The 115,343-nt window shown below is 60.8% G+C and carries 96 protein-coding genes (2 of these 96 running past the window's edge); 47 read left to right on the top strand and 49 right to left on the bottom strand.

What is annotated here, in order from left to right; genetic code table 11:
* The 8 genes from ICY20_RS13210 to yegS all read left to right on the top strand — a co-directional run.
* Positions 1-1,051, top strand: partial view of a protein-glutamate methylesterase/protein-glutamine glutaminase gene (locus tag ICY20_RS13210; RefSeq protein ID WP_194937691.1) — the 3' portion only. 86 nt of this gene lie to the left of the window's left edge; only the last 1,051 of its 1,137 coding nucleotides appear in the window; its start codon lies beyond the left edge, outside the window; the stop codon is at positions 1,049-1,051.
* Positions 1,051-1,791 (top strand): flagellar motor protein, encoded by a 741-nt coding sequence (locus ICY20_RS13205; RefSeq protein WP_159962046.1) that lies wholly within the window; start codon positions 1,051-1,053, stop codon positions 1,789-1,791. The genes ICY20_RS13210 and ICY20_RS13205 overlap by 1 nt, the downstream gene beginning before the upstream one ends.
* Before the next feature lie 109 nt (positions 1,792-1,900).
* The gene (gene motD / locus ICY20_RS13200) at positions 1,901-2,788 is read left to right on the top strand and encodes a flagellar motor protein MotD (RefSeq protein ID WP_159962045.1); all 888 of its coding nucleotides are present in this window, start codon (positions 1,901-1,903) and stop codon (positions 2,786-2,788) included.
* A gap of 50 nt (positions 2,789-2,838) precedes the next feature.
* A complete protein-coding gene (locus ICY20_RS13195) occupies positions 2,839-3,627 on the top strand; it encodes a ParA family protein (RefSeq protein WP_159962044.1) in 789 nt (262 codons plus the stop codon).
* On the top strand, positions 3,627-4,424 hold the full coding sequence (locus tag ICY20_RS13190) for a CheW domain-containing protein (RefSeq protein WP_194937690.1): 798 nt from the start codon (positions 3,627-3,629) through the stop codon (positions 4,422-4,424). The genes ICY20_RS13195 and ICY20_RS13190 overlap by 1 nt, the downstream gene beginning before the upstream one ends.
* Positions 4,425-4,504: 80 nt before the next feature.
* Positions 4,505-4,990 (top strand): chemotaxis protein CheW, encoded by a 486-nt coding sequence (locus tag ICY20_RS13185; protein WP_017735234.1) that lies wholly within the window; start codon positions 4,505-4,507, stop codon positions 4,988-4,990.
* Positions 4,991-5,383: a DUF2802 domain-containing protein gene (locus ICY20_RS13180; protein ID WP_159962042.1), complete on the top strand. Its 393-nt coding sequence runs from the start codon at positions 4,991-4,993 to the stop codon at positions 5,381-5,383. It abuts the gene before it with no gap.
* A gap of 219 nt (positions 5,384-5,602) precedes the next feature.
* Positions 5,603-6,520 (top strand): lipid kinase YegS, encoded by a 918-nt coding sequence (gene yegS, locus ICY20_RS13175; RefSeq protein WP_159962041.1) that lies wholly within the window; start codon positions 5,603-5,605, stop codon positions 6,518-6,520.
* Here the strand turns inward: yegS and ICY20_RS13170 are convergent.
* The 3 genes from ICY20_RS13170 to ICY20_RS13160 form a co-directional block, all read right to left on the bottom strand.
* A complete protein-coding gene (locus ICY20_RS13170) occupies positions 6,479-7,138 on the bottom strand; it encodes a response regulator (protein WP_159962040.1) in 660 nt (219 codons plus the stop codon). The two genes, yegS and ICY20_RS13170, sit on opposite strands and share 42 nt — an antisense overlap.
* Positions 7,135-8,025 (bottom strand): sensor histidine kinase, encoded by an 891-nt coding sequence (locus tag ICY20_RS13165; RefSeq protein ID WP_159962060.1) that lies wholly within the window; start codon positions 8,023-8,025, stop codon positions 7,135-7,137. The genes ICY20_RS13170 and ICY20_RS13165 overlap by 4 nt, the downstream gene beginning before the upstream one ends.
* A 370-nt stretch (positions 8,026-8,395) precedes the next feature.
* Positions 8,396-8,848, bottom strand: coding sequence for a hypothetical protein (locus ICY20_RS13160; RefSeq protein WP_194937689.1), 453 nt, complete (start codon positions 8,846-8,848; stop codon positions 8,396-8,398).
* 540 nt (positions 8,849-9,388) lie between these two features.
* On the opposite strand from ICY20_RS13160, the gene ICY20_RS13155 reads away from it, so the two are divergent.
* Entirely contained in the window at positions 9,389-10,324 is a 936-nt protein-coding gene (locus ICY20_RS13155; protein ID WP_159962039.1) for a chemotaxis protein CheV, read from the top strand.
* Positions 10,325-10,363: 39 nt separating this feature from the next.
* Positions 10,364-11,170, top strand: a complete 807-nt coding sequence (locus ICY20_RS13150) for an MOSC domain-containing protein (protein WP_159962038.1) — start codon at positions 10,364-10,366, stop codon at positions 11,168-11,170.
* A 48-nt stretch (positions 11,171-11,218) separates the two neighbouring features.
* On the opposite strand, the gene ppnP is transcribed toward ICY20_RS13150, so the two are convergent.
* The 8 genes from ppnP to ICY20_RS13110 form a co-directional block, all read right to left on the bottom strand.
* A complete protein-coding gene (ppnP, locus tag ICY20_RS13145) occupies positions 11,219-11,503 on the bottom strand; it encodes a pyrimidine/purine nucleoside phosphorylase (RefSeq protein ID WP_135292017.1) in 285 nt (94 codons plus the stop codon).
* A gap of 63 nt (positions 11,504-11,566) precedes the next feature.
* A complete protein-coding gene (locus ICY20_RS13140) occupies positions 11,567-12,109 on the bottom strand; it encodes an exonuclease domain-containing protein (RefSeq protein WP_159962037.1) in 543 nt (180 codons plus the stop codon).
* Between the two features lie 74 nt (positions 12,110-12,183).
* The gene (locus ICY20_RS13135; protein WP_159962036.1) at positions 12,184-14,067 is read right to left on the bottom strand and encodes an acetyl-CoA carboxylase biotin carboxylase subunit; all 1,884 of its coding nucleotides are present in this window, start codon (positions 14,065-14,067) and stop codon (positions 12,184-12,186) included.
* A gap of 126 nt (positions 14,068-14,193) precedes the next feature.
* Positions 14,194-14,955, bottom strand: coding sequence for an enoyl-CoA hydratase/isomerase family protein (locus ICY20_RS13130; protein WP_159962035.1), 762 nt, complete (start codon positions 14,953-14,955; stop codon positions 14,194-14,196).
* The gene (gene atuD / locus ICY20_RS13125; protein ID WP_159962034.1) at positions 14,952-16,109 is read right to left on the bottom strand and encodes a citronellyl-CoA dehydrogenase; all 1,158 of its coding nucleotides are present in this window, start codon (positions 16,107-16,109) and stop codon (positions 14,952-14,954) included. Before atuD ends, ICY20_RS13130 begins: the two co-directional genes overlap by 4 nt.
* 17 nt (positions 16,110-16,126) lie before the next feature.
* Positions 16,127-17,743 (bottom strand): geranyl-CoA carboxylase subunit beta, encoded by a 1,617-nt coding sequence (gene atuC / locus ICY20_RS13120; RefSeq protein WP_194937688.1) that lies wholly within the window; start codon positions 17,741-17,743, stop codon positions 16,127-16,129.
* A gap of 3 nt (positions 17,744-17,746) precedes the next feature.
* Positions 17,747-18,619 carry an SDR family oxidoreductase gene (locus ICY20_RS13115; protein ID WP_194937687.1) on the bottom strand — a complete coding sequence of 291 codons (873 nt, stop codon included), beginning with the start codon at positions 18,617-18,619 and terminating at the stop codon, positions 17,747-17,749.
* A gap of 13 nt (positions 18,620-18,632) precedes the next feature.
* Positions 18,633-20,411: an acyclic terpene utilization AtuA family protein gene (locus tag ICY20_RS13110; protein WP_194937686.1), complete on the bottom strand. Its 1,779-nt coding sequence runs from the start codon at positions 20,409-20,411 to the stop codon at positions 18,633-18,635.
* A 158-nt stretch (positions 20,412-20,569) separates the two neighbouring features.
* On the opposite strand from ICY20_RS13110, the gene ICY20_RS13105 reads away from it, so the two are divergent.
* The 4 genes from ICY20_RS13105 (at position 20,570) to ICY20_RS13090 (ending at position 24,640) form a co-directional block, all read left to right on the top strand.
* Positions 20,570-21,208 (top strand): TetR/AcrR family transcriptional regulator, encoded by a 639-nt coding sequence (locus tag ICY20_RS13105; RefSeq protein WP_159962030.1) that lies wholly within the window; start codon positions 20,570-20,572, stop codon positions 21,206-21,208.
* Positions 21,209-21,286: 78 nt separating this feature from the next.
* Complete coding sequence (locus ICY20_RS13100) at positions 21,287-22,075, top strand: substrate-binding periplasmic protein (protein ID WP_194937685.1); 789 nt, start codon at positions 21,287-21,289, stop codon at positions 22,073-22,075.
* Positions 22,076-22,236: 161 nt separating this feature from the next.
* On the top strand, positions 22,237-23,451 hold the full coding sequence (locus tag ICY20_RS13095) for a hypothetical protein (protein WP_194937684.1): 1,215 nt from the start codon (positions 22,237-22,239) through the stop codon (positions 23,449-23,451).
* A 175-nt stretch (positions 23,452-23,626) separates the two neighbouring features.
* The gene (locus tag ICY20_RS13090; protein ID WP_194937683.1) at positions 23,627-24,640 is read left to right on the top strand and encodes a GNAT family N-acetyltransferase; all 1,014 of its coding nucleotides are present in this window, start codon (positions 23,627-23,629) and stop codon (positions 24,638-24,640) included.
* A gap of 172 nt (positions 24,641-24,812) precedes the next feature.
* Here the strand turns inward: ICY20_RS13090 and ICY20_RS13085 are convergent, their stop codons facing one another.
* Entirely contained in the window at positions 24,813-25,364 is a 552-nt protein-coding gene (locus ICY20_RS13085; RefSeq protein ID WP_159962026.1) for an RNA polymerase factor sigma-70, read from the bottom strand.
* A gap of 301 nt (positions 25,365-25,665) precedes the next feature.
* Between ICY20_RS13085 and ICY20_RS13080 the strand changes: the two genes are divergently transcribed.
* Entirely contained in the window at positions 25,666-26,418 is a 753-nt protein-coding gene (locus ICY20_RS13080) for a thioesterase II family protein (protein ID WP_194937682.1), read from the top strand.
* A 50-nt stretch (positions 26,419-26,468) separates the two neighbouring features.
* A complete protein-coding gene (locus ICY20_RS13075) occupies positions 26,469-39,374 on the top strand; it encodes a non-ribosomal peptide synthetase (protein ID WP_194937681.1) in 12,906 nt (4,301 codons plus the stop codon).
* 133 nt (positions 39,375-39,507) lie between these two features.
* Here ICY20_RS13075 and dsbG read toward each other — a convergent pair whose 3' ends face one another.
* The 3 genes from dsbG to dsbD are packed head-to-tail and all read right to left on the bottom strand — an operon-like array spanning position 39,508 to position 42,817.
* Positions 39,508-40,269: a thiol:disulfide interchange protein DsbG gene (gene dsbG, locus ICY20_RS13070; protein ID WP_159962023.1), complete on the bottom strand. Its 762-nt coding sequence runs from the start codon at positions 40,267-40,269 to the stop codon at positions 39,508-39,510.
* Positions 40,245-41,090, bottom strand: coding sequence for a TlpA disulfide reductase family protein (locus tag ICY20_RS13065; protein ID WP_194937680.1), 846 nt, complete (start codon positions 41,088-41,090; stop codon positions 40,245-40,247). Before ICY20_RS13065 ends, dsbG begins: the two co-directional genes overlap by 25 nt.
* Positions 41,090-42,817 carry a protein-disulfide reductase DsbD gene (gene dsbD, locus ICY20_RS13060; protein ID WP_194937679.1) on the bottom strand — a complete coding sequence of 576 codons (1,728 nt, stop codon included), beginning with the start codon at positions 42,815-42,817 and terminating at the stop codon, positions 41,090-41,092. The genes ICY20_RS13065 and dsbD overlap by 1 nt, the downstream gene beginning before the upstream one ends.
* 176 nt (positions 42,818-42,993) lie before the next feature.
* Here dsbD and ICY20_RS13055 point away from each other — a divergent pair, with 176 nt between their 5' ends.
* The 5 genes from ICY20_RS13055 to ICY20_RS13035 all read left to right on the top strand — a co-directional run bounded on the left by ICY20_RS13055 (position 42,994) and on the right by ICY20_RS13035 (position 47,787).
* The gene (locus ICY20_RS13055; protein WP_159962020.1) at positions 42,994-43,674 is read left to right on the top strand and encodes a response regulator; all 681 of its coding nucleotides are present in this window, start codon (positions 42,994-42,996) and stop codon (positions 43,672-43,674) included.
* Positions 43,671-44,993, top strand: coding sequence for an ATP-binding protein (locus ICY20_RS13050; RefSeq protein ID WP_194937678.1), 1,323 nt, complete (start codon positions 43,671-43,673; stop codon positions 44,991-44,993). Before ICY20_RS13055 ends, ICY20_RS13050 begins: the two co-directional genes overlap by 4 nt.
* A gap of 126 nt (positions 44,994-45,119) precedes the next feature.
* Entirely contained in the window at positions 45,120-45,887 is a 768-nt protein-coding gene (locus ICY20_RS13045) for an N-acetylmuramoyl-L-alanine amidase (protein ID WP_194937677.1), read from the top strand.
* Between the two features lie 201 nt (positions 45,888-46,088).
* Entirely contained in the window at positions 46,089-47,483 is a 1,395-nt protein-coding gene (locus tag ICY20_RS13040; RefSeq protein ID WP_159962017.1) for an aspartate aminotransferase family protein, read from the top strand.
* An 82-nt stretch (positions 47,484-47,565) separates the two neighbouring features.
* Complete coding sequence (locus ICY20_RS13035; RefSeq protein WP_159962016.1) at positions 47,566-47,787, top strand: MbtH family protein; 222 nt, start codon at positions 47,566-47,568, stop codon at positions 47,785-47,787.
* Between the two features lie 122 nt (positions 47,788-47,909).
* Here the strand turns inward: ICY20_RS13035 and ICY20_RS13030 are convergent, their stop codons facing one another.
* The 7 genes from ICY20_RS13030 to minC form a co-directional block, all read right to left on the bottom strand.
* The gene (locus tag ICY20_RS13030; RefSeq protein ID WP_159962015.1) at positions 47,910-50,078 is read right to left on the bottom strand and encodes a mechanosensitive ion channel family protein; all 2,169 of its coding nucleotides are present in this window, start codon (positions 50,076-50,078) and stop codon (positions 47,910-47,912) included.
* A 52-nt stretch (positions 50,079-50,130) separates the two neighbouring features.
* Positions 50,131-50,307, bottom strand: coding sequence for a hypothetical protein (locus ICY20_RS13025; protein WP_194937676.1), 177 nt, complete (start codon positions 50,305-50,307; stop codon positions 50,131-50,133).
* A 207-nt stretch (positions 50,308-50,514) separates the two neighbouring features.
* Positions 50,515-51,804, bottom strand: coding sequence for a M18 family aminopeptidase (locus ICY20_RS13020; RefSeq protein WP_194937675.1), 1,290 nt, complete (start codon positions 51,802-51,804; stop codon positions 50,515-50,517).
* A 195-nt stretch (positions 51,805-51,999) separates the two neighbouring features.
* Positions 52,000-52,635 (bottom strand): RluA family pseudouridine synthase, encoded by a 636-nt coding sequence (locus ICY20_RS13015; protein ID WP_159962013.1) that lies wholly within the window; start codon positions 52,633-52,635, stop codon positions 52,000-52,002.
* A gap of 96 nt (positions 52,636-52,731) precedes the next feature.
* Positions 52,732-52,986: a cell division topological specificity factor MinE gene (gene minE / locus ICY20_RS13010; protein WP_003175252.1), complete on the bottom strand. Its 255-nt coding sequence runs from the start codon at positions 52,984-52,986 to the stop codon at positions 52,732-52,734.
* 3 nt (positions 52,987-52,989) lie between these two features.
* Positions 52,990-53,802, bottom strand: coding sequence for a septum site-determining protein MinD (gene minD / locus ICY20_RS13005; RefSeq protein ID WP_065887939.1), 813 nt, complete (start codon positions 53,800-53,802; stop codon positions 52,990-52,992).
* Positions 53,803-54,003: 201 nt separating this feature from the next.
* Positions 54,004-54,741, bottom strand: coding sequence for a septum site-determining protein MinC (minC, locus tag ICY20_RS13000; protein WP_159962012.1), 738 nt, complete (start codon positions 54,739-54,741; stop codon positions 54,004-54,006).
* Positions 54,742-54,860: 119 nt separating this feature from the next.
* On the opposite strand from minC, the gene ICY20_RS12995 reads away from it, so the two are divergent.
* Both ICY20_RS12995 and ICY20_RS12990 read left to right on the top strand, forming a co-directional pair.
* On the top strand, positions 54,861-55,796 hold the full coding sequence (locus ICY20_RS12995) for a lipid A biosynthesis lauroyl acyltransferase (RefSeq protein ID WP_159962011.1): 936 nt from the start codon (positions 54,861-54,863) through the stop codon (positions 55,794-55,796).
* 113 nt (positions 55,797-55,909) lie between these two features.
* On the top strand, positions 55,910-57,058 hold the full coding sequence (locus ICY20_RS12990) for a patatin-like phospholipase family protein (RefSeq protein ID WP_159962010.1): 1,149 nt from the start codon (positions 55,910-55,912) through the stop codon (positions 57,056-57,058).
* A gap of 48 nt (positions 57,059-57,106) precedes the next feature.
* Here ICY20_RS12990 and ICY20_RS12985 read toward each other — a convergent pair whose 3' ends face one another.
* The 8 genes from ICY20_RS12985 to puuE form a co-directional block, all read right to left on the bottom strand.
* On the bottom strand, positions 57,107-57,892 hold the full coding sequence (locus ICY20_RS12985; RefSeq protein WP_159962009.1) for an outer membrane protein OmpK: 786 nt from the start codon (positions 57,890-57,892) through the stop codon (positions 57,107-57,109).
* Positions 57,889-58,284, bottom strand: a complete 396-nt coding sequence (locus ICY20_RS12980) for a hypothetical protein (RefSeq protein ID WP_194937674.1) — start codon at positions 58,282-58,284, stop codon at positions 57,889-57,891. The genes ICY20_RS12985 and ICY20_RS12980 overlap by 4 nt, the downstream gene beginning before the upstream one ends.
* 44 nt (positions 58,285-58,328) lie before the next feature.
* The gene (locus tag ICY20_RS12975) at positions 58,329-59,675 is read right to left on the bottom strand and encodes a nucleobase:cation symporter-2 family protein (protein ID WP_159962007.1); all 1,347 of its coding nucleotides are present in this window, start codon (positions 59,673-59,675) and stop codon (positions 58,329-58,331) included.
* Positions 59,676-59,873: 198 nt separating this feature from the next.
* Positions 59,874-61,157, bottom strand: a complete 1,284-nt coding sequence (locus ICY20_RS12970; RefSeq protein ID WP_159962006.1) for a urate hydroxylase PuuD — start codon at positions 61,155-61,157, stop codon at positions 59,874-59,876.
* A gap of 51 nt (positions 61,158-61,208) precedes the next feature.
* Positions 61,209-61,712 (bottom strand): ureidoglycolate lyase, encoded by a 504-nt coding sequence (locus tag ICY20_RS12965; RefSeq protein WP_159962058.1) that lies wholly within the window; start codon positions 61,710-61,712, stop codon positions 61,209-61,211.
* A 127-nt stretch (positions 61,713-61,839) separates the two neighbouring features.
* Positions 61,840-62,835, bottom strand: coding sequence for an allantoicase (alc, locus tag ICY20_RS12960; protein ID WP_159962005.1), 996 nt, complete (start codon positions 62,833-62,835; stop codon positions 61,840-61,842).
* 41 nt (positions 62,836-62,876) lie between these two features.
* A complete protein-coding gene (uraD, locus tag ICY20_RS12955; protein WP_159962004.1) occupies positions 62,877-63,392 on the bottom strand; it encodes a 2-oxo-4-hydroxy-4-carboxy-5-ureidoimidazoline decarboxylase in 516 nt (171 codons plus the stop codon).
* Entirely contained in the window at positions 63,389-64,315 is a 927-nt protein-coding gene (gene puuE / locus ICY20_RS12950; RefSeq protein ID WP_194937673.1) for an allantoinase PuuE, read from the bottom strand. Before puuE ends, uraD begins: the two co-directional genes overlap by 4 nt.
* 386 nt (positions 64,316-64,701) lie before the next feature.
* Between puuE and uraH the strand changes: the two genes are divergently transcribed.
* On the top strand, positions 64,702-65,055 hold the full coding sequence (gene uraH, locus ICY20_RS12945) for a hydroxyisourate hydrolase (RefSeq protein ID WP_194937672.1): 354 nt from the start codon (positions 64,702-64,704) through the stop codon (positions 65,053-65,055).
* A 155-nt stretch (positions 65,056-65,210) separates the two neighbouring features.
* On the top strand, positions 65,211-70,463 hold the full coding sequence (locus ICY20_RS12940) for a dermonecrotic toxin domain-containing protein (RefSeq protein WP_194937671.1): 5,253 nt from the start codon (positions 65,211-65,213) through the stop codon (positions 70,461-70,463).
* On the opposite strand, the gene ICY20_RS12935 is transcribed toward ICY20_RS12940, so the two are convergent.
* From ICY20_RS12935 to ICY20_RS12925, 3 genes are all read right to left on the bottom strand, one after another.
* The gene (locus ICY20_RS12935) at positions 70,444-71,079 is read right to left on the bottom strand and encodes a LysE family translocator (protein WP_159962000.1); all 636 of its coding nucleotides are present in this window, start codon (positions 71,077-71,079) and stop codon (positions 70,444-70,446) included. The two genes, ICY20_RS12940 and ICY20_RS12935, sit on opposite strands and share 20 nt — an antisense overlap.
* Positions 71,080-71,091: 12 nt before the next feature.
* Entirely contained in the window at positions 71,092-72,438 is a 1,347-nt protein-coding gene (locus ICY20_RS12930; protein ID WP_194937670.1) for an NCS2 family permease, read from the bottom strand.
* A 160-nt stretch (positions 72,439-72,598) separates the two neighbouring features.
* Positions 72,599-73,033, bottom strand: a complete 435-nt coding sequence (locus ICY20_RS12925; RefSeq protein ID WP_159961998.1) for a MarR family winged helix-turn-helix transcriptional regulator — start codon at positions 73,031-73,033, stop codon at positions 72,599-72,601.
* An 81-nt stretch (positions 73,034-73,114) separates the two neighbouring features.
* Between ICY20_RS12925 and ICY20_RS12920 the strand changes: the two genes are divergently transcribed.
* A complete protein-coding gene (locus ICY20_RS12920) occupies positions 73,115-74,281 on the top strand; it encodes an aminotransferase-like domain-containing protein (RefSeq protein WP_194937669.1) in 1,167 nt (388 codons plus the stop codon).
* A gap of 10 nt (positions 74,282-74,291) precedes the next feature.
* The gene (locus ICY20_RS12915; RefSeq protein WP_159961996.1) at positions 74,292-74,894 is read left to right on the top strand and encodes a glutathione S-transferase family protein; all 603 of its coding nucleotides are present in this window, start codon (positions 74,292-74,294) and stop codon (positions 74,892-74,894) included.
* 105 nt (positions 74,895-74,999) lie between these two features.
* Here the strand turns inward: ICY20_RS12915 and ICY20_RS12910 are convergent, their stop codons facing one another.
* The gene (locus ICY20_RS12910; RefSeq protein ID WP_194937668.1) at positions 75,000-75,896 is read right to left on the bottom strand and encodes a LysR family transcriptional regulator; all 897 of its coding nucleotides are present in this window, start codon (positions 75,894-75,896) and stop codon (positions 75,000-75,002) included.
* Positions 75,897-76,007: 111 nt separating this feature from the next.
* On the opposite strand from ICY20_RS12910, the gene ICY20_RS12905 reads away from it, so the two are divergent.
* The 3 genes from ICY20_RS12905 to ICY20_RS12895 are packed head-to-tail and all read left to right on the top strand — an operon-like array spanning position 76,008 to position 78,944.
* Positions 76,008-77,300, top strand: a complete 1,293-nt coding sequence (locus ICY20_RS12905) for a CitMHS family transporter (RefSeq protein ID WP_124529506.1) — start codon at positions 76,008-76,010, stop codon at positions 77,298-77,300.
* 1 nt (position 77,301) lies between these two features.
* Positions 77,302-78,627 carry an acyclic terpene utilization AtuA family protein gene (locus ICY20_RS12900; protein ID WP_194937667.1) on the top strand — a complete coding sequence of 442 codons (1,326 nt, stop codon included), beginning with the start codon at positions 77,302-77,304 and terminating at the stop codon, positions 78,625-78,627.
* On the top strand, positions 78,624-78,944 hold the full coding sequence (locus ICY20_RS12895; protein WP_159963277.1) for an AtuA-related protein: 321 nt from the start codon (positions 78,624-78,626) through the stop codon (positions 78,942-78,944). Before ICY20_RS12900 ends, ICY20_RS12895 begins: the two co-directional genes overlap by 4 nt.
* Positions 78,945-79,067: 123 nt before the next feature.
* On the opposite strand, the gene ICY20_RS12890 is transcribed toward ICY20_RS12895, so the two are convergent.
* The 5 genes from ICY20_RS12890 to ICY20_RS12870 form a co-directional block, all read right to left on the bottom strand.
* Positions 79,068-79,439 carry a glutathione S-transferase N-terminal domain-containing protein gene (locus ICY20_RS12890; RefSeq protein WP_159963276.1) on the bottom strand — a complete coding sequence of 124 codons (372 nt, stop codon included), beginning with the start codon at positions 79,437-79,439 and terminating at the stop codon, positions 79,068-79,070.
* Positions 79,440-79,541: 102 nt separating this feature from the next.
* Positions 79,542-80,087, bottom strand: a complete 546-nt coding sequence (gene folE, locus ICY20_RS12885; protein WP_003442011.1) for a GTP cyclohydrolase I FolE — start codon at positions 80,085-80,087, stop codon at positions 79,542-79,544.
* 78 nt (positions 80,088-80,165) lie between these two features.
* Positions 80,166-80,723, bottom strand: coding sequence for a Smr/MutS family protein (locus tag ICY20_RS12880; RefSeq protein WP_032888029.1), 558 nt, complete (start codon positions 80,721-80,723; stop codon positions 80,166-80,168).
* Positions 80,724-80,798: 75 nt separating this feature from the next.
* Positions 80,799-81,119, bottom strand: coding sequence for a hypothetical protein (locus ICY20_RS12875; RefSeq protein WP_159963275.1), 321 nt, complete (start codon positions 81,117-81,119; stop codon positions 80,799-80,801).
* Positions 81,120-81,261: 142 nt separating this feature from the next.
* Entirely contained in the window at positions 81,262-81,852 is a 591-nt protein-coding gene (locus ICY20_RS12870; RefSeq protein WP_159963274.1) for a cysteine hydrolase family protein, read from the bottom strand.
* 239 nt (positions 81,853-82,091) lie between these two features.
* On the opposite strand from ICY20_RS12870, the gene prmB reads away from it, so the two are divergent.
* A complete protein-coding gene (gene prmB / locus ICY20_RS12865; RefSeq protein WP_159963273.1) occupies positions 82,092-83,000 on the top strand; it encodes a 50S ribosomal protein L3 N(5)-glutamine methyltransferase in 909 nt (302 codons plus the stop codon).
* A 139-nt stretch (positions 83,001-83,139) separates the two neighbouring features.
* Here the strand turns inward: prmB and ICY20_RS12860 are convergent, their stop codons facing one another.
* The gene (locus ICY20_RS12860; RefSeq protein WP_159963272.1) at positions 83,140-83,946 is read right to left on the bottom strand and encodes a hypothetical protein; all 807 of its coding nucleotides are present in this window, start codon (positions 83,944-83,946) and stop codon (positions 83,140-83,142) included.
* Between the two features lie 99 nt (positions 83,947-84,045).
* Positions 84,046-85,008, bottom strand: coding sequence for an alpha/beta hydrolase (locus ICY20_RS12855; protein WP_194937666.1), 963 nt, complete (start codon positions 85,006-85,008; stop codon positions 84,046-84,048).
* A gap of 142 nt (positions 85,009-85,150) precedes the next feature.
* Here ICY20_RS12855 and aroC point away from each other — a divergent pair, with 142 nt between their 5' ends.
* The 4 genes from aroC (at position 85,151) to ICY20_RS12835 (ending at position 88,502) form a co-directional block, all read left to right on the top strand.
* The gene (aroC, locus tag ICY20_RS12850; protein ID WP_105523207.1) at positions 85,151-86,242 is read left to right on the top strand and encodes a chorismate synthase; all 1,092 of its coding nucleotides are present in this window, start codon (positions 85,151-85,153) and stop codon (positions 86,240-86,242) included.
* 88 nt (positions 86,243-86,330) lie between these two features.
* Positions 86,331-87,494 carry an MFS transporter gene (locus ICY20_RS12845; RefSeq protein WP_194937665.1) on the top strand — a complete coding sequence of 388 codons (1,164 nt, stop codon included), beginning with the start codon at positions 86,331-86,333 and terminating at the stop codon, positions 87,492-87,494.
* On the top strand, positions 87,491-88,021 hold the full coding sequence (locus tag ICY20_RS12840) for a 1,2-dihydroxy-3-keto-5-methylthiopentene dioxygenase (protein ID WP_194937664.1): 531 nt from the start codon (positions 87,491-87,493) through the stop codon (positions 88,019-88,021). Before ICY20_RS12845 ends, ICY20_RS12840 begins: the two co-directional genes overlap by 4 nt.
* A 211-nt stretch (positions 88,022-88,232) precedes the next feature.
* On the top strand, positions 88,233-88,502 hold the full coding sequence (locus ICY20_RS12835; RefSeq protein WP_159963268.1) for a response regulator transcription factor: 270 nt from the start codon (positions 88,233-88,235) through the stop codon (positions 88,500-88,502).
* Positions 88,503-88,556: 54 nt separating this feature from the next.
* On the opposite strand, the gene ICY20_RS12830 is transcribed toward ICY20_RS12835, so the two are convergent.
* The gene (locus ICY20_RS12830; RefSeq protein ID WP_159963267.1) at positions 88,557-88,835 is read right to left on the bottom strand and encodes a DUF3509 domain-containing protein; all 279 of its coding nucleotides are present in this window, start codon (positions 88,833-88,835) and stop codon (positions 88,557-88,559) included.
* A gap of 354 nt (positions 88,836-89,189) precedes the next feature.
* Between ICY20_RS12830 and ICY20_RS12825 the strand changes: the two genes are divergently transcribed.
* From ICY20_RS12825 to ICY20_RS12805, 5 genes are all read left to right on the top strand, one after another.
* The gene (locus ICY20_RS12825; RefSeq protein WP_194937663.1) at positions 89,190-91,016 is read left to right on the top strand and encodes a long-chain-acyl-CoA synthetase; all 1,827 of its coding nucleotides are present in this window, start codon (positions 89,190-89,192) and stop codon (positions 91,014-91,016) included.
* Positions 91,017-91,173: 157 nt separating this feature from the next.
* Positions 91,174-91,689, top strand: a complete 516-nt coding sequence (locus ICY20_RS12820) for an ankyrin repeat domain-containing protein (RefSeq protein WP_194937662.1) — start codon at positions 91,174-91,176, stop codon at positions 91,687-91,689.
* A 41-nt stretch (positions 91,690-91,730) separates the two neighbouring features.
* Entirely contained in the window at positions 91,731-92,261 is a 531-nt protein-coding gene (locus tag ICY20_RS12815) for a hypothetical protein (protein WP_159963264.1), read from the top strand.
* Positions 92,262-92,329: 68 nt separating this feature from the next.
* Complete coding sequence (locus ICY20_RS12810; RefSeq protein ID WP_003172956.1) at positions 92,330-92,521, top strand: PLDc N-terminal domain-containing protein; 192 nt, start codon at positions 92,330-92,332, stop codon at positions 92,519-92,521.
* Between the two features lie 342 nt (positions 92,522-92,863).
* Positions 92,864-94,951 (top strand): LTA synthase family protein, encoded by a 2,088-nt coding sequence (locus tag ICY20_RS12805; RefSeq protein WP_194937661.1) that lies wholly within the window; start codon positions 92,864-92,866, stop codon positions 94,949-94,951.
* 53 nt (positions 94,952-95,004) lie between these two features.
* Here ICY20_RS12805 and ICY20_RS12800 read toward each other — a convergent pair whose 3' ends face one another.
* Positions 95,005-95,157, bottom strand: a complete 153-nt coding sequence (locus ICY20_RS12800; protein ID WP_015885095.1) for a DUF3309 family protein — start codon at positions 95,155-95,157, stop codon at positions 95,005-95,007.
* 319 nt (positions 95,158-95,476) lie between these two features.
* Between ICY20_RS12800 and ICY20_RS12795 the strand changes: the two genes are divergently transcribed.
* The gene (locus ICY20_RS12795) at positions 95,477-96,292 is read left to right on the top strand and encodes an SDR family oxidoreductase (RefSeq protein WP_194937660.1); all 816 of its coding nucleotides are present in this window, start codon (positions 95,477-95,479) and stop codon (positions 96,290-96,292) included.
* Between the two features lie 250 nt (positions 96,293-96,542).
* Entirely contained in the window at positions 96,543-96,746 is a 204-nt protein-coding gene (gene csrA, locus ICY20_RS12790) for a carbon storage regulator CsrA (protein WP_194937659.1), read from the top strand.
* Positions 96,747-96,750: 4 nt separating this feature from the next.
* On the opposite strand, the gene ICY20_RS12785 is transcribed toward csrA, so the two are convergent.
* From ICY20_RS12785 to ICY20_RS12770, 4 genes are all read right to left on the bottom strand, one after another.
* Positions 96,751-96,978, bottom strand: a complete 228-nt coding sequence (locus ICY20_RS12785; RefSeq protein ID WP_003192759.1) for a YheU family protein — start codon at positions 96,976-96,978, stop codon at positions 96,751-96,753.
* Positions 96,979-97,057: 79 nt separating this feature from the next.
* On the bottom strand, positions 97,058-98,242 hold the full coding sequence (locus ICY20_RS12780; protein WP_135289648.1) for an osmoprotectant NAGGN system M42 family peptidase: 1,185 nt from the start codon (positions 98,240-98,242) through the stop codon (positions 97,058-97,060).
* Positions 98,243-98,398: 156 nt separating this feature from the next.
* Positions 98,399-100,132: an N-acetylglutaminylglutamine synthetase gene (gene ngg / locus ICY20_RS12775; RefSeq protein ID WP_159962376.1), complete on the bottom strand. Its 1,734-nt coding sequence runs from the start codon at positions 100,130-100,132 to the stop codon at positions 98,399-98,401.
* 3 nt (positions 100,133-100,135) lie between these two features.
* Positions 100,136-101,908, bottom strand: coding sequence for an N-acetylglutaminylglutamine amidotransferase (locus tag ICY20_RS12770; protein ID WP_159962375.1), 1,773 nt, complete (start codon positions 101,906-101,908; stop codon positions 100,136-100,138).
* A 308-nt stretch (positions 101,909-102,216) separates the two neighbouring features.
* Here ICY20_RS12770 and ICY20_RS12765 point away from each other — a divergent pair, with 308 nt between their 5' ends.
* Entirely contained in the window at positions 102,217-107,043 is a 4,827-nt protein-coding gene (locus tag ICY20_RS12765) for an NEL-type E3 ubiquitin ligase domain-containing protein (protein ID WP_228758416.1), read from the top strand.
* On the opposite strand, the gene mnmC is transcribed toward ICY20_RS12765, so the two are convergent.
* Positions 107,038-109,023 (bottom strand): bifunctional tRNA (5-methylaminomethyl-2-thiouridine)(34)-methyltransferase MnmD/FAD-dependent 5-carboxymethylaminomethyl-2-thiouridine(34) oxidoreductase MnmC, encoded by a 1,986-nt coding sequence (gene mnmC, locus ICY20_RS12760; RefSeq protein ID WP_194937658.1) that lies wholly within the window; start codon positions 109,021-109,023, stop codon positions 107,038-107,040. The genes ICY20_RS12765 and mnmC overlap by 6 nt on opposite strands.
* Positions 109,024-109,189: 166 nt before the next feature.
* Between mnmC and pap the strand changes: the two genes are divergently transcribed.
* The 3 genes from pap to ICY20_RS12745 all read left to right on the top strand — a co-directional run bounded on the left by pap (position 109,190) and on the right by ICY20_RS12745 (position 113,305).
* Positions 109,190-110,704: a polyphosphate:AMP phosphotransferase gene (gene pap, locus ICY20_RS12755; protein WP_159962373.1), complete on the top strand. Its 1,515-nt coding sequence runs from the start codon at positions 109,190-109,192 to the stop codon at positions 110,702-110,704.
* Positions 110,705-110,971: 267 nt separating this feature from the next.
* Positions 110,972-112,156, top strand: a complete 1,185-nt coding sequence (locus tag ICY20_RS12750) for a thiolase family protein (RefSeq protein WP_159962372.1) — start codon at positions 110,972-110,974, stop codon at positions 112,154-112,156.
* A gap of 192 nt (positions 112,157-112,348) precedes the next feature.
* On the top strand, positions 112,349-113,305 hold the full coding sequence (locus ICY20_RS12745; protein WP_159962371.1) for a DMT family transporter: 957 nt from the start codon (positions 112,349-112,351) through the stop codon (positions 113,303-113,305).
* On the opposite strand, the gene ICY20_RS12740 is transcribed toward ICY20_RS12745, so the two are convergent.
* Complete coding sequence (locus tag ICY20_RS12740) at positions 113,302-114,684, bottom strand: class II fumarate hydratase (RefSeq protein ID WP_159962370.1); 1,383 nt, start codon at positions 114,682-114,684, stop codon at positions 113,302-113,304. The genes ICY20_RS12745 and ICY20_RS12740 overlap by 4 nt on opposite strands.
* Before the next feature lie 193 nt (positions 114,685-114,877).
* On the opposite strand from ICY20_RS12740, the gene ICY20_RS12735 reads away from it, so the two are divergent.
* Positions 114,878-115,343 carry the 5' portion of a DUF2059 domain-containing protein gene (locus ICY20_RS12735; RefSeq protein ID WP_122486796.1) on the top strand. Its footprint extends 50 nt past the window's final position, so only the first 466 of its 516 coding nucleotides appear in the window; the start codon lies at positions 114,878-114,880; its stop codon lies off the right edge, out of view.

The following is a 115,343-nucleotide window of genomic DNA, read 5'->3' as shown; positions in this document are numbered from 1 at the left end:
GGTGGTCGGTACGGCCACCAACGGTAAAGAGGCGATTGATCAAGCCATTGCGTTGAAGCCGGACGTGATCACCATGGACTACGAGATGCCGATGATGGATGGCATCACGGCAGTTCGGCACATCATGCAACGCTGCCCGACCCCGGTATTGATGTTTTCCTCGCTGACCCACGAAGGCGCCCGGGTCACCCTGGATGCGCTGGATGCCGGCGCGGTGGACTTCCTGCCGAAGAATTTCGAAGACATCTCGCGCAACCCCGAGAAGGTCAAGCAACTGCTGTGCGAGAAAGTCCACAGTATTTCCCGCAGTAACCGTCGTAGCCTGTTCAGCGCGCCTGCGCCTGCGCCAGCGCCGACACCTGCTCCCGCTGCGGCCCCGGCCACCTCGTTCGGGCGCCCTGCGCCAGCACCGGTGGCTCGCCCCGTAGCACCTGCGCCTGTGCGTACTGCTGCGCCCGCTGCTGCTCACTCGCCCGCGCCCAAGCGCAAGGCCTACAAGCTGGTGGCTATCGGTACGTCCACGGGCGGCCCGGTGGCTCTGCAACGCGTGTTGACCCAACTGCCGGCCAACTTCCCGGCGCCCATCGTGTTGATCCAGCACATGCCTGCCGCGTTCACCAAGGCCTTCGCCGAACGCCTGGACAAGCTGTGTCGCATCAGCGTCAAGGAAGCCGAGGATGGCGACATCCTGCGTCCTGGCCTGGCGCTGCTGGCCCCCGGTGGCAAGCAAATGATGGTGGATGGCCGTGGTGCGATCAAAATCCTGCCGGGCGATGAGCGCCTGAACTACAAGCCGTGCGTGGATATCACCTTTGGTTCGGCGGCCAAGTCCTATGGCGACAAAGTTCTGGCGGTGGTGCTCACCGGCATGGGTGCCGACGGCCGTGAAGGCGCACGCCTGCTCAAGCAGGGCGGCAGCGCCATCTGGGCCCAGGACGAAGCCAGTTGCGTGATCTATGGCATGCCCATGGCCATCGTCAAGGCTGAGCTGGCCGACGCCGTCTACAGCCTGGACGACATCGGCAAGCATCTGGTGGAGGCCTGTCTCTGATGGATGTATTGAGCCTGATCGGCATCATCATGGCGTTTGTCGCGATCATCGGCGGCAACTACCTCGAAGGCGGCCACCTCGGCGCCCTGGCCAACGGCCCGGCGGCGTTGATCGTGATCGGCGGCACCGTGGGTGCGGCGCTGTTGCAGTCGCCCCTGAGTTCGTTCAAGCGCGCCATGCAGATTCTGGTCTGGATCATTTTCCCGCCCCGCGTTGACTTGGCCGGTGGCATCGACCGCGTGGTCAACTGGAGCCTCACGGCGCGCAAGGAAGGCCTGCTGGGCCTCGAAGGCGTGGCCGATGCCGAGCCCGACAGCTACGCGCGCAAAGGCCTGCAACTGCTGGTGGACGGCGCCGAGCCGGAAGCGATCCGCAGCATCCTGGAGGTGGATTTCTACACCCAGGAAAGCCGCGACATCAACGCCGCCAAAGTCTTTGAAAGCATGGGCGGCTATGCGCCGACCATTGGCATCATCGGTGCGGTGATGGGCTTGATCCACGTGATGGGCAACCTGGCCGACCCTTCGCAGTTGGGCAGTGGCATTGCTGTTGCGTTCGTGGCCACCATCTACGGCGTGGCCAGCGCCAACCTGGTGTTGTTGCCGGTGGCCAGCAAGCTCAAGGCAATCGCTCAGCGCCAATCGCGTTACCGCGAGATGCTGCTCGAAGGCATCCTGTCGATTGCCGAGGGCGAGAACCCACGCTCCATCGAATTGAAGCTTCAGGGCTTCATGGATTGATGGCGATGGTTATCGACGTGTGGCGCACTGGCCGTTTGTGGCGAGCGAGCAAGCTCGCTCACCACAACCACAGCCACAGTCAATGGTGTGTTCAGGGAGGTAGCTGCCTGTGAGCCGTCGTCGTCGCGAGCCTGAAGAACACGTTAACCACGAGCGGTGGCTGGTGTCCTATGCGGACTTCATCACCTTGCTGTTCGCGTTTTTCGTGGTGATGTACTCCATCTCGTCGATCAACGAAGGCAAATACAAAGTCATTTCCCAGGCACTGATCGGCGTGTTCAACGACGCTGATCGCGCCCTCAAGCCGATCCCCATTGGTGAAGAGCGGCCCAAGACCGTCACCCCGGCCAAGCCGTTGGTCAACGACAGCGATGAAACCGCTGCCGGCGTGGGCGGCACCAGCGACCCGCTCAAAAGCATTGCCGATGATATCAGCGCCGCGTTTGGCGACCTGATCAGCTCCAACCAGATGACCGTGCGCGGCAATGAGTTGTGGGTCGAGATCGAGCTCAATTCCAGCCTGCTGTTCGCCAGTGCCGATGCGTTGCCCAGCGACCAGGCGTTCACCATCATCGACAAGGTCGCGGCGATCCTCAAGCCGTTTGAAAACCCGATCCACGTCGAAGGCTTTACCGACAATTTCCCGATTGCCACTGCGCAGTACCCGACCAACTGGGAGCTGTCGTCGGCACGCGCATCGAGCATCGTGCGCATGCTTGCGATGCAGGGTGTGAACCCTGGGCGCCTGGCGTCAGTGGGCTACGGCGAGTTCCAGCCAGTGGCCAATAACGCCACGGTAGAAGGACGGGCGAAGAACCGCCGGGTGGTATTGGTGGTGTCGCGCAACTTGGATGTGCGTCGCAGCCTGACCGGCACCGGCACCGCCAATGCAACACCCGACGCGGCCTTGAAGCGCGCTGGCACACAAACTGCTACGCCCCCTGTAAAGCCGCCGGTTCGTCAGAGCGCCGTCAATACTCCGTCGCCGGCTCAATAACCTATGCAATGTCTCGGTCGCGCCTGTGCCCACCGGGAGGAACCAACCGAATGAGAGTCTGGGCAGTTGCCAATCAAAAAGGTGGGGTCGGCAAGACCACCACCTCCATCGCCTTAGCCGGATTGCTGGCCGAGGCGGGCAAGCGTGTGGTCGTGGTGGACCTGGACCCCCACGGCTCCATGACCAGCTATTTCGGCTACGACCCGGATGCGCTGGAACACAGCAACTACGACCTGTTTCTGCACAAGGGCAGCGTACCGGCAGACTTGCCCAAGCAACTGCTGCTGCCCACCAGCAATGAAAGCATCTCGCTGCTGCCGTCCAGCACCGCGCTGGCCACCCTTGAGCGTCAGTCGCCGGGGCAGAGCGGCCTGGGGCTGGTGATCGCCAAGACCCTGGCGCAGCTGTGGCAGGACTTCGACTATGCAATCATCGACAGCCCACCGTTGCTGGGTGTGCTGATGGTCAACGCGTTGGCGGCGAGCCAGCAACTGGTGATTCCGGTGCAGACCGAGCACCTGGCCGTCAAAGGCCTTGAACGTATGGTCAGCACCCTGGCGATGATCAACCGCTCGCGCAAGCAAGCGCTGCCGTTCAGCATCGTGCCGACCTTGTTTGACCGCCGTACCCAGGCCTCCCTCGGCACCTTGCGTGTATTGCGCGATGCCTACCCGGACACCATCTGGAACGGCTATATCCCGGTGGACACGCGCCTGCGTGACGCCAGCCGCGCCGGCCTCACACCGTCGCAGTTCGACGCGAAAAGCCGTGGCGTGCTGGCCTACCGTGCCTTGCTCAAACACCTGCTGGCCCAGCAGCTTGTGGCGCAGGTGGCGTGATGAACCGGCCTATCGAATTCAAGACCCGGCCGCAACTGGCACTGGAATCCTACCTGGATGCCTTGCTGCAGGATGCGACCGCCGAAGAGTTGCCTGAGCCGATTCTGGTTCTTGAGCCCGCCAGCACACTGGATGAGTTCCAGTTGGCGGTGCTGGAGGAGCAGGCTCGCGACGCGAACGTAGTGCCGATTACAGCCCCGGTTGCAGCGCCCGTTGTAGTGCCAATCGTGCCCGTGGTCGTGGCACCGGTGGTGGTCGAGCCCGTGGTGGAAGTGCACCTGCCGCCGAGCATCATCCCGCCGCCGGTGACCGGTGACGGCCGCCCGGCTTGGGCCGCCGAGCCGTTCGAGTGCTTGCTGTTCGACGTCGCGGGCCTGACCCTGGCGGTGCCGCTGGTGTGCCTGGGCTCGATCTATTCTTTGGAAGGCCAGGAGCTGACGCCGCTGTTTGGGCAGCCAGAGTGGTTCCTTGGCATCCTGCCCAGCCAGGCAGGCAACCTTAAAGTCCTCGATACCGCGCGCTGGGTGATGCCCGACCGCTACCGCGATGACTTCCGCCAGGGTTTGCAATACGTGATTTCGGTACAGGGCTATGAGTGGGGGCTGGCGGTGCATCAAGTCAGCCGTTCGTTGCGCCTGGACCCGAACGAAATCAAATGGCGCAGCCAGCGGGGCCAGCGGCCTTGGCTGGCGGGCACCGTGATCGAACATATGTGCGCGTTGCTCGACGTTTCCGAGTTGGCCGAGTTGATCGCCAGCGGTGCCGTCAAGTCGATGCCTGTTACTACACGCAGTTGATTGAACAATAAGGGCCGTGCGCGAGTGGGGCCAATGAAGCACACACGCCGTGTAAAGCGGCATTTGAAGGGGTCAGGGGTATGAACAACAAGTCAGCGTCCGCACAAGGTTTGGATGATCCGATCCTGCAATGGGTAACCTTCAAGCTGGACAACGAGTCCTATGGCATCAACGTGATGCGCGTGCAAGAAGTGCTGCGTTACACCGAGATCGCCCCGGTGCCGGGTGCGCCAAGCTACGTGCTGGGTATCATCAACCTGCGTGGCAACGTAGTGACGGTGATCGACACCCGCCAGCGTTTTGGCCTGGTGCCGACCGAAGTCAACGACAACACTCGTATCGTCATCATCGAAGCCGACAAGCAAGTGGTCGGGATCATGGTCGACAGCGTGGCTGAAGTGGTTTACCTGCGCCAATCGGAAGTGGAAACCGCTCCGAACGTGGGTAACGAAGAGTCCGCCAAGTTTATCCAGGGCGTGTGCAACAAGAACGGCGAACTGCTGATTCTGGTTGAGCTGGACAAGATGATGAGCGAAGAAGAATGGTCGGATCTGGAGAACATCTGATTGTTTCTTGAAGCGGCGGTGATTGTCCTGGCCCTGTTGTGGGCTGGGACGTTGGCCTTCCTGCTGCGCTATGTGCGCCAGCAACGGGAATTGGCCCTGCAACAGGCCGAGCGCGACGCGGTACGTGATCGGCGTGTGCTGGAGCTGGTCAAGCGTGTTGATCACTACCAGCAAAGTGCGGTGAAGGTTGGGGATGAGGTGCATGAACTGCGCGCGATCCTCGGGCCATTGCCGGACAAGCTGGCACAGATCGAACAGCGCGACCCGGCCAGCCTGTCGTTTGCCCAGGCGGCGAAGCTGGTGGGGATGGGCGCTACGGTGGATGAGCTGACCCAGTCGTGCGGCCTCACCCAGGCTGAGGCGCAGTTGATGAGCAAGTTGCACAAGAGCTGACGGCATACCCTGGTTCAAAAAATGTGGGAGGGGGCTTGCCCCCGATAGCGGTGTCTCAGTACCAGATGTGCTGACTGATCCACCGCCATCGGGGGCAAGCCCCCTCCCACATTTTGCTTATGTGTTGCCTTGTGAATTATTTTCCAGCCTGACGACCTTTTGCCGCTCTCCAAGGGTCAACATCCTTCAAGCACCTTTGAATCCAGGAGTAACCCACCCATGACCACCCCCAAGGCACTGTTGATCCTCCACGGCAAGCAAGCTCTCAACGAGGACGTGCGCGCAGCCGTGCAGGCTCGGCGTGAACAGGGTACGGAGCTGGCGGTACGGGTGACCTGGGAGGGCGGTGATGCCCAGCGCCTGGTCAACGAAGCATTAGCTGACGGCTACACCCACATCATCGCCGGTGGCGGCGACGGCACCTTGCGTGACGTGGCCGAGGCCATGGCCCAAGCCAAGACTGACGCCAGCCTGGTGCTGATGCCCCTGGGCACCGCCAATGATTTCGCCAAGGCTGCAGGCGTGCCGCTGGAGCCAGCACAGGCCCTGGCGCTGCTGGATGTAGCGCCCAAGGCGATCGATCTCGGCCAGGTCGGTGGGCAAGTCTTCTTGAATATGGCCACCGGTGGTTTTGGCAGCCAGGTCACCGCCAATACCTCCGAAGACTTGAAGAAAGTCCTCGGCGGTGCCGCTTACCTGTTCACGGGTTTGACCCGCTTCAGTGAATTGAAAGCCGCCTATGGCGAACTGGAAGGCCCGGATTTCCATTGGAAGGGCGAGTTGCTTGCGCTGGGTATCGGCAACGGTCGCCAGGCGGGCGGTGGGCATGTGCTGTGCCCGGGTGCCATGGCAGACGATGGTTTGCTGGATATCAGCATTCTTCCGGCGCCTCAGGAGGTCGTGGGTACATTGCGCACCCTGATGACCGACGGCGGCATGGACAATCTGTTCGTGCGTGCGCGGCTGCCGTGGGTGCAGATCAAGGTGGCCGAAGGGCTGTACATCAACCTCGACGGTGAACCGCTCAAGGGCGACGACCTGCGCTTCGCCGCGCTGCCCAAAGCCTTGCGTGTGCATCTGCCGGTGGGTTCGCCGCTAGTCGTCCAGGCTGATGATCTGCTCGCGCACCGCGAATAACACCAGGCCCGCCACGTCGAAAATCTGCAGGCGTTTCATGATTTGCGAGCGGTGGGCTTCGACCGTCTTGATGCTCAGGCCCAGGCCGTGGGCGATTTCCCGGGTGGACTTGCCGCGCACGATCAAGCGCAGGATCTCCAGCTGGCGTGCCGTTAAGTTATGACTGCCGCCCGCGGGCGTGGTCGACCCCTGGTTGCGCACCAGCGCTTGGTTGATCACCGTGTGGGCGATGGCCGGGCTCAGGTAGCGCTCGTTGTTACGCAGCGCCAGCAATGCGTGTTCCAGCTCGCTGGCGGTGGTGTCCTTGAGCAGGTAGCCGTGTGCCCCGGACTCCAGCGCGCACATGATCAGCTCCGGGTCGGTGTGCATCGACAGGATCAGCACGCGGCTCTTGGGGTAGACGCGCTTGAGCTGCTGCAACGCGTCCAGGCCGCCGGTGTGCTTCATCGACAAATCCAGCAGCACGATATCGGGCTGCAGTTCACTGAACTGCTCAAGCAATTGCGCACCATCGCTGGCTTCACCGACCACCGTGTAGCCGGGAATATCCTGGACCAGCGCACGTACACCGGCTCTGATCAGCGCATGGTCATCCACCAGGAGTAGTTTGCAGCTCACTCGGGAACCTTAGGGGCACTGGCCCGTTCGAGGGCGCGCGGCGCCCAGGGGAAAAGTGCGTCGATGCGGGTGCCTTCGCCAGGTTGGCTGCTGACGCATAATGAACCGCCAAGTTGATCGATGCGCTCAGACATCCCGGCCATGCCGCGCTGGCCTTCCTGGCCCGGGTTGAGGGCGGGTGAGAAGCCCACGCCATCATCGCGGATCGTCAGCGACAATCCCTCGGGCAGGCGTTGCAGGCGTACCAGCAGGTTGTGTGCCTGGGCATGCCGGAGCATGTTGGTCACCGCTTCCTGGGTGATGCGAAAGGCCGCCAACGCCATGTCTTCAGGGATGCCGGTGAGCCGTTGCTGGCATTCCAGGCTCCAGTGAACAGGGGTGTTTCCCAGCGTCTTGAGCAGGTGCGCGCGAAGGCTGGCTTCCAGGCCCAGGCTGGCGAGTTGTCGAGGGTTGAGGATGGCGGACACGTCGCGCACCTTGGCAAGGGTCTCGTCAAGGGTGCTGCACAGCACAGCGCTCTGGCCTTGAAGCTCTTGCGGCAGGCGGCGTTTGAGCCATTCACTTTGCAGCTTGGCGGCGGTCAGCAATTGGCCGATATCGTCGTGCAGCTCACGGCTCAAACGGTGGCGTTCGTTTTCTTGCACTTGCAGCAGGCGCTCGGCCAGTTCCTGAGGCTCAAACTTGATGGCTTTGCGTGAGCGCCACTGTTGCACGCCGACCACCACAAACGTGGCCAGGTTAAGCAGCACCAGCATCGGTAGCGCTGCGCTAAAGCTGTAGGCCCACAGGCTCAGCAGCAGCGAGCCAAGGCACAGCGCGAGGATCAGGCGACGGGCATTGCTGCGCGATGCGGACCTGGCGAGGAGTGTCTTGAGCTTGGCGTACATAGCGGAGGGGGCCAATGAAGATTCGCTGCGGGAAGAGCGACCACGTCGGCTGACGGCGCTCTGCTTGGAATACGTGATCGAATCGTTTTTATGCATGATGAAGTTGAGTGACTTCGAGCGGGGCAATAGTACCACCACTATTACCGTTGGTCGCCTGATGCCGTGCGTTGGCGGGTGTAATACCCATACAAATGCTCCAGGCGGTAATCCCGGAGTTCATTAAAAGGGGGAGTTATATTGTTTAAGCGGATTTGTATCGTTATTACCGTTGATGGCTAATTGATATCTTTGCTGGCGCCACTGAGTCCCACGGTTAGTTGGTAGTGTCGTTTTCAGGTAAGTCATAAATTGAATGCGACCTGGTAATGCTTCAAGTCGATGCGTGATGTCTTCGTTGCTGCGGCTTGGAAGAGAAATCTTTCTGTGGAATCTGCAGCGTGACGGTCGCAATCAATGTCACTTGTTCGCTGTCATCCATGCCCAGTTCGCCAGTGCGGGTGTCGATCAACTCCAATTGCCAGGCCAGCAATGACAGGCAGGCATGCAGTGCGTCTAATGCCTGATCATGTAATTGCAGGGGGCTGGCTGCGTTGGCGATCAAGTTCTGGATATGCCGGGAAAACTCACTGATCGCCTGCAGAGCGAGGTTATCGGCTTTTTCGGCCAGTTTGATCAGGCTGGTCTTTATGCAATCGATCGCATCGTTGTCGTCGCGGATCAGATGCAAGTGACTTAAACACTCTTCCGACTTGGCCAGCAGCGTTTGCGCTTCGAGCAGAAAATCAAGAAGTGTGGTTTGCCATTCATTTGCGCTGTTCATCATGCAAGTCTCCACAACATAAGGTCGGGTGATGAGATGTCGCACCGGGTGAATGGCTTAAAACTAGCGCTGAAATATGACTGAAATCTGTAGGTTGCTTCTGAGTTTTCAGTAGGACGTTTATTAGAGTGCAGGCGACGGCATTGCGCAGCCCGGGTGGTTGGGGTCAGTTGCACAACTTCAGTTGCCGAGGCGCCTGCGTCTGAAAGACCCGTGGGCCGGGGGCTTGGGATGGCAAACAAAAGCCTGACTCCATTCATGCAATGAGAATGGCGTCACATTAATGGCTATTAGATATCGCGAATATCAGGTTGGGCCTGATTGCGCATAAGGGAATCCCTTATATGGCGGAACCTTGCGTCACTTTGAATGTCGCGCAACGTGGCTGCATTGCCATATGGAGAGGCCTGCGCAGTAAAGCATGATGTCAGTGTGACATCAATTAAATTCCGTGGCATTTTACCGGGGTCAAGATCTGGCGTTCGCCGCCGATAAACAGCCTTAAGTGAGCTGCACAACCCTTTAGCGCATCAGGAGCTTTTAATGGCCGGCATTCTCGACACGGTAGATCAACGCACGCAACTGGTGGGTGAGAATCGCCTGGAGATCCTCATGTTTCGCTTGGCCGGGCGGCAGCTGTTCGCGATCAACGTGTTCAAGGTGCAGGAAGTGCTGCAACTGCCCAAGTTGACCCTGATGCCCCAGCGCCATCCGTTCGTCTGTGGCGTGGTCAACCTGCGTGGCCAGACCTTGCCGGTGATCGACCTGTCCCAAGCCATCGGCATGCGCCCACTGGTGCCGGGCCCTAACAGCACCATTATCGTCACCGAGTACAACCGCTCCGTGCAGGCGTTCCTGGTGGGGGGTGTCGACCGCATCGTCAACATGAACTGGGAAGCCATCCTGCCGCCGCCGACCAGCGCCGGTCGCCAGCATTACCTCACCGCCATCAGCAAGGTCGACGACCAGTTGGTGGAAATCATCGACGTGGAAAAAGTCCTGGCCGAAATCGTGCCGTACAACGGCAAGGTCTCCCGCGAGAAACTCGAAGACCCGGTGCTGGAGCGCGCTCGTGGCCGCGAAGTGCTGCTGGTGGACGACTCCAACGTAGCCCTCTCGCAACTGCGTGGCACCCTCGGCCAACTTGGGCTGAAGATGCACATCGCCAGCGACGGCCTCAAGGCGCTGAACATGCTCAAGGCTTGGGCCGACAGCGGCGTGGTGATGACCGACAAGCTGCTGATGGTGTTCACCGACGCCGAAATGCCTGAAATGGACGGCTACCGCCTCACCACCGAGATTCGCAACGACCCGCGCCTGCGTGGGCTGTACGTGGTGCTGCACACCTCGCTGTCGGGCAGCTTCAACGACTCGATGGTGAAGAAGGTCGGCTGCGACAACTTCCTCTCCAAGTTCCAGCCCGACAAGCTGGTGGACGTGGTGCGCGAACGCCTGATGCTGGACGAAGTGCCCGCTTGACCTTAGGGTTGCATCTTTAACCCTCAGGAATGCAGGCCCATGCTTCGTCTCAGCGCGTTGTACCGTTACCCCTTGAAGTCCGGCAAGGCAGAGGTCTTGCAACAGATCGGCCTGGATAAACTGGGGCTGGACGGCGATCGCCGCTGGATGCTGGTAGACGAGGCCAGTGGGCGTTTTCTCACCCAGCGTGCGGTGGCGAAGATGAGCCAACTGTCGGCGTTGTGGAACAACACCGGTGGCCTGACTCTCAGCACTCCAGGCGTTGCGCCGCTGGACGTAGCGCTTCCCGGCAGCGACGCAGAACTGCGCGGCGTGACTATTTGGCGCGACACGTTACGCGTGCCTGACGCCGGCGACGCGGCCGCCGCCTGGGTCAGCGACTTCATCGGCAAACCCACGCGCCTGGTGCAAGTGCCGGTGGAGCGTGCGCGCAGCACTGAGGCGGGCTTCGGCAAGGACGACGACAAAGTCGGTTTTGCCGATGGCTTTCCCTTGCTGCTGATCGGCCAGGCCTCTCTGGACGACCTGTCCCAGCGCATCGGCCGGCCCATGGACATGCTGCGTTTTCGCCCCAACCTGGTGATCGAAGGCAGCGAGGCGTTTGCCGAAGATGGTTGGAAACGCGTGCGCATCGGCGACTTGGAGTTTCGCGTGGTCAAGTCGTGCTCACGCTGCATCCTCACCACCATCGACCCGGCCAGTGGCGAGCGCAGTGCCGACCGTGAACCCTTGGCGACGCTCAAGACCTATCGCGAACAGGACGGTGATGTGATGTTTGGCCAGAACCTGGTCAACGATGGCGTCGGCCAGTTGGCCGTGGGGATGCCGGTTACGATCCTGGAATAAAAAATGCCCGTCTCCTGCGAGACGGGCATTTTTTTGACCGGGTAACAATCAGCCGCGGTATTCACACAGGTAAGCAGTGTCTACCGCAACCTTGAGCTGGAACTTGCTGTTGGCCGGGACGTTGAACTGGCTGCCGGCGGCGAAGGTTTCCCACTCGGCGGCGTCTGGCAGCTTGACGGTCAGCGCACCGGAGACCACGTGCATGATTTCACGCTGGGCAGTGCCGAATTCGTATTCACCCGGGGCCATTACGCCGATGGTCGCCGGGCCTTCAGCGGTGCCGAAAGCGATCGACTTGACGGTGCCGTCGAAGTATTCGTTGACTTTAAACATGGGTGAATCCTCGGAAAAGGGTCTGGAAAGGTCGGCCAGTATGCCCAAGGGCAGGGGAGCTGCCTAGACCGGTAAAATCAGCGGCAGCAGGCGCGCGGTGTTACGCGCATCCTCCAGTGCCCGATGTTGCTGGCCATGGAACTGCATTCCCGCCAGTTGCAGCGCGCCATTGAGCCCCAAGGGCTTGTCCAGGCGCCGCGCTTTGGCGAAGCGTTGCTTGAGGTTCACATGGGGCGTGGCCGCCAACGCGCTGGCCAGGCCATGGCGTTGCCACTCCAGTTCCAACTGCCTGCGATCGTAATCGCCCCAGCTGGCCCAGCCTTCCAGGCGCGGCTGGTGCTGGCCCAGCCAGCGTTCGAACAACGGCCACACGTCAGTGATCGGCGCCGCGCCGTCGATGTTGGCCTGGGTGATGTGGGTCAGTTGGCGGCAGAACGGCGTCAGCAAGGGCCGACGCAGCGGCCGTACAAAACGCTGGAAGTGGTCCAGCTCGCGGCCCTGGCGGTTCACCAGGCTTGCGCCGATCTCGATGACTTCCATCTCTGTCACGGGCCAGCCGCCTTCATCCGTTGTGGCTTCAAGGTCAATAATCAGCCAATGAGGCATCGCGCAGGTTCCCGTACTCGTCCTTTCCTGATGGGGATAGAGCGTAGCCCGGCCTTCTAGTTCCGCCTAGGGGGTTATTCGATCTCCAACAACACCTGGCGATTGCGCACCTGATCGCCGGCAATCACCTGCACGCCCTTGATCACACCGTCGATGCCGGCGGTCAGTGGGTGCTCCATTTTCATCGCTTCCAGTACCAGCAGCAGTTGGCCTTTGCTGACGCTGTCGCCGGCACTGACGCGCACGTCGACAATGGCGCCATCCATCGGTGCCTTGACCGTGCCGCTGCGTGCATCGACCTGGCGGCTGGCGGCCTGCTGGGTGCGGTTAGTCACCGTCAGGCCCGGCAGCCACAGTTGGTCGCCGTCGAGGTGATAGGCGATGCGCCGGCGAATGCCGTTGAGCTGCACGATGACGTGGCGGCCGTCGGCGGTGAGCGACATTGGCTCAACGGTGACGGTGTGGACGGCGTCGTTGACTTCCAGGCGGTAAGTACACGAAACACTCGCGTTGTTTCGCCAGCCCGCCAGGCCCTGGGGGTGCTTGTCGGCGCTGTGTTGATAGAACAGCGCGGCGGCCAGGGCGAGTTGTTCTTTTGATGCCATGGTGTGCGTGACTTCGCTGAAATGCTGGGCGATGAAACCGGTACTGACATCGCCAGCGATAAAGTCTGGATGCTTGAGCACCTCCACCAGCAAGCGCTGATTGGTGCTCACCCCCAGCAGCACCGTGTCTTCCACCGCCCGCAGCAGTTTGCGTCGCGCCTCTTCACGGGTGGCGCCGTGGGCGATGATCTTGGCCAGCATCGGGTCATAGAACGGGCTGATGCGCTGGCCCTCCATCACGCCATGATCGGTACGCACGCCAGCAACAGGTAGCCAGCTCAGCACCTTGCCGGTTTGCGGCACAAAGCCTTGGGCCGGGTCTTCGGCGTAGAGGCGCACCTCCATGGCGTGGCCGCTGAGGGTCACGTCTTGTTGGGTCAATGGCAAGAGTTGGCCAGCGGCGATTTGCAGTTGCCAGTCCACCAGGTCGAGGCCGGTGATCAGCTCGGTGACCGGGTGCTCGACTTGCAGGCGGGTGTTCATTTCCAGGAAGTAAAACCGGCCGTTGCGATCGAGCAGGAACTCTACCGTGCCTGCACCCACGTAATTCACCGCGCGACCGGCCTTCAGGGCAGCTTCGCCCATGGCCTCGCGCAATTGAGGTGTCATGACCGGGCAGGGGGCTTCTTCGATGACTTTTTGATGGCGGCGCTGGATCGAACAATCGCGTTCGCCGAGGTAGATGAGATGGCCGTGGCTGTCGCCAAACAGTTGGATTTCAACGTGTCGGGGCTCAATCAGCGCTTGTTCGAGGATCAGCTCGTCGCTGCCGAAAGCGTTTTTTGCTTCAGAACGTGCGGTGTTTAGATTCTCCAGCAGGGCATCGGCACTGTGCACCAGGCGCATACCCCGGCCGCCGCCGCCGGCGCTGGCCTTGATCATCAAGGGGTAACCGATGCGCTGGGCTTCGCGTTGCAGTGTGGCATCGTCTTGTGCGCTGCCTTGGTAGCCGGCAATGCACGGCACACCCGCGTCGAGCATGGCGAGTTTGGACAGGCGTTTGCTGCCCATCAGTTCGATGGCCTCGACGCTGGGGCCGATAAAGGTCAGGCCTGTTGCCAGACATGCGCGGGCGAAGTCGGGGTTTTCGGAGAGGAAGCCGTAGCCTGGGTGGATGGCGTCGGCGCCGGTTTTTTGGGCGGCGTCCAAAATCGCCGGGATATTGAGATAGGACTGTTGCACGGGCGCCGGACCGATGTGCACGCCTTCATCGGCCATTTGCACATGCAGGGCCTGGGCGTCGGCATCGCTGTAGATGGCCACAGTGCGATAACCCAGGGCCTGGGCGGTGCGCTGTATGCGGCAGGCGATTTCGCCGCGGTTGGCGATGAGGATTTTGCTGAATGTGGGCATGGGGTTATCCCTGGGCTGATGAGGTGTTGGTTCGGGCCTCATCGGGGGCAAGCCCCCTCCCACATTCGACCGCATTCTCATGTTGGAACTCGGTTAAATGTGGGAGGGGGCTTGCCCCCGATTGCGTCATTTGCACCACCGAGGTTTTCGCTTTTGCACAAACGCCTGCGTCCCCTCAATCCCTTCCTCCCCCCTGACCGCTTCGGCAAACCACTGCGCCCCGCGATCCAAAACAACCTCAAGCGGCTCCTCCACACTCGCCAGCATCAACGCTTTAGTCCGCCCATTCGCCCCCGGCGCGCAGCGCAGCACTTGCCCCAGTACTTCATCCAAACGCTCAGCCAACGCCTGCGAATCACGCTCGGTAAAGTGCACCACACCCAATCGCTCAGCTTCTACACCATCAAACCGCGCCGCCGTCAGCGCCAGCCGCCGGGCCTGGGTGAGGCCGATGCGCTTGACCACAAATGGCGCAATCTGCGCCGGTAGCAAGCCCAGGCTGGTTTCCGGCAAGCCGAACTGGGCCTGGTGGTCGGCAATCGCAATATCACTGACACAGGCCAACCCGAACCCGCCGCCCAGTACGGCGCCTTGCAGTACCACGATCACCACTTGCGGCACGGCTTCGACGGTTTGCAGCAAGGTGCCAAACGCCCGGTTCAGTGCCTGCAACCCGTTGCCCGCAGTGACCAGGTCCTTCACATCCGCGCCGGCGCAGAAGTGCCCGTCGGCACCGCTGATTACCACTGCACGGGTCTGGCCGTCCAATTGCGTCAACACGGTGCGCAGTTCGTTGACCATTTCCAGGCTCATCGCGTTGCGGCTTTCGGGGCGGTTGAGGGTGATGTGCAGCACGCCATTGTGGGGCTCGAGCAGCAAGGTATTCATGGTTTTTTCCCCGGTAAGGTGCCCATCAGTTTGCAGATGATGCCCAGCATGATTTCGTCGGCGCCGCCGCCAATCGACACCAGGCGCACATCGCGATAAGCCCGTGCCACCGGGTTGTCCCACATAAAGCCCATGCCGCCCCAATATTGCAGGCAACTGTCGCTGACTTCGCGGCCCAGGCGCCCGGCCTTGAGCTTGGCCATGGAGGCCAGGCGCGTCACGTCCTGGCCTTTGATGTATTGCTCGGTGGCCTGGTAAACCAGCGCGCGCAGGCATTCGATTTCGGTGGCCAGTTCGGCCAGGCGAAAGTGGATCACCTGGTTGTCGATCAGCGCCTTGCCGAAGGTCTGGCGTTCCTTGCAATACGCGATGGTGCTGTCGATGCACTGCTCCAGGCCCTTGATCATATTGGCTGCGCCAAACAGGCGTTCTTCCTGGAACTGCAACATCTGCATCATGAAGCCCGCGCCTTCGTGGCCGATGCGGTTGCGTTGGGGGATGCGCACGTTATCGAAGAACACCTGGGCGGTCTCGGAGCTGTGCATGCCGAGCTTTTCCAGAGGCGCGCTGAGGCTAATACCGGGGGTTTTCATCGGCACCATGATCAGCGATTTGTTGATGTGCGGCTTGTCGTCGGAGGTGTTGGCCAGCAGGCAGATAAAGTCAGCGCTTGGGGAGTTAGTGATCCACATCTTGCTGCCGTTGATCACGTAGTCGTCACCGTCCTTGCGTGCATGGGTCTTGAGCCCGGCGACATCGGAGCCGGCGCCGGTTTCCGAAACGCCAATGCAACCGACCTGTTCGCCGCTGATGGCCGGGCGCAGGAATTCGTCGCGCAGCTCATCGCTGCCAAAGCGGGCGAGGGCGGGGGTGCACATGTCGGTCTGCACGCCGATGGACATGGGGATACCGCCGCAGCGAATAGTGCCGAACTCTTCGGCGGCGACGATGGAGTAGCTGTAGTCCAGGCCCATGCCGCCGAATTTTTCCGGTTTGGAAATGCCCAGCAGGCCCAGGTCACCGGCCTTGCGGAAAATATCGTGGATGGGAAAGCGCCCGGCCTTTTCCCATTCGTCCACATGGGGGTTGATCTCGCGGTCGACGAAGGCGCGGACGGTGCGGCGTAGTTCCTGGTGTTCCTGGGTGAAGATCATTGTTCTTGTTCTCCTGTTTAGAAGCGCGCCACACCAAAGCTATTGGGTTGTAGTTGCCGTACTTCGGCCTCGTGGCAGATATCCAGCAGCAAGCCCAGCAATGTACGAGTGTCCCGTGGGTCGATCAGCCCGTCGTCCCACAAGTTGGCGCTGCCGTACAACGCGGTGGACTGGCTGTCGAGCTTCTGCGCGGTGACCTGCTCCAGCATGTCCAGCACTTTGGGGTCGGGCACCAGGCCGTCCTTGAGTTGTTTGGCTTCGGTGACGATACGCAGCACCTTGCCCGCCTGCGCGCCGCCCATCACTGCCGTGCGGCTGTTGGGCCAGGCGAAGATAAAACGCGGGTCCAGGCCCCGGCCGCACATCGCGTAGTTGCCGGCGCCGTAGGAGCCGCCCACCACAATTGTCAGTTTAGGCACCCGTGCATTGGCCACTGCCTGGATCATCTTCGCGCCGTGCTTGATCACCCCTTGTTGCTCTGACTCGGTGCCCACCATAAAACCGGTGGTGTTGTGCAGGAACAGCAGCGGCGTGCGGCTCTGGTCGCACAGTTGAATGAATTGCGCGGCCTTGCTCGCACCCTTGGGCGTAATAGGCCCGTTATTGCCGATCACCCCAACGGCGCGGCCCTGGATATGCAAGTGGCCGCAGACGGTATGGGCGTCGAACTCGGCCTTGAATTCGAGGAACTGGGAGGCATCCGCCAGGCGTGCCAGGATTTCGCGCACGTCGTACGGTTTTTTCGGGTCATCGGGGATCAGGCCCAGCAGTTCTTCGATGGGGTATAGCGGTTCGCTGTAAGTGCGAGGCGGTGCAAGCGGCAGGCGATCATTCCACGGCAAGGCACTGACAATCTCGCGCACGATACGCACGCCATCGGCGTCATTTTCCGCCAGGTATTCCGCGGTGCCCGCCATTTGCGCATGCATTTGAGCACCGCCCAATTGCTCATCGGTGGCCACTTCGCCGGTGGCCGCCCTGAGCAGGGGCGGGCCGGCCAAAAACAGCTTGGCCTTGCCGCGCACCACCACCACGTAATCCGACAAGCCGGGCTGATACGCGCCGCCCGCCGTGGCCGAGCCGTGCACCACGGTGATCTGCGGCAGGCCCATGGCCGACAGGCGCGCCTGGTTGGCAAAGCTGCGCGCGCCCTCGACGAAAATCTCGGCAGCGTAGTTGAGGTTGGCGCCGCCGCTTTCGGCCAGGGTCACCACTGGGAGTTTGTTCTCCAGGGCGATCTGTTGCAGGCGCAGGGATTTTTTCAACCCGCTGGGCGAAATGGTGCCGCCCTTGATCGCGCTGTTGTTGGCCACCACCAGCATGCGCACGCCGCTGACGTAGCCGATGCCGGCGATCAAGCCGCCGCCCGCTGCGGTGCCGTCCTTGTCGTCATGCAGCTTGTAGCCGGCCAGGCTCGCCAGTTCTAGGAACGGTGCGCCGGGGTCCAGCAGCAGGTTGAGGCGCTCGCGGGGCAGCAGTTGGCCCCGCTTGTCGAATTTGGCTTTGGCCTCCTGGGCCTTGTCCAGCAGGGTGCATTCCAGCTGGCGCATGTGCTGGATGCCGACCAGCATGGCTGCGCGGTTTTGCGCGAACTGGGCGCTGTGAGGGTCGATCAGGGATTCAATCACCGGCATGGTTTATTGCTCCGCCTTGAGCACATCGGGCAAATAGGCGCGGTGGAAGCCGTTGAACGGCTCGCTGGTTGGCTGCGCCTTGTGCAGTGGCCAGGCACGACTGCCCAGGCTCGCGGCGCCGTCGATGCGCAGGGTGCTGCCGCTGATAAAGGCGGCGGCAGGGCTGAGCAGGAAGACGATCGCCGCACTGACTTCTGACTCGGTGCCGATACGCTTGAGCGGCACGTGCTCGCGCAGGGTGGGGATCACCGCCTTGAATGCACCCTCGTAGGTGTCCATGCCGCTGGAGGCGATCCAGCCTGGCGCCACGGCATTGACCCGCACCCCGGCGCAGCCCCACTCGACGGCGGCGGTCTTGGTGAAGTTATCCATGCCCGAACGCGCCGCGCCCGAGTGGCCCATGCCGGGCATGCCGCCCCACATGTCGGCGAGCATATTGACGATGGCGCCGCCGTGTTTGGCCATTGACTGGTTGAACACTTCCCGCGCCATCAGGAACCCGCCCACCAGGTTGGTGCGCAGCACGGTTTCAAAGCCTTTTTGATTGATGGCGGCCAGTGGCGACGGGTATTGGCCGCCGGCGTTATTCACCAACCCGTGGATCGGCCCGTGATCTTTCAGGGTTTGCCCAACCAGCGCCTTCACCGCCTCTTCATCGCGAATGTCACAGGCTTGCCAGTGGGCGTTGCCGCCGTCTTCGGCAATCTCGGCTGCGACCTTTTGCAGCTTGTCCGGCTTGCGTCCCACCAGGATCACTCGCGCACCCAACGCCGCCAGCTCATGGGCGGTGCAACGGCCAATACCGCTGCCGCCGCCGGTGACAATCACGGTGCGCCCCTGGAACAGGTCGGCTTTGAAGATCGAGTCGAAGGCCACGGCAGCGCTCCCTTTAGTTCAATTGATCGGCGATGTGTTGCGGCACGGCAATCGGGATTTCCAGCAGTTGCTGGGCGAACGCCTTGCCTTGTGGGTCGATGCGCAGACTGGCAATGCCGCCGCCGCCCAAGGCGTTTTCCAGCAGGAAGTTGAGGCTGTGGCTGCCGGGCAGGTACCAGCGTTCGACGCGGCCGTGGAGTGGGTCGAGCACGTGGCCCATCCAGTCGACGATTACTTCGGGCGTCAGTGCTTCGGCGATCCATGGCAGGTACTCGGCGGCGCGAGCGATCACGCCGATGTTGCTGTGGTTGCCCTTGTCGCCGGAGCGGGCCACGGCGAGTTTGACCAGCGCTACGCTGGCGTCGGCGCGGCCTTGGGGTTTGGGCGGATCAAACGGTGTGCCAGGCGTGGCGTGTGCTTGCGTGACGGGAAGTTCACAGGTGTAGCGCTGGCCCTGGAACTCGATCACCGGCGTGCAGAACGTTTTATCCACCAGAAATGAAAACAGGCGGATCAACGGGTACACCGTAGGCCGCCCCCCGACAATACCGGTGAGCCCCGGCGCCATGCCGGTGGCGGCCTGGGCAATCTCGCGGGCGAACAACACCAAGGCCTGTTTGCTCGGGTGACGCACTGCCAGCTTGACCACCACTTCGCGGCAGTCGTGGCGCCTGGCATGGGCGCCGTAAGTGGCTTCGCTGCCGAGCAGTTCGATATTCACGTCGGTGTAGGGTGCCCAGCCACGCTGGCTGAACAACTCAGAGGTCTTGTTGATGATCGCCTGGCTCACCCGTTCGGCCTTGGCCACTGCGTCTATGCCAGCGATCAGGCAACTGGCGGTGCAGCGAAAACCATCCGGGTAAGTGGCGCTGACTTTGTACCCGTCAGTGGGCGGCATGCCTTTGGCGCCGTGCAGGCGTACTTGGTTTTTGCCTTGTTGCTGCAATTTGACTTGGCTGAAGTCGCAAATCACATCCGGGAGCAAGTAAGCCTGCGGGTCACCAATCTCATACAGCAGTTGTTCGGCCACGCTGAGTTCACTGATCAGCCCGCCGCAGCCCTCGACTTTATTCACGGTGAACTGCCCGTCTGCGCTCACTTCGACGATGGGGAAACCGATGTGCTCGTAGTCGGGTACGTCGCGCCAATCGGTGAAGTTACCGCCGGTGCACTGGGCGCCGCATTCGATGATGTGCCCGGCCAACGCGGCCTGTGCGAGGCGGTCGTAGTCGTGCCACGACCAGTTGAATTCATGCACCAGCGCGGCGCTGACCACCGCGCTGTCCACCACGCGCCCGGTGACGACGATATCGGCACCCAGTGCAAGCGCCTGCACAATGCCCGGCGCGCCAAGGTAGGCATTGGCAGACACGCACACCGGCGGTAGCGGCGCGCCGTTGAACATGTCGGTGATGGCGTGAAGTGTTTTGAGCTGCGGTTGCAGGTCGTCCCCCAGCAGCACCGCAATCTTCAGCGGGATCGCGGCCTTGTCGCAGGCCGCTTGCAGTGCTGCGGCGCAGGCCTGGGGGTTGATACCGCCCGCGTTGCTGATCACGCGGATGCCTTGGCGGTGGATATCGGCCAGCAGTGGCGTGAGCACCTCGACAAAGTCTGTGGCGTAGCCGGCCTGTGGGTCTTTCATCCGCGCGCCGGCGAGGATCGACAGGGTGACTTCCGCCAGGTAGTCGAACACCAGGTAATCCAGCGCTCCCCCGTGCACCAACTGGGCGGCTGCGGTGCAGGTATCGCCCCAGAAGGCGCTGGCGCAGCCGATACGAACCGTCTTGCTCATGAGAAATCCTTCTCCAAGTGGCTGGCGTCGAGACTACCAAGCAAGCGCTTGGTTTGTAAACTGCGGACACAAGTTTTACCCAAGCGCTTGCTTGGGTGGCGGCCACGGCCTAAATTGCCGGCCAAGACGTTCTTGGAAGTTAAGGTGAGGAGAGCAGCATGGATGAGCAAAAAGCCCTGCGGGTGATGCGCACCATGGTCGACGGCGGCCAATTGACCGACCCCGACAGTGCCCGGGGCAAGCTGCTGCAAACCGCGGCGCACCTGTTTCGCAACAAAGGCTTTGAACGCACCACGGTGCGCGACCTGGCCAGCGCTGTGGGTATCCAGTCGGGCAGCATCTTTCATCACTTCAAGAGCAAGGACGAGATCCTGCGGGCGGTGATGGAGGAAACCATCCACTACAACACCGCAATGATGCGCGCCTCCCTAGAAGAAGCCACAAACGTGCGCGAGCGCGTGTTGGCGCTGATCCGCTGCGAATTGCAGTCGATCATGGGCGGCAGCGGCGAAGCCATGGCGGTGCTGGTGTACGAGTGGCGTTCGCTTTCGGCCGAAGGCCAGGCCCAGGTGTTGGCGCTGCGCGACGTATACGAGCAGATTTGGTTGCAGGTGCTGGGGGAGGCCAAGGCGGCCGGTTATATCAAGGGCGATGTGTTTATCACGCGACGCTTTTTGACAGGGGCCTTGTCCTGGACCACCACCTGGTTTCGCGCCGAAGGCAGCCTGACCCTCGAACAATTGGCTGAAGAAGCGTTGCTGATGGTTTTGAATGCCTCCAGCAGTGCAAGCTATTAATTTGACGGTGGAAAGTTGTCTCGCCAGACAAAAACGCCTAGCTTATCGCCATCGACGTGTTGAACGGTGTGTGCCTTGATGTTTTCGCCATGGCGGCTGGCTGCAGGACTTACTCTATGGGCACTGGGCACCGCGTGGTGGTTGCCGGCTTCGGCTGCGCAATTGGTACGCATCGGCGCGGCGCATTTTCCGCCCTACACTGTGCGCCCCGAGCAGGGTGCCGACACCGGGTTGCTGCCGCAACTGGTCGAGGCCCTGAACGCCTCGCAAACCGACTACCAATTTGTACTGGTACCCACCTCGATCCCCCGGCGCTTTCGGGATTTCGAGCAAGGCCGTGTCGACATGGCCATCTTCGAGAACCCCGCCTGGGGCTGGCAGAAAATCCCCCACACCAGCGTCGATATGGGCCTGGAAGACGCTGAGATTTTCGTCGCCCAGCGTGAGCCCGGTCGCAGCCAGGACTACTTCGCCGGGCTCACCGGCAAACGTCTGGCCGTGTTCAGTGGTTACCACTATGCCTTCGCCAACTTCAACCCCGACCCCAAGTACATGGCCGAGCATTTCAACGCCACGTTGACGTACTCCCATGACAGCAACCTGTTGATGGTTGCCCGCGGGCGTGCAGATATTGCCCTGGTCACCCGCTCGTACCTCAGTGATTTCATGGTGCGCAATGCCGAGATGTCCGGGCAGTTCCTGGTGTCGGAACGCATCGATCAGGTCTATCACCACTACGCGCTGCTGCGGCCCAAGGCTCCGATCACCGGCGAGGCCTTTGCCGGGTTGCTCAAGCGCCTGCGGGAAAACGGCGAAATGCTGAAGATCTTCGAGCCGTATCGCATTGATGTAATGCCCGCGCCCTGATCGCCTAACGTCATTTGGGCAGCATTGGATAAATAAACCACCGTATACCGTTCGTCATTTTTTTCGCGTTACTGTCAAATCTGACAGTAGCCAGTATCTGGGTATGCCTTCATTGTTGCGCTTCATTCAGCCTTTTGGGCTAGTTCTTTAAGGAGTTGATTATGAACGCGACCTCGACTTTATCGAACAACAGCATCTGCAGGCTTGACGCCGAGCCACCTGCGCCAACTGTGCTTGAAGCCATCGGCGGTAATCAGTTATATCCGATTCCTTCGAGCGGCGCTCGACCCTGGGTGTTTACTCTTGAAGTTAAATATCCGGATATGAAAGATGATCATCGTATTGACGTGACGCTTGTTGGGGAGGGACTAGAAGATTTTCCATTACCTGAAAAATGGGGCGATAGTGCTAAAGGATTTGTTCATTTTGATTTGACCGAAGCAATTATAGGTCGGTACGTCGATTCAGACGCTTATATCAGCTACACAGTGACCAGTGGCCCTGTAAGCGTGGCGTCCCAAACATTAGCGTTGACGGTACAGCGAATCCTGGATAAGGATCTTCCTATGCCTGAAATGCCTCAGGCAGTAGGACATGTGTTGGACCTGCGGGAAATTCGCGGGCCGATCCGGTGCCATCTGGGTGCACTCCCCTACGCGGCAGTGGGCATGCGCTTGTGGTTCGATATTGAAGGGCTTGATGTCGACGCAAATCCGATTGTTTATCACGTGATCCAAGGGCGGGCCTTGACCGCGCAAGAGGTCACAGAGGGCATAACTGAAGTGATTGATCGGGATTTTCTGCACCTGTTTGATGACTACTCAGGCATGACACTGATCTATTACTTAAGTTACAAAGGGGCAGCTGATAAAAATGTGGCGACCGAATTGCGTCGTGATACTTATCAAATTCGTCAAATTCAGCAACTGCGTCTTGAAACCGAAGATTTTGACGCTGCGCCATCACAATGTATAACGATAGGTTCAAGCGTTACAGTCAATAAAATAACGGTTGAACTGTTGCCGGGCTCCCACGGGACTGCCGCTATTGAAGGGTTTGGTTCGGTGCACCCCGGAATGCGTGTTGGGCAGTGTATCGCCATGTGTAGGGGTATACATTCTGATGTTGATCAGCAAAAATTCTTAATTACATTCGCAGAACCGCTGACGCGGTTAAAGTTTGCGATCACTTGGGTGCACTTTTATTTGCGTTGTGAGCTTTTTGATGAGCAGCAAAACATGATTGATGATTTGGAGCTGACGGGGTGGTCGAATGTATGGGCTGATTTCAGCTCGGATGCGGGGATTAAGACCATGGTTGTGCACGCTCGTGACTATAGCTTCCTGGATTTTTTCAGTATGTGGGTTAAACCCTAAAGGCGTGGCGTGCAACCCTTCGCTGTTTTTGCGCTGCTTCATTGCTACGGGAAAACGGTGAGGGGGATTTTGAGCGCTTGCGTATCAATATGATACCTACGCTTTGACGGCCTAAATTTCTGCCCTCGGCTCACGTCACTTCTTCATCTGTCGACGATTATCGTGAGCCGCTCCCATGTCCAATCTCAATGACCTCTCGGTCCTGCCGCTACCGGCCGGGCCTGCCCTGAATGCCGATGAAACCGAAAATCACCTGAGCTTGACCCTCGAAGGTCAGCCGCTGGCGCGTCTGCGCCTGGAGCGCGGCGACGAACTGCACGTGCATTGGCAGGATGCCAACCACGTCGCCCCGGCACGTGCCTTATGGGCGGCCAGTTACTGGTTGTTCGTCAAGGAGCCGACCCGCCAGCGCCTGGTCTGGCACCTTGAGCATGTTGCCGAAGACGCCTTGCGCAGTGGCCTGCTGATGGCGACCGAAGTGGCCGGCCAGTTCTATTGCGAGCGCACGCTGTTTTGGCAATTGCCCCAGCCATGGCTCAGTCAACCCAGCGCAGGCAGTTACCCGCAGCAAATGATCATCAGCGCCGGCAAGCGCCACCCTGCGCGCGCGCCCAAGCCACGCGGTGAGGTTTACCGGCGTTTCGATGCGCGTCTGGGGGCGTGGATTTCACTGCGCACCGTTGAGGTCGACGTGGACCTGGCGCGCTTTAACCGCTGGCAAAACAGCCCCCGCGTGGCGAGCTTCTGGCAGGAAAGTGGCAGCCTGGAACAGCACCGCGAATACCTCGCCAAATTGGAGGCCGACCCCCACACCTTGACGCTGATCGGCTGTTTCGACGACGAACCCTTCGCCTATTTCGAAGCCTACTGGGCCAAGGAAGACCGCATCGCGCCGTTCTACGACGCCGCCGACTACGACCGTGGCGTGCACATGCTGGTGGGGGAAGAGCATCACCGTGGCCCGCACAAGGTGGCGAGCTGGCTATCGGCGCTGGTGCACTACTTGTACCTGGATGACCCGCGCACCCAGCGCGTGGTGGCCGAGCCGCGTGCCGATAACGCGAAGATGATCGGGCACATGCAGAACCAGTGTTTCCACTGCGAGAAGGAATTCGATTTCCCCCACAAGCGCGCTGCGTTGATGATTTTGGGGCGCGAGCGGTTTTTTGATCGGTGTGGGTTGGTTTGACGCGAACCAAAGGCTGAACACTGTACCTGTGGCGAGGGAGCTTGCTGTGGCGAGGGAGCTTGCTCCCGTTCGACAGCGCAGCTGGAGCCGGCTTTTAGGGGCGCTACGCACCCCAGCGGGAGCAAGCTCCCTCGCCACAGCAAGCACCCTCGTCAAAGGTTGTTTGAACCCTCTACACCCGCCGCGCAAACGTATCGCTGTGATTGCCCGACACCTTGCGGCAATGCACCAGCGCATCGCGGATCATAAAGTTCACCAGGGTCGGCGACACGCCGAGCTCCTTGGCGATGTCTTTTTGCGGCACGCCGTGCAGGCGGTACATCTCGAACGCATAACGCGTGCGCTGCGGCAGTTCGGTCAGCGCGTCGGCGATGTTTTCCAGCGTATTGAAGTTGATGTGGGAGGTTTCCGGTGAAGCGCCGTGGATGACCACATTCAAGCCTTCCTCTTCCGTTCCCGAATATCTGAGTTCCAGCGCCTGCTTACGGTAGTGGTCGATCGCCAGGTTGCGCACGATCTGAAACAGGTAGCTGAGCTGGGCCTTGAACGACGAGGTAATCGTCGGTGCCGACTGCAGCCGGAAATAGGCGTCTTGCACCACATCTTCGGCGCGTGAGCGGCAGCCGGTAATACGTGCTGCGATCTTCACCAAAATCAGTCGATTGTCGACGAATGCCTGAAGAAGGGGTGAGTCGCACCTGCCTGTGGATACTGTTTCCGTCATGGAATTCACCTGATTACAAAAGAGGTTAGGGGAGGGCGTCCTTGCTGAGGCCTCCTACACATCGGGCAACAAATTAGGCTTAATGATAATGATTGTCAAATGAGAAGGCGAACTAATCTTATGTCTTCTTGGCAGGCGTGAACCAGCTCTCGCTCATCTCTTGCGACTAATTATTTGCCGGTGCCGTCCGTTCTCATGGGGACAGGCTCGTTAGTAAAACGGCCAAGGATCAGCACCCGCAGGAGGGCGAGATGGGTTTCTATCGTGCAGAGAGCGTGTTTGTGTTTGGAGTTTTCAAGCGATGAGCACGCCGACTCGACTGCGTCTGTTTTGCCTGCCTTATTCGGGCGCCAGCGCCATGGTGTATGCACGCTGGCGTCGCGCTTTGCCCGATTGGTTGCAGGTGTGCCCGCTGGAGTTACCGGGGCGCGGCATGCGCATGGACGAGCCGTTGCAGCGCGACATCAAGGGCTTGGCCGCCCAACTGGCCGAAGAAATCAGCCGCGACCTGAACGGCCCTTATGCCGTGTTTGGGCATAGCCTTGGCGGCCTGCTGGCGTTTGAGTTGGTGCACGCATTGAGCGTGCGCAACCTTCCCGCGCCCTTGGCGCTGTTTGCTTCTGGCACCGCCGGCCCCGCGCACCGGGATGTCAGCGAGTACGCCATCGAAAAAACTGACGAGCAATTGATCGCCCGCCTGCGCGAATTGCAGGGCACCGCCGAAGAAGCGCTGACCAACCCCGAACTGATGGCGTTGATGCTGCCGATCCTGCGCGCCGACTTCCTGTTGTGCGGCAGTTTCACCTACGGCGAGCGTGAGCCGCTGGGCATGCCGATCCATGTTTTTGGCGGCAAGCAAGACAGCGTGCGCGCCGACCAGTTACTCGACTGGCAAGCCGACGCCGCCAGTGGCTTTTCCCTGGACATGTTCGACGGCCACCACTTCTTCATCACGCAGCACGAAAGCGCCGTACTGCGCTGCATCCGCCGCTACGCCGACGAACATTTGGCCCGCTGGCGCAACGGCGTTTCACGGCAACTGATCGCCGGCTGAATGCCCCCGACTTCCCGATTTTCCCGTAAGCCGATTTCAGGCAGGAACCCATGATGGACGCCTTCGAACTTCCCCGCACACTGGTCCAGTCCCTTCAACGCCGCGCCGCACAGACCCCGGACCAGCTAGCCCTGCGCTTCCTGGCCGAGTCCGCCGAGCACAGCGTTGTGCTCAGTTACCGTGACCTGGACCAACGCGCCCGCACCATCGCCGCCGCCCTGCAGGCCAACGCCGAGCTGGGCGACCGTGCGGTGCTGTTGTTCCCCAGTGGCCCGGATTACGTCGCGGCGTTCTTTGGTTGCCTGTACGCCGGGGTGATCGCAGTGCCGGCTTATCCGCCGGAGTCCACCCGTCGCCATCACCAGGAGCGCCTGCTGTCGATCATCGCCGACGCCGAGCCGCGCCTGTTGTTAACCATTGCCAGTCTTGCCGACGGCCTGGCGCAGATCGAAAACGCGCCGCCCGTGTTGAGCGTCGACAACTTGGAAAGTGCCGGCAATTGGGTCGCCCCCGACCTGCACCCCGATGACATCGCCTTTTTGCAATACACCTCTGGCTCCACTGCGCTGCCCAAAGGCGTGCAAGTCAGCCACGGCAACCTGGTGGCCAACGAAGTATTGATCCGCCGTGGTTTTGGCATCGATCTCAACCCTGATGACGTGATTGTCAGCTGGCTGCCGCTGTACCACGACATGGGCCTGATCGGTGGCCTGCTGCAACCAATCTTCAGCGGTGTGCCGTGCGTGCTCATGTCGCCTGCATACTTCCTCGGCCGCCCCTTGCGTTGGCTCGAAGCGATCAGCGAATACGGCGGCACCATCAGCGGCGGCCCGGATTTCGCCTACCGCCTGTGCAGCGAGCGGGTCAGTGAGTCGGCCCTCGAACGCCTGGACTTGAGCAAATGGCGCGTGGCTTATTCCGGCTCCGAGCCGATTCGCCTCGACACCCTGGAGCGCTTCGCCGAGAAATTCGCCGTCTGCGGTTTTACCTCGGACAATTTCTTCGCCTCCTACGGCCTGGCCGAAGCCACCCTGTTTGTCGCCGGCGGCACCCGTGGCCACGGCATCCCGGCGATGCGCATGGATGAAAAGGCGCTGGCCGCCAACCGCGCAGAGCCTGGGCAGGGCGGTGCGATCATGAGTTGCGGCACCAGCCAGCCGGAACACGCGGTGCTGATCGTCGATCCCAATACCCTTGCAGAACTGCCTGACAACAGCGTCGGCGAACTCTGGGCCACTGGCCCGAGCATCGCCCACGGCTACTGGCGCAACCCCGAGGCCACCGCCAAGACTTTTGTGCAACACGCCGGTCGTACCTGGTTGCGCACCGGTGACCTGGGCTTTATGCGCTTTGGCGAGGTGTACATCACCGGCCGCTTGAAAGACCTGCTGATCGTGCGCGGCCACAACCTATACCCGCAGGACATCGAGCAAACCATCGAGCGTGAAGTGGAAGTGGTGCGCAAGGGCCGTGTGGCGGCGTTTGCCGTGAACGATCAGGGCGTGGAAGGCATCGGCATCGCCGCCGAGATCAGCCGCAGCGTGCAGAAAATCCTGCCGCCCGAAGCGTTGATCAAGGCGATCCGCCAAGCCGTCGCCGAGGCTTATCAAGAGGCCCCGAGTGTCGTGGTACTGCTCAACCCCGGCGCGTTGCCGAAGACCTCCAGCGGTAAGGTACAGCGTGCCGCGTGTGGCCTGCGCCACGCCGACGGCAGCCTCGACAGCTACGCGCAATTCCCCGGTCTGCAAGCTCAGGCCGGTGATGCCGCGTTGGAGTCCGAGTTGCACAGCCAGATCGCGGCGATCTGGTGCGAACAGTTGCAAGTCACATCCGTCGCAGCCGATGACCACTTCTTCCTGCTCGGCGGCAACTCCATCAGCGCCACCCAAGTGGTAGCGCGCCTGCGCGAAACCCTGGGCCTGGAGCTGAACCTGCGCATGCTGTTCGAGGCGCCGACTCTGGAGGGCTTCGCCGCCAATGTCGCGCAGTTGCAACAGGATGGCGGCGTTGCCCAAGGCGCCATCCATGCTTTATCGCGCCAAGATGAACTGCCCCAATCCCTGGCCCAGAACCGCCTGTGGATCACCTGGCAACTGGCCCCCCACAGCAGCGCCTACACCATCCCCGGCGCGTTGCGCCTGCGGGGCGAGCTGGATGAAGACGCGGTGCGTGCCAGCTTCCAGCACCTGATCCAGCGTCATGAAGCCTTGCGTACGCGCTTCTATGAGCGTGACGGCCAGGCGTTCCAGCGTGTCGACGCCAAGGTCGATTTCGACCTGCAAGTCATCGACCTCAGCGACCTGCCCGTAGCTGAGCGCGAGGCGCGTGCGCAGCAAATCCGCGAGGACGAAGCGCGCACCCAGTTCGACCTGGAAAAAGGCCCGCTGCTGTGGGTGACTCTGGTACGCCTGGACGATGAAGATCACCAGTTGCTGGTGACCCTGCACCACATCATCGCAGACGGTTGGTCGCTCAATATCCTCATCGACGAATTCTCGCGCCTCTATGCGGCTGCGACTCAAGGGCAAGCCCTGGAGCTGCCGCCCCTGGCCCTGCAATACGCCGACTACGGCAGCTGGCAGCGTCAATGGCTGGCCGAAGGTGAAGGTCAGCGCCAACTGGCTTACTGGAAAGCCCAGTTGGGTGAAGAGCATCCCACTCTCAGCCTGGCCACCGACCACCCCCGTTCGGCGCACCACCGCAACAGCGCGTCGCGGCATACCGTACGGTTGAGCAACGGCCTCAGCGAAGCGATTCGCCAGGCGGCCCAAGCCAACGAGTCCACCCCGTTCATGCTGTTGCTGGCAGCGTTCCAGACCTTGCTCTACCGCTACAGCGGCCAGCGCGATATTCGCATCGGCGTGCCCAACGCCAACCGCCCGCGCCAGGAAACCCAGGGCCTGATCGGCTTCTTTATCAACACGCTGGTGTTGCGTGCCGAGCTGGACGGGCGCCTGCCGTTCGACGAGCTGTTGGCTGCCACCCGCCAAACTGCGCTGGGCGCCCAGGCTCATCAGGACCTGCCTTTCGAACAACTGCTGGAAGCCTTCCCCCAAGCCCGTGAACAAGGCCTGTTCCAGGTCATGTTCAACCACCAGCAACGCGACTTGAGCGCCTTGCGCCGCCTGCCGGGCATGCTCGCCGACGAGCTGCCCTGGCACAGCCGCGAGGCCAAGTTCGACCTGCAACTGCACAGTGAAGAAGACCGTAATGGGCGGCTGAGCCTGTCGTTCGACTACGCCGATGAGCTGTTCGAACCCCGCACCATTGCGCGCCTGGCCGAGCACTTCACCCACCTGCTGCAAGCGGTGTGCGACCAGCCGCAGCAAGCCATCGGCGACCTCGCGCTGATGCAGCAAGACGAGCAACAAGCGTGGAGCGAAGCACCTTGCGCGCCAGCCCAACAATGGCTGCCCGAGTTGCTCAACCAGCAGACCTCGGACGCCACCGCTCTGGTGTGGCAAGCGGGCAGCCTGACCTTCGCCCAGTTGCATACCCAAGCCAACCGCCTGGCCCACTACCTGCGCGACAAAGGTGTCGGCCCGGACGTGTGCGTGGCCATCGCCGCCGAACGTTCGCCGCAACTGCTGATCGGCCTGCTGGCCATCATCAAGGCCGGTGGCGCCTATGTGCCGCTGGACCCGGATTACCCCACCGACCGCCTGGCCTACATGCTCAAAGACAGCGGCGTGCAGCTGCTGCTGACCCAGACGTCGTTACTGGAGCAACTGCCCGAAGCCAGCGGCGTATGCGTGATCGCCATGGACAGCCTGCACCTGGACAGCTGGCCAACCCAGCCACCAGGCTTGCACCTGCACGGCGACAACCTCGCCTACGTGATCTACACCTCCGGCTCCACCGGCCAACCCAAGGGCGTGGGCAACACCCACGCGGCCTTGGCCGAGCGCTTGCAGTGGATGCAGGCCACCTACCAACTCAATGAAACCGATGTGCTGATGCAAAAGGCACCGATCAGCTTCGACGTGTCGGTGTGGGAGTGCTTCTGGCCGCTGATCAGCGGTTGCCGCCTGGTATTGGCCGGCCCCGGCGAGCATCGCGACCCGCACCGCATTGCGCAGTTGGTGAAGGAGCACGGCGTGACCACGCTGCACTTTGTGCCGCCGCTGTTGCAGCTGTTCATCGATGAACCATTGGTGGCCGAATGCACCAGCCTGCGTCGCCTGTTCTCGGGCGGCGAAGCCTTGCCCGCCGAGTTGCGCAACCGTGTATTGGCGCAACTGCCGGCGGTGCAATTGCACAACCGTTATGGCCCGACCGAAACCGCGATCAACGTGACCCACTGGCACTGCCGCGTTGAAGACGGTGAGCGCTCGCCGATTGGCCGGCCGCTGGGCAATGTGATCTGCCGCGTGCTCGATGAGCACCTCAACCCCGTACCACTGGGCGTGCCAGGTGAGCTGTGCATCGGCGGCATCGGCCTGGCGCGGGGTTACCTCGGCCGCGCGGGCTTGACCGCTGAGCGGTTTGTTGCCGACCACCAGGGTGCACGCCTTTATCGCACCGGCGACCGCGCATGCTGGAGCGCCGACGGTGTGCTCGAATACCTCGGCCGCCTCGACCAGCAGGTCAAGCTGCGCGGCTTTCGCGTTGAACCGGAAGAAATCCAAGCGCGCATGCTCGCCCTGGACGGCATCGCCCAAGCGGTGGTGCTGGTGCGTGACGCACAGTTGATCGGCTACTACACCGCCCATGGCGAGCTGGACGAAGAACAGGTCAAAACCACCCTGGCCGCCGAGCTGCCGGAGTACATGGTGCCCGCGCTGTTGATGCGCCTGGACGCCATGCCCCTGAGCCCCGCCGGCAAACTGGACCGCCGCGCACTGCCCGAACCGGTATGGCACACCCGCGAACACATCGAACCCGAAACTGCGCTGCAACAGCAAATTGCGGCGATCTGGCGCGAAGTCCTCGGCCTGCCGCGCATCGGCCTGCGCGATGACTTCTTCGCCCTCGGTGGCCACTCGTTGTTGGCCACCCAAATCATCTCCCGTACCCGCCAGGCGTGTGACGTCGAATTGCCGCTGCGTACCCTGTTTGAAGCCAGTGAGTTGGGGGCGTTTGCCGAACAGGTCGGGCTGATCCAGGCCGCGGGCCAACGCAACCAGCAGACCGCCATTGCCAAGGTCGACCGCGGCCAGCGAGTGCCGTTGTCTTATTCCCAGCAGCGCATGTGGTTCTTGTGGCAAATGGAGCCAGACAGCCCCGCGTACAACGTCGGCGGCATGGCACGCCTGCGTGGCGTGCTGGATGTGGGGCGTTTCGAGGCGGCGTTGCAAGCCTTGATCATGCGTCACGAAACCCTGCGCACGACGTTCCCGAGTGTGGATGGCGTGGCCTATCAGAAGGTCTCGGCACAAACCGGCCTGCGCATGGACTGGCAGGACATTTCGACGCTGAATGAAACCGAGCGCCAACAACGTCTGCAACAACTGGCCGATCACGAAGCCCACACCCCGTTCAACCTGGAAACCGGGCCGCTGCTGCGCGCCTGTGTGGTCAAGGCCGGCGAGCAGGAGCACTACCTGGTGCTGACCCTGCACCATATCGTCACCGAAGGCTGGGCCATGGACATCTTTGCCCGTGAACTCAGCGCCTTGTACGAAGCCTTTATCGACGAGCGCGCCTCGCCGCTGGCGCCGTTGCCGGTGCAGTACCTGGACTACAGCGTATGGCAGCGTCAGTGGTTGGAGTCTGGCGAGCGCCAGCGCCAACTCGATTACTGGACCGCCCAACTGGGCAACGAACACCCGCTGCTGGAACTGCCCGGCGACCGCCCACGCCCGCCGGTGCAAAGCCACCAGGGCGAGTTGTACCGCTTTGATTTGAGCGATGACCTGGCCGCCCGCGTGCGCGCCTTCAACGCCGAGCGCGGCCTGACCCTGTTTATGACCATGACCGCCACCCTGGCCGTGTTGCTCTACCGCTACAGCGGCCAGACCGACCTGCGTATCGGCGCCCCGGTGGCCAACCGCATTCGACCGGAAAGCGAAGGGCTGATCGGCGCGTTCCTTAACACCCAGGTGCTGCGTTGCCAGCTCAATGGGCAGATGAATGTGGCCGAGCTGTTTGAGCAGGTGCGCCATACCGTGATCGAGGGCCAGTCCCACCAGGACCTGCCGTTCGACCACTTGGTTGAAGCCCTGCAACCGCCGCGCAGCGCGGCGTATAACCCGCTGTTCCAAGTGATGTGCAACGTGCAGCGCTGGGAGTTCCAGCAAAGCCGTCAACTGGCCGGCATGACCGTGGAATACCTGGCCAACGACGCCCGTGCCACCAAGTTCGACTTGAACCTGGAAGTCACCGACCTCGACCATCGCCTGGGTTGCTGCCTGACCTACAGCACCGACCTGTTTGATGAGCCGCGCATTGCACGCATGGCCGAGCACTGGCGCAACCTGCTGGAAGCGCTGATCGCCAATCCGCAGCAGCGCCTCAGCGAATTGCCGCTGCTCAGTGCCGCCGAGCAACGTGCGTTGCAGGACAGCCTGGGTATCGAAAAAGGTGAGCATCGCCTCGACCGGTGCATCCACACGCTGTTCAGCCAGCAGGCTGAAACCCGTGGCGATGCACCCGCGCTGACCTTCGCCGGGGCAACCCTGAGCTACCGCGAACTGAATGAACGCGCCAACCGCCTGGCCTGGATGCTGCGCGAGCGTGGCGTCGGCCCTCACGTGCGTGTCGGCCTGGCGTTGCCGCGTTCGCTGGAGATGGTCATCGGCCTGTTGGCGATCCTCAAGGCCGGCGGCGCCTATGTTCCGCTGGACCCGGAATACCCTCTCGACCGCCTGCACTACATGATCGAAGACAGCGGCATCGGCCTGCTTCTCAGCGATGCGGCGATGTTCGAAGCGCTAGGCCAATTGCCGGCCAGCGTGGCGTGCTGGTGTCTGGAAGATGACCTGCCCGTACTTGCCAATTACCCGGCGCATGAGCTGCCGTTTATCAGCCTGGCGCAACACCAGGCGTACTTGATCTACACCTCGGGCTCCACCGGCAAGCCCAAAGGCGTGGTGGTGTCCCATGGTGAAATCGCCATGCATTGCACGGCAGTGATCGAACGCTTCGGCATGCACGCCGACGACTGCGAGTTGCACTTTTATTCGATCAACTTTGATGCCGCCACCGAGCGTCTGCTGGTGCCGTTGCTCAGCGGTGCACAGGTGGTGCTGCGTGCCCAGGGCCAGTGGGATGCCGAAGAAATCTGCGGGCTGATCCGCACCCATCGCATCAATATCCTCGGTTTCACCCCAAGCTACGGCAGCCAGTTGGCGCAGTGGCTGGCGACCCAGCAGCAGACCTTGCCGGTGCGCATGTGCATCACCGGGGGTGAAGCGCTCACCGGTGAACACTTGGCGCGCATTCGCGCGGCGTTCCAGCCCCAGGTGTTCTTCAACGCCTATGGCCCGACCGAGACGGTCGTGATGCCGCTGGCCAGCTTGGCTGCGGAGCAATTGGAAGAGGGCGCGGGCAGTGTGCCGATTGGCAGCATTATCGGCGACCGCGTGGCGTACATCTTTGATGCCGACCTGGCATTGGTGCCCCAAGGGGCGACCGGCGAGCTGTACGTCGGCGGCGCTGGCTTGGCCCAGGGTTATCACGAGCGGCCGGGCATGACGGCGGAGCGTTTTGTCGCTGATCCGTTTTCCAGCAACGGCGGGCGTCTGTACCGCACCGGCGACCTGGTGCGCCAACGCGCCGATGGGTTGGTGGAGTACCTGGGACGCATCGACCATCAGGTGAAGATTCGCGGTTTCCGCATTGAGTTGGGCGAGATCGAAACCCGCTTGTTGGAGCACGAGGCCGTGCGTGAAACGGTGGTGCTGGCGTTGGATTCACCGAGTGGCAAACAGTTGGTGGCCTATTTGGTCAGCGATGCAGAGCACGCTGTTTTGCGTGAAGCACTCAAAGCCCATCTAAAGGCGCAGCTGCCGGACTACATGGTGCCCGCGCACCTGATTGTGCTGGACAGCATGCCGCTGACCGCCAATGGCAAACTCGACCGCCGCGCGTTGCCAGAGCCAGACCCTGAGGCCAATCGCCAACAGTACGTGGCGCCTCGCAATGAGTTGGAGCAAACCCTCGCGGCGATCTGGGCGGCCGTGTTGAACGTGCAGCAGGTCGGCCTGGACGATAACTTCTTCGAACTGGGTGGCGACTCGATCCTGTCGATTCAAGTGGTCAGCCGTGCGCGGCAGGCGGGGATTCATTTCAGCCCGCGCGATTTGTTCCAGCACCAGACCGTGCAAACCCTGGCCGCTGTTGCTACGCGCTCCGAACAGGTCACGGCGGAGCAGGGCGTGCTCACCGGCAGCTCAGGCCTGACACCGATCCAGCATTGGTTCTTCGATACTGAGATTCCACAGCGTCAGCACTGGAACCAGGCGCTGTTGCTCAAGCCGCTGCAACTGCTGGAGCCCCATCGCCTGGAGCAAGCGCTGCTGGCGGTACTGGAGCATCACGATGCCCTGCGCCTGAGCTTCTCCCAGCGCGGCGCCCATTGGCACGCCGAGCATTTGGCCGTGCCTCAAGGTGGCGTGCTGATGCAGGCGCAAGTGCGTGACATGGAACAATGCACCGCGCTGTTCACCGACACCCAGCGCAGCCTCAACCTGGAGCATGGCCCACTGTTGCGCGCCTTGCTGGTGGACGGGCCTGAAGGCCAGCAACGCCTGCTGATCGCGATCCATCACCTTGTGGTGGACGGCGTGTCGTGGCGCGTGCTGCTCGAAGACCTGCAAACGGTGTACCGCCAGTTGAGCGACGGCCAGTCCGTCAGCCTGCCGGCCAAGACCAGCGCCTTGCGTGACTGGGCCTCACGCTTGCAGGCCTATGCCGGCAGCGAATCCCTGCGCGAAGAACTGGGCGTGTGGCAAGACCAGTTGGCCGGCCCTGCGGTGGCATTGCCGGTGGACCGCCCGCAGGGCGCGCTGCGTAACCGCGATGCCGACACGGTCAGCGTGCGCCTGGATGCCGAACACACCCGTCAACTGCTGCAACAAGCCCCAAGCGCCTATCGCACCCAGGTCAACGACCTGCTGCTGACCGCCCTGGCACGCGTGCTGTGCCGCTGGAGCGGCCACGCCTCGGCGCTGATCCAACTGGAAGGCCACGGTCGCGAAACGTTGTTCGATGACATCGACCTGACCCGTAGCGTCGGCTGGTTCACCAGTGCCTACCCGCTGCGCCTGACCCCGGTGCACATCGAAGAAGCGGCCGGGCAGGGCGCCTCGATCAAGGCGATCAAGGAGCAATTGCGCGGCGTGCCGCACAAAGGCTTGGGTTATGGCGTGCTGCGCTACCTGGCAGACGACCTGACCAAACAGAGCATGGCTGCGCTGCCGAGCGCCGAGATCACCTTCAACTACCTGGGCCAGTTCGACCAGAGCTTTGGCAGCGATGCGCTGTTTCATCCGCTGGACGAGTCCGCAGGCCTTGCCCACGACCCGGACGCGCCGTTGCCCAACGCGCTGAGCGTGGACAGCCAAGTGTACGGCGGTGAACTGGTATTGCGCTGGACCTTCAGCCGCGAACGCCACGATCAACAGACCATCCGCGAACTGGCCGACGCGTACCTGGCCGAGTTGCAGAGCCTGGTCGCCCACTGCCTCAAGGACGATGCTGGCGGCCTCACGCCGTCCGACTTCCCGCTGGCGCACCTGACCCAGCCGCAACTGGATGCTTTACCGGTGCCGGCCAGCGTCATCGAAGACGTGTACCCGCTGACGCCAATGCAGGAAGGTTTGTTGTTGCACACTCTGCTGGAGCCGGGCACCGGCCTGTACTACATGCAGGACCGCTACCGCATCAACAGCGCCCTCGACCCCGAGCGCTTCGCCCAGGCCTGGCAGGCGGTGATCGCCCGTCACGAAGCCCTGCGCGCCTCGTTCTGCTGGAACGTCGGCGAAGAGATGCTGCAAGTGATCCATAAGCCGGGCAGTACGCCGATTGAATACCTCGATTGGACCAACGAGCCGCAAGAGGAACAGGAACCGCGCCTGCAAGCCTTGCTCAAGCAAGAGCGCGAAGCCGGCTTCGATCTGCTCAACCAGGCACCGTTCCACCTGCGCCTGATTCGCGTCGGTGCCGAGCGCTACTGGTTCATGATGAGCAACCACCACATCCTCATCGATGCCTGGTGCCGTTCGCTGCTGATGAATGACTTCTTCGATATCTACATGGCCCTGGGTGAAGGCCGTGACGCGCAGCTGGCTACGCCGCCGCGCTACCGCGACTACATCGCCTGGCTGCAACGCCAGAACCTCAATGAGGCGCGCCAGTGGTGGCAGCAGAACCTGCAAGGGTTCGAGCGCACCACGCCGATCCCGAGCGACCGGCCATTTATGCGTGACCATGCGGGCCACGGTGGCATGGTGGTGGGCGACTGCTACACCCGCCTCGATGCCCGCGACGGCGCGCAACTGCGCGAGCTGGCCCAGGCCCATCAACTGACCGTCAACACCTTTGCGCAGGCAGCGTGGGCGTTGGTACTGCGGCGCTTGAGCGGTGATCGTGACGTGCTATTTGGTGTCACCGTGGCGGGGCGCCCGGTGGAAATGCCCGAGATGCAACGTACCGTCGGCCTGTTTATCAATAGCATCGCGCTGCGGGTGAAACTGCCCGCGGACGATCAACGTTGCAGCGTGCGTCAATGGCTGAGCGGCTTGCTCGACAGCAATATGCAATTGCGCGAGTACGAATACCTGCCGTTGGTGACGATCCAGGAACACAGCGAATTGCCCAAGGGCCAGCCGCTGTTCGACAGCCTGTTCGTGTTCGAAAACGCCCCGGTGGAAGTCTCGGTGCTGGACCGTGCGCAAAGCCTGAATGCCACCTCCGATTCCGGCCGGACCCACACCAACTTCCCGCTGACGGCGGTGTGCTACCCGGGCGATGACCTGGGCTTGCACCTGTCCTACGACCAGCGCTACTTCGATGAAACCACCGTGCAAGGCATGCTCGGCGAGTTCAAGCGCCTGCTGCTGGCGCTGGTGCAGGGCTTCCATGGCGACATGGCCGACCTGCCGCTGATTGGCGAGCAGGAGCGCGAGTTCCTGGTGGACGGCTGCAACCAGAGCGAGCACGACTACCCGCTGGAGCGCAGCTATGTCGAGCTGTTCGAAGCGCAGGTAGCCGAACATCCACAGCGCATCGCCGCCAGTTGCCTTGAACAGCAATGGAGCTATGCCGAATTGAACCGCCGCAGTAATCGCCTGGGTCACGCGTTGATCAAGGCTGGCGTCGGTCTGGATCAACCGGTGGCGCTGCTGGCCGAACGCAGCCTGGACCTGCTGGGCATGATCATCGGCAGCTTCAAGGCCGGTGCCGGTTACCTGCCGCTGGACCCAGGCCTGCCAAGCCAGCGTCTGAGCCGCATCATCGATTTAAGCCGCACGCCATTGCTGGTGTGCACCGAAGCGTGTCGCGAACAGGCGCAGTTACTGCTGGAAGAGTTCGCCTGCTCGGGCCGGCCGAAACTGCTGGTGTGGGAAGCCTTGGGTGAGTGTGACGAAAACCCCGGCATCTACAGCGCCCCGGACAATCTCGCCTACGTGATCTACACCTCGGGCTCCACCGGCCTGCCCAAAGGCGTGATGGTGGAACAACGCGGCATGCTCAATAACCAATTGAGCAAAGTGCCGTACCTCGACCTGAGCCCAGCGGATGTGATCGCCCAGACCGCCTCGCAAAGCTTCGATATTTCCGTGTGGCAATTCCTCGCCGCGCCGCTGTTTGGCGCGCGGGTGGACATCGTGCCGAACACCATTGCCCATGATCCGCAGGGTTTGCTGAGCCATGTACAGGCCCAGGGCATTACCGTGCTGGAAAGCGTGCCTTCCCTGATCCAGGGCATGCTCGCCCAAGACCGCATCAGCCTCGACGGCCTGCGCTGGATGCTGCCTACCGGTGAAGCGATGCCGCCGGAGCTGGCGCACCAGTGGCTGCAACGTTACCCCGACATCGGCCTGGTCAACGCCTACGGCCCGGCGGAATGCTCGGACGATGTGGCGTTCTACCGTGTCGACCTGGCGTCTACCCGTGGCACTTACCTGCCGATCGGTACGCCCACCGACAACAACCGTTTGTACCTGCTCGACGGCGCGCTGGAGCTGGTGCCGCAAGGTGCGGTGGGTGAGCTGTGTGTAGCAGGCACTGGCGTGGGGCGTGGTTATGTCAGCGACCCGCTGCGCACTGCGCCCGTGTTTGTGCCGAACCCGTTCGGCGCACCGGGCGAGCGTTTGTATCGCACGGGAGACCTGGCCCGCCGGCGCAGCGATGGCGTGTTGGAGTACGTCGGTCGTATCGACCATCAGGTGAAGATTCGCGGCTACCGCATTGAGCTGGGTGAAATCGAAGCGCGTCTGCATGAGCAGCCCGAAGTTCGGGATGCAGCGGTGGGCGTGCAGGAGGGCGTCAACGGCAAGCACCTGGTCGGCTACCTGGTGGCGACTGATGAAGCGCTCAACCCAAGCGAACGCCTGGACCGCATCAAGCAACGCCTGCGTGCCGAGCTGCCGGAATACATGGTGCCGTTGCACTGGCTCTGGCTCGACCGCCTGCCGCTAAACGCCAACGGCAAACTCGACCGCAACGCTTTGCCTGACTTGGACATTGGCCAGTTGCATAGCCAGGATTATCTAGCGCCGCGTAATGAGCTTGAAGAGATATTGGCCGCGATCTGGGCCGAGGTGTTGAAGGTTGAAAGGGTAGGGGTGCAGGACAACTTCTTCGAACTGGGCGGGCATTCGCTGCTGGCCACGCAGATTGCGTCGCGGGTGCAGAAGACCTTGCAGCGGGACGTGCCGCTGAGGGCGATGTTCGAGTGCAGCACGGTGGCGGAGTTGGCTGAGTATATCGAGGGGTTGGCGGCTAATGAGATCAGTGCCGAGAAGGTGGATCGGTTGAGTGATTTGATGGCGGAGTTGGAGGGGCTTTGATCTTCATCGCTTTATAGGGCCTCTTCGCGAGCAAGCCCGCTCCCACATTGGATCGTGTTCACACATTTCTATCTGTGAACGCCGTCAAATGTGGGAGGGGGCTTGCCCCCGATGGCGTCCGCCCAGGCGCCGCTTATTTAGGCCCCATGATCTTGGCCAACTTCTCCGGCGACGGCGCCCCTTGCTGTTGCTGCAACCCACCCTTGTCATCCAGATAGAAAATCGCCGGCGTCGCCGACAACTCCAGCTCATCCATCAACTTCATATTGGCATCAAGCTTGGCTTCGATATTCGCCGGGATCTTGGCCAGTGCCTGCAACTTGCTGCCTTTGCCGGCGGCTTCGTGTTCTTCCAGGGCTTTTTGCGGGTCTTTGGCGGCGAACAATGCGGCGGATTTGGCCGCGCTGTCTTCGCGGATGATGCCCACCATGATGTGGCGCAACTGCACTTTGCCGGCTTTTACCCACGGGCGGGCCTGTTCCCAGAACATATTGCAGTAAGGGCAGTTGGGGTCGCTGAACAGGTAGACGATGCGCGGTGCCTTGACGTCGCCGTCCTGGATCCAACTGCTTTTTTCCATCTTGGCCCAGACTTCCTTGGCCATGGGTGCGTACACCAGTTTTTCCAGCGGGGCGCTGCTCAGGTCATTGCCTTGGGTATCGTACAGGTTGCCGGCGATCACGCTTTTGCCGTCGGCGGTCAGGTACAGCGCCATGCCGCGGTTCTGGTACTGCGCGGCGTAGCCGGTGAGGCCGCTGGGGGCGTCGAATTTGCCGAGGATCTTGGCACCCTTGGCCTCAATCTGTTTGATCGGCGCGGGCCAGTCTTCGGCATGGGCCAGGGTGGCCGCCAGCGTCAGTGGCAGCAGGGTCAGCAGGTGGCGGAGGCTTGGCATGTGGGTTTCCTTGTTGTCACGGTGTCGAAGGGTTCCATGGCGCGGGCCAGGCTGGCCTGGGACAGTTCGCCCAGGTGGCTGTTGATCAGGCGGCCATCGGCGCTATAGAACAGGGTAGTGGGCAGGGCCATGGAGCCGACGGCCTGGCCGAGACGACCGCTGGCGTCGAACAGCACGTTGTCCAGCGTCAGGCCTTGGGTGGCGAGGAAGGTACTGACGCTCTGCATGCTTTCGGCCTGATTGACGAACAGGAAGGTCACGTCCGGGCGTTGGTGTTGGGCGCGTTCCAGTACCGGCATCTCGCGCCTGCACGGAGGGCACCAGGTGGCCCACAGGTTGACGACCAGCGGGCCGCCTTTGTAATCGGCCAGTTGCACCACGTCGCCATTGGCGTTGCGCAGGGTGATATCCGGCAGTTGCGTGCCCCGGTCATACAGGTTCAACGCCAGGCTGGTCATACCCCAGAACACCAGGCCGGTGATAACGCCGGCGCTCAGCGGCTTGCGCAGGGGCGGGCGGCGCCAGCCGTAGGCCAGTGCGCCAAGGACCAGCACAATCACGCCAGGCCACGCGAGGAAGCCGCCGTCGCGCAGGTCGACCATTTGCAGCCAGTCGCTGCTGTACTCGCTCCAGTACATCAATACAAAACTGACGCGCGCCGCGAGCATGCCCAGCAGGAACAGGCTGAACAGCACTGATTCGGGGTTTTCACCGCCACGCTTGGCCACGCGCCAGCCCACCAGGGTGGCGAGAATCAGCGCGCTGATCAGCAGGATGTGATTCAGGGCGATGGCGAAGGTGCCGATGGTCAGGGTCAGCATCAGAGAGCGTCTCGGGTTTGCGTCCAGCGTTGCAGGAAGGCAGCGGCATCCACTTCGCCGGTGATGCGTTGGGCGCGGCGTTCTTCGCCGTCGGGGCCGATCCACACGAAGCTCGGAGGGCCTGGGACTTTGTAGCGGCCGAGTAGTTCGCGGCTGGCGGCGTTGTCGGCGGTGACGTCCAGGCGCAGCAGGCGCACGTCCTTCAAGGCTTGCAGCACTTCGGGTTTGCCGAACACCTGTTTTTCCATGATCTTGCACGACACACACCAGTCGGCGTAGTAGTCCACCAGCACCCATTGGCCTTGGGCCTTGGCGCTGTCGAGTTGGTTTTGCAGCACGCCCGGGTCGCTGATGGTCATGAACGCGTCGTGGGCGCTGGGTGCGGTGGCGACTTGCGAGCCGCTGTAGACCTTCAAGGGTTGCCACAGGTCATCGCTGCCACCCGCGGCGCCCACTACGAGCACCGCGCCCCACAGGCCCAGCAACAGGGCGCCTGCGCCGAACACTCTGGCGGCCAGGCCGTATTCACGGGCCAGGGTCCATCCGCAGTAAGCCATGACCAGGGCCAGCGCGCCCCACAAGCCGATCCACAGGCTTTCATCGATCACCGGGCGAATCATCAGCACAGCAGTGCCCAGGAACAGGAAGCCGAAGATGCCTTTGAGCACGTTCATCCAAGTGCCGGGTTTGGGCAGGAAGCGATTGCCTACGGTCACCAGCAACAGCAATGGGATGCCGATACCGATACCCATGGCGAACAGAATCAAGCCGCCGTGCAGCGCGTTACCGCTTTGGGCGATATACAGCAGCGCGCCGGCCAGGGGCGCGGTCATGCACGGGCCTACCAGCAGGCCGGAGAGGGCGCCGAGCACCCCGGCGCCCACCAGGCTGCCACCGCTTTGCTGGCGGCTGGCGTTGTCCAGGCGGTCGCGCAGGAAGGCGGGCAATTGCAGCTCAAAGAAGCCGAACATCGGCAAGGCGAGGACCACGAACAGCGCGGCGAAGCTGCCGAGAATCCATGGGGTTTGCAGCAGCGCGGCAAGGTTGCTGCCAGCCAGCGCGGCCAACACACCCAGTGCCGCATACACCAGCGCCATGCACACCACATAGCTGCTGGCCAAGGCAAAACCGCGACGCGGGCTGGCGCCACTGCCGACTACCAGCCCGGCAAGGATGGGAAGCATCGGTAACGAGCAGGGGGCGAACGCCAGCAACAGGCCCAGGCCAAAGAACACCAGCAGGCTCCAACCCAGGCTGCGCTGTTGCAGGCCGCTGGCGAGGCTCTGGTCCTGGGCTTGTGCAGTGGCTGCCACGGCTGGGTTGCCGCCCAAATCCACGGTGATCGACTGCGGCGGGTAGCACAGGCCGGCATCGGCGCAACCCTGCCAGCCCAGCTTGACCTGGCCGGTGGCGCCTGCCGGGATCTTCACCTCAAGGCCCTGGCGATATACTTCCTGTTCGCCGAAGAATTCATCGCTATGGGCTTCACCCTGTGGCAGCGTTGGCTTTACGGCCAGGCCGTCGAACTTCATGCGCTGCTTGTACAGGTAGTACCCATCGGCAATCTGCCAATACAGCTGGGTTTCACCGCTTTCCAGGCGCTCGGACGTAAAGGTGAACGCCTTGCCCACCGGGAGGAAGTCGGGTTTTGTCTCAAACGGGTTGCCCGGTGCGGCCTGGGCCAGCCCGGCGAACAACACCAGCAGTAAGGTAAACAGATGCCGCATGGTCAAGCCTTAGTTCGATGCAAGTGAGGCACACAATGTGTGGCGTTGATTAACCGATGATTAACCGGGGGCTATTCTAAAGTGTAGGGATTATCTGAGCGCACCTCTTTTCACGGCATAATCTGCACTTAATCGGCCGCCCCTTTAATCGCCCCATCTTTCATGAAGGGTTCACCATGCACGTACTGGTCTGCGAAGACGACGAACTGATCGCCAGCGGCATCGTGGCTGGCCTCACCGCCCAGGGTTTTACCGTGGAGCGGGTAGGCTCGGCGTCGGCGGCGCGGGCGATGCTCAAGGCCGCGACGTTCGACATCATGGTGCTCGACCTCGGCCTGCCCGATGAAGACGGCCTCAAGCTGCTGCAACAACAGCGTAGCCAGGGCCTGGAGATTCCGGTGCTGATCCTCACCGCGCGGGACTCGGTGACCAACCGCGTCGACGGCCTGCAAGCCGGTGCCGACGACTACCTGCTCAAACCCTTCGACCTGCGTGAACTTGCCGCCCGCCTGCAAACCCTGCTGCGACGCGTGGCGGGACGCAGCGTCAACCTGATCGAACATGGCCGCCTGGCCTACGACCCCAGCAGTCGCGAGACCTTTCTAGGGGGCGAACCGGTGGACCTGTCTCGCCGCGAACAGGCGCTGTTGCAGGCGCTGCTGCATAACAAGGGCCGCGTGCTGTCCAGCGAACAGCTCAAAGACAGCGTCTACGGCTTTAACGATGAGCTGGAGAGCAACGCGTTGAACGTGCACATCCACCACCTGCGGCGCAAGTTGGGCAACGGTATTGTCGAGACGGTGCGCGGTCTCGGTTATCGCCTTGGCCCGGCTGATGGTGGAGAGAGCGGTTCGTGAAAAGCCTGCGTCTGCGCCTAACGTTCAAGCTGGGCGCCGCGTTTGTGTTGATCTGGGCCCTGGCAGCCGCCTGGATGCTCAACGACCTGCGCAACCAGATGATGTTTTCCCTCGATCAACGGCTGGTGGCGTCAGCACGCATGGTGGCAGGGCTCACTGAGCAGATGCCGGGCCTGGCAAGTGTGAGCGGCGGCGCGCATTTCAGCGCCGAGCAACTGCACGTGCCCGGCGGCATGGCCTGCCAGGTCAGTTCCTTGCGCGGAGAAATCCTTGCCCGCAGCCACACCACTCCCGAAGAAGGCCTGGAGTCGCGCAAGAGCGGCTTTCGTGATCAGGTGATCGACGGTGTCGGCTGGCGCAGTTTTACCCTGTCCCGTGGCGACCTTCTGATCACCACCGCTGACCGCCAGGTGGAGCGCGAAGCCTTGAACCTTTCGATCCTGCTCGCCGCCTCGGTACCGGTGGGCGTGGCGATGCTCGGCTGCCTGTGCCTGCTGTGGCTGGGTATCGGCCAAAGCCTGCTGCCTCTGAACCGCATGCGTGACGCGCTGATGCGCCGCAGTGCCGATTCGCTCGAACCCTTGCAGATCCACCCACTGCCCAGCGAACTCAAGCCGCTGCTCGATACCCAGAACCAACTGCTGCAACGCATCGCCAAGACCATCGAGCGCGAGCGCCGCCTCACCGGTGATGCCGCCCACGAACTGCGCAGCCCGTTGACGGCGATCAAGACCCACCTGCAAGTGGCGCGCATGACCGAAGGCGCGGCCCGCGATCAGTCCCTGGCTCATGCCGAAGAGGGCGCCGACCGTCTACACCGTACCCTGGAGCAATTGCTGCTGTTGGCGCGGGTGGAAGGCAGCCTTTCGTTTGACGACGGCTTGCAGTGCAGCGCCGAGGATGTTGCGCGGCTGGCGATCGAAGATGCCAATGCCGGCGACAACGGGCGCATCGACCTCATCCTGCCCGCCAACCTCAGCGACACCCCGGTGGAAATGCCCGTGGGCCTGGCCGTCGCGGCCCTGCGCAACCTGCTGGACAACGCTCTGCGCCACACACCGGCGCACACCCGCGTGGAGTTGAGCGTATTCACGGTGGGCAATCAGGTGGTGTTCCGCGTGCGCGACCATGGCGCGCAAATCTCTGCCGACGACCTGCAATACCTGACTCAACGCTTCTGGCGCAATGGCAGCAGCGAAGGCTGTGGGCTGGGGCTGGCGATCGTGCAAGCGATCGTGCAGCGCTGCTCCTGCTCGTTGACGTTCGACAGCCAGCCTGATGGCCTGCGCGTTGACCTGGGCATGCCGCTGCGACGTTGAGCTGTCTATTTCTTTCAAGCGCTAATTAGTTACCGCCCTGCTGAGGTTCAAGCCTTCAGGATGGCGGTAATTTTTTGCGTTTGAACGGGCTGAAAGACTCGGCCTGAATTGAAAAGGACGGTTCTCATGTTGGTCATCGATAGCAGTTTCCCTGCCCAAGACTTCAACGAACGTAACGGTGAGCCGGTGCAGCAGGTGATTCTGCATTACACCGCGGCACCCTTTGCGTCATCCCTGCGTACCCTGACCCAGGGCGGGGTCAGCGCGCACTACCTGTTGCCCGACCCCGGTGAACCGGGCTACCGCGTAGCCGGTTATGACGAGCTGCGTGCCTTTCGTCTGGTCGACGAGGGTAAGCGCGCCTGGCATGCCGGCGTCAGCCAGTGGGACGGTCGCGATAACCTCAACAGTCGCTCGATTGGCATCGAGATCGTCAATCTGGCGCGCGATGACGCGGGCGTATTTACCTTTCCGGCCTACAAGCAGGAGCAGATCCGGGTATTGATTGCGTTGCTTCGCGACATTCTGGGGCGCTATCCGCAGGTCGGGCCGACTGACCTACTCGGGCATTCTGACGTGGCGTACTGGCGCAAGAGCGACCCGGGGCCTCGGCTGCCATGGCGGTGCCTGCATGAGGCGGGTATGGGCGCATGGTTTGACGAGTCGACGCGGGCGATGTACCAGCGCCGGTTCTGTGTCGGGCTGCCGCCGGAAGTCGAGGTAGAACGGGCGTTTCAGCGTTATGGCTACAAGCCGGCGCAGAATCGCCAAGCGTTTGAGCTTAGGACGCGGGCGTTTCAGATGCACTTTCGAGCACGGGATTACGGTGGGTTTCTGGATGCAGAGACCTGCGCGATCCTTTATGCCCTGAATGAAAAATACCGTGGGTTATGAGCCGAACGCGGCTCCAATGTGGGAGGGGGCTTGCCCCCGATGGCTGCGGGTCAGCCACAAATGTGCTGTTTGACACACCGCTATCCGGGGGCAAGCCCCCTCCCACATTTGGGTTTTCATTCGTCAGTTAACGATCGCAGCGCCTAAATCCTTCCCGCTCTGGTGCGTTTCCAGAACAGGAACCAGATGAGGGATCGAGTAATGTCCGTCGCTATCAGTCATATCGAAGACACCCCGCTTCAAGAAACGCTCTACCAGTTTGAAGAAACCCCGCTGCTGGCACGCCAGCGCCAACAGGAGTCCAACGCCCGCAGCTACCCTCGGCGCATTCCCTTGGCGCTCAAGCGCGCCAAGGGCATCTACGTGGAAGACGTTGAAGGCCGCAGCTTCATCGACTGCCTGGCCGGCGCCGGTACCCTGGCGTTGGGCCATAACCACCCGGCCGTGATCGAGGCCATCCAGCAAGTGCTGAGCGACGAACTGCCGTTGCATACACTGGACCTGACCACCCCGGTCAAGGACCAGTTCGTACAGGACCTGTTCGGCCTGCTACCGGCTGAATTGGCGCGGCAAGCGAAGATTCAGTTCTGTGGCCCCACCGGCACTGACGCGGTGGAAGCGGCGTTAAAGCTGGTACGCACCGCCACGGGTCGCAGCACGGTGTTGTCGTTCCAGGGCGGTTACCACGGCATGAGCCAGGGCGCCTTGAGTTTGATGGGCAGCCTGGGGCCGAAAAAACCTTTGGGTGCCTTGCTCAGCAGTGGCGTGCAGTTTTTGCCTTTCCCTTACGACTACCGTTGCCCGTTTGGCCTGGGCGGCGCAGAAGGTGTGCGGGTCAACCTGCACTACCTGCAAAACCTGCTCAGCGACCCGGAAGCCGGGGTTGCGTTGCCCGCAGCGGTGATTGTCGAGGTGGTGCAGGGTGAAGGCGGTGTGATACCGGCCGATCTCGACTGGCTGCGCGGCCTGCGACGCATCACTGAACAAGCCGGTGTGGCGCTGATCGTCGACGAGATCCAGAGCGGCTTTGGTCGCACCGGCAAGATGTTTGCGTTCGAGCACGCGGGCATCATCCCGGATGTGGTGGTGATGTCCAAGGCCATCGGCGGCAGCCTGCCGTTGGCGGTGATGGTCTACCGCGACTGGCTCGATACCTGGTTGCCGGGTGCCCATGCCGGCACGTTCCGTGGCAACCAGATGGCCATGGCGGCGGGATCGGCGGTGATGCGCTACCTCAAGGAGCACGATGTGCCTGGCCACGCAGCGGCGATGGGCGAGCGCCTCGGCGAACACCTGCGGATCCTGCAGCGCGATTTTCCGCAATTGGGTGACATCCGTGGGCGTGGGCTGATGCTCGGCGTCGAGCTGGTAGACCCCAACGGCACGCCAGACATCCAAGGCCACCCGCCAGTGCATCGTCAACTGGCGCCACTGGTGCAGCGCGAATGCCTCAAGCGTGGGCTGATCCTGGAGCTGGGCGGCCGGCATGGCGCTGTGGTGCGCTTCCTGCCGCCGCTGGTGATTACGGCCGCCGAAGTGGACCGCGTAGCCGAGATTTTCGGCCGGGCCCTGACGGCAGCGGTCTCCAACCTCTAATTTTTCGACGCTTTGGTACGTTTCTACAGATATCAGTGCTGCGCGTGGTGCGCAGCCGGCTATTTAGCGATGGAGAACAGCAATGACCTCAGTATTTGACCGCGACGACATCCTGTTTCAGGTAGTGGTCAACCATGAAGAGCAATATTCCATCTGGCCTGACTACAAGGCCATTCCGGAAGGCTGGCGCACCGTGGGCAAAAGCGGCCTGAAGAAGGAATGCCTGGCGTACATCGAAGAGGTGTGGACCGATATGCGCCCGTTGAGCCTGCGTCAGAAGATGGACAACGCTGCGCTCGCATAAACAACGCCGCTCAAAATGAGGGAGGGGGCTTGCCCCCGATGAGGGAGTGTCAGTTGACTAATGAGTGACTGATACACCGCCATCGGGGGCAAGCCCCCTCCCACATTTGATCCGTTTTGCTTTTAAGTATTTTTTTCTTTCTCCAGCCCGCCTGAAGCGCCGGTCACCACCTGCACACTCAAACGTGGTGTCGCCAAATCCAACCCCGCCTCATCCAGATGTCGCTTCAGCGACAGGTTGAACGCCCGCGAAACCTCCCACTGCTTGATCGGCGCCGTCTTGAAGCGCGCCCGCAGGATCGCGCTGCCCGACTCAAAACTTTCCACCCCCTGAATCTCCAGCGGCGACCAGATATTGCGACGTTGCAGCGGGTCGTTGCGCATCTTCTGCCCCACATCACGCATCAGCTTGATGGCGTCGTCGATCTCCATGTTGTACGGGATCGCCACCCGGAAGATCGCGTAGCCGAACTCCCGCGAGTAGTTCTTGATGCTCTTGATCTCGCTGAACGGAATGGTGTGCACAATGCCGTCGATGTCGCGCAGGCGCACGGTGCGGATGGTCAAGCCCTCAACGGTGCCGAGGTGGCCGCCCACATCCACGTAGTCATCGATGGCCAGGGAGTCTTCGATAATGATGAACAGACCGGTGATCAAGTCTGCCACCAGTGACTGCGCGCCAAAACCGATGGCCAGGCCGATCACACCGGCACCGGCCAGCAGTGGCGTGACGTTCATGCCCATGTTCGCCAGGGCGACGATGGCGGCGATGATGAAAATCGTCACGAACAGCACGTTGCGGATCAGCGGCATCATGGTCTGCGCGCGGGCATTGGCCAAGCCTTTGCGCGAGCGGGTCAGGGCGTGATGGATCGCGGTGTCGCTCAGAATCCAGATCAGCCAGGCGAACAGCAGCGTCCCGGCCAAGCCAAACAATTTGACGCTGACTTCATGGCCGTCACCTTCGGTAAAGCGAATCAGCGACAGGCCCCACACCCGCAGGCCAAGCTCGATAAACGCCAGCCACACCACCAGGTGCGCCAGGGTGTAGACGAAACTCTTGAGCCGCTCGGAGTACAGCGCGTGGCGTTTGTGCCCGCGCTGCGGTTTGAGGGCATGGCGTCGCACCAAACCGTTGATGACCATGCACAACACCAGTAGCACCGTGCACAACAGTGATTGGCGCAACGCGGTGCTGGTGTCACCGGCGGAAACGAAGGTGGCAAACAGCGAGATGCCCACCAGCAGCAGTGCCGGGATGTACCAGAACGAGCCGATGATCTCGATGGTATCGCTCAGGGCGCGGCGTGTGAGGCGGCGGGACAGCGGCTGATTGCGGATCAGATGCGCAATTGGCCGGCGGAATCGCAGGATAAACACGCCGGTGGACAGCGCCGCCATTACATTGGCGACGGTCGCGGCCGTGTGGGACAGATGCTGGCCCAAAGCCTGAACCAGCCGTGGGTCACTCAAGGCTTCACCAAAGGCGGCAAAGCTGCCGATCCACCACAGCGGTCGGAAGGCTTGGTGACGCAGGATATACAGCGCACGATGGCGATGGGGGCCGTCAAGCAGGGAGAATGCGATCACACAGATGGCCGAGAAGCACGTGCCCACCACCAGCGCGTAGGCCAGCACCATCGCCAGGGATTTGCCCAGCGATGAAGGCAGCGCGTAGCTCAGGTACACCGTGATCACCAGGGCGATCAGCCACGGGCCCAGTTTGCGCAGGGCGAAGCGCACCATGTCCCAGGTGCGTGGGTGTTGCGGCAACTCTTCGGGCAGGCCGAAGCGCTCGCGTACACGGTGGCTCAGCCAGATCAGCGCGTAGGCCAGCAGGCTCCACACGGCGAGGATCAAACCAAAGCCGAAAATAATCGGCAGCCATTCGTTGGCTGGCAGCATCAAGGCGCTGAACTCATCCTTGGCTTGATCAAACTCACTGGACCAACGCCCCAGCGGGCTGTCGTCGCCAGTGAATTGCGCTTCGAGGCTGGCCAAGGTGCCACCGATCAAACCGAGCACGCCCTCTTCGGCGGCCGGCTGGGCTTTTTGCGTGGCTTCGCGCAGCTTTTTCAGGTCGCTGAGCAACTGGGTGCGTTGCTGGTCGTTTTCCAGGGTTTTGATCACTTCGTCCAACGACTGCCCCAGCGGCACATCAGCCTGGGGTTGGGCCTTGTTGGTGCTGCCCAGAATACCGGGCAGGCCCACGGCATGGGCAGACGCGAGCGGCAGCAGCGTGAGCAGGGCGATCAGCAGGTAGCAGGGCAGGGCAAACAGGCGGGAAAGCACGAGGCGGTCAACCTTGGAAACGACGGGTTCACCGAGTGTACGAGGGCATGGGTCATTCGGCCAGTTTGGCGAGGATTTTGTAGACCACAGTGCCCAGGATCAGCAGCATGCCGACCCACATGCCAAACACGCCCACGGGCTTGTCGCGAAAGTTGAAGCCTACAGCAAGCATGATCATGCCGATCAGAATCGGGATAAGCATGGCGTGGAAGGAGGACATGGAGATCATGGTGCGACGGCCTTGTCGGAGTGGGAATACTGACAAGTCTAGGTCGGATTGCGGGAAATGGCGTTGATGTGTGTCAGATAGCGTTGGGGTGTTTGAAATTGCCCCATCGCAGCGATACGGCGACCCGACAAGCCAGCTCCCACATTTTGATGTGTGAACACATTCAAATGTGGGAGCTGGCTTGCCTGCGATGGCCGCGCCTCGGTCTCAGGGCAGGTCGCGACTGGCGTAAAACGCCCCCAACACCTTCACCAGATGCGCCAGGTCATGGCTGCCGCACAGTTCGCGAATGGAGTGCATGGCAAACGTCGGCAAACCAATGTCCACCGTGCGCACGCCCAAATGGCTGGCAGTGATCGGGCCGATGGTGGAGCCACAGCCCATGTCGCTGCGCACCACGAAGCTCTGCACCGGCACTTCTTCGGCCATGCACAGGTGGCGGAAGAACCCGGCGGTTTCGCTGTTGGTGGCGTAGCGCTGGTTGCTGTTGACCTTGATGACCGGGCCCGCGTTGAGCTTGGGGCCGTGGTTGGCGTCATGCTTGTCGGCGTAGTTGGGATGAATGCCGTGGGCATTGTCGGCCGATACCAGCAGTGACTTCTGAATGGTGCGTACGAATTCATCACCCTCTGGCAGCAGGCGGCGCAGGGTCTGCTCCAGCATCGGGCCGTCGGCACCGCAGGCGGAGCACGAGCCGACTTCTTCATGGTCGGTGCTGACCAGCACGCAGGTTTCGTCGGTCTCACTGGTGAGCAAGGCTTGCAGCCCGGCGTAGCACGACAGCAGGTTGTCCAGGCGTGCGCCGGCGATGAAGTCGCCGTTCAGGCCGATCACCGCAGCGCTTTGGGTGTCGTAGAAGCTCAGCTCGTAGTCGAGGACGACGTCGGCGTTCAGCCCATGTTCCCGCGCCAGTTGCTCGGTGAGCACGGCGCGGAAGTCCACACGCTCGTCGCCGGCAAATTGCGCAAGAATCGGCGGCAGCTCGGTCTGGGCATTGATCGCCCAGCCCTGGTTGGCTTCACGGTTCAGGTGAATCGCCAGGTTGGGGATGATGGCGATGGGCAGCTTGAAGTCGATCAGTTGGCTTTCGACCTTACCGTCGCGGCGGAAGGTCACGCGGCCGGCCAGAGACAAGTCACGGTCGAACCATGGCGCCAGCAGTGCGCCGCCGTAAACCTCGACACCCAACTGCCAGAAGCCCTGGCGTTGCAGCTCAGGCTGGGGCTTGACCCGCAGGCATGGGCTGTCGGTGTGGGCACCGACTAGGCGAATACCGCCTTGCAACGGCGAGTGACGGCCGAGCCTGAAGGCGATGATCGAGGAGTCGTTACGGGTGACGTAATAGCGCCCGTTGGCCTCGGTGGCCCAGGTTTCGCGCTCGTCGAGGCGCTGGTAACCGGCTGCTTCCAGGCGCTGGGCCAGGGCAGCAGTGGCATGAAAAGGAGTAGGGGAGGCCTTGAGGAAGTCGATCAGGCCTTGATTCAACGCTTCGCGCATAAATAGCTCCAGACAGCAATGCGCGGAGTTTACCGTATTGGCTCCACATTTGAAGGGAAGCTACCTTCTTGAGCACAACACAAAACCACTGTGGGAGCTGGCTTGCCTGCGATAGCGGTGTGTCAGGGCCATATTTTTTACTGATAGACCGCTATCGCAGGTAAGCCAGCTCCCACATTGAATGCAATTGCAGCTTTAGAAAGGCGCTGGGCACTCGAAGCGCAAACGCTCGCCGCTTTGCGGATGGGTGAAGCTGAGCATGCTCGCGTGCAGGCACAGGCGCGGCCAGGCAGCCAGGGCTTGTTCGTGGGCGTACAGGCCATCACCCAACAGCGGATGGCCGATAGAAAGCATATGCACCCGCAGCTGATGCGAACGCCCGGTAATCGGCGTCAATTCCACACGGCACCAGTCGCCGCACCGCTCCAGCACTTTCCAGAAGGTCAGTGCGTGCTTGCCGAACTCGTAGTCCACCACATGACGCGGCTTGGTCGGCGGGTCGTAGCGCAGTGGCAGGTCGATGCTGCCGCTGTCCAGTTCCGGTTGGCCCCAGGCCAGGGCGGTGTAGGCCTTTTCGGTTTCACGGTCGTGAAACTGACGGGACAGCTCGCGGTGGCTATCGGCGTCCCGGGCCAGCAGGATGATGCCCGAGGTTTCCCAGTCCAGGCGGTGGACGATGCGGGCTTCGGGGTAGCCGTTTTCCTGCAGACGGGTGATCAGGCAGTCCTTGTTGTCGTCGGCGCGGCCAGGCACCGAGAGCAGCAAGGTTGGCTTGTTCACCACCAGGACGGCATCGTCCTGATGAAGGATATGGATATTGGACAACGGCATTAAACAGCCTCGTAACAAACGCCAACGGCGGCTCGCCCACCTGTTTCCCGCAGTGGGATCAAGGTGTGCGAGCCGCCGTGGCGGCCGCCTGTTCGATCAACGATCAGGCAGGGTGATATTGAGTTCCAGAATCGAGCAGCTGCCGTCGTTTTCCAGGGCAACGTGTACATCGTCGTTGCCGATATTGACGTACTTGCGGATCACTTCTACCAGTTCCTTCTGCAAGGCTGGCAAGTAGTCCGGCGTGCTGCGTTGGCCGCGTTCGTGCGCCACGATGATCTGTAGACGCTCTTTCGCTACCGACGCGGTACTTGGCTTTTTGTTGGCCCGAAAGAAGTCGAGAAATTTCATTGTTTAGTTGCCTCCAAAGATACGCTCGAAGAATCCCTTCTTCTTAACATCGAGGAAGCGGTGTTCCACGGTCTTGCCCAGCAGGCGATCAACCGCATCGCTGTACGCCTGGCCGGCGTCGCTCTGGTCGTCAAGGATGACCGGAACACCTTGGTTGGAAGCTTTCAGGACGGCCTGGGATTCTGGAATCACGCCCAACAGGGTCACTGCGAGGATGTCCTTCACGTCTTCAACACCCAGCATTTCGCCGTTGCTGACGCGCTCAGGGTTGTAGCGGGTGAGCAGCAAGTGCTCCTTGATCGGGTCCTGGCCTTCTTCGGCGCGCTTGGATTTGCTGGCCAGCAGGCCCAGCATGCGGTCCGAGTCACGTACCGAAGAGACTTCCGGGTTGGTCACCACGATGGCTTCGTCGGCGAAGTACATCGCCAGGTGAGCACCGGTTTCGATACCGGCCGGGGAATCGCACACGACGTATTCGAAGGTTTCCTTCAGTTCAGCGAGGACTTTGCCTACACCTTCCTTGGTCAACGCATCTTTATCGCGGGTCTGGCTGGCGGCCAGTACGTACAGGTTCTCAAGGCGCTTGTCCTTGATCAGGGCCTGTTGCAGGTTGGCTTCGCCGTTTACCACGTTGACGAAGTCATACACCACGCGGCGTTCGCAGCCCATGATCAGGTCGAGGTTACGCAAACCGACGTCGAAGTCGACGATGACTGTCTTGTGGCCGCGCAGAGCGAGGCCGGTACCGATAGCGGCGCTGGTGGTGGTCTTACCCACACCACCCTTGCCGGATGTAACCACGAGAATCTTGGCCAAGGTGTTTCACCCCTAAGGAAAAAGGACTTTTCGGTCCCTGAAAAACATCTCTTGGAACTCGCTGCAGGCGGACAGCCTTTGTAGGAAAAAGATGTGGTTTGCGCGAGGCAAACGCCAACTTCCAATTATTCCTACACAAGTAATGCCGGTTTCGCTGTGCTATCAGAGTCTAGAGATGCTTGGAAAATGCGGCAGTATCCGTTAAAGACGGATGATGTTCAACAGATCGCCCGATAGGTTGACCTGCACCCCGGCCCCCCACAGCGGATCACGGCGCAAATCTTCGGAAACCTTATACCTGCCTGCGATGGACACTAGCTCAGCGCTCAATTGCTGGCAAAAAATACGGGCCTTGATATCACCCTTGATGCCGGCCAGGGCACGTCCGCGCATCGGGCCGTATACATGGATGTTGCCATCGGCGAGAAGTTCCGCCCCCGGACTGACCGAGGAGATCACCACAAGGTCGCTTCCCTCGGCGTAAATCTGCTGCCCGCCCCGTACGGGAGAGGTAATGATCTTTGTAGGCTTGATCATTGGTTCCGGTGGTTTTTCCGGTTTTTTCTTCTCTTCCCCGACCAATGGTTCAATCGGGCGTTCACGCGCACCGGACGGCGGCAGTACTGGCAGTTCAATGGCGATGGCCGCGGCAATGTCTTCGATACGGCTGGCACGAATCGCCAGGGTGCGCAGGCCATGGGAGCGGCACACGCGCATCAGGCCAGGCAGGTCGATGAGGCCTTGGCCGGCGGGCAGTTTGTCCAGCGCCAGCACCAGCGGGGCGTTGTTGAAGAAGTTGGGCGCCAAGGCGACCTTGGCGGCGAGCTGGCGGTCCAGGGCTTCAAGGTCGTTGCGGGCCAGTTCCAGCACGGTAATGGCGAGCATGCTGCCTTTCAGCTGGAACACGGGATCTTGGTCTAGCGGTTCGGTTTGGCTCATGGTCGGCAAAAGCGGCTTGTCACGAAAAGTGTCGAGACTTATAACGAGAACATCCACTGGCCGCAAGCCGAGTCGAACCGTTGTAGAATGCGCGGCCCTTGTCTTTACCGGAATCTGTAATGGATCGCCCGCGTTTTCGAGCTGTATTTTTTCACCCGCGTTTTTGGCTGTTATGGCTGGGACTCGGCTTGCTGTGGCTGGTCACCCAGCTGCCGTACCGCGCACTGCTGGTGATCGGCCGCCTGTTGGGTGCGGGAATGTACCGTGTAGCCGGCGAACGTCGCCGCATCGCTGCGCGAAATCTGGAGCTGTGCTTCCCGGAAAAATCCGCCCAAGAGCGTAAACATTTACTAAAAGAAAACTTTGCCTCCACTGGCATTGCCTTCTTTGAAATGGCCATGAGTTGGTGGTGGTCGCGCCAGCGTCTGGCGCGCCTGGCCCATGTCGAAGGTCTTGAGCATCTCAAGCAGGCTCAGTTGGATGGCAAGGGCGTGATCCTCATGGCCCTGCACTTCACCACCCTGGAAATCGGCGCCGCCCTGCTGGGGCAGAAACACACCATCGACGGCATGTACCGTGAGCACGGCAACCCGTTGTTCGACTTTATCCAGCGCCGTGGCCGTGAACGCCACAACCTCGACTCCCTGGCCATCGAACGCGAAGACGTGCGCGGCATGCTCAAGCTGCTGCGTGCCGGCCGTGCCATCTGGTACGCACCTGACCAGGACTATGGCGCCAAGCAGAGCATTTTTGTGCCGCTGTTCGGCATCCAGGCTGCCACCGTGCCGGCCACGAGCAAATTCGCCAAGCTGGGCAAGGCGCTGGTGGTGCCGTTCACCCAAGAGCGCTTGGCCGACGGCAGCGGCTATCGCCTGGTGATTCACCCGCCGTTGACCGATTTCCCTGGCGAAAGTGATGAGGCTGATTGCCTGCGCATCAACCAATGGGTCGAAGCCTCGGTACGTCAATGCCCCGAGCAGTACCTATGGACTCACCGCCGCTTCAAGAGCCGGCCACCGGGTGAGCCCAAACTGTACGAAAAACGCCGTCGATAAGACGGACGAGCACTGCACTTGTGGCGAGGGAGCTTGCTCCCGCTGGACCGGGCTGGCGGGAGCACGCTCCCTCGCCACAATAAGACCGACCTTTCCCCATATGGAGTGACGCGATGCGCCCAGCTGAACCGGTTACAGGCTTGATTCTTTCCGGCGGCGGGGCGCGAGCGGCTTATCAGGTGGGGGTATTGGCAGCGATTGCCGAGCTGTTGCCACCGGGGGCACCCAACCCGTTCCCGGTGATCGTCGGCACCTCGGCCGGTGCGATCAATGCGGTGAGCCTGGCCAGTGGTGCCATGGACTTTACCGCCGCGATCCAGCGTCTGACCGCCTTCTGGCAGGGCTTTCGCAGCCACCTGGTGTTGCGCAGTGATTGGCCAGGAGTGATTCGCCAGGCGAGTCGCTTCTGCATCCACAGCCTGTTGGGCCTGGGCGCGCAAGTGCCGGTGGCACTGCTCAATAGCGCGCCGCTGCGGGACTTGTTGCAGGAGCGTCTGAACCTGGAGGGCATTGACGAGGCCATCCGAAACAAGCATTTGCACGCGGTGGCGGTCACGGCATTCGGCTATGAATCCGGGCAGGCGGTGACGTTCTATCAGAGCGGCGGCACCATCGACGCCTGGCTGCGCCATCGCCGCATCGGCATGCCCACCCAACTCACGGTTGAGCATCTGCTGGCCAGTTCGGCTATCCCCTTGCTGTTCGCGCCGGTCAAACTCGACCAGGAATACTTCGGCGACGGCGCCGTACGCCAGTCGGCGCCCATCAGCCCGGCGCTGCACCTGGGCGCCAACCGTGTACTGGTGGTGGGTGTCAGCGGCAACCCGCGCGGCAACGAACCGGCGGTGCAACGCACCTACACCGGGCAACAGCCGACCCTGGCGCAGATCGGGGGCCATATGCTCAACAGCACGTTCATTGACAGCCTTGAGAGTGATATCGAGCTGCTGGAGCGCCTCAATCAGTTCAGTCATCTGCAGCCTGCCGACAGCGCGACACATGGGCTGGCACCGGTGGACGTGCTCGTGATCGCGCCCAGCCAGCCGATCGATGAGATCGCGGCGCGACATCGCCAGGAATTGCCGGCGGCACTGAGGTTGTTCTTGCGCGGGCCAGGGGCGACCAAGACGAGCGGGGCGGGGGTGTTGAGTTACTTGCTGTTCGAGGCGGGGTATTGCAGCGAGTTGATCGAGTTGGGGCGCCGGGATGCGTTGGCCAAGCGTGATGAATTGTCGAAATTCTTGGGACTTACACCTAACTAAATGTGGGAGGGGGCTTGCCCCCTCCCACATTTGATCTGTGGTGGTCAGTTAGAAGTGATACTTGACCAAGAAGCTCGCCGTGTCCTGAGTGGTCTTGAACGCACCCGAATCTTCAATCCCGTACTTGTTCTTCCAGTAGTCGTATTCAAAACCCACATACAACTGCTTGTCGCCCCAATGCAGCGCCTTGCCCAGGTCATATTTAACCTGCGGGTTAAAGTGCAAGTTGGCGTGGTACGTGCCGCGGGCGTTCTTGTCGTTGTCCACCACCCAGTCCATGAAGCCGTCGATCAGGATGTCGGAATTGCCCACAGGAAGGGTATACGCCCACACCGGGGTGATCTGCCAAACGCCGTCGCCAGCGCGATTGCCTTCGGTCTGGCGCTGGTAGAAGTTCAGCTGGAAGTAGTCGAAACCGGGGATGTTCAAGTCAAAGGCCGGGCCCAGCAGGTACGACTCGTTGTCGCCTTCGCCGAACTCGTAGGTAAAGGCCAGCAATACGTCTTTGATCGGGCCAAACGACAAGTCTTTATCGAAGATCTTGCCGAACGACAGGCGTGGGCTGATCTCGCCGTAGTAAGTGCTTGGGCCGACGTTGCCGTCTTCCTTGCCGTTGTAAAAGATGCGGTCGACAAACACAAAGTTGTCGCCGTATTTCCAGGCATCGGCGTGTTCGAACGTCACGGTTTGCTGGATCTGCGGGTTGACGGTAAAGCTCTTGCCCCACAGGTAGGTCAGGCTGTTGTTCTGCCACTGCAACAAATCACCGGCCACGGCTTGGCCACCGGCCAGCAGGGATCCCGCCAGCATCAGGCCTTTAAACATAGGTTTCATTCGGTTGCTCCCGAGTTAAAGTTTTGTGGTTTTTCTTCTACGCAGGCGCTCTGGTGTGGCGCCTTTTGGTTCGCTGCAAAAATCGTCTGTTCGGTCAGCTTTAGTGCTTTTAGCAAGAGCTGCGCCAAGGTGTTTAAAAAGCCAAAAAATCCCCGTCGGCTGCATGAAATGCAGTCGAATTCAGAGGACTTTTGCGCACGTTGGCCGCAGACATTAGGCCCGGATAAGTTGGCCTTGCAGTCAGCTTTTACATCTGCTGTTTTTTTTTGAGTCGATTCGAGCGGGCGCGGAGAATACTGGCTCCCAGGCCGTGGCTCAAGTGCGCTGTAACAGAGCGCGTGGGGCGAGAATGGGGCACGGCGTGTAGCCGGCCCCAGGTGGATGCTGTGCATGTAGGTATTCCCGTTTCGTTATTGTTTTTATTTGAACGAAGGAATCAATGCGTATGGGCGACAGCAGGGCGTTCAGAACCGCCGAGGATGTTGAACAGCACGTTCAGCGACAACGCACTGAGGGTGGCCATGGCGATGCCGCTGTGGGTGATCGGGCTCATCCATAGTGGCAGTTGCGCGAAGAACTCCGGGCGCACCACGGGGATCAGGCCCATGCCAATGCTCACCGCCACCAGCAACTGGTTGCGACGGTCGGCGATGTCGGCCTCCTGGAGGATCTTGATCCCGGTGGCGGCCACCATGCCGAACATGGCAATCGCCGCACCGCCCAGCACCGCCGGTGGAATCGATGCCACCAGGTACGCGGCTTTGGGCAGCAGGCTGAGCACAATCAGAAACGCGCCGGCCATGATCGTCACCGAACGGCACCGCACGCCGGTCATCTGCACCAGGCCGATGTTCTGGGCGAAGGAGGAGTGGGTAAAGGTGTTGAAGAAACCGGCGAAAAACGACGCACCGGCATCACACAGCAGGCCACGGCGCAGCATTTTCGGGGTGACGTCCTGGCCGGTGATCTTGCCCAGCGCCAGGAACATCCCGGTGGACTCGACAAAGATGATCACCACCACCAGGCACATCGACAAAATCGGCGCCAGCTCGAACTTGGGCATGCCAAAGTGCAACGGCGTGACCACCTGCACCCACGGCGCCTGGGCCAGGCCACTCAGATCGACCATGCCGAGCAGGCCGCACAGCACATAGCCCAGGCCCATGCCGATCAGTACCGAAATGTTCACCCAGAAGCCGCGCATAAAGCGGTTGATCAGCAAGATGGTGCCCAGCACCAGCGCGGCAATTGCCAGGTAGATTGGCGAGCCAAACGTCGCCGCGGCGCTGCCGCCACCGGCCCAGTTCACCGCCACCGGAAACAGCGACAGGCCGATGGCCGTGATCACCGTGCCGGTGACGAGGGGAGGGAAGAAGCGCACGACCTTGGACATGAACGGCGCGATCAGCATGCCGAAGAACCCGGCGGCGATGGTCGCGCCGAAGATGCCCTGCAAACCGATACCCGGCATGCCGGCCATGGCGACCATGCTGCCGACGGCGGCGAAACTGGCGCCCATCATTACCGGCATGCGAATGCCGACCGGGCCGATGCCGAACGACTGCACCATGGTAGCGATACCGGCCACCAGCAGGTCGGCGTTGATTAGAAAAGCGATTTCTTCACGGCTAAGCCCGGCGGCCTGGCCAATAATCAGGGGCACGGCGACGGCGCCACCGTACATCAGCAAGACGTGTTGCAGGCCTACCAGAATCAGTTGCAAGAGGGGCAGCCGCTCCATGGCAGGCGCGGCAGGAATCTGCGGTTCGACTAACTCGGTCATGCAACACCTCGGATCTTTTTTATTTTTGTGTTGTTTGGCATTCAATTGCCGGGTGGAACTCAATCTTCAAAATATTGGAGATCCCTGTGGGAGGGGGCTTGCTCCCGATAGCGGTGTGTCATTCAAAGTAACTGTGACTGAACCACCGCTATCGGGAGCAAGCCCCCTCCCACATTTGGACCTGTGTGAATCAATCAGTTAATTGGTACGGGCTCCTTGATTGATCCAGGAGCCAATCAAATCCCGCTCCTGCTGGGTCATCTGGGTGATGTTGCCCAACGGCATGATCTGGCTCGCCACGGCCTGCGCTTGAATACGCGCTGCCTGCTGCTGGATCTGCGTCGGGGTATCAAACATCACGCCCGCCGGTGCGGTGCTGAACAACGGGCTGGTGGGCTTGGCCGAATGGCACACGGTGCAGCGCTGTTCGATCACGCTGTGAACCTGGCCGAAGTCCGTAGTGGCTTGCGCCGCTGCGGGTTCTGCGGCCGGTGCTGCTGGCGCGGCGGGTTTCAAACCTCCCCCCACTGCAGTTTCCGGCAACGGTTGGTACTCGATGGCAGCCGGGGCCTTGGCAATCGGTTCAGCCGGCTTGGGGCCGGTCACGTACGCCAGGCTGATCATCGCCAACGCGCCAACCGGCAGCGTCCACGCATACTTCTGGCTGTTATGCCGGGTGTTGAAGTAGTGGCGCACCAACACCGCTGCTACCGCGATACCTGCCAGGATCAGCCAGTTGTATTGGCTGCCGTAGGTGCTCGGGAAGTGGTTGCTGATCATGATGAACAGCACCGGCAAGGTGAAGTAGTTGTTGTGGCGCGAGCGCAGCAAGCCCTTGGCTGGCAGTGCCGGGTCGGGCGTGCGGTTCTCGGCAATCGCCGCTACCAGTGCGCGCTGCGCTGGCATGATGATGCGGAACACGTTGCCCACCATGATCGTGCCAATCACCGCACCCACGTGCAAGTAAGCGCCACGGCCGCTGAACACTTTGCTGAAACCGTACGCGGCGGCAATCAACAGCACGAACAGGATAAAGCCGAGCAGGGCAGGGCGTTTGCCCAGGGCCGAATCGCAGAGGAAGGAGTAGATGAACCAGCCGGCGAACAGTGAGCCAATGCCCAGCAAGACGCCTTCGGTGCCGCTGAGTGTGCTGCCAGGGGCGAGCAGGTACAGCGTCGGGTTGAGGTAGAACACCACGCACAGCAGCGCGACGCCCGACATCCAGGTGAAATAGGCTTCCCATTTGAACCAATGCAGGTTGTCCGGCATGGTCGGTGGGGCCAGTTTGTATTTTTCCAGGTGGTAGATACCGCCACCGTGGATAGCCCACAAGTCACCGGCCAGGCCGCTCTTGGGGTTGACGCGATTAAGGTTGTTTTCCAGCCAGACGAAGTAGAAAGAAGCGCCGATCCACGCGACGCCCGTGATCATGTGAACCCAGCGCACGCTCAGGTTCAGCCATTCCATCAAATGTGCTTCCACAGTCTTTACCTCTCGCCTGTCACCCTTGTTGTCGGGTGATCAGACCTTCTCTTATTGGTGGGGGGCGAGGATCAACCGCTCATCCTCTTCAAAAAAATGCTCATCGCAGTTATTGCCTGTGCCACTGCGATCAACCACCAGGAAGTCATCCCGCTTTTCGATCGTCAGCACCGGGTGGTGCCAGACGCCGCGATGGTAATTAATGCCCTGCCTGCCGTTGGTAACGAAGGCGCGGACCAAGCCTGATACAGGTGCATCGCCAACTGGCGCGACCACGATCAGAAAGGGGTTGCCGAGCAGCGGTATGAAAGCCTGGCTGCCCAACGGGTGTCTCTCCAGCATGCACACGGTCAGCGGCATGTCCTGCGCATCGGCGCGGAAAATGCTGATGATGGCGTGGTCTTCCGGCTTAGCGGTTTCGACCGTGGCCAATTTGTGAAAGCGCATGGTCGACCCGTTGTTGATCATGAAGTGATCGCTGCCATCGGTTTCGATAACGTCTCCGAAAGGGGCGAAGGCTTCTTTGGTCAGGGGTTCGATCACTAGTGTGCGCATGGCTGTCTTCTTATCCGAATGCTGTGTTGTTTGATCTATTGTCATCGCGGGCAAGCCCGCTCCCACATGTTGATTTGTGAATACATTCAAATGTGGGAGCTGGCTTGCCTGCGATTGGGTTCACCGCTTACTTGGCTACTTTGCCCAAAACCCGTAGGCGACTCACACCCCCATCCGGGAACACATTCAGGCGGATGTGGGTAATCGGCCCCAGTGCCTTGATCTGCTCGGCGAAGCTGTGTTCAGCGTGCATTTCCAGCTTCTGTGCTGGCAGCAGTTCGCGCCAGAACAGCGATTGGGTTTCGATCTGGCTGTCGGTGCCGCCCTTCACGAAAGCGCCCTGGATGGAGCACGTGTCTGGGTAGTTGCCCTTGAAGTGCAGGGTGTCGACGATGATCTTCTCGATCTCGCCCGGGTGGCCCAGCGCGACGATCACCCAGTCATTGCCTGGCGTGCGACGACGTGCGGTTTCCCAGCCATCGCCCATGTTGATGCCACGGCCTGGATTGAGGATGTTGCTCATGCGCCCGAAGTGTTCATCGGAGCAGGCCAGTGCGCGGCCGCCATTGAGGGCTGAGGCCAGGTCGACTTGTTCATTGTCGCCAATCGACGACCAGTCGCGGAACGGAATGCCGTACACACGCAGACGTGCCACGCCGCCATCCGGGTAGATGTTGAAGCGCAGGTGGCTGAACGCCTTGTCGTTGCTGATCTCGTGGTAGTGGTGGCTGTTACCTTGCAGCTCGACGGCCGACAGCACTTCTTCCCACTGGGTGTTGTCATCCGGGTCACCCGAGGCCAGGAAGCAGGCTTCCAGGGAGGCCGACGGCGGGAAGTTGCCGGTGAAGAATGAAGTGTCGATGTCCACGCCCTTGATCGAACCCGGCACGCCCAGGCGGATCACCGCGCTGTCGTAGCCTTCAAAGCGCTTGCGGCGCGACTCCCAGCCGTCCATCCACTTGCCGTTGTCATCGAAAACGCCCTCCTTCCACACGGCCGGGGTCGGCTGGAACAGGCGGTTGGCGTCAGCGAACCAGTCATCGGTCACCGAAAGAATCTTGGTGCCCAGACGGGCGTCGGCCAGGTTGACGAACTTCTCGAAAGGTACGGCGTAAGCTTTCATTCTTCTTGTCTGCCTTAAATAGAGTGGCTGGGGATGGTCTGTTAGAGGGTCAGTAAACGGAACAACGCGATCTTGTTGATCTCGGCCAGTGCACATTTGAACTCGGCCTCGACCGAGTTGTGAATGCGCGTTTCGAACGCGGCCAGGATCTGATGCCGGTTGCTGCCTTTTACCGCCATGATGAAGGGAAACTTGAACTTGGCCTTGTAGGCATCGTTCAGCTCGGTGAAGCGAGAAAACTCTTCGGCCGTGCATTGGTGAATCCCCGCGCCAGCTTGCTCATCGGTGCTGGCTTGGGTCAGTTGGCCCTGGACGGCAGCTTTGCCCGCCAGGTCCGGGTGAGCGTTGATCAGGGCCAGCTGGCTGGCGTGATCGGCACTCAACAGGATGTCGCTCATGCGCTGGTGCAGGGTTTCGATCTCATTGATCGAGGCGTCCTGGCCCAGGTCGTAGGCCTTTTCGGCCACCCATGGCGAATGTTCGTAGATGTCGGCGAAGGCCTGGACGAATTCGTCGCGGCTCAGGGTCGAGGGTTTAAGGGTTTGGAACGCAGTCATTTCGCCGCTCCCTTGAAGGGGTGGGTTTCATGCCAGTGACGGGCAATGTCGACACGGCGAGTGAACCACACCTGCTCGTGCCCTTTGGCGTATTCAATAAAGCGCTTCAAGGCGGCCAGGCGTGCAGGGCGACCGATCAGGCGGCAATGCAGGCCGATGGAGAGCATTTTCGGCGCTTCGCTGCCTTCGGCGTAGAGCACGTCGAACGCGTCCTTGAGGTATTCGAAAAAGTCGTCGCCCTTGTTGAAACCCTGCACCTGGGTGAAGCGCATGTCGTTGGTGTCCAGGGTGTAGGGGATCACCAAATGCGGCTTGCCGGTGGGGTTGTTGGGTTCCCAGTAGGGCAGGTCATCGTCATAGGTGTCGCAGTCATAGAGAAAGCCGCCTTCCTCCATCACCAGCCGCCGGGTGTTGGGGCCGGTGCGCCCGGTGTACCAGCCCAGTGGGCGTTCGCCGGTCAATTCGGTGAGGATGCGGATGGCTTCGAGCATGTGCTCGCGCTCCTGGGCCTCGTCCATGTATTGGTAGTCGATCCAGCGGTAGCCGTGGCTGCAAATCTCATGCCCTGCCTCAACCATCGCGCGGATCACATCCGGGTGACGCTGGGCGGCCATGGCCACGGCGAAGATGGTCAGCGGGATATCGAATTCTTTAAACAGCTTGAGGATGCGCCACACGCCAGCACGGCTGCCGTACTCGTACAGCGACTCCATGCTCATGTTGCGTGCGCCTTGCAGCGGCTGGGCCGAGACCATTTCCGACAGGAATGCTTCGGACTCTTTGTCACCGTGCAAAATGTTGCGCTCACCGCCTTCTTCGTAGTTGAGTACGAAAGACAGCGCAATGCGCGCCTTGCCCGGCCAGTGGGGGTGAGGAGGGTTACTGCCGTAACCGATCAGGTCGCGTGGGTAGTCAGCGCTCACTGCAGTCTTCCTTCTTGTTCGTGATCATTCATGTGGCGGCCGGGCAGCGAAATGACTGGGTGGCGTCACAGCGATGAGTGATTGTATACAACTTATCGCTCACTTTGTAAGCCTGCATTTCTGCATTTTTTCTGCAGAGTGCTGTGTAAAGGGTGTAGCAAGAAACTTGCCCAAACGGTCAGCTAATGGACAAAAGGTCGTTTAAAAGCAAGGATCACACGTCAATTGCTCATTCAAGCACTGTGGCTGGGGTGATCAAAAAGTTTGTGATTTTTATTGTGTACAATTTTTTTAAAAAGTGTCTTAATCAGCCATCGCCGGCTTTTTCGCTGCCCTGAAAAAGTGCGGATCACTCTTCTACTGACTACAGGAGGCGCGTAGACGCCATGGGACGTTTGACCACACACGTTTTGGACGCCGCACACGGTTGCCCCGGCAGCGCTATCAAGGTTGAGCTGTACCGCGTCGAAGGCGCGCAGCTTGAGCTGGTTGCCACCACGCTGACCAACAACGACGGCCGTTGCGACGCGCCCCTGCTGCAAGGCGACGACTACCGCAGCGGCGTCTACCAACTGCAATTCAGCGCCGGTGATTACTACCGCGCCCGTGGCGTGCAACTGCCGGAGCCGGCCTTCCTCGATGTGGTTGTACTGCGTTTTGGCATCAGTGCCGAACAGGATCACTACCACGTGCCCCTACTGATTTCGCCCTACAGCTACTCCACCTATCGCGGTAGCTAGCGTCACCTCGCTTCACACCCCCAAAGCTCTTCGTTGGTTTTTTGCCCGCCCACACTGCGGGCTTTTTTTTGCGTGTTGCTTGTTCAACTATCTAACGCCTTTTAGACGGCAGCGATGCTTAGGCTAGGTGTTTTCCTCTTTGAGAAGAAAGCATCATGGCCTTATCACCAGAGCATCCGAGCGCTGCGCGCCCTTTCGATACAGACGACATCGACGAATCGCAACGCATGCGTGATCTGCTGATACGGCGGATTAACGCCAGCCCCCATCCCAGCCGGCTGATCAATCAGATCGGTCTTGCTGATTGGCGGTGTAAAGAGGCGACGCAGCAGTTGGCCCGTTTGATAGGACGCTCACCCAAGGTGCTGACCGTCATTCGCGCCGAGCTGCGTAAAGAATTTGAGATAGATCCTGACAGCTTGTTGTTCACCGAGCCCAAACCCCCAGATGAGCCCCGCAAGGTCGACAGCTTGACTGATCGGGCGTTGTCGCTATTGGTAACGCCCACGGTGGTGATCAACGTCAATCACTTCACCGCGCTCAGTGTCAGGGGCGATCCGAGCCGCCGATTACCGTACACGCCGCTGGACGTATTACAGCGCGTCATTTCGATGAGTCTCTTTGAGCGGCTGGATCAGGCGGCTTCCGACTATTGGAACACCTTGTTGGAGGGGTCGTGGCTCACCCGCCGCGAACGATGGGGCGAGTTGCAAAAGACGCTCTTCGCTGATCGCGCGTTTATAGCGTGGCAACTGGAGGAGCTCTCGAGTGCAGGAATGGCCATGGTTCAAGCCTTGATCGATGCCCCAGTTGAACAAGCGCGTGGGCGGGCGGGTGGCGAGTGGGCTCGCGTGAAAGTGAGTCAATTGATGTGGCCGGGTAATCCTGCCGTCGCAGTTCCCGGCGCTTTGCATCTCTATCGGGAGGGCGCTCCCAGCGATGCGCTGCATGTTATCTACCTGCCGGGTGCGGTCCGGAATTTCTACGAGGGGTCGTCCTTCGTTGCCCTTCAGTGCGCTCTGATGACGCTGAACAGTTCGTTGTTCCAGGCACTCTGGCAGTGCTTGCCGTTAAGTCGTCGCCGAGCCTGGCACCTGCCTGCGGACATGTCGCCAGCGAGTGGCTTCATTTGTGGTGAGGAGGTCTTGGATGATGCGCTGGAGCAAAGCGCCCAGGCGCTGCTGGAGGGGCAATGGCGCAATGAGCAGGGGTGTGCAGTGAAGGTTTATTTTGCACACATCGTGACTGACCTGCGACCTGCCCCTGCACCACTGAACGCCACACTGATCTTCGCAGCGGTAGAACATGCCAGGCAGCGACTGGTGGGCGGCGCTCGGCTCGGCCCCCTTGCCAATCAATTACTCAAATGGGACCAGCAGCGACGCGGCGAAGAAATCGTCTTCGCCAGTGCAGCGCCCGGCTTGGCCCTATACACCGTGGAGCAGCAGGTCAAACGCTACGAAAAAGGGCTGATCGCACTGCTCGACCCGGACGACGTCAGTGAAGATACGCAGGCCTATCTGGAGGTCATGTCCCTACTAAGGCAACTGAGCGTCCATACCCATGTATTGAACACGCTGATGCACGACGCTCAGTCTCGGCTGCTCGAGCTGGCTTTCTGGAAGGAACGCCCCAATGGGAAAGGCACTGCCAGACGCGTCTCGCTGTTTCTGCAAGCCCAGACTGAGGCCCTGCGTTGCGAGGCCCAGCTGCAACATCGGCTCAGGCTGATGAAAACGGCGCATCGGGATCTTGTCGTTGACGTGGTGGATAAGCCTTGGCTTTCCGATCGACTGGGCGGTCAGACTCAGGTGCTGTCAATCATGGTGGGCAGCGAGCCAGATGCCTTCTACCCATTCCAGAGTGTGTGGGTGGTCACCACGGCAGCGGCGGTCAAGGCCCCGTCCGATCAGCATCCGGTGGTGCTGTACAGCTTTGGAGGGGCTGGCGGTGTGGAGGTTTCTCCCGGGCTGGACGCTTTGACCCGCAGCATCAAGGCGAGCCTGATTAGCCCGGATGACACGGTGTTGTGGGGGGCCATGGAGCGCGACAAGCGGCGCGACTTACGCGCCCATGCAGCACGCGGAACGCTGGCAGTACGCTACGTGGCAATCAAAAGTTACGCTGCGCTGACGTCGCTTAAAAGTTTGCTTCGAAGCTACGATCGTTTAAAGAAAAGTACCGAGGACATCAGGCGTATCTACAGCGAGGTGACGGACCCCGAGTTGAGCCGCGCATTGCTGATGGTCGAGCTGGAAGATCAACTGAAGATTCCCGTCAACGACGCCCTGAACCTGGCGTTGGCCAATGTTGAACTGCTGCGCAAGGCCGCGTCCGAAGCAAAAAAATTGCCTGCCTGGTTGGCGCGCGCAACCCGTGCCCAACGTACAGACTTCTTGCACGCGCAACGTCTATACCTGGGTAATGCCTTTGCTTTCAAAGGCCGGCTTGAACAGCATCTGCCCGACTTGGAAACCTACGCCCGCCGTACTTTGACAGCTCGCTTGAGTAAGGACGGTCTCCCTGCGCAGTGGAGCATCGACGAGCCCTTTATCACGATGCCCGATGATGTGTATGGCAGTTTTTGTGTGAATTCACCCACCTGCCCGGTAGGTGATCGCAATATAAAGCTGACACCCACTACCACGCAGACGACGTTCAGCCTGCTGCAACTGACGATGCAAAACCTGGACCCGCTGGCCCCCTGGACCAAGTGGCGACTCAATCGCGCCCGCTATCTGCAGCCTGATTGGAAAGGGCGCTTGAATGCCGATTACCTGATCGAGCTGGTATCTTCGCTGGATATCGGCGGTCAATACGACGCGTTGATCAATACGGTCTTTTATCCCCAATCAACCCCGAATGGCTCCTTCAGCCAGGGACGTATCCCCGAGTTACTGAATCGTGCCTTGCACACGGGGTTCGCGTACCACCTTTTCGCGGCGACTCAACGGGGGCTGTCGGCGGCTGCACAAAGCGTATTCAACACGGCAATGGCGGCACGATCGCCGCAGGACCTGTTGAAGAACCAGCATCAGTTGCAGTTGCATGTGGTTCATCTGGTGGCGCACACGATGCAGCATGATCGCTATATCGCAGGGATAGTGCTGGTGCACGACAAGCCCTCCGGGCTATGTGTGGTTTATTGGCCCGACGGTCCGCAAGCCTTAGTGCTCGCCGAGTACGCCAGCCTTCAACAGGCCCAGGATGAACTGAATCGTATCGGTGCATTGCCGGATAACGTCAAAGTGCTTTCACGGCAGATCGCTCCCGGCTGGGCCTTTGAGGCAATCACCCATCATCCGGATCGTGTGGTCAACGTCGGGCAAACGTTGAACCCGCTTCAATTGCCGGCTTTTTTCATGTTCAAAGGGGTTGAGCAAGGGGCTGAATTCGTTCGCTCATTCAGCATCAAGCACTTGGAGCCTACGCCGCTGCAGGACGAGATCGAAAAACTGATGCTCGAACAGATTGCCAGTGATCCACTGCAGTGGCTGGCGGTTGTCCCAACGTCTCACAGTAACGCTCAAGCATTGCTGTATCGCGCCAGTGTGTTTGAGTTGCAACGCCGAACCGAGGCGGCCAGTCATTCGGGCAAAGCGCTGCAGGCCTACCGTGATCGTCGCCTTGGGGAGCAAAGCGATGCCACTAAGCGCAGGTTGGTGGCCTTTTTTTCGCCGTTGTACGCAACGTTCAATCAAGGCTATGAATTGCTTCTTGTCGCGCGGCGTTTTCATCGTTTTGGCGACCCCCATGACGCAGTCGATACGGCGTTTATGGCGATCTTTTTGGCGATCGATCTGTTATCGAACTATGTGCCTGGCCCCAGTAGGCCGGGCAGTGCAATGGCCCGCGCTGCGCGGCCGACGTCGATCGGTGTGCTGGGGCGGATACGCCGTCTGCGTATGACTGAAAGCCACGGGTCTTCCCGTTTGGTGCCAACCTCGTTGGCTCGATTCAAGGCCTTGGATCGCTTCAAGGTCAGCGGGGTGCCTGAGGGCGCCGTACTCCTCAAGGGGGTGGAAGAGCACGGTGTCCATGTGAAAAAAGGGGAATTGTTCATCGCGGATGGCGCCCACCATTTTCCGCTTTACAGGCGTGGTAACGAACAAAAATTGCGCCTCAAGAACCCACATTCACCGGGTCAAGATGAACTGATTCTGAATATTCACCAGGCCAGGGAATGGCTACTGGACGCGGATGCGCCGCAACCGGTGGCGGGGACGAGTTCGGGAATGCTGAACCCGTGGAGGCCACCCGTGCCGCCGCCGCCTGACTGGCGACCACCCACTGCGCGCAGCGCTACGCAAGACGCCATTCGTCAGTCAACCCCGGCGTCTAACCACTGGTTGGATTGGCGTGTCCCGCTTGAGAGTTTGGATGTGACTTCGCCTGCGCCTGGCGTGTTTCAGGTTGGGTCGGGCTCACGAGGACATTCGCATTATGTCCTTCGTGTGGCCCCTCCTAACATCGAACTGATGGACCCGCGCAGCGGTTATTACCGGTTACTGCCCCCAGGCGATCACGCTCCGTTGAACGACATCGTGTTCATTCACAGGAATGAACCCATGACAGCATCGGCCTGGTTTGATATTGAACGCTGGACGGCTACGCAGTCGCTTGAGCAGCCTTTTCCGGCGTCACGTAGCCCGGCGGGTGAATGGCTGATCCATGCACCGATGTTCGACAGACCGTTGCCGGAGTATGTAGGCACCGCGTTCCCTGCCATGACCGGCAAAAGCCGAGAATTTACACTGGCGAGAATCATTGAATTATCAGACTCTGAAACCTATGCAACGGCCAGTCACATGCTCAATCTGCGTGCGACGTTAGACAATTGGCTGCCCCCGGCCCCCGCGAGACCAGGTCAGACGGATGATTTGCTCAGAATGCTACGGCCCACTGTCAGGCAGAGCCGAACGATATTCATAGGCGTGCAAGACAAGGCTCCCGGCTTTACTCGTGTTGACTTCAGGATCGCCGGGTTAGACCCCGCGCTACGGCCCGATCATCCCGGCCTCAGTGTTCGACGCAATAGTGCAATGCGCGAAGCGATTACGCGCGAGTTGCAACAGCAGGGCTTCGCTGTGCAGACGGCCCGGGTAAGGCATTTCAATAAACCCACCCATGACCTGATCGCGACACATCCTCTGTCCCGTTCAAACAACGTCTACTACCTCTCAACCCATTGGGTTCAAGGAGGGACGATTCAGTTGGACAAGCGGCTGACGAATCAATGGCTCCGTGACACTGTGAGTCGGAATCCGGATGTGCCTGCATTAGCCGGTGTTGAAAGCGCCCTGCGTGAAAACCGTTTGATCCTGATTGTTGCAGGTATTCAGTGGAGCAATGAGCGCGCGCGCGCGCCCACCGTCTATTTCGCCAAAGTCAGCCGGTCCGGACCTTGAGCAGTGCCATCAGGCCTGCGCCGCCAAATAGCCCGGCACTGACGCGGTTGAACCAGCTCTGGCCTTTGCCGCTGCGCAGATAACGTGCCGCGCCCTGTGCACCGAGGCCGTAGGCCAATTTGCAGAGCAGGTCGAGCACAGCCCAGGTAGCGATCATGACCAGCAGTTGGGAGAAGAACGGTTGCTCGCTGTTGAGAAACTGCGGCAAGAAGGCGGCAAAAAACAGGATGTCTTTGGGGTTGCTCGCACCCAACACAAACGCGCGGCCAAACAGCGCGCGAAAGCGCGGGGTGGCGATGGCCTGGGGCACGACGGCGCCTTGGACGGGTTGGCGCGATTGCTGCCAGCTCTGCCAGGCGAGGTAGAACAAGTAGAGCGCGCCGACAATTTTCAAGGCACTGAACAGTTGCTCAGAGGCCAGCAGCAGGGCGCCAAGGCCCAGGGCCGAGGCGCTCAATAGGCAAATCGAGGCAAACACCCCACCGAGAAACGCTGGATACGAGCGGCGCAGGCCGTAGTTGAGGCTGTTGCTGATCATCAGCAGCGACAACGGGCCAGGGATCAGGATCACGATCAGTGCAGCACCGCTGAACAGTAGCCAGGTTTCCAGGTTCATCATTTGCTCCGTTTATAGAAATATGAATTTGGCGATAAAGATCGCGCACAGCACCCACAGGCTGACGGAAATCTCACGGTACTTGCCAGTGCCGGCCTTGAGCGCCACGTACGTGATAAAGCCCAGGGCAATACCGTCAGCAACCGAGAACGTCAGCGGCATCATGATCGCGGTGACAATCGCCGGAATGCTGTCGGTGGCTTCATCCCAATTGATATGGGCCATGCTTGCCATCATCAGCATCGCGACGTAGATCAGCGCACCGGCGGTGGCATAGGCCGGGATCATGCCGGCCAGCGGTGCGAAGAACATTGCTGCCACAAACAGCACGCCCACTGTCACCGCGGTCAGCCCGGTGCGACCGCCGGCAGCCACACCGGCGGCACTTTCCACGTAGCTGGTGACCGGCGGTACGCCGACCATCGCCCCGAACACGCTCGAAGCGCTGTCGGCTTTCAAGGCGCGGGACAGGTTATCGATCTTGCCATCGGCATTGACCAAACCGGCCCGTTGCGCGACGCCCATCAGTGTACCCGCAGTGTCAAACATGTGTACAAAAAGAAAGGCAAAAACAACGCTAATCATGCTTACATTGAATACACCTTTAACATCCATGGCCATCCAGGTCGGTGCCAGGCTCGGTGGGGTAGAGACCATGCCGTTGTAGTGCACCAGGCCCAAACCCCAGCCCGCGAGTGTGACGGCAATGATGCTGATCAGGATCGCGCCGAACACGCGGTGGTAACTGAGGATCGCGATCAGCAGAAAGCACACGGCCGCCAGCAGCGGGGCAGGTTCGTGCAATGAACCCAGCTTGATCAACGTCGCCGGGCTGTCGACGATGATGCCGGCGGTCTTCAGGCCGATCACCCCAAGGAACAAGCCGACGCCCGCACCCATGGCATGGCGCAGGCTCACCGGAATGCTGTTGAGCAGCCACTCGCGTACCCGTGAAAGCGTCAGGCCCATAAACAACACACCGGAGATAAACACCGCACCCAGTGCGGTCTCCCAGGTGTAACCCATCGTGCCGACCACGGTGTAGGTGAAAAACGCATTCAGGCCCATGCCCGGCGCCAGGCCCACGGGCCAGTTGGCGTACAGGCCCATCAACAGGCAGCCCAACGCTGCGGCGATGCAGGTGGCAACGAACGCAGCGCCGTGGTCGATGCCGGCGTCGGCCATGATGTTGGGGTTGACGAAGATGATGTAAGCCATGGTGATAAAGGTGGTGAGGCCGGCGATCAGCTCGGTCTTCACTGTGGTGCCATGCAAGCTGAGTTTGAACAGGCGTTCCAGCCAGCCATTGCGGGTGGGTTGGAGGTCCAGGGGTGAGGCTTCGGATTTGCGGCTATCCACAGCGAGTACTCCTCAAGCATTTTATTGTTATGGCCGGCGCTTTGGCGCCGTGAGGTACTGGCGGGTTTTGTTGACCAATAGGTCAGGAACTCGCACGAGGCGAATTATGCTTTTGTATACAAATAAAGCAAATAATGTTTTCGAATAGTTGAGCGAACGGCTAGTTCACCGCGCTTAATGCCTGATTGACGGCCAGCCATCCCGCTACCGCCTCTTCGCCGGCCTCGTTGAACGCTCGTTGCAGCAGTTTCACTTGCTCACGGCGCAGCGATTGCTCGAAACGCAAACCTTCTTCACTCAATTCCAGCAGGCGTTTGCGCTTGTCGGTCTCGGACGCGACGCTGTTGACCAAGTGCATTTCCTGCAACTGGCGCAGCGGCATGTTCAGCGCCTGCTTGCTCACGCCGAGCAACTCCAGCAGTTCTTTGACGCTCAAGGCCGGGTAACGAGCGATAAAAAACACGATGCGCTGGTGCACCCGGCTCAAGCCTCTGCGCTCCAGCATTTCGTCGGCTTTGGCGGTAAACGCCTGGTAGCCGAAGAAGAACGCTTCCATGGCTTCTTGCTGGGCGGCGGGTTTTTTAAGGTCAAGCATATTGACGTATCCGTATGAGTCGTCGTAATTTCAGTCAACCAGTTTGACGTATTTCCTACAGTCTTTGCTACCGGTGACCCCATGGCCTTCTCTGAACGTGTTACGCGCCTCAAAAGCTCCTTGATCCGTGAAATCCTCGCGGCAGCCCAGCGCCCGGAAGTGATGTCGTTTGCCGGTGGCCTGCCGGCCGAAGCCATGTTGCCGGCATTGAATTGGGATGATATGCCGCTGAACATCGGTCAATACGGGATGAGCGAGGGCGAACCGCAGTTGCGTGAACTGCTCGCCGCCGAGGCGCGCGCGTTGGGTATTGCGTGCCAGGCCAGCCAAGTGCTGGTGGTCAGCGGTTCCCAGCAAAGCCTGGACCTGGCCGCCAAGCTGTACATCGACAAAGGCACCCAAGTGTTGCTTGAAGGCCCGACCTATCTGGCGGCGTTGCAGATTTTCCAGTTGTTCGGTGCCGACTGCCTCACTGTGCAACTGGAGGCCGATGGCCCGGACATGGCCGCCTTGCGCATCAACCTCGAACGCCACCGCCCGGCATTCATCTACCTGATCCCGACCTTCCAGAACCCGTCCGCCGTGCGTTACAGCGAGGCCAAGCGCGAGGCGGTCGCGGCACTGCTGGATGAATTCGGCGTAACCCTGATTGAAGACGAACCCTACCGCGAGCTGACCTTCGACGGCGCCAGCGCCAAGCCCATCGCCGGGCGCCTGAAAAAAGCCAGTTGGATCTACACCGGCACGGTGTCCAAGACCTTGTTGCCGGGCTTGCGTGTCGGTTACCTGATCGCCAGCCCGGACCTGTTTCCACACCTGCTCAAGCTCAAGCAATCGGCCGACCTGCACACCAATCGTGTGGGCCAATGGCAGGCGATGCAGTGGCTCGGCAGCGACAAATACCAGCAGCATCTGGCTGAACTGCGCAGCTTCTACCGCGAGCGCCGCGATGCTTTCCAGGCAGCGCTGGAGCGTCATTTCGAAGAGCTGGCCGACTGGCAAGTGCCCCAAGGTGGATTATTCTTCTGGCTGACCTTGAAACAGCCGCTGGACACCCGCACTTTGTTGGCACCATCGCTCGATCAGAACGTCGCGTTCATGCCCGGTGAACCGTTCTTTTCCGAGCCGGACCAACACCTGGGTTCATTGCGGCTCAATTTCAGCCATATCGACCCGGCCCGCCTGGACGAAGGTCTCAAGCGTCTGGCCGCGGTAGTCCGTCAAGCACAGCACGCGCAAGCGGCATAAGGGGAGCCCCATGTACAAGGTTTATGGCGATTACAAGTCGGGCAACTGCTACAAAATCAAGTTGATGCTCAACCTGTTGGGCATTCCCTATCAATGGATCGATGTGGACATCCTCAACGGCGATACACAGACCGCTGAGTTCCTGGCCAAGAACCCCAACGGCAAGATCCCGGTGCTGGAGCTCGAAGACGGCACTTGCCTGTGGGAGTCCAATGCGATCCTCAACTTCCTGGCCGATGGCAGCGAGTTTTTACCCACCGAGCCCCGCCTGCGCACCCAAGTGCTGCAATGGCAGTTTTTCGAGCAGTACAGCCATGAGCCGTACGTTGCAGTGGCGCGGTTTATCCAGTTTTACCTGAACATGCCCGAGGATCGCCTTGAGGAATACAACACTTGCCATAAGCGCGGCTATAAGGCGTTGAAAGTGATGGAACGGCAGTTGCAGGCCACGCCGTACCTGGTCGGTGAGCAGTATTCGATTGCCGATATTGCGTTGTATGCCTACACGCATGTGGCCCATGAGGGTGGGTTTGATTTGGCGCCGTATCCTGCCGTGCAGGCGTGGTTGGCGCGGGTGGGCAGCCATCCCAAACATGTGCCGATGCTCGATTGATAATGCGGTTCAAAATGTGGGAGCGGGCTTGCTCGCGAATGCGGTGTATCAGCCAGCTTATACGGGTCTGACACACCGCTTTCGCGAGCAAGCCCGCTCCCACATTTAGCTCTGTGCAGTGTCAGAGAGTTCTTCATTGAGCACATCGAAGCAGCGCTGCGCCGCAGGGCTCAAGCCCATCCCGCTACGTGTGATCAACCCAATCTCCCGGTTCACCCCAGGGTGATCAATGGGGATGCGCTTCAACCCCTCCAGACTGTCCGCCGCCGACTCCGGCAATACACTGACCCCCAGCCCCTGGCGCACCAACGCCAGTACCGTCGACATGTAGTTGGCCTCCATCCCGGCGTTCATCGTCAGTCGCGTTTCATCGAACAATGCATCCACCTGCTCACGCACACTGCTGTCGCGGCCGGTGAGGATGATCGGCTGGTCCGCCAATTGCTCCAGGGTCAATTGGCGATGGCGCGTCAGCGGATGGTCCAGAGGTACAAACGCACACAGGCGGTCATTGAGTACCGGTACAAATTCCAGCCCATGGCTCAGCCGCGCCCGCACGCCAATACCGAAATCCACCTCGCCGGAACGCACCTGGGCATGAATGCGGTGGGCCACCAGGTCATGCAGGCGCACTTCAATTCCGGCAAAGCGCTCCCGAAACAGGCGCAGCACCGGCGGCAAGGCGCCTGCGCAAACCGAGGGCAGGGCGGCGATGGTGACCACCCCCCGGCGCAGTGCGGCGAGGTCGCGGGAGCCGGTGACGATGTTGTCCAGGTCCAGCAGCAGTTTTTCCATGGGGCCGCGGGCGTCCTGGCCGGCGGCGGTGATGCTCACATGGCGTGGGCTGCGGTCGAGCAGGGCAACGCCTAGCCAGTCTTCCAGTTGTTGAACTTGGACGGTCAGTGCTGAGGGCGACAGGTGCAGTTCGTTGGCGGCTTTGGTAAAGCTGCCGGTTCGCGCTACGGCAAGGAACGCCTGAATGTGTTGGATACTGTTCTTCATTTTGTTTTTCCGAATGCTATCGGCTGAATATTCCAATTTACAAAGACTAACCCGCTTCCAATACTCCGTGGAAAACAATAACCGGCCACCAAGGCCGCTCTGGAGTAACCCATGCTCGCTACCCTGGGTGTTATCACCATCCTGTGCCTGCTCGCTGCCGTCATGAGCAAACGCCTCTCGCCACTGGTGGCCCTGATCGCTTTGCCGATCATCGCTGCGCTGCTCGGCGGGTTTGGCCTGCAAACCAGTGCCTTCATCATCACCGGCATCAAGAACGTCGCCCCCGTGGTGGGCATGTTTGTGTTTGCGATCCTGTTTTTCGGGATCATGACCGACGCCGGCATGCTCGACCCCATCATTGATCGCATCCTGCGCACGGTAGGGACACGTCCTACGCGCATTGTCGTGGGTACCGCGACCCTCGCGCTGCTGGTGCACCTGGACGGCTCCGGTGCGGTGACCTTTCTGGTGACGGTGCCGGCGATGCTGCCGCTTTACACCCGGCTGGGCATCGATAAACGCATTCTTGCCTGCGTCTGTGCGATGGCGGCAGGGGTCAACTTCCTCCCCTGGACGGGCCCGGTACTGCGCTCCTCGGCCGCCTTGCATGTGCCGGTGGCAGATTTGTTCCAACCGCTGATCCCGGTGCAGATTGTCGGCCTGATCTTCGTATTTGCCTGCGCCTGGTGGCTCGGCCGTCGCGAAGAAAAACGCCTGGGCCTGGGCGCCGGTTCTACCGTAGATGCCATGCCGCAGCGAGTACTCAGTGATGACGACATCAAGCTGCGCCGCCCGCGGCTGTTCTGGGTCAACCTGATCCTGACCGTGCTGGTGATGGTGGTGATGATCGCCGGTTGGGTCGACCCGGTGGTGATGTTTATGCTCGGCACCGTGGTGGCGCTGTGCATCAACTACCCGAATGTGGACGCCCAGCGCGCCCGCATCGACGCCCATGCAAAAACCGCCCTGACCATGGCCAGCATCCTGCTCGCCGCTGGCGTGTTCACCGGGATCATGCAAGGCACCGGCATGCTCAAGGCGATTGCCGAAGTGGCGGTGGCGCAGATCCCGGCTGGCCACGGCAAGCTGATTCCGGCGGTGGTGGGCTTTATTTCCATGCCGCTGAGCATGCTGTTCGATCCCGATTCCTATTATTTCGGCGTGATGCCGGTGATCGCCGAAGTCGGCAAGGCCTTGGGCGTCGACCCATTGCAAGTGGCCCAGGCCTCGTTGCTGGGCGTGCACACCACCGGCTTCCCGGTCAGCCCGCTGACCCCCGCGACCTTCCTGTTGGTGGGCCTGTGCAAGATCGAGTTGGCCGATCACCAGCGCTTCACCATTCCGTTTCTGTTTGCCGCGTCGGTGTTGATGACCCTGACCGCGTTGCTCCTGGGAGTGATTTAAGATGAAAACCTTGCGCATTGGTTCTGGCGCCGGCTATTCCGGCGACCGTATCGAGCCCGCCGTCGAGTTGGCCGAGCAAGGCGACCTGGATTACCTGGTGTTTGAGTGCCTGGCGGAACGCACCATCGCCCTGGCGCAACAAGCGCGTATCAGCGACCCACAAGGCGGTTATGACCCGCTGCTGAGCGAGCGCATGCGCCGCGTGTTGCCCTTTGTTGGGGTGAAGGCCGGGCGTCGCCGTTTGCGTGTGATCACCAACATGGGCGCGGCCAACCCGGTGTCGGCGGCCAACGAAGTGCGGCGTATTGCCAGTGAGTTGGGCCTGGCGCTCAAGGTGGTCGCCGTGGTCGGCGACGATGTGTTGGCAGTGCTGCAGGCCGAATCAGTGCTGGATAACGGCCAGACCGTCGGCTCCTTGGGGCAGCGGCTGATTTCCGCAAATGCCTATATGGGCGTCGACGGAATTCTTGAGGCCCTGCGCGCCGACGCCGATGTGGTGATCACCGGGCGCGTGGCCGACCCGTCGCTGTTCCTGGCGCCACAGATGTTTGAGTTCGGCTGGGCCGCTGACGATTGGCAACGATTGGGGCGCGGTACGTTGGTGGGGCATTTGCTCGAATGTGCGGGGCAAGTCAGCGGCGGCTATTTTGCCGACCCAGGCTTTAAGGATGTGGAGGGCTTGGCACGCCTGGGCTTCCCGCTGGCCGAGATTGATGCGCAGGGTGACGCAGTGATCACCAAAGTTGCGGGGTCCGGTGGGCGGGTCAGCCGCGCCACGTGTACCGAGCAACTGATCTACGAGGTCCACGACCCGGCGGCGTACCTCACGCCGGACGTCACCGCGGATTTCTCCCACGTGGGTTTTGTCGAGGAGGGCGTTGATCGTGTGCGGGCACAGGGGGCGGGCGGCCGCTCGCGTCCGGAACAGCTGAAGGTCAGCGTCGGCTATTTGGACGGTTGGATCGGCGAAGGGCAGATGTCTTACGGCGGCCCTGGCGCTGTCGCACGAGGGCAGTTGGCGCGGGATGTCGTCCTCAAGCGCTTGGAGTTGATGGGCGTGAAGATGCAGGACGTGCGCGCCGAGCTGATCGGCATCGACTCGCTGCACGGCCCACGCAGCAGCGTTGAGCCCTGGGAAGTGCGCCTGCGCGTGGCGGCCCGCTGTGAAGATCGCGCTGACGCGGTACGGGTCGGCAATGAAGTGGAAACTCTCTACACCAATGGCCCATCGGGCGGCGGTGGCGCGAGCAAAAGCGTGCGGCAGGTGGTGGCGGTGGCGTCGTTGCTGCTGCCGCGTGATGCGGTCAACCCGAGGATCGAAGCATGAAGCTGCACACACTGGCCCATTCCCGCACTGGGGATAAGGGCGATACGTCGAATATCTCGATCATTGCGTATCGGGCTGAGGATTATTCGTTGTTGTGCGAGCAACTGACCGCGGAGCGCGTGGCCGAGTACTTCGCCGGCTTGCTGGAGCCGGGGGCTGCACCGGTGCGGCGGTATGAGCTGCCGAATGTGCAGGCGCTGAACTTTGTATTACCGGGGATTCTGAGGGGCGGCGTCACACGTTCGTTGGCGCTGGATGCCCATGGTAAATGCCTGGGATCGGCGCTGCTCGATTTCGAACTGATAGCACTGGACTAAATGTGGGAGGGGGCTTGCCCCCGATGGCGGTGTATCAGTCAACTTATATGTGGCTGACACACTGCTATCGGGGGCAAGTCGAATCGTCGCACCGCCCCTCCCACATTGGTTTTGCGGTGTTTGTCAGATGCCGGCAAACCGTTTGTCCAGGTAATCAATGATCACCTTGGAGTCGTACATCCAGGTGGTTTGGCCGTTTTCTTCAATACGCAGGCACGGCACCTTGATCTTGCCTCCTTGCTCCAGCAAGGTCTGGCGGTCCTGCTCATTATTCTTCGCATCCTTCAACGCCACCGGCACATTCAAACGGTGCAAGGTGCGGCGGGTCTTCACACAGAACGGGCAGGCGTGGAATTGATACAGCGTCAAATCCTTGGCCGCTGCATTGACCTGTGCCTGTTGCTCGGCAGGGCGCTGTTTTTTGCGCGGGCGGGTAAGCAAGTCGCCCGCGATGATGACGTGGCCGAGACCCACTCGAAGTGCTTTGACGAACATGGTTGAAACCTCTTGCCCGATACAGAAGGGGCCGCAGCTTACCGCAATTTTGCAGGCGAAAAAAAACCGGCGATGAACGCCGGTTTTTTTCTACCCAGCCAGTTACTTGATCAGGCTGAGAAATTCGCTGCGGGTGGCCGCGTTTTCGCGGAACTCGCCCAGCATCACCGAGGTGATCATCGACGAATTCTGCTTCTCGACACCGCGCATCATCATGCACATGTGCTTGGCCTCGATCACCACGGCCACGCCCAGGGCGCCAGTCACTTGCATCACGGCATCGGCGATCTGGCGGCTGAGGTTTTCCTGGATCTGCAGGCGGCGGGCATACATGTCGACAATCCGCGCGACCTTCGACAGGCCCAGCACTTTGCCGCTCGGGATGTAGGCCACATGGGCCTTGCCGATAAACGGCAGCAGGTGGTGTTCGCACAAAGAGTACAACTCGATGTCCTTGACCAGCACCATTTCGCTGTTGTCAGAGCTGAACAAGGCGCCGTTGGTGACTTCTTCCAGTGTCTGTTCATAGCCGCGGCAGAGGTACTGCATCGCCTTGGCGGCACGTTTTGGCGTGTCGAGCAGGCCCTCGCGGGAAACGTCCTCGCCGAGTTGGCCGAGGATCGCGGTGTAATTCTGTTCCAGGGACATGAAACTACCTGTGGGATTTTTGCAAAGCGCAAGGTTACGGTGGCGGGCACATCGCTGCAAGCCTGACGATGGCACCGGTTATTCGTCACGCCCTTCCATCATCGTGCGCTTGAGCATCACATACACCGCACCCGCGCCGCCGTGGCGGGCCTGGCAGGAGGTGAAACCGAGTACTTGGGCATGCTGGCGCAGCCAAGTGTTGACGTGGCTTTTGATCATTGGGCGCTTGCCGTCCAGCCGCACGGCCTTGCCGTGGGTGACGCGCACGCAGCGAATTTCGAATTTGGTGGCCTCGGCGAGAAAGGCCCATAGGGTTTCGCGGGCTTTTTCCACGGTCATGCCGTGCAGGTCGAGGCTGCCTTCGAACGGGATCTGGCCGACCTTGAGCTTACGCATCTGGCTTTCTTGCACGCCGTCGCGGGCCCACATCAGCTCGTCTTCGGGGCCTACGTCAATGACGAACTGGTCCGACAGGCCATCCACGGTGGTGGCATCGGTGCGCACGGTCGCGGCCTGGCGCAGCTTGGCGATCTGCGCCCGGTCTGCCTTGGGTTTGCCGGTGTCGGCACGATCGTGCTTGATCGGCTTGACGCCGCGCAGCTCGTTTTTGAACAGGGAAAAATCGTCGTCTTGCATGTCAGCCTCCGCGAAGGGCGGGCAGTTTACCTAAATCGCGGCGGCCGGGGCGCAGGAAACGCTATCCAAGCGCCATCAGTCGTGCTTTTTCATCAGGTGGGAGGCGATGTTCAGTGACAACGGCTGACGCATTTTGCGACGGCTGCGGCGCCACAACCACACGCCCAACCACAGCACCAACAGCCCGATCACCAGCAGGATAGCCGAGCCACCAGGGCTGGCATTCAGTTCGCCCAAGGCGGGTGAATGACCAAACAGACCAGCGCCACCAGCGCCGGCCAACAGCAGTCCTACCATTGCCAACAGCGCGGCAAAGCACGCTATCAGGCGCAGACGCCAGTTGCTCGGGCCCTTGGGGCGCAAGCGACGAGCATCAAAACCATCGGATATCTTCATTCCGACCTTTCCTCCAGGGTATCGGCCCTTCGACCGGACAATACACAGGTTGTTCCGGGAGCAGAGGTAAATGCGCCAAATGAAAGGGCTTTGCGGATGAGCGGGGCAATAAACATTGCCGCACCGCTCATCAGAAGGTCGATCAGATCAGATCTTTGGTCAGCGCGAGGGTGGCGAAATTGTCAGCCATGATGGCCATTTCGGTCTGCTGCACATGCTCAGCACTCAGGATGCCACCTTTGTAAGGCAGGTCGCGGGTGGCGCAGGCGTCTTCCACCAGGGTGCAGCGAAAGCCCAGGTTCTTGGCGGCACGCACAGTGGTGCTGACGCTGGAGTGGCTCATGAAACCGGCAACGATCAGGTCCAGGGAGCCCAGGTCTTGCAAGTGTTTTTCCAGGCCGGTGCCGTGAAAGGCGCTGGGCAGCAGCTTGCCGATGATGGTTTCGTCACCCGCAGGTTCGAGGCCGGGAATGAATTCACCACGCTCGCCCTGCGGGTCGAACAGACCGCCGACGGTGCCCAGGTGGCGCACGTGCACGATCGGGCGCCCGGCATTACGGGCGGCGGCGACCAGTTGCTGGAGGTTGGCGACGGCTGCATCCATGCCCGAAAGGGCGAGTGGACCGCTGAGGTATTCCTTCTGGGCGTCGATGATCACGAGAGTCGCATGGCTGAGGTTCGCTGCTGCGTAACCGCGACCGCTGAGTTGAAACATCGTCTTTGGAACGGACATTCTGGGGCTCCTGTGAGGGGGGCTTTTGCGACATTGTCCACTGGCTGAGCGGTTCTGTGAATCGCTACCATCGTAAGGTACGCCGTTGTTGACGTGCAGCCATGTCAATAGGTGGGCTTGTTGAGGGCAATGATGGCAAATTGGATGAAATCCGACAGGTGGCGAAGGGTTTTCGTACATCGTCGGTACAGGCGAAGGCTGTTAGAATCGCCAGTCGTTTTTTCCAGGAGTCTGCCCCCGTGATCACTTCCCGCCTGCGCACCTTGCGCGACCACATCCGTTGGGCTGTCAGCCGTTTCCATGGGGAAGACCTGTTTTTTGGCCATGGCACCGACAATGCCTGGGACGAAGCCCGCCAACTGGTACTCGGTGCCTTGCACCTGCCATGGGAAATCGCCGACAGCTACCTGGACTGTAACCTCGAAGAAGAGGAAATCTCCCACGTACAGCGCTTGCTGCATCGCCGTATTCACGAGCGTGTTCCTACCGCCTACTTGCTGAATGAGGCCTGGTTCTGCGGCATGTCGTTTATCGTCGACGAGCGCGTGTTGATCCCGCGTTCACCGATTGGCGAGCTGATCGAAAACCGCTTCGAACCCTGGCTGGCCCAACCGCCGGCGCGCATCCTCGACCTGTGCACCGGCTCCGGTTGCATCGGCATTGCCTGCGCCTACGAGTTCCCGGATGCCGAAGTGGTGTTGGGTGACCTGTCGTTTGAAGCGCTGGAAGTGGCCAATCAGAACATCGAGCGCCATGGCGTGGATGAGCGCGTCTACACCGTGCAGGGCGATGGCTTTGATGGCTTGCCGGGCCAGCGGTTTGACCTGATCGTGTCCAACCCACCGTACGTGGACGCTGAAGACTTTGCCGATATGCCGGACGAGTACCAGCACGAACCCGAGTTGGGCCTGGCCTGCGGAGATGATGGTTTGAACCTGGTGCGGCGCATGCTGGCTGAAGCGGCTGATCACCTGACCGAGAAGGGCTTGCTGATTGTCGAGGTGGGCAACAGTCAGGTGCACGTCGAGTCGTTGTACCCGGAAGTGGACTTTGCCTGGCTGGACTTCCAGCGCGGTGGGCATGGGGTGTTCATGTTGACGGCCGAGCAGTGCCGTCAGCATCAGGCGGTGTTTGCCGCCCGGGTCTAATCCGGCCTGACTGTAGGAACATGGTCAGTGTGGGAGGGGGCTTGCTCCCGATAGCGGTGTATCAGTCAATGCATTCGGTGACTGATGCGCCCTCATCGGGAGCAAGCCCCCTCCCACATTTAATTGCGTTTCAACCCCTTTAGCGGTGAGTGGCAATCCAGATCAACAACCCCGCCTGAAACACCGTAAACGCCACCAGACACGTAATGGTGAAGCGTAACCCGCTGTCTTCTCGCTTGAATTTGGTGACCTTTTCCTCTTCCTTGCGCAGCTTCACTTCATGCTCCGCCAGGTTCTGTTCGGCCTGTTGCAGCATCTGCGCGGCTTCCAGAATCTCGACGAACTGCACCTTCTCGGTGTTCCAGCTGTCCAGCACATCGCCCACTTTGCCCGGTTGCACGTTGCCCTTGAGGTGCTGCACGTCGGCGTAGGCCACATCAAAACCGTGGATGCGCAGGAAGTGATCGCGACGCAGGCGGGTGGCTTCGTTCAGGGCGTCTTTGTTGGACAGGTCGACGCCGTCGATGCGATAGCTTGCACCTTTCTTCTTCGCCCACGCGGCGCCTTGAGCCACCAGGAAGCGCCCCAGCCCACGGTTGGCCGGTTCGATTTCCACGCTGGTGCCCGGCCCGAAATGTGCGCGGTGGGTGTCGTGGTCGAGCCACACATCCAGGTGATTCTGCTCGCTGCGCACCCGCTGGCCGGGCAATTGGATAACCATGCGCAGCAGGCTGTGGTGTTTGTCGTTGCGCTCGGCATAACCGAACTGCACGAACCGCAACGGCCGCACACCGGTGGCGCGGTCAGTGGCCAGGGGCGCCAGGCGCAGCATCTTGAAGTGCTCGGCCTGTACATCCGCCCACGGCAGAGGCGCCGCATCGACGTCCGCGGTTTTCTCAGCCGGGGTTTCGGCGGTGGGTTCCGGTGTTGCTTCAGTGGTTGTCATGCGGCGCGATCCTGTCCTAGCCCAGCAAGCCGACAGTCTTTTTGCTGTCGACACCTGGCTTATCGGCCGATTTTCGCAGGACTGGAGGCAAATTGTCGCTTAACGGGGTTGAAGTCCGTCGATAAAGCGCACCACGCGGCTGCCCAGTTCGGCGGCCAGTGGCAACTGCGGGTCATTGTAGGACGCCAATTGCTGCTTCACGTCCCTGGGTACGATGCGCATCACGTGGTTCATGCCCTCAACCAGCACAAGCTGGGCGTCCGGTTTGGCCTGTTGCAGTTGCCTGGCATCATCGACGCCCACTTGAATATCGTTAGTGCCCTGGACGATCAGCGCGGGCATGTTCAGCTTGGCGAAGGCTGCCGACGGGTCGGCACGAAACAGGCTGATCAGATAAGGCTGCACACTCGGTCGGAAAATACCTTGCAGCGGGCCCGGCACATCGGCATCCACCTGGCCGGCCTTGAGGTGATCGAGAATCTGGTTACTGCGCAGCAGCAGGGCAGGGGGCAGGTGATCGGCCAGTTGCTGGCGGATCACCTGGTCTACCGGGCGGGCGCTGCCGGACAGGGAAATTACACCAGCAGGTTCCAATTGCGGCGCGGCGAGGGCGGCCACCAACGCGCCTTCGCTGTGGCCCAGCACAACCAGTGGGCCAAGGCGCTTGTCGGCCTTGAGCAACTTGCCCCAGGCCACGGCGTCGGACACATAGGCGTCCAGGGTCAGGTTACGCTCGTCGGGGGTGGCGGCCAGGCTGGCAGCTACGCCGCGCTTGTCGTAGCGCACACTGGCGATGTTGTGCCGGGCCAGCACCCAGGCCAGGCGCTTGAGGCTGTCATTGCGTGCACCGTCGGCGCTGTTGCCGTTGCGGTCGGTGGGGCCGGAGCCGGCAATGATCAGCACCACCGGCACCGGTTTGTCGGATTGGGGCAGCAGCAGGGAGCCAAACAATTCGCCGCTGCCGGTGTCGAGGCTGATGGGGCGCTGCAATACGACGGGGGCGGCGGCGTGGGCCACTGCGGTAAACAGGGTAAGTGTTAGTAGCAAAACTCGAAGCATCATCACGCCATCATCTGGAAGGTGTCGGTTCGACCAATGTCTACCGGGAAGGTTTCGAGGATGAACTAGTCGGTTGGCCCGCGTATACTGGCGCGCTTGGTTATCACCCCTGAGTGATTACAACTGATTTCACGGAGCGCCCTGCATGTCCGGCAATACCTTCGGCAAGCTGTTCACTGTTACCACCGCGGGCGAAAGCCATGGCCCGGCGTTGGTCGCCATTGTCGACGGCTGCCCGCCCGGCCTTGAGCTGTCCCTGGAAGACCTGCAGCGTGACCTCGACCGCCGCAAGCCCGGTACCAGCCGTCACACCACCCAGCGCCAGGAGCCCGACGAAGTCGAGATCCTCTCCGGCGTGTTTGAAGGCCGCACCACCGGGTGCGCCATCGGCCTGCTGATCCGCAACACCGACCAGAAGTCCAAGGACTACTCGGCGATCAAGGACCTGTTCCGCCCGGCCCACGCCGACTACACCTACCACCACAAATACGGCGAACGCGATTACCGTGGCGGTGGCCGCAGCTCGGCCCGCGAAACGGCCATGCGTGTGGCCGCCGGTGCTATTGCCAAGAAATACCTGGCCACCCAGGGCATCGTGATCCGTGGCTACATGAGCCAACTGGGCCCCATCGAGATCCCGTTCAAGACGTGGGACAGCGTCGAAGACAACGCTTTCTTCAGCCCTGACCCAGACAAAGTGCCTGAACTGGAAGCCTACATGGACCAGTTGCGCCGCGACCAGGACTCCGTCGGCGCCAAGATCACTGTCGTGGCCGAAGGCGTCAAGCCGGGCCTGGGCGAGCCGATCTTCGACCGCCTCGACGCCGAACTGGCCCACGCGCTGATGAGTATCAACGCGGTGAAGGGCGTTGAGATCGGCGCCGGTTTCGCCTGCGTCTCCCAGCGCGGCACCGAGCACCGTGACGAGCTGACCCCTGAAGGTTTTCTCAGCAACAACGCCGGCGGCATCCTCGGTGGTATCTCCTCTGGCCAGCCGATCGTTGCGCACCTGGCGCTCAAGGCCACGTCGAGCATCACCACGCCGGGCCGTTCGATCGATGTGCACGGCAACCCGGTGGACGTGATCACCAAAGGCCGTCACGACCCGTGCGTCGGCATCCGCGCCACGCCGATTGCCGAGGCGATGATGGCCATCGTGCTGATGGACCACCTGCTGCGCAACCGTGGCCAGAACGCCGACGTACACGTAACCACCCCGGTACTGGGCCAACTGTGACCGCTTGTTGCAATGAGCAAGCCTGCTGTGGCGAGGGAGCTTGTCGAGTCGTCGCACCGTCCCGCTGGGCTGCGAAGCAGCCCCTTGCATGAACCCCGGTCTCCCTTACTGGCGCCTCTCCAGCTTCTACCTTTTCTACTTCGCCCTCCTGGGCGCCACCGCGCCGTTCCTGGCGCTGTACTTCGACCACCTCGGCTTCTCCAGCGCCCGCATCGGTGAACTGGTGGCCATCCCCATGCTGATGCGCTGCGTAGCCCCCAACCTCTGGGGCTGGCTGGGGGACTACACCGGTCGCCGCCTGGCTATCGTACGGTTTGGCGCGGTATGCACCCTGATCAGTTTTTCGCTGATTTTCGTCAGCAAGACCTACGCCTGGCTAGCGCTGGTGATGGCCTTGCACGCGTTCTTCTGGCACGCCGTGCTGCCGCAATTTGAAGTGATCACCCTCGCACATCTGCACAAACAGACCTCCCGCTACAGCCAGATCCGCCTGTGGGGCTCCATCGGCTTCATCCTCACCGTGGTGATCATGGGTCGCCTGTTCGACTGGTTAAGCCTGGATATTTACCCGGTAGTCGTCGTGGTGATCATGGCCGGCATCATCGGCGCGAGCCTCTGGGTACCGAATGCGCAACCGGTCACCCTTGGCAATCGCTTGGCCGGCGGGGGCTTTCTCAAGCAATTGCGCAGCCCCGGCGTGTTGGCGTTTTATACCTGCGTGGCGTTGATGCAAATGAGCCATGGCCCGTACTACACCTTCCTGACCCTGCACCTCGAACACTTGGGCTATAGCCGCGGTGTGATCGGCCTGCTGTGGGCTTTGGGGGTGGTGGCTGAAGTGCTGATGTTCCTGGCCATGAGCCGCATCCTCACGCGCTTTTCGGTTCGCAGAGTGCTGCTGGCCAGTTTCCTGTTGGCGGCACTGCGCTGGCTGTTGCTGGGCGCGTTCGCCGAGTTTTTCTGGATACTGTTACTGGCGCAGGTGATGCACGCGGCCACGTTCGGTAGTTTTCATGCGGCAGCGATTGCCTTTGTGCAGCGCAGTTTTGGCGATAAACAACAAGGCCAGGGCCAGGCGCTTTACGCTGCCCTGGCAGGTACCGGCGGCGCGTTGGGCGCGCTGTATTCGGGTTACAGCTGGAACCTGTTGGGGCCGACCCTCACGTTCAGCATCGCCAGCGTCGCGGCCTTGGCCGCTGCCGTTATCATCGGCCTTCGATTGCAAGAGCAGAACAGAGGAACCCTTCAATGAGCTATGTCGCCGTCTACTCCGTCGCTTCACCGGATACCCCGAACAAGGTCTTGACCCATTTCGACGATATTGCTGCGACCCTGGCAGATCACGGTGTGCGCTTTGAGCGCTGGACCAGTAGCCCGGTCGAGAGGGGCGCCAGCGATGCACACCTGATCGCGGCCTATCAGGCGCAGATCGATGCGCTGGGCTATCCATCGGTGAGTGTGCTCAGCGTTACCGGCGACCACCCGCAACACGCCGAACTGCGCGCCCAGTTCCTCGATGAGCGTCGTTACAGTGAAGACGAAGTCAGGTTTTTCATCGCCGGCCGGGGCCTTTACAGCCTGCATATCGGTAACTACGTGTATGCCGTGCACTGTGAGAAAAACGACCTGCTGGTGATCCCGGCGGGTATTGCGCACTGGTTCGATATGGGTGAAAACCCGTACCTGGTGACACTGCGCCTTTCTCATTCGGTAAAAGGCGATGTGCCTGAGTTCACCGGCAGCGATATTGCCCGGCTGTTTCCTGGCCTGGACGATTAATCGCGGCGTTTTATAAACTTCAACCCCCGCATGTTTGAAGTTGTTGTGGGAAGAGCCTTAAAGGCTTGTAGGGTGTGGCTGTTTATCGCCGCACCTACGCTCCAAGGCGATGCATTATGTAACTCTCCTCGGCCTCAATGTTTATATCACCTGTCTATAGGAAAAATCCCAAAGGTGATTGGGCATACGCCAGTAGAAAGGAGAGTCGCTAATGAGAGGCCCAAAGGAATCGTTTCTTCAACCCTATTGCGTACCGAATGCTGTCAGGCGCCGCCTGAGCTTGGCGGGAAAGGCCCTGACCCCTTCCGAGCTGGAAATCCTACGCTGGGCCGCAGAGGGCAAGACGGTCTGGGAGATGAGCCAGATACGCGCCACTTCCGAAGCCACGGTGAAGTTTCACTTGCGCAATATCTACAGCAAGTTGCAAGTCTGCAACCGTGTGCAGGCGATGAACGAAGCCACGCGACTGGGGTTGTATTGAACCGCAAACAAAAAAGGCCCGCTGACTAAGCGGGCCTTTTTTGTTTGCGCGTATTCACGCCGAATGATAGGTCGGCAGGGCAAAGCGGTTCTGGCTTTGCAGCATCGAAATCTGCGGCAAGTCGCTGGCTTGTTCGGCCAAGTCACGGCGGATGGCGCTGATCACCCAGGTCAGTTGGTCGGCAGTGTGCAGTTGCTGGTACGAGATCGAACGCTTCACTTGTTTGCCTTCGCTGTCGCGCAGGGTCAACAGGATGCCGCCATCTGGACGTGGCTGCGTGGTGACGTCGTATTGGGAGAATACTGAAGCGAATTTATCTTGGATCAGGCTCATGTCTATCAGCTCCGTTGGCTCAAGTTGGCAAGCATGGAGTGATAGGTGCAGTGATTGTGCCAGCTAAAGGTTTTTAATAATTTCGTTATAAATCATGGGCTTAAAAAAATACTCGATTTTTGATTTCGTGCAATTTGCATGAATGGCCATCATGCATCCTGCATTTTGCGCTACTCAATCTGCAGGTTTGGCCCGCCGATACTGTTAGTGACTGCCCTCAGGCGGCTTAATTCCTTTTTTCAGCGGTCGCCCATCGGGATACAAAACATTTCAAATCCCGCGTGTACAGCGCAAGAAGGGCTGACGTATTTTCCTGCAAGGCATACCCAAGAATAAGAAAAAGGATGTTTCGCCATGAGCCACCCGCAAAACGACATGATCACTTGGAGCATGATGCTGCGTAAGGTGCCCGCCATTGTCCGCGCTCTGCCACGGGTGGTACGCGGCATGCGCGCCGCCAACGTCACTGACCCTGCGCAGCCTTGTGGCCTGGGCTGGCATTTCGAGCAGGCGACCCTGCGCAATCCCGATGGCAACGCCTTATTGTTCGGCGATCGTGCGCTCAGCTATCGCGAAGCCAACCAACAGGCCAACCGCATCGCCCACCATCTGCAAGCTCAGGGCATCGTCAAGGGCGACGTGGTGGCGTTGTTTATCGAGAACCGCCCGGAGCTTCTGCTGAACGTATTGGCCGTGGCCAAGCTGGGTGGTATCTGCGCCATGCTCAATACCGCGCAGACCCAGGCGGCGCTGGTACATAGCCTTAAGCTGGTGAACCCAGTGGCGATTGTGGTGGGTGCCGAACTGGTCGCGGCCTATGACGTGGTGCGTGATCAAGTGGCCATTCCCGAGCCACGCACCTGGTTCGTGGCTGATCAGCAAGCCAGTGAGGTACCGCAAGGTTATGCCGACTTGTTGGCCGCCAGCGCCGAATGCCCGGTGGGCAACCCGGCCAGCACCGCGCAAATCTTCTTTAATGACCCCTGCTTCTATATCTACACCTCGGGCACCACCGGCTTGCCCAAGGCGGGCATCATGAAACACGGCCGCTGGACCAAGACCGCCGTGAGCTTTGGCAGCATCGCCCTGGACATGGGGCCGGATGATGTCCTGTATTGCACCTTGCCGCTTTACCACGCCACCGGCCTGTGTGTGTGCTGGGGCTCGGCGATTGTCGGCGCGTCGGGGTTCGCGATTCGCCGCAAGTTCAGCGCCAGTCAGTTCTGGGACGACGCACGCAAATTCAAGGCAACCACCCTGGGTTACGTGGGTGAGCTGTGCCGCTACCTGCTCGACCAGCCACCGGGGGCCAACGACCGCGACAACCAGGTGGTCAAGATGGTCGGCAACGGCCTGCGTCCTGGCGTGTGGGCGCAGTTCAAGGCGCGCTATGGCGTCGAGCATATCTGTGAGTTGTATGCCGCCAGCGACGGCAATATCGGTTTTACCAACGTACTCAATTTCGACAACACCATCGGTTTTTGCCTTCAGCATTGGGCGCTGGTGGACTACGCCCACGATAATGGCGAGCCCCTGCGCGGCAGCGATGGCTTTATGTGCAAAGTGGAGACCGGCGGGCAGGGCCTGCTGCTGGCCAGGATCGATGAAAAATCACCGTTCGACGGCTACACCGACCCCGAAAAGAATCGCAAGGTGATCCTCACCGACGTGTTCGAGAAGGGCGACCGCTACTTCAATACCGGCGATTTGGTGCGCAGCATCGGTTTTGGTCATGCGCAATTTGTTGATCGCTTGGGGGATACCTATCGCTGGAAAGGCGAAAACGTCTCCACCACCGAGGTGGAAAACGTGCTGCTGCAACACCCGCAAATTGCCGAAGTGGTGGCCTATGGCGTGGAAATCGAGAACACCAACGGCCGCGCCGGCATGGTCGCCATCACCCCGAGCGAATCCTTGGCGGCGCTGGACATGCGCGAGCTGCTGCAATTCGCCCACGGCCAGTTACCGCACTATGCCGTGCCGTTGTTCTTGCGCATCAAGATGAAGATGGAAACCACGGGCACCTTCAAATACCAGAAGGTCAAGCTCAAGGAAGAGGCGTTCGACCCGGACAAGGCTGGCAATGACCCAGTGTATGCCTGGCTGCCGGGGTCTGATTGCTATGTGCCGGTGACGGGTCAACTGTTGGCGCAGATTCAAAAAGGGCACTTTCGTTATTAAGGGCGGCGTTATTAAGGGCGGCGTTATTAACGCCAGCGTTATCAACCGCAGCGTTATTGATTCTGCCTATGACTGCTTTTGACAAAAAAGCCATGACAGGTGGGAACTCCGTCGCGACACTGGGCGCCATATTAAGTACCCAGACAAGGAGACCCACATGTCAGACCAAGCCAAACAAATGACCGACGACGAAGCCGCTGAGTTTGCCGAGCAGGTGTTCGACGTGGCCCGTCGCGGTGACGCCGCGATGCTGGCGGCGCTGCTGGCCAAGGGCTTGCCAGCCAATTTTCGCAACCACAATGGCGACACCTTGCTGATGTTGGCGGCCTACCACGGCCACGCCGAGGCGGTAAAAGTGTTGCTCGAATTCAAGGCTGACCCGCTGATCGCCAATGACAAAAACCAATTGCCGATTGCCGGCGCGGCGTTCAAGGGCACCCCCGACGTGGTCAAGGCCCTGATCGAAGGCGGCGCGCCGGTGGATGCAGCGTCGTCCGATGGCCGTACGGCGTTGATGCTGGCGGCCATGTTCAATCGCGTGGAAATGGTGGAATACCTGCTGGGCCAGGGTGCCAACCCCAAGGCCACCGATGCCCAAGGCGCGACCGCTCTGGCAGCTGCGCTGACCATGGGCGCGGTGGATACGGCGGCGCGCTTGCAGAAACTGGTGTAGGCTTTGCGCCCTTTAAAACCCCCCCGCCACAGGATCGCCCCATGAAAACCGCCCTCGTCGAACTCATCAGTAAAATCAGCGCCGGCGTCATGGGCGAGGACGAGGTGGCGCGCATCGCCGAGGAAGCCGCTCAGGCCTACGCGGACCCGGTGGCGTTTCTGGCGGCGAATGCGGATATCAACTACGACGACACCTTCCCGATCCCGCTGGGTGAATGGGTAGTGGTCGGCAGTCTGCCTGACACTGTGCTGTTTCAGGCCGACAGCTATGGCGACCTGTTTGCGCAGATCGTCGCCTCATTCGGCCCTGGCGTGGCGTTCAACCTCAAGCCCAAGCAACTGGCCAAGACCGAAGACCTGACCGCGCTGAACCGCATCCAGATCCAAATGAGCGCCCTTAGCCCGGAAGACGGCGGCTATGTACTGCTCGACTTCAGCCAGCCGCTGGACGACGAGATCCAGGCTGTGCTGGTCTACGGCAATGACCTGCCGCGAGTGTTGGAGTTGTGCGCCGAAGTCGGCATCAAGGGCGAACCATCGTTGGAAGCCTTAAGAATCGCCCTACACGTCTGAAATAAAACGGAACCCCCGTCAGGGCTGACTATCCTACAAGTGCATGCCCCCACTTTAGGAGCGACACCATGGGTTCCACTTTTAATGGTCTGATCGGGCTGATCATCCTGGCGCTGGATATCTGGGCGATCATCAACGTGTTCAAAAGCGGCGCGAGTACGGGCGCCAAGGTGCTGTGGATCTTGCTGATCCTGCTGCTGCCGGTGTTGGGCCTGATTATCTGGGCGATTGCCGGGCCGCGGGGCAATGTGCGGATTTGAGCGAGCACAGTAAATGTGGGAGGGGGCTTGCTCCCGATAGCGGTCGGTCAGTTACAGATGCATTGACTGAACCACCGCTATCGGGAGCAAGCCCCCTCCCACATGGGTTCTCCATACACCTATAAGATTTGTGTTTCGAAATATTCGCTGCACAGAATTTTCACATCCCTTCCAAGACAATTCCAAGGCTTTATTCCCCTCCCAAGGCTCTATCTCAAGTGCCACTAACGGCGGGGCAGGCGCGCGCGTTCAGTAATTAATAGCCTTGCTGGCATTGATCGGGCACCATTCGCGCCACTGCATTATTTCGAAACTTAAACTTCCAATGGGTCCTGAAACGACATGGCAAACCCGGACGCCCTGAACCAGCAGCGAGCTTCTAATCGCCTGCTGCAACCGACTGTCAAATCTCATCTGGCCTACACGCTGCTCTGCGCGCTGGTCATGATGGTGATGTTCTCCCTGCTGCGCCTGGCGCTGCTGGTCTACAACCGCGAAATGATCCTCGACACCCCGGCCTCGACCTTCCTTGAAGCGTTCGCCAACGGCCTGCGCCTGGATATTCGCCTGGTGGTGTACCTGCTTATCCCGTTGCTGCTGGCACTATTCAGCGTACGGGCCATGGCTGCGCGCGGGTTCTTTCGTTTCTGGCTGACCCTTGCCTCCAGCATTGCCCTGTTCCTGGGCTTGATGGAGATGGACTTCTACCGCGAGTTCCACCAGCGCCTCAACGGCCTGGTGTTCCAGTACGTGAAAGAAGACCCGAAAACCGTGATGAGCATGCTCTGGTACGGTTTCCCGGTGGTGCGCTACCTGCTGGCCTGGGCCGTGGGCACCCTGATTTTAAGCATCGCGTTCAAAGGCGCCGACCGTGCGACTCGCCCACGTGGGCCGTTCAGCGGCGGCAGCATCGGCACTCGCCAAGTGGCGCCGTGGTACAGCCGCATCGCGGTGTTTGTAGTTTGCCTGCTGATCGCCGTGGTCGCCGCCCGTGGCACGCTGCGTCAGGGCCCGCCACTGCGTTGGGGTGACGTTTACACCACCGATTCGAACTTCGCCAACCAGCTGGGCCTCAACGGCACGCTGTCGTTGATCGGTGCTGCCAAGGCGCGTTTCTCCGAGCATCGCGACAACGTATGGAAAGCTACCCTGGACCAGCCCCTGGCGACCCAGACCGTGCGGGACATGTTGCTGCTGCCGTCAGAAAAACTCGTCGATAGCGACATTGCCGCCGTGCGCCGCGAGTTCACGCCACCGGCCGAAAAGACCCTGCCGATCAAGAACGTGGTCGTGATCCTGATGGAGAGCTTCGCCGGTCACTCGGTGGGCGCCCTGGGCCGCCCTGGCAACATCACGCCGTACTTCGACAAACTGTCCAAGGAAGGCCTGTTGTTCGACCGTTTCTTCTCCAACGGCACCCACACCCACCAGGGTATGTTTGCCACCATGGCGTGCTTCCCGAACCTGCCGGCGTTTGAATACTTGATGCAGACCCCGGAAGGCAGCCACAAGCTGTCGGGCCTGCCGCAGTTGCTCAGCGCGCGGGATTTCGACGACGTGTATGTCTACAACGGCGACTTCGCCTGGGACAACCAGTCGGGCTTCTTCAGCAACCAGGGCATGACCAACTTCATCGGCCGCAATGACTTCGTCGACCCGGTGTTCTCCGACCCGACGTGGGGCGTGTCCGACCAGGACATGTTCAACCGTGGCCTGCAAGAACTGAAGGCGCGTGAAGGTGGCAAGCCGTTCTACGCCCTGTTGCAAACCCTGTCCAACCACACCCCGTACGCGTTGCCGACGCCATTGCCGGTGGATAAAGTCACCGACCGTGGCAGCCTCAACGAGCATTTGACGGCCATGCGTTACTCCGACTGGGCCCTGGGCCAGTTCTTTGAGAAGGCCCGCAAGGAGCCGTACTTCAAGGAAACCCTGTTTGTGATCGTGGGCGACCACGGCTTTGGCAACGAACAGCAGATCACCGAGATGGACCTGGGTCGCTTCAACGTACCGATGTTGATGATTGCACCGGGCATGCAGGAAAAATTCGGCGAGCGTGACCACACCGTGGGTACGCAGATCGACATCGTGCCGACCATCATGGGCCGTCTCGGTGGTGAAACCCTGCACCAGTGCTGGGGCCGTGACCTGCTGAACCTGCCCGAAGGCGACAAAGGCTTCGGCGTGATCAAGCCATCGGGCAGCGACCAGACCGTAGCGTTGGTCACCGCAGACCGTATCCTGGTGCTGCCAAAGGAAATGCCACCCAAACTGTGGCAGTACGAGCTGGGTGCCAACCCGACCGGCAAGGTGATCTCTGAATCGCCGGACGAACCCGCGTTGAAGCAGAAACTGGAGTCGTTCCTGCAGACCGCCACCAAGAGCTTGTTGGACAACACCGCCGGTGTGGTCAACGGCAAGCCGGACTAACTAACCGGCAATAAAAAAGAGGCCTCTAAGGCCTCTTTTTTTTTGCGCGACTTTTATATACGGCCGAGCAACAACAACACCAGCAGTACCACCAGAACTACACCGAGGATACCCGACGGGCCATAACCCCAGTTACGGGAATGCGGGAATACCGGCAGGCCACCGACCAGCAGGAGGATCAGGATGATGATCAGAATCAGGCTCATAGTTTTCTTTCCTTGTAGGCCTTCTGCAAAGACCGGTTATTAAACGATAGGCCTGCGGGTTAAATCACAGACGCCTTAACAACTCCGACCTTGGTACTTTGCAGAAAATTCCTTATTTTTTTTCAAGTCATTACCGAACTTACTTATTTCTTTTAATACGCTCAGTTAGTTGAAAAAGATTGAACTTAGGCTATGCGCGAGTATCCGACCTGGCCGCGAGTTTGCCCGAGGCATTCATCACTCTGATGGTGCGTGGGTGTAGGAAAAACCTTCGCTACACTGCCGATCACTTCTTTCGTGAACCACAAGGCTACTTCCTATGCAAAATCGCATGATGATCACTGGCGCCGGGTCCGGTCTGGGTCGTGAAATCGCTCTGCGCTGGGCCCGCGAGGGTTGGCAGTTGGCGTTGTCGGATGTCAGCGAAGCGGGCCTGTTGGAAACCCTCAAGTTGGTTCGCGAGGCCGGTGGCGATGGCTTTACCCAGCGCTGTGATGTGCGCGACTACAGCCAGCTCACTGCGTTTGCCCAGGCCTGTGAGGTGAAGCTGGGCGGCATCGACGTGATCGTCAACAATGCCGGCGTGGCCTCGGGCGGTTTTTTCGCCGAATTGTCCCTGGAAGATTGGGACTGGCAGATCGCAATCAACCTCATGGGCGTGGTCAAGGGCTGCAAGGCGTTCCTGCCGCTGCTGGAAAAGAGCAAGGGGCGCATCATCAACATCGCCTCCATGGCGGCGCTGATGCAGGGCCCGGCCATGAGTAACTACAACGTGGCCAAGGCTGGTGTGGTGGCGCTGTCAGAGAGTTTGCTGGTGGAGCTCAAGCAGCAGGAGGTCGGTGTGCACGTGGTGTGCCCGTCGTTCTTCCAGACCAACCTGCTGGACTCGTTCCGTGGCCCGACGCCGGCGATGAAAGCCCAAGTGGGCAAGTTGCTGGAAAGCTCGCCGATCACGGCGGCAGACATCGCCGACTACATCTACCAGCGCGTGGCCGAGGGGGAATTCATGATCCTGCCCCACGAGCAGGGGCGGATGGCGTGGGCGTTGAAGCAGAAAAACCCGCAGTTGCTCTATGACGAGATGACCAGCATGGCCGACAAGATGCGGGCCAAGGCCCAGGCTGCGAAGGCCTGAATACAGTCTCAGGCGGTACACCAAACAAATGTGGGAGTGGGCTTGCTCGCGAATGCGGATTGTCAGTTGATACATTCATCACTGATACACCGCATTCGCGAGCAAGCCCGCTCCCACATTTGGTTATGTGATCTGTCAGTAAAGTTACCTGTCGGCGTGGGTTTTACCTGAATTCATCGCAAGGCATTGATAGCTCCCACCCCCAACGCGCATGGTCGAAGTCCTTTCACTGTTAAAAAGGACAACCGCCATGCTGGTCTTAAGCCGCGCCGTAGGCGAAGCCATTTCCATCGGCGATGACATCGCCGTGCACATCCTAGAGTTGAACGGTAACCAGGTGAAGTTCGGCGTTGAAGCGCCAGCCGGGGTGCATGTGCACCGTGCCGAGGTTCACCAGAAGATCCTTGATCGTCAGGGCGCCGTCACCCATCCGGTGCAGGTACCCAACCTCTAACGCGTCAGTCGAACAGATGCTTGGGCACATCGTGCTTGAGCATCAACTGACACTGCTCGCTTTCGGGGTCGAACACGATCAGGGCCTGGCCTTTGGTGAGTGCCTGGCGCACGCGCAGTACGCGGGTTTCCAGCGGCGTATCGTCGCCGTTGTCGGTGCCGTCGCGGGTGACGAAGTCTTCGATGAGGCGGGTCAGGGTGTCGACTTCAAGTGCGTCGTAGGGAATCAGCATACAAGCCTCTGAGGTTAAGTCCCGGCGATGCTACTGCGCCGGGACTCTTGTTACCAGCAGTTACCAGTAGTTGCCAGCGTCAGCTTTTTTGGCCGACCAGACTGTCCACCGATGGCACCCGTGTATCGCTCTCCATCTGCGTCTCATGCTCCAGCTGATGACTGAACCGATCCAGTGAACCCTGGGCCGGTTGCGCATCGCTGGCGAATACCGGCGGGCTGAGAATATAAGCACCCAGCAAGCGACTCAGCGCCGCAAGGCTGTCGATATGGGTGCGCTCGTAACCGTGGGTCGCATCGCACCCAAACGCCAGCAGCGCCGTACGGATATCGTGCCCGGCGGTCACCGCCGAGTGTGCATCGCTGAAGTAATAACGGAATAGGTCGCGCCGCACGGGCAGGTCATTGTCTGAGGCCAGGCGCAGCAGGTGCCGTGAGAGGTGGTAGTCATACGGCCCGCCGGAATCCTGCATCGCCACGCTCACGGCATGCTCGCTCGAATGCTGGCCGGGAGCGACCGGGGCAATGTCGATGCCGACAAATTCGCTGACGTCCCAGGGCAGGGCAGCTGCGGCACCGCTGCCGGTTTCTTCGGTAATGGTGAACAGCGGGTGGCAGTCGATCAGCAAGGGCTCGCCGCTGTCGACGATGGCCTTGAGCGCGGCCAGCAGGGCGGCCACACCGGCCTTGTCGTCCAGGTGTCGGGCGCTGATATGCCCGCTCTCGGTGAACTCGGGCAGTGGGTCGAAGGCCACGTAGTCGCCGACACTGATGCCCAACGAGTCGCAATCGGCTCGGGTGGCGCAGTAGGCGTCGAGGCGCAATTCAACGTGGTCCCAACTCACCGGCATTTCGTCCACGGCGGTGTTGAACGCATGCCCGGAGGCCATCAACGGCAGCACACTGCCGCGAATGACACCGTTATCGGTAAACAGGCTGACGCGGCTGCCTTCGGCAAAGCGGCTGGACCAGCAACCTACGGGCGCCAGCGTGAGGCGGCCGTTGTCCTTGATCGCGCGTACAGCGGCGCCGATGGTGTCCAAATGCGCGGATACCGCACGGTCGGGGCTGTTTTTCTGGCCCTTGAGGGTGGCGCGGATAGTGCCGCGTCGAGTCATTTCAAACGGAATGCCCAGTTCTTCCAGGCGCTCGGCGACGTAGCGCACGATGGTGTCGGTGAACCCGGTGGGGCTGGGAATGGCGAGCATTTCCAGCAGCACTTTTTGCAGGTAGTTGAGGTCCGGTTCGGGGATGGTTTGGCTCATAAAGACTCCTGTTGAAGTGACAGGCTTGAGAGAAAGGTTGCTCTGGCTGCCGCTTTCGCGAGCAAGCCCGCTCCCACATTTGGACCGCATTCCCATGTGGGAGCGGGCTTGCTCGCGAAGGCGTCAGACCAGGCAACCCAGTTTTCAAGCGATCAGCTAACTGTGAGGAAACAACAAATCCACAAACCGCTCAGCCGTCGGCTGGGGTTCATGATTGGCCAGGCCGGCCCGTTCGTTGGCTTCGATAAACACGTACTCGGGTTGGTCGGCGGCGGGCACCATCAGGTCCAGGCCCACCATGGGGATGTCCAGGGCGCGGGCGGCGCGCACGGCAGCGTCTACCAGCGTGGGGTGCAGGGTCGCAGTGACGTCTTCCAGGCAACCCCCGGTGTGCAGGTTGGCAGTGCGACGCACCGCCAGGGTTTTGCCGCGGGGCAGGATGCTGTCGTAGTCGTAGCCGGCGGCCTGTAAGGTGCGTTCGGTTTCTGCATCGACAGGGATTTTACTCTCGCCATCCGTCGCCGCCTGACGGCGCCGACTTTGGGCTTCGATCAGCGCGCCGATGGAATGATGACCATCACCCGTCACTTCTGCCGGGCGACGAATCGCAGCGGCGACCACGTCGAAACCGATTACCAGGATGCGCAGGTCGAGGCCTTCGTGGAAGCTTTCCAGCAACACGCGGCTGTCGAACTGGCGCGCCGCTTCAATCGCCTGCTGCACCTCTTCGATCGTCTGCAAATCCACCGCCACGCCCTGGCCTTGCTCACCGTCCAGGGGCTTGACGACGATGCGCTGATGCTCGTCGAGAAATTCGAGGTTGTCATCGGCGCTGCCCGCCAATTGCTGCGAGGGCAGCTTCAAACCGGCGGCCTTGAGCACCTTGTGCGTCAGGCTTTTGTCCTGGCACAGGGTCATGCTGATCGCACTGGTCAAATCACTCAGGGATTCACGGCAACGCACGCGGCGCCCGCCATGGCTCAGGGTAAACAGCCCCGCGTCGGCGTCGTCCACCTGCACGTCGATGCCGCGTCGATGCGCTTCTTCGACGATGATTCGCGCATAGGGGTTGAACCCCGCTTGCGGCCCTGGGCCAAGAAACAGCGGTTGGTTGATCCCATTCTTGCGCTTGATCGCAAAGGTGGTCAGCGCCCGAAAGCCGAGCTTGGCGTAGAGGTTCTTGGCCTGGCGGTTGTCGTGCAACACCGACAGGTCCAGGTAGCTCAGGCCACGGCTCATAAAGTGCTCCACCAAGTGGCGCACCAGCACTTCCCCGACGCCGGGGCGCGTGCATTGCGGGTCCACCGCCAGGCACCACAGGCTGCAACCGTTTTCTGGGTCGTGAAAAGCTTTTTGGTGATTGAGGCCCATCACGCTGCCGATCACCGCGCCGCTGTCTTCATCTTCAGCCAGCCAATACACCGGGCCGCCTTGATGGCGTGGCGTGAGGCGTTCGGCGTCGACGGGCAACATGCCGCGGCCCTGGTAGAGCTGATTGACCGCCAGCCAATCCGCCTCGGTTTGCACCCGGCGAATGCGAAAACCGCGAAACACCCGAGTCGCCGGGCGATAGTCGGTGAACCAAAGGCGCAGGGTGTCGGAGGGGTCGAGGAACAACTGCTGCGGGTCGATCCCCAAAATCTGTTGGGGGGCCGCCACGTACAGAGCGATATCCCGCTCGCCGGCCTGCTCATTGAGCAACTCCTGGGCGAGGCTGGCAGGGTCTGGGAAGGTATGGCCGATCAACAACCGGCCCCAACCGCAATGCACGGCAATTGGTTCGGCGCCCAGCGGGCTGCCATCTTCAGCCAGACGGGCTTGCAGGCGCTCGTACGTCGGCGCCTGGCCCTTGATCAAACGTTGGCTGTATGCCGCCGCAAGAGGTTTCATCGATCAGATTCCTTGTTCGCTGAGCCACAGGTTCAGCGCCGCCAACTGCCACAGCTTGGAGCCGCGCAATGGGGTCAGTTGGCCTTGCGGGTCGGTGAGCAGGCGATCAAGCATGGCGGGGTTGAACAGGCCGCGATCCTGGCTTGGGTCCATCAGCAGTTCGCGCACCCAGTTCAAGGTATCGCCCTGCAAATGCTTGAGGCCGGGGACCGGGAAGTAGCCTTTTTTGCGGTCGATGACTTCGCTTGGGATCACGCGGCGCGCGGCTTCTTTCAGCACTTGCTTGCCGCCATCGGGCAATTTGAATTTGCCTGGCACACGGGCCGACAGCTCGACCAAGCGGTAATCCAAAAACGGTGTACGCGCTTCCAAACCCCAGGCCATGGTCATGTTGTCGACGCGCTTGACCGGGTCGTCCACCAGCATCACGGTGCTGTCCAGACGCAAGGCTTTATCCACCGCAGCGTCAGCGCCCGGCATCGCAAAATGCTCGCGTACAAAGTCACCCGCGGCGTCATTGGCAGTCAGCCATTTTGGCGCGACGGTGGCGGCATAGTCGTCGTAGCTGCGGTCGAAGAACGCCTCGCGGTAGGCAGCATATGGATCGCTGGCGCCATCCACCTGCGGGTACCAGTGGTAACCGGCAAACAGTTCATCCGCACCCTGGCCGCTTTGCACCACCTTGCAATGCTTGGCCACTTCCCGCGACAGCAGGTAGAAGGCGATGCAGTCATGACTGACCATCGGCTCGCTCATGGCGCGGAACGCCGCGGGCAGTTGCTCGATGATCTCGCTTTCGGCGATGCGTAGTTGGTGGTGACGTGTGCCGTAGTGCTTGGCAATCAGGTCGGAGTACTGGAACTCGTTGCCAGCCTCGCCGCCCGCGTCTTCAAAACCGATGGAGAAGGTCGACAGGTCTTGCACACCGACTTCCCGCAGCAGGCCAACGAGCATGCTCGAATCCACACCGCCGGAGAGCAGTACGCCGACATCCACGGCGGCACGTTGGCGGATCGCCACGGCTTCGCGGGTGCTGTCGAGCACGCGGTCGGTCCAGTCTTCGAGGGTGAGGTGTTTTTCATCCTCGTGCGGGCCGTAGGGCAGGGTCCACCAGGTTTTTTGCTCGGTCTTGCCACTGGCGTCGATGCGCAACCAACTGGCCGGTGGCAGTTTCTCGATGCCTGCCAACAACGTGCGCGGCGCAGGTACCACGGCATGGAAGTTCAAGTAATGGTTGAGCGCTACCGGATCGAGGATCGGGTTGATATCGCCGCCCTTGAGCAGGGCCGGCAACGCCGAGGCAAAGCGCAAACGCTGGCCGGTGCGCGACAGGTACAGCGGCTTCACACCCAGGCGGTCACGGGCAATAAACAGGCGCTGGGCATCGCGCTCCCAGATGGCGAAGGCAAACATGCCATTGAGCTTGGGCAGCAGTGCTTCGCCCCAGGCGTGATAGCCCTTGAGCAACACCTCGGTGTCGCCACCCGAATAGAAGGCGTAGCCCAGGGCTTCCAGCTCTTCTCGGAGTTCCGGGAAATTGTAGATCGCACCGTTGAAGGCCAGCGACAGGCCCAAATGGGCGTCGACCATCGGTTGGGCCGAGCCGTCCGACAGGTCCATGATTTTCAGGCGTCGGTGGCCCAGCGCTACTGGCCCTTGAGCATGAAAGCCCCAGGCGTCGGGGCCACGGGGGGCCAGGTGATGGGTGATGCGCTCAATCGCTGCCAGGTCGGCAGGTTGGGCATCGAAACGTAATTCTCCAGCTAATCCGCACATAAATTCCTTACCGGTTTTTCCGTTGGGGAGGGTAAACACTCAATACGCCCATAGGGCGCGTACCCAGAAACTGACACGCGCCTATGGTGGGAGTTTTAGAACAATCGGTTATAAGGCAAAGAGCCTTTACCGCGAGAATGCAAGCCCGTGTGTGGCGTGACGTTGGCCGCAAGGGCAGTAAATAGCGCTGGTAAACATGCGAACAATGCGTGGTTTGGACGGTTGAATACCCCAGAATTTGCATCATTTGGCGCCAGGATCAGCCTTATCGTTGGGCGGCATTACTCAACGCACAAGGATGACTGCCGATGGCCGAAATACAGGATTCAACCGATGCCGTGGCGCCGGTGACAGAAGAAGACGTCACCGCCGCACTGTTGGAACTCACCGCAGATCTGGATAAAGCCCTGGTGTTGCAACAGAAGTTGCCCGCTTGGTTCACCCAGGCAGATGTGGCGACTCACCACGCCCTGCAACAAGCCCATGAGCAGAGCCAAAGACCGCGTGAGCAAGCAGCCCGCTTGTTGGCCCAGGTCAAACCGCTCAAGCAGTTTTGCGCCGAGAAGCTCCAGGCGTTTCTGGTTGCCAAGGGGCACACGTCGCTGGCGATTGAGCACGATACGCTGGAAGTGCCGCACCGCTCTTACCATATGAAGGTTCCTGTCGGCCCGACGGTTGAGGTGATCAAGCTTGAGAAGCACAGCTTGTTGCAGGCCGCCATGCAGAACTTTCCGTTGGAGAATGCCGGCTCTGGTGGGATGCCCCGAGGTACGGTCATTCGTTCAGGGCACGGCCTGGTGCGCACCCTCAGTGCTGAGACGTTTATCGGTTACTGCCGTGAGCTGGATCTTGGCGCCGCCTACCAACAGCATCTGAGAGAGGTGTTCAGCCTGCGCTCTCCCGCTGAAGCGCCTGAGGAACCTGAAAGCGGCTACAACCCGGCGGTTGCGCAGATCGGTAAGGCCCGATGCCTGGAGATGCAAGTTAACCTGCACATCGCCTATGCCAAGGGTGATATCAGCAAGCCTACCTACGAGTTATTACAGGCGCTGATCAAGGCAGATTTACCGGCCAGCGATGTTTCGCACCTGTTGTTTCACGGTAAACCGTTGGTGTGGCACGGGTTGAATATCGGGGATACGTGCGTATGGGGCGTGATGGTGTTGGCCAACGCCGCCGAAGGCGGCTTTTCGTCGGGGCCGACGGTGGTCTATATGCCCAACGAACCGGTACGGCCCTGGTACGAGTACCCGTCGCTGGACGACTTCACGCAGTACTTGTCGCTCAAGCTCCAGGTGCCGGCCTACCGGCGCTTTTTTACCGGGTACCTGGACGAGTCCGAACGCTTTGGGTTCTTCCAGCGGTTTGACCAGCACCGAACACTCACGCGTCTGGAGCCGGTAGTAGAAACGGGAAACCTGTCGAGGTTTTTTTTCAATGTCTGCGTCGGCAAGTTGCAGCTGGACGCAAACATGTTGGCGGTGCCCACGGCGCAGGCGGATGAAGATGCACGCCAGAAACGTCTGCAAAGCTACCTTGAGGCTGGCTTGACGCTGCTCAATATCGCCGGGTTTGTGGTGCCGGTGGTGGGGCAGTTGATGATGGGGGTGGGCATCGGCCAATTGCTGGGCGAGGTGTTCGAAGGCATCGACGACTGGAACCACAATGAAAAAACCGAGGCGCTTGAGCACCTGGTCAATGTGGCGCAAAGCATCGCTGGCATGGCGGCATTTGCGGCAGGGGCGAAGGCCTTCGGCGTGGTGAAGCGACTGGCCACCCGGCCAGCCGATTTTTTTGATGGCATGGAAGCCGTCAAGCGGCCCGACAACAGTCAATGGTTATGGCGGCGGCGGGTAAGGGCCTATCGTCATCCGCCGCAAGCGGTGTCGGGTACGGTCGCCAATGGCATGGGGGTGTATAAGACCAACGGGCACGCTTACGCCAAGATCGAAGGTAGGGTGTATTCGATCGCCTTCGACGCCACGCAGAAGCAGTGGTGTGTCACACACCCTTTGCGCAGCGAGGCGTATCGCCCACCGCTCAAGCACAACTACACGGGGGGCTGGCAGTTTGAATGGGAGCGGCCTCAGGACTGGGAAGATCCTGCCTACATCATCCAACGGTTGAACCCAGCGCTCTCGTCGCTCACGGGGGAGCGCTTGATGGAGATTGCATCCATCGCCGACCTGTCGTTGCCTCGGTTGCGTTACCTGGCCCAGGAAAACCTGCCGTTGCCGGAGCGCTTCAAGGATGGCGTGGTGCGCTTCATGCAGGAGCAAAAAGTGCGTGACCTGACCTGGCAGCTTGAGCATCAGGAGCATCTGGACCTGAGCACGGCCCGCACTCAGATGCTCGCCTTGCCGCACATGCCCGGCTGGCCCAGCGGGCGTTTCTTTGAGGTTTTGGACGAGGAGGGGAACCTGCTTGAGAGCTACCCCGATACCGCACCTTTTGACTATGAAGACCTGAGCATTCACATCACCGAGAAGCAACTTGAACGCGGTGAGGTGATGCCCACGTTGCTGGCGGCACTGGAACCAGAGGAAACACAGGCGCTGTTGGGCGAGGTGGTAGAGCCGGCCGAGGCTGAGGCTGTCTTGAAGCGCCGCTTGCTCGCCTCGCTTGAGCTCAGCCATCGGCGGGTTTTTGAGCAGTTGTATGAGGAGTCGGACGTGATCACTCATATCGATCATGAACTGCTGATGGGGCATTACCCGCGTCTACCCAATCGTATGGCGTGGGAGGTGCTGTCTGGTGCCTCGACCCGGCAGCGTTTGCGCCTGCGTGAGATGCGGCGGGTGCCGCTGTTGCTGGCGCAACGAACCCGAGAGGCCTTGCAACTGCTTGATGAGGACCGGGCACTCAGTGGCTTGTACTGGCCGAAGCAGGGCACGCAGGCGAGCCAGCGCTTGGCCGTCGGGTTGCTGGGGCGAGTCTTCGATTGGCCGCAGACCCAGTTGTTGCAAGTTCGCCACGGGTCGCTCAACGGTGAGCTGATCGCGCAGCTTGGAAGAGAAAACGCGACGATGCGTCGTACGGTGGTCACCTCCGCCGACGGCTTCCAGGCCTTCGACGAGCAAGGTAAGTCCTTGGGGCCGGCCGCTGTAGGCGGTGAGGGTTTTTATCAGGCACTGGCCGATACGCTATCGGCCGATCAACTTGCCACACTGAGGTTGAACGGCACTCAGCGTGCCAGTCACTTACGTCACGAGCTGATAGGCAAGGCGGAGACTGAGCGCACGATGCTCGCTCGTTATCTCTGGCCGGAGCGCGCAATACCCGAGCCGTCCGTGGCGTGTGTCCAGGCTGTGCTTGAGGATCTGGCACCCCAGCCCCCAGCCTTGATGCGTAAGGTTGGCAAGCTCTACCCCAAGTTGAGTTCGCGCCAGCTCACGTTGTTGCTGCAAGGCCTGGGCACCGACCCGTTATCGCGGGCCCGGGCCGTCAAGGCGTTACAGCAACAACTCAAGCATTTACAGCTCGCGTTGACACATTGGTACGACGACAAAAGCGCGGTAAAGGGTATGACGCGCTCGGCCAAGAAGGACTTGCGCGAGGGTCGAAAGGCCGTCATGAAAGCGATCGAACGCAGTTGGAAGCGAAAAACACTGTTGCGCAATGAGCGCGGTGTGGAGGTGCTTGGCCTGGAGCTGGATGGCCTGGTCGTAGGCGCCTTGCCGCAGTTGCCAGCTGATGTCGACTTTAGTCATGTGCGTCGGTTGGCGTTGCGCAACATGAACCTCGATGATCAGGTTGGGGGGTTCCTTGAGCACTTCAAGGGGCTCAATGCGCTCGATTTGGAGGGCAACAAGGTGACCCAGCTACCCGCGGCGTTGTCGCAGATGCGCGAGCTGCGGCGCCTGTACCTGAGCCACAACCAACTGCAACTGACCGAAGCCACCCAAGCGAAACTGGCGGCCTTGACCGAGCTGCGGGTACTGAACCTGAACCACAACCCGCTGCTGAATGCGCCTGCGATCAATCGGATGTTCGACTTGCGCGGCTTGTTCCTCAACAGTTGCTCGCTTAAGGAATTGCCTGCCGGGTTTCAACGGCCCCCTTACCTGGAAACCGTTGATCTGCGTGGCAATCAAATTACTGCCTTGCCGCAGTGGCTGTCTGAAGTCCCACGGGTTCTGGCACAAACGCTGCGTCTGGGCGATAACCCTCTGGACACCCCCAGCCGCCAGTTGGTGCGTACCTACCGAAACCGCATCGGCGTGGGTATGGGCTATCTGGAAGATGATATCGCCCGTTTGACCGAGCAAAAGGCGCAGGAGCTGTGGTTTAAGGATGTGGCGGGGGAGCTTGCGAGCAAACAAGCCACTTGGGCATCGCTCAGGGCAGAGCAGGGCTCTGATGGGTTGTTCAACCTGCTCGCCGGGCTGGGCGGCACCGCAGATGCCAAGAAGGTTCACGATGACATCAGCCGGCGTGTGTGGTGGGTGCTGGAAGCGGCCGAAGCGGATGCGGACTTTCGCGCTGAAATTTTCGAGCGTGCCGCTACGCCGCTCAATTGTGACGATGCCGCCGCGGCGAGTTTTAGCAACCTTGAGGTGCTGACGCATATTCACGAAGCGTCCAAAGGCGTCGAAGGGGGCGAATTGACGGCTGAGCACTTGCTGCGCTTGGGCAAGGGATTGTTTCGGCTTGACCAGATTGAGCGGTATGCACTGGACCACAGTGCAGACCACCCGAGTGCCGACCCGCTGGAAGTGAGCCTGGCATTTCGAAAAGGCCTGGCAGACACCTTTTACTTGCCGGGCCAACCCCGCCATATGCGTTTTGAGCAGTTGGGTGAGGTCACTTCGCAGAACTTGAGGGCTGCCGCTCACCGGGTCCGGGCGGCGGAACTGTCCCCCGCGTTAATGGAGTACCTGGTCAAGTTGCCGTTCTGGAGCAGCTACTTGAAAAAAACCTTCAGCAACCAGTTCGAACGTTTGATGCAGCCGTTCGATGAGCGCATGCAAGCGGTATTTGATCAAGGCCAGACACTGACGGATGGCGACTACCGCGAGCAAATGAACGTAATTTCGCTGGAGCGCACGCAGGTCGAAAGCGCTGAGATCAAACGCCAGACGGAGGAGGCGTTGAAGCCCGGCGCGTTGACGGCCTGCAAGGCGGCCGTGTTATGAGGCGCCCGTGCCCCGGATCAACGCCCGCACGGCGAACCGATTGGGGTGGCAGGCGTGTGCCACGCTGATGGGCACCGGCAAGGGCTCGTCGTTCAGCCAGGCCACCAGTAGTTCGGCACACAGTGGCGCAGTGATTAACCCACGTGAGCCATGGCCGCTGTTGATGTACAGGCCGTCGAGCCACGGGCAGTTGGCCTGAGGGGCTTGGCGGGCATCCTTGCGCAGCGCCGCGTAGGCCTGGTCGAAAGCAGTGCGTTCGGCCAGCGGCCCTACAATGGGCAGATAGTCGGGGCTGGTGCAGCGAAAGGCGGCGCGGCCTTCAAGCTGTTCAGGTGTCATTGCGCTGGCGCCCAGGCGCTGTGCCAGGTCGACGGAAATCTCGCTCAGCATCTCCAGGTTGCCGGCGTGTTCGGCGGCGGTGGGCGTGAGGTCGTCACTCTTGAAATCGAAGCTGGCGCCCAAGGTGTGCTCGCCCAGGCGTGCCGGGGCCACGTAGCCTTCGGCGCACACCACAGTGGCCAGGGCCTGGCTTTGTGAGGTTTGTGCCAGGCGGGTGATTTGCCCGCGAATGCGCTTGAGGGGCAGATCGGTACTGAACGGGAAACGCTTGATCTCAGCCGCCCCGGCCAACACCACCACCGGTGCGCTAGCCAGCAGGGTGTCGCCGGACAGGGCGTGCCATTGGCCATCAACGCGTTGCAGCTCAAGGGCCTCGTGATGGGGCAATACCGTGATTAGCGGGTGACGTGCCTGCCATTCACACAACGCAGGCGGGTGCACCCAGCCGCCCTCGGGGAAAAACAGCCCGCCGTGTTCCAGTGCCACGCCGGCACGCGCTTGGGCCTGGGCCGGGCCCAGCAGGTGCAACAGGTCGGGCGCAAAGGCTGCGGCCAACTGTACCTGGCGCTCGGCTTCCTTGGCGTTGAAGGCCAGTTGCAGCACGCCGCAACCGTCCCAGTCGACGCCTCGGTGCAGGTGTTCGAGCAGGCGGCGCGTGTGCCCGAAACCACTGAGTATCAACTGCGACAGGGCTGTGCCGTGGGCTGAGAGCTTGAGGTACAGCACGCCTTGCGGGTTGCCTGAGGCCTCTTGTGCCAGGCCTGCGTGACGCTCCAGCAGGCTCACGCGCCAACCGCGTGCGGCCAGGCTGGCCGCTGTGGTGCACCCGGCGAGGCCGCCACCGATTACCATTGCATGGCGTTCGCCTTCAAGTGCAGCCGGTCGTGCGAACCACGGTTTGGCGGCAGGCGGCGCCGGGGTCTCTGTTGGCCAGCCGAGGAACTCACCGCGCAGGATCTCCCACTTGTGGCCAATACCTGGCGTACGTTTCATCTTGAAACCCGCCGCATTGATCAGCCGGCGCACCCAGCCGGTGCTGGTGAACGTGCTGATCGTTGCCCCAGGTGCTGCCAATCGCGCCAGCTCGGCAAACAGTTCGGCGGTCCACATGTCCGGGTTTTTCGCCGGGGCGAAACCGTCGAGAAACCACGCGTCGATCTGGGCATCCAGTTGCGGCAGTTGCTCCAGGGCATCGCCGATCAACAGGGTCAGGGTCACGCGGCCGTTATCCAGTATCAGGCGTTGGAAGCCTTGGTGGATCGCGATGTATTGCTTAAGCAGTTGCTCGGCGAAGGGGTGCAGTTCGGGCCAGAGGGCGAGGGCGCGTTGCAGGTCGGCGTGGCTCAGGGGGTACTTTTCGACGCTGACGAAATGCAGGCGCGCACCGGCCACCGCGTGCTGCTCGAACAGCTGCCAGGCACACAAAAAATTCAAGCCGGTGCCAAAGCCGGTTTCACCAATCACCAGTTGCCCACCCACCGGCAAGGCGGCAAAGCGCGCCTGCAAGCGGTTTTGTTCCAGGAAGACATAGCGGGTTTCTTCAAGGCCCGACTTGTCGGAGAAATACACGTCGTCGAACACGCGCGAGTGCGGGCGGCCTTGTTCATCCCAGTCGAGCTGGGCGTGGGTTACGGGGTTCATGGGCGGCTCATAATCTGAAGCAGGTAAAGACAAGGCGGCCATTCTAGCCGATCAAGGGGCTATTTAAGGGGCTATGAATTGACCCACGGCAAGCGCCGATGGAATTTCCTCCCGCGTGTCGCTGCCCAATCCGCTAGTCTTGAGCCATCTTGAAACGGAGCTGCCCATGTTCGAATCCGCCGAAATCGGTCACGCCATCGACAAAGACACCTACGACGCCGAAGTCCCTGCGCTACGTGAGGCGCTTCTGGAAGTGCAGTACGAGCTGCAACAGCAGAAGCGCTTCCCGGTGATCATCCTGATCAACGGTATCGAGGGTGCAGGCAAGGGTGAGACCGTCAAGCTATTGAACGAATGGATGGACCCGCGCCTGATCGAGGTGCGCACCTTCGACCAACAAACCGACGAAGAACTGGCGCGACCACCGGCCTGGCGCTACTGGCGCCAGTTGCCCGCCAAGGGCCGCATGGGGATTTTCTTCGGTAATTGGTACAGCCAGATGTTGCAGGCCCGGGTGCATGGGCAGATCAAGGATGCGCGCCTGGACCAGGCTATCGCCGGTGCCGAGCGCCTGGAAAAGATGTTGTGTGATGAAGGCGCGCTGATCTTCAAGTTCTGGTTCCACCTGTCCAAAAAGCAGATGAAGGCGCGACTAAAGGCCCTGGCCGACGACCCGCTGCACAGCTGGCGCATCAGCCCACTGGACTGGCAGCAGTCCGAGACCTACGACAAGTTTGTGCACTTTGGTGAGCGTGTGCTGCGCCGTACCAGCCGCGACTATGCGCCGTGGCATGTGATCGAAGGCGTAGACAGCAACTACCGTAGCCTCACGGTGGGCAAGCTCCTGCTCGAAGGCATGCAAAACGCCTTGAAGCTGCCCAAGGGCAAGGCCAGCGGCATGAACCCGGCGCCCTTGATTGCGGCGGTGGACAAGAAGAGCCTGCTCGACAGCCTCGACATGACCCTGCACCTGGATAAGGACGACTACGAGGAGCAACTGATTACCGAGCAAGCGCGCTTCTCTGGCCTGATGCGCGACAAACGCATGCGCAAGCACGCGCTGGTCACGGTGTTTGAAGGCAACGATGCGGCCGGCAAGGGCGGGGCGATCCGCCGTGTTGCTGCCGCACTGGACCCGCGTCAGTACCATATCGTGCCTATTGCCGCGCCCAGCGAAGACGAACGCGCCCAGCCTTATCTGTGGCGCTTCTGGCAGAAAATCCCGGCGCGGGGCATGTTCACCGTGTTTGATCGCTCGTGGTACGGCCGCGTACTGGTGGAGCGCATCGAAGGGTTCTGCACCCCGGCAGACTGGATGCGCGCCTATGGCGAGATCAATGACTTCGAAGAGCAACTGCGCGACGCGGGGGTGATCGTGGTCAAGTTCTGGCTGGCGATTGACAAGCAGACCCAACTGGAACGCTTCCAGGCTCGCGAAGAGATCCCGTTCAAACGCTTCAAAATCACCGAAGACGACTGGCGCAACCGCGACAAATGGGACGACTACCGCGCCGCTGTCGGCGATATGGTTGACCGCACCAGCACTGAGATCGCGCCTTGGACGTTGGTCGAGGCCAACGACAAGCGCTGGGCGCGGGTCAAGGTGTTGCGCACCATCAATCGGGCGCTGGAGGAGGCGTTCGACAAATCCGACAAGCACGATAAAAAGAAGAAGAAATAATCCGGGTTCTGTGGCGAGGGAGCTTGCTCGCGCTGGGTGGCGAAGCCGCCCCAACCCAGCCACTGCGCAAATACATGACACACCCAGGCGTCTTTATTGGGGCTGCTGCGCAGCCCAGCGGGAGCAAGCTCCCTCGCCACAACAGGCCCCGCTCACCACAGGAGGGGGGCATGCTTTTGCATACGCCGGGTGAATGATCGTCGCGGTTGGCGGGAGCTGGATCTATCCTCGATCCATCTCCCAACAATCACAAGATCGAGGTAGCCCATGCGTGAAGTAGTGATCGTCGACAGCGTGCGAACCGGCCTGGCCAAATCCTTTCGCGGCAAGTTCAACCAGACCCGCCCGGATGACATGGCGGCCCATTGCGTCAACGCGCTGCTGACTCGCAACGGCATCGACCCGGCAACAGTCGAAGATTGCATCGTCGGCGCCGGCTCCAACGAAGGCGCCCAGGGCTATAACATCGGCCGCAACGTGGCGGTGCTGTCGCAACTGGGCACTGGCACGGCGGGCATGACCCTTAACCGGTTCTGCTCGTCGGGCTTGCAGGCGATTGCGATTGCCGCCAACCAGATTGCCTCGGGTTGCAGCGATATCATTGTCGCCGGCGGCGTCGAGTCCATCAGCCTGACCATGAAAAGCGTCAACACCGACAACCTGATCAACCCGCTGCTTAAAGAACAGGTGCCGGGCATCTACTTCCCCATGGGCCAGACCGCCGAAATCGTCGCCCGCCGCTACAACGTCACCCGAGAAGAGCAAGACCTGTACGCCCTGCAAAGCCAGCAGCGTACTGCCCAGGCTCAGGCTGACGGTTTGTTCGACGATGAAATCGTACCGATGGCGGTCAAGTACCGGGTCGAGGACAAGAACACCGGCGCGGTGCAGATGCTCGACGGTGTGGTTGACCGTGATGACTGCAATCGCCCGGATACCACCCTGGCCAGCCTGCAAGGCTTGAAGCCGGTGTTCGCCGAAGACGGCTCGGTGACGGCGGGTAACTCGTCGCAGCTGTCCGACGGTGCCTCGATGACTCTGGTGATGAGCCTGGAAAAAGCCCTTGAATTGGGCCTCAAGCCCAAGGCGTTTTTCCGCGGCTTTACCGTCGCCGGTTGCGAGCCGGACGAGATGGGCATCGGCCCGGTGTTCTCGGTGCCCAAGCTGCTCAAGGCCAAAGGCTTGCAGGTAGCGGACATTGATTTGTGGGAGTTGAACGAGGCGTTTGCCTCACAGTGCCTGTATGCGCGTAATCGCCTGGAAATCGATAACGCCAAGTACAACGTCAACGGCGGCTCGATCTCCATCGGGCACCCGTTCGGCATGACCGGCTCGCGTCAGGTGGGGCATTTGGTGCGTGAGTTGCAGCGGCGCAATCTGCGCTATGGCATCGTGACCATGTGCGTGGGTGGAGGTATGGGGGCTACGGGCCTGTTCGAAGCGGTGCGCTGATTTCCTCCGGATAAATACGGTCAATGTGGGAGGGGGCTTGCCCCCGATAGCGGTGTGTCAGCTACCTATTGTCTAGCTGACCCACCGCTATCGGGAGCAAGCCCCCTCCCACATTTCAATTGTGTCGTAGCCCAACTCTTACGCTTGCCCCTAGAATGCCCTCACAACTTCCTCTGGCTTTTTGGGGCACTCATGCACATCTCTTCCGGCCGCTGGGTCTACGGTTTTCTCCTGACCCTGCTGACCGCGTTTCTCTGGGGCATCCTGCCGATCAAACTCAAGCAGGTGCTGCAGGTGATGGACCCGATCACCGTCACCTGGTTTCGCCTGACCGTCGCCGGTGGCTGTCTGTTCATCTATCTTGCGCTCACCAAACGCTTGCCCAGTCGCAAGGTATTGGGCCCCAAGGGCGGTTGGCTGGTAGGCATGGCTGTGTGCGGGCTGGTGGGTAACTACGTGCTGTACCTGGTGGGCCTGAAAATGCTGAGCCCCGGTACTGCGCAGTTGGTGGTGCAGATGGGGCCGATCTTCTTGATGATCGCCAGTGTGTTTGTGTTCAAGGAGCGCTTCAGCCTGGGGCAGGTGTTAGGCCTGGTGGTGCTGGTCGCAGGGTTCGGTCTGTTTTTCAACCAGCGCCTGACAGAGCTGCTTACGTCCCTTGGTACTTACACCGCTGGGGTGCTGACGATTTTGCTCGCCACTTCCATCTGGGTGTTTTACGCCCTGGGCCAGAAGCAATTGCTGACGGTGTGGAACTCGTTGCAAGTGATGATGGTGATCTACCTGTGTTGCGCCGTGCTGCTCACACCCTGGGCGCATCCGCTTGAGGCACTGGACCTGAGCCCCATGCAAGGTTGGCTGTTGCTGGCGTGCTGCATGAACACCCTGGTGGCCTACGGTGCATTTGCCGAAGCCCTGGCCCATTGGGAAGCCTCGCGGGTCAGCGCAACTCTGGCGCTTACGCCGTTGGTGACCTTTGTTGCCGTGGCACTGGCGGCGTGGTTGTGGCCCGATTATGTGCAGGCCGAAGAGATCAACGCCCTGGGCTATGCCGGGGCGCTGGTGGTGGTGTTGGGCTCGGCGATGGTGGCGTTGGCACCGTCGTTGATTGCCGGGCTCAAGGCCAGGCGGTTACGCATGGCGTCTTAGGCGCCGAGCATGTTTTCTGGCCGCACCCACTGATCAAACTCTGCATCGGTGAGGTAGCCCAATTGCAGCGCCGCTTCCCGTAGCGTCAGCCCCTCGGCATAGGCCTTCTTGGCGATCTCTGCGGATTTGTCATAGCCGATATGCGGGTTGAGCGCCGTCACCAGCATCAGCCCGCGTTCCAGGTGTTGAGCCATTTGCACGGCATCCGGCTCAAGCCCGGCCACGCAGTGTTCCTGGAAGTTATTGCAGCCATCGGCAAGCAAGCGGATCGACTCCAGCAGGTTATGGATGATCACTGGCTTGTACACATTCAACTGCAAATGGCCCTGGCTTGAAGCGATGCCGATGGTGACGTCATTGCCCAATACCTGACAGGCCAGCATCGACAGCGCTTCGCACTGGGTCGGGTTGACCTTGCCGGGCATGATCGAGCTGCCGGGCTCGTTGGCCGGCAACTTGACCTCGGCCAACCCGGCACGTGGGCCGGAGCCCAGCAAGCGCAGGTCATTGGCGATTTTCATCAGCGCCACGGCCAGGGTTTTCAGCGCGCCGTGCAGGGTCACCAGCGGTTCATGGCCGGAAAGGGCGGCGAACTTGTTCGGCGCGGTGACGAACGGCAGGCCTGATAACGCCGCCAACTCGGAGGCAATCGCCTCGCCAAACCCGTGGGGTGCATTGAGCCCGGTGCCGACGGCGGTGCCGCCCTGTGCCAGCTCGCACACGGCGGGCAGGGCACTGCGCAGGGCGCGTTCGGCGTAATCGAGCTGGGCGATAAAGGCCGAGAGTTCCTGGCCGAAGGTGATTGGCGTGGCATCCATCATGTGGGTGCGCCCGGTCTTCACCAGCTTCATATGCCTCGCCGCCAACTCGGCCAAGCCGCCGGACAGCGTGGCGATGGCGGGCAGCAAGCGTTGATGCACGGCTTGTACGGCCGCAATGCTCATGGCGGTAGGGAAGCAGTCATTGGAGCTCTGGGAGCGGTTCACATGATCGTTGGGGTGCACCGGGCTCTTGCCGCCGCGCCCGCTGCCCGCCAGTTCGTTGGCGCGGCCGGCGATCACTTCATTGGCGTTCATGTTGCTCTGGGTGCCGCTGCCGGTCTGCCAGACCACCAGGGGGAATTGGTCGTCGTGCTGGCCTGCGAGTACTTCGTCGGCGGCCTGTTCGATCAGGCGGGCAATATCGGCGGGCAAGTCGCCATTTCGGTCGTTGACCCGTGCCGCAGCCTTCTTGATCAGGGCCAGGGCGTGCAGTACCGCGAGCGGCATGCGTTGTTCGCCGATGGCGAAGTTCACCAGTGAGCGTTGGGTCTGGGCGCCCCAGTAAGCGTCGTCCGGGACGTTAACGCCTCCCAGGCTGTCGGTTTCGATACGGCTCATCGGGCACACTCCTTGAAGTCGGTTTGCGCAGTTTAGGCCGTGATCGGGCGGGTGGGTTCCGTAAAAGACTTTTCATCGGATTCATTTGACGAGAATGCAGGCCCGTCAAGGCCCGGGGTTGAGCCATAAGGTTTTTTAGGCGCAGAATGGGCGCCCTTGGGGTCTTACCTCGCCTGCTAGAAAAGGAAACTCGATGACTCGTCTTCGTGCCATCTGTACCGCGGTTGCTCTGGTTTGCGCCAGCGGCCAGGTTCTTGCCGATACCGCCAGCCACAACGCCAGTGCCGAAGCCTTCCTTACCCTGGCCCATGCCGACAAGCTGGGTACCCCGGTGTACATGCAAGTGCAGCAAATGTTCGCCCAGCGTTTCGAACAGACCAAGGCGCCTGCCGCCAAGCAGTCCGTACTGGACAGCTACCAGGCCAAGGCCAACGCCGCTCTCGACCAAGCCATCGGCTGGCCGAAGCTGAAGCCGGACATGGTCAAGCTCTACACCACAAACTTCAGCGAATCCGAACTCAAGGACCTGGTCGCCTTCTACCAGTCGCCACTGGGCAAGAAAGTCCTGGAAAAAATGCCGCAACTGACCCAGCAATCGGCCCAGATGACCCAGGCCAAGCTGGAAAGCGCCGTGCCGGTGGTGAACAAGCTGTTGGAAG

The organism is Pseudomonas pisciculturae (assembly GCF_015461805.1).
GTDB lineage: Bacteria > Pseudomonadota > Gammaproteobacteria > Pseudomonadales > Pseudomonadaceae > Aquipseudomonas > Aquipseudomonas pisciculturae.
This window is presented reverse-complemented; position numbering and strand designations above follow the sequence as displayed.

What these genes read in the sequence shown, in the direction of transcription:
- ICY20_RS13205 (WP_159962046.1), top strand. Translation starts at nt 1,051, where the DNA reads ATGGATGTATTGAGCCTGATCGGCATCATCATGGCGTTTGTCGCGATC.
- ICY20_RS13195 (WP_159962044.1), top strand. Translation starts at nt 2,839, where the DNA reads ATGAGAGTCTGGGCAGTTGCCAATCAAAAAGGTGGGGTCGGCAAGACC.
- ICY20_RS13190 (WP_194937690.1), top strand. Translation starts at nt 3,627, where the DNA reads ATGAACCGGCCTATCGAATTCAAGACCCGGCCGCAACTGGCACTGGAA.
- ICY20_RS13185 (WP_017735234.1), top strand. Translation starts at nt 4,505, where the DNA reads ATGAACAACAAGTCAGCGTCCGCACAAGGTTTGGATGATCCGATCCTG.
- yegS (WP_159962041.1), top strand. Translation starts at nt 5,603, where the DNA reads ATGACCACCCCCAAGGCACTGTTGATCCTCCACGGCAAGCAAGCTCTC.
- ICY20_RS13165 (WP_159962060.1), bottom strand. Translation starts at nt 8,025, where the DNA reads ATGTACGCCAAGCTCAAGACACTCCTCGCCAGGTCCGCATCGCGCAGC.
- ICY20_RS13160 (WP_194937689.1), bottom strand. Translation starts at nt 8,848, where the DNA reads ATGATGAACAGCGCAAATGAATGGCAAACCACACTTCTTGATTTTCTG.
- ICY20_RS13155 (WP_159962039.1), top strand. Translation starts at nt 9,389, where the DNA reads ATGGCCGGCATTCTCGACACGGTAGATCAACGCACGCAACTGGTGGGT.
- ICY20_RS13150 (WP_159962038.1), top strand. Translation starts at nt 10,364, where the DNA reads ATGCTTCGTCTCAGCGCGTTGTACCGTTACCCCTTGAAGTCCGGCAAG.
- ppnP (WP_135292017.1), bottom strand. Translation starts at nt 11,503, where the DNA reads ATGTTTAAAGTCAACGAATACTTCGACGGCACCGTCAAGTCGATCGCT.
- ICY20_RS13140 (WP_159962037.1), bottom strand. Translation starts at nt 12,109, where the DNA reads ATGCCTCATTGGCTGATTATTGACCTTGAAGCCACAACGGATGAAGGC.
- ICY20_RS13135 (WP_159962036.1), bottom strand. Translation starts at nt 14,067, where the DNA reads ATGCCCACATTCAGCAAAATCCTCATCGCCAACCGCGGCGAAATCGCC.
- ICY20_RS13130 (WP_159962035.1), bottom strand. Translation starts at nt 14,955, where the DNA reads ATGAATACCTTGCTGCTCGAGCCCCACAATGGCGTGCTGCACATCACC.
- atuD (WP_159962034.1), bottom strand. Translation starts at nt 16,109, where the DNA reads ATGATCTTCACCCAGGAACACCAGGAACTACGCCGCACCGTCCGCGCC.
- atuC (WP_194937688.1), bottom strand. Translation starts at nt 17,743, where the DNA reads ATGCCGGTGATTGAATCCCTGATCGACCCTCACAGCGCCCAGTTCGCG.
- ICY20_RS13110 (WP_194937686.1), bottom strand. Translation starts at nt 20,411, where the DNA reads ATGAGCAAGACGGTTCGTATCGGCTGCGCCAGCGCCTTCTGGGGCGAT.
- ICY20_RS13105 (WP_159962030.1), top strand. Translation starts at nt 20,570, where the DNA reads ATGGATGAGCAAAAAGCCCTGCGGGTGATGCGCACCATGGTCGACGGC.
- ICY20_RS13100 (WP_194937685.1), top strand. Translation starts at nt 21,287, where the DNA reads ATGTTTTCGCCATGGCGGCTGGCTGCAGGACTTACTCTATGGGCACTG.
- ICY20_RS13095 (WP_194937684.1), top strand. Translation starts at nt 22,237, where the DNA reads ATGAACGCGACCTCGACTTTATCGAACAACAGCATCTGCAGGCTTGAC.
- ICY20_RS13090 (WP_194937683.1), top strand. Translation starts at nt 23,627, where the DNA reads ATGTCCAATCTCAATGACCTCTCGGTCCTGCCGCTACCGGCCGGGCCT.
- ICY20_RS13085 (WP_159962026.1), bottom strand. Translation starts at nt 25,364, where the DNA reads ATGACGGAAACAGTATCCACAGGCAGGTGCGACTCACCCCTTCTTCAG.
- ICY20_RS13080 (WP_194937682.1), top strand. Translation starts at nt 25,666, where the DNA reads ATGAGCACGCCGACTCGACTGCGTCTGTTTTGCCTGCCTTATTCGGGC.
- ICY20_RS13075 (WP_194937681.1), top strand. Translation starts at nt 26,469, where the DNA reads ATGATGGACGCCTTCGAACTTCCCCGCACACTGGTCCAGTCCCTTCAA.
- dsbG (WP_159962023.1), bottom strand. Translation starts at nt 40,269, where the DNA reads ATGCCAAGCCTCCGCCACCTGCTGACCCTGCTGCCACTGACGCTGGCG.
- ICY20_RS13065 (WP_194937680.1), bottom strand. Translation starts at nt 41,090, where the DNA reads ATGCTGACCCTGACCATCGGCACCTTCGCCATCGCCCTGAATCACATC.
- dsbD (WP_194937679.1), bottom strand. Translation starts at nt 42,817, where the DNA reads ATGCGGCATCTGTTTACCTTACTGCTGGTGTTGTTCGCCGGGCTGGCC.
- ICY20_RS13055 (WP_159962020.1), top strand. Translation starts at nt 42,994, where the DNA reads ATGCACGTACTGGTCTGCGAAGACGACGAACTGATCGCCAGCGGCATC.
- ICY20_RS13045 (WP_194937677.1), top strand. Translation starts at nt 45,120, where the DNA reads ATGTTGGTCATCGATAGCAGTTTCCCTGCCCAAGACTTCAACGAACGT.
- ICY20_RS13040 (WP_159962017.1), top strand. Translation starts at nt 46,089, where the DNA reads ATGTCCGTCGCTATCAGTCATATCGAAGACACCCCGCTTCAAGAAACG.
- ICY20_RS13035 (WP_159962016.1), top strand. Translation starts at nt 47,566, where the DNA reads ATGACCTCAGTATTTGACCGCGACGACATCCTGTTTCAGGTAGTGGTC.
- ICY20_RS13025 (WP_194937676.1), bottom strand. Translation starts at nt 50,307, where the DNA reads ATGATCTCCATGTCCTCCTTCCACGCCATGCTTATCCCGATTCTGATC.
- ICY20_RS13020 (WP_194937675.1), bottom strand. Translation starts at nt 51,804, where the DNA reads ATGCGCGAAGCGTTGAATCAAGGCCTGATCGACTTCCTCAAGGCCTCC.
- ICY20_RS13015 (WP_159962013.1), bottom strand. Translation starts at nt 52,635, where the DNA reads ATGCCGTTGTCCAATATCCATATCCTTCATCAGGACGATGCCGTCCTG.
- minE (WP_003175252.1), bottom strand. Translation starts at nt 52,986, where the DNA reads ATGAAATTTCTCGACTTCTTTCGGGCCAACAAAAAGCCAAGTACCGCG.
- minC (WP_159962012.1), bottom strand. Translation starts at nt 54,741, where the DNA reads ATGAGCCAAACCGAACCGCTAGACCAAGATCCCGTGTTCCAGCTGAAA.
- ICY20_RS12995 (WP_159962011.1), top strand. Translation starts at nt 54,861, where the DNA reads ATGGATCGCCCGCGTTTTCGAGCTGTATTTTTTCACCCGCGTTTTTGG.
- ICY20_RS12990 (WP_159962010.1), top strand. Translation starts at nt 55,910, where the DNA reads ATGCGCCCAGCTGAACCGGTTACAGGCTTGATTCTTTCCGGCGGCGGG.
- ICY20_RS12985 (WP_159962009.1), bottom strand. Translation starts at nt 57,892, where the DNA reads ATGAAACCTATGTTTAAAGGCCTGATGCTGGCGGGATCCCTGCTGGCC.
- ICY20_RS12980 (WP_194937674.1), bottom strand. Translation starts at nt 58,284, where the DNA reads ATGCACAGCATCCACCTGGGGCCGGCTACACGCCGTGCCCCATTCTCG.
- ICY20_RS12975 (WP_159962007.1), bottom strand. Translation starts at nt 59,675, where the DNA reads ATGACCGAGTTAGTCGAACCGCAGATTCCTGCCGCGCCTGCCATGGAG.
- ICY20_RS12965 (WP_159962058.1), bottom strand. Translation starts at nt 61,712, where the DNA reads ATGCGCACACTAGTGATCGAACCCCTGACCAAAGAAGCCTTCGCCCCT.
- alc (WP_159962005.1), bottom strand. Translation starts at nt 62,835, where the DNA reads ATGAAAGCTTACGCCGTACCTTTCGAGAAGTTCGTCAACCTGGCCGAC.
- uraD (WP_159962004.1), bottom strand. Translation starts at nt 63,392, where the DNA reads ATGACTGCGTTCCAAACCCTTAAACCCTCGACCCTGAGCCGCGACGAA.
- uraH (WP_194937672.1), top strand. Translation starts at nt 64,702, where the DNA reads ATGGGACGTTTGACCACACACGTTTTGGACGCCGCACACGGTTGCCCC.
- ICY20_RS12940 (WP_194937671.1), top strand. Translation starts at nt 65,211, where the DNA reads ATGGCCTTATCACCAGAGCATCCGAGCGCTGCGCGCCCTTTCGATACA.
- ICY20_RS12935 (WP_159962000.1), bottom strand. Translation starts at nt 71,079, where the DNA reads ATGAACCTGGAAACCTGGCTACTGTTCAGCGGTGCTGCACTGATCGTG.
- ICY20_RS12925 (WP_159961998.1), bottom strand. Translation starts at nt 73,033, where the DNA reads ATGCTTGACCTTAAAAAACCCGCCGCCCAGCAAGAAGCCATGGAAGCG.
- ICY20_RS12920 (WP_194937669.1), top strand. Translation starts at nt 73,115, where the DNA reads ATGGCCTTCTCTGAACGTGTTACGCGCCTCAAAAGCTCCTTGATCCGT.
- ICY20_RS12915 (WP_159961996.1), top strand. Translation starts at nt 74,292, where the DNA reads ATGTACAAGGTTTATGGCGATTACAAGTCGGGCAACTGCTACAAAATC.
- ICY20_RS12910 (WP_194937668.1), bottom strand. Translation starts at nt 75,896, where the DNA reads ATGAAGAACAGTATCCAACACATTCAGGCGTTCCTTGCCGTAGCGCGA.
- ICY20_RS12905 (WP_124529506.1), top strand. Translation starts at nt 76,008, where the DNA reads ATGCTCGCTACCCTGGGTGTTATCACCATCCTGTGCCTGCTCGCTGCC.
- ICY20_RS12900 (WP_194937667.1), top strand. Translation starts at nt 77,302, where the DNA reads ATGAAAACCTTGCGCATTGGTTCTGGCGCCGGCTATTCCGGCGACCGT.
- ICY20_RS12895 (WP_159963277.1), top strand. Translation starts at nt 78,624, where the DNA reads ATGAAGCTGCACACACTGGCCCATTCCCGCACTGGGGATAAGGGCGAT.
- ICY20_RS12890 (WP_159963276.1), bottom strand. Translation starts at nt 79,439, where the DNA reads ATGTTCGTCAAAGCACTTCGAGTGGGTCTCGGCCACGTCATCATCGCG.
- folE (WP_003442011.1), bottom strand. Translation starts at nt 80,087, where the DNA reads ATGTCCCTGGAACAGAATTACACCGCGATCCTCGGCCAACTCGGCGAG.
- ICY20_RS12880 (WP_032888029.1), bottom strand. Translation starts at nt 80,723, where the DNA reads ATGCAAGACGACGATTTTTCCCTGTTCAAAAACGAGCTGCGCGGCGTC.
- ICY20_RS12875 (WP_159963275.1), bottom strand. Translation starts at nt 81,119, where the DNA reads ATGAAGATATCCGATGGTTTTGATGCTCGTCGCTTGCGCCCCAAGGGC.
- ICY20_RS12870 (WP_159963274.1), bottom strand. Translation starts at nt 81,852, where the DNA reads ATGTCCGTTCCAAAGACGATGTTTCAACTCAGCGGTCGCGGTTACGCA.
- ICY20_RS12860 (WP_159963272.1), bottom strand. Translation starts at nt 83,946, where the DNA reads ATGACAACCACTGAAGCAACACCGGAACCCACCGCCGAAACCCCGGCT.
- ICY20_RS12855 (WP_194937666.1), bottom strand. Translation starts at nt 85,008, where the DNA reads ATGATGCTTCGAGTTTTGCTACTAACACTTACCCTGTTTACCGCAGTG.
- aroC (WP_105523207.1), top strand. Translation starts at nt 85,151, where the DNA reads ATGTCCGGCAATACCTTCGGCAAGCTGTTCACTGTTACCACCGCGGGC.
- ICY20_RS12845 (WP_194937665.1), top strand. Translation starts at nt 86,331, where the DNA reads ATGAACCCCGGTCTCCCTTACTGGCGCCTCTCCAGCTTCTACCTTTTC.
- ICY20_RS12840 (WP_194937664.1), top strand. Translation starts at nt 87,491, where the DNA reads ATGAGCTATGTCGCCGTCTACTCCGTCGCTTCACCGGATACCCCGAAC.
- ICY20_RS12835 (WP_159963268.1), top strand. Translation starts at nt 88,233, where the DNA reads ATGAGAGGCCCAAAGGAATCGTTTCTTCAACCCTATTGCGTACCGAAT.
- ICY20_RS12830 (WP_159963267.1), bottom strand. Translation starts at nt 88,835, where the DNA reads ATGAGCCTGATCCAAGATAAATTCGCTTCAGTATTCTCCCAATACGAC.
- ICY20_RS12825 (WP_194937663.1), top strand. Translation starts at nt 89,190, where the DNA reads ATGAGCCACCCGCAAAACGACATGATCACTTGGAGCATGATGCTGCGT.
- ICY20_RS12820 (WP_194937662.1), top strand. Translation starts at nt 91,174, where the DNA reads ATGTCAGACCAAGCCAAACAAATGACCGACGACGAAGCCGCTGAGTTT.
- ICY20_RS12815 (WP_159963264.1), top strand. Translation starts at nt 91,731, where the DNA reads ATGAAAACCGCCCTCGTCGAACTCATCAGTAAAATCAGCGCCGGCGTC.
- ICY20_RS12810 (WP_003172956.1), top strand. Translation starts at nt 92,330, where the DNA reads ATGGGTTCCACTTTTAATGGTCTGATCGGGCTGATCATCCTGGCGCTG.
- ICY20_RS12805 (WP_194937661.1), top strand. Translation starts at nt 92,864, where the DNA reads ATGGCAAACCCGGACGCCCTGAACCAGCAGCGAGCTTCTAATCGCCTG.
- ICY20_RS12800 (WP_015885095.1), bottom strand. Translation starts at nt 95,157, where the DNA reads ATGAGCCTGATTCTGATCATCATCCTGATCCTCCTGCTGGTCGGTGGC.
- ICY20_RS12795 (WP_194937660.1), top strand. Translation starts at nt 95,477, where the DNA reads ATGCAAAATCGCATGATGATCACTGGCGCCGGGTCCGGTCTGGGTCGT.
- csrA (WP_194937659.1), top strand. Translation starts at nt 96,543, where the DNA reads ATGCTGGTCTTAAGCCGCGCCGTAGGCGAAGCCATTTCCATCGGCGAT.
- ICY20_RS12785 (WP_003192759.1), bottom strand. Translation starts at nt 96,978, where the DNA reads ATGCTGATTCCCTACGACGCACTTGAAGTCGACACCCTGACCCGCCTC.
- ICY20_RS12780 (WP_135289648.1), bottom strand. Translation starts at nt 98,242, where the DNA reads ATGAGCCAAACCATCCCCGAACCGGACCTCAACTACCTGCAAAAAGTG.
- ngg (WP_159962376.1), bottom strand. Translation starts at nt 100,132, where the DNA reads ATGAAACCTCTTGCGGCGGCATACAGCCAACGTTTGATCAAGGGCCAG.
- ICY20_RS12770 (WP_159962375.1), bottom strand. Translation starts at nt 101,908, where the DNA reads ATGTGCGGATTAGCTGGAGAATTACGTTTCGATGCCCAACCTGCCGAC.
- ICY20_RS12765 (WP_228758416.1), top strand. Translation starts at nt 102,217, where the DNA reads ATGGCCGAAATACAGGATTCAACCGATGCCGTGGCGCCGGTGACAGAA.
- mnmC (WP_194937658.1), bottom strand. Translation starts at nt 109,023, where the DNA reads ATGAACCCCGTAACCCACGCCCAGCTCGACTGGGATGAACAAGGCCGC.
- pap (WP_159962373.1), top strand. Translation starts at nt 109,190, where the DNA reads ATGTTCGAATCCGCCGAAATCGGTCACGCCATCGACAAAGACACCTAC.
- ICY20_RS12750 (WP_159962372.1), top strand. Translation starts at nt 110,972, where the DNA reads ATGCGTGAAGTAGTGATCGTCGACAGCGTGCGAACCGGCCTGGCCAAA.
- ICY20_RS12745 (WP_159962371.1), top strand. Translation starts at nt 112,349, where the DNA reads ATGCACATCTCTTCCGGCCGCTGGGTCTACGGTTTTCTCCTGACCCTG.
- ICY20_RS12740 (WP_159962370.1), bottom strand. Translation starts at nt 114,684, where the DNA reads ATGAGCCGTATCGAAACCGACAGCCTGGGAGGCGTTAACGTCCCGGAC.